Source organism: Streptomyces sp. SAI-170 (genome assembly GCF_049739565.1).
Taxonomy (GTDB): Bacteria; Actinomycetota; Actinomycetes; order Streptomycetales; family Streptomycetaceae; genus Streptomyces.
On the sequence record NZ_JBMGQD010000001.1, the window covers coordinates 1195695 to 1310221 of the forward strand.

98 protein-coding genes and 1 pseudogene (2 of these 99 cut by a window edge) are annotated in these 114527 nt (G+C 71.4%); 51 read left to right on the plus strand and 48 right to left on the minus strand.

Annotation, left to right across the window (positions count from 1 at the left end; all coding sequences use genetic code 11):
- Window positions 1-812 (plus strand): annotated as a pseudogene (locus RKD23_RS05550) (ATP-binding cassette domain-containing protein) (its annotated part extends 197 nt beyond the left edge of the window); the annotation flags it as partial.
- Between the two features lie 371 nt (window positions 813-1183).
- On the opposite strand, the gene RKD23_RS05555 reads toward RKD23_RS05550, so the two are convergent.
- The 5 genes from RKD23_RS05555 to RKD23_RS05575 all read right to left on the minus strand — a co-directional run bounded on the left by RKD23_RS05555 (window position 1184) and on the right by RKD23_RS05575 (window position 6836).
- Window positions 1184-2629, minus strand: coding sequence for an aldehyde dehydrogenase family protein (locus RKD23_RS05555; RefSeq protein WP_424852602.1), 1446 nt, complete (start codon window positions 2627-2629; stop codon window positions 1184-1186).
- 205 nt (window positions 2630-2834) lie between these two features.
- Window positions 2835-3272, minus strand: a complete 438-nt coding sequence (locus tag RKD23_RS05560; protein WP_424852603.1) for an FmdB family zinc ribbon protein — start codon at window positions 3270-3272, stop codon at window positions 2835-2837.
- A 53-nt stretch (window positions 3273-3325) separates the two neighbouring features.
- Window positions 3326-4138 (minus strand): N-acyl homoserine lactonase family protein, encoded by an 813-nt coding sequence (locus RKD23_RS05565; protein WP_424852604.1) that lies wholly within the window; start codon window positions 4136-4138, stop codon window positions 3326-3328.
- A gap of 92 nt (window positions 4139-4230) precedes the next feature.
- Window positions 4231-5463 (minus strand): alcohol dehydrogenase catalytic domain-containing protein, encoded by a 1233-nt coding sequence (locus RKD23_RS05570; protein ID WP_424852605.1) that lies wholly within the window; start codon window positions 5461-5463, stop codon window positions 4231-4233.
- The gene (locus RKD23_RS05575) at window positions 5460-6836 is read right to left on the minus strand and encodes an MFS transporter (protein WP_424852606.1); all 1377 of its coding nucleotides are present in this window, start codon (window positions 6834-6836) and stop codon (window positions 5460-5462) included. The genes RKD23_RS05570 and RKD23_RS05575 overlap by 4 nt, the downstream gene beginning before the upstream one ends.
- A gap of 167 nt (window positions 6837-7003) precedes the next feature.
- On the opposite strand from RKD23_RS05575, the gene RKD23_RS05580 reads away from it, so the two are divergent.
- Together RKD23_RS05580 and RKD23_RS05585 are read left to right on the plus strand one after the other, a co-directional pair.
- Window positions 7004-8974, plus strand: a complete 1971-nt coding sequence (locus RKD23_RS05580) for a helix-turn-helix domain-containing protein (protein WP_424852607.1) — start codon at window positions 7004-7006, stop codon at window positions 8972-8974.
- A 138-nt stretch (window positions 8975-9112) separates the two neighbouring features.
- Window positions 9113-11692 (plus strand): SpoIIE family protein phosphatase, encoded by a 2580-nt coding sequence (locus RKD23_RS05585; RefSeq protein WP_424852608.1) that lies wholly within the window; start codon window positions 9113-9115, stop codon window positions 11690-11692.
- Between the two features lie 75 nt (window positions 11693-11767).
- Here RKD23_RS05585 and RKD23_RS05590 read toward each other — a convergent pair whose 3' ends face one another.
- Window positions 11768-12622 carry an alpha/beta fold hydrolase gene (locus RKD23_RS05590; protein WP_424852609.1) on the minus strand — a complete coding sequence of 285 codons (855 nt, stop codon included), beginning with the start codon at window positions 12620-12622 and terminating at the stop codon, window positions 11768-11770.
- A 153-nt stretch (window positions 12623-12775) separates the two neighbouring features.
- A complete protein-coding gene (locus tag RKD23_RS05595; protein ID WP_424852610.1) occupies window positions 12776-14443 on the minus strand; it encodes a helix-turn-helix domain-containing protein in 1668 nt (555 codons plus the stop codon).
- Window positions 14444-14620: 177 nt separating this feature from the next.
- Here RKD23_RS05595 and RKD23_RS05600 point away from each other — a divergent pair, with 177 nt between their 5' ends.
- The 9 genes from RKD23_RS05600 to RKD23_RS05640 all read left to right on the plus strand — a co-directional run bounded on the left by RKD23_RS05600 (window position 14621) and on the right by RKD23_RS05640 (window position 27145).
- A complete protein-coding gene (locus RKD23_RS05600) occupies window positions 14621-15421 on the plus strand; it encodes an ABC transporter ATP-binding protein (protein WP_424852611.1) in 801 nt (266 codons plus the stop codon).
- Window positions 15422-15430: 9 nt separating this feature from the next.
- Window positions 15431-16135, plus strand: a complete 705-nt coding sequence (locus tag RKD23_RS05605) for an ABC transporter ATP-binding protein (protein WP_424852612.1) — start codon at window positions 15431-15433, stop codon at window positions 16133-16135.
- A gap of 13 nt (window positions 16136-16148) precedes the next feature.
- The gene (locus RKD23_RS05610; protein WP_424852613.1) at window positions 16149-17027 is read left to right on the plus strand and encodes a branched-chain amino acid ABC transporter permease; all 879 of its coding nucleotides are present in this window, start codon (window positions 16149-16151) and stop codon (window positions 17025-17027) included.
- An 11-nt stretch (window positions 17028-17038) separates the two neighbouring features.
- The gene (locus tag RKD23_RS05615) at window positions 17039-18085 is read left to right on the plus strand and encodes a branched-chain amino acid ABC transporter permease (protein WP_424852614.1); all 1047 of its coding nucleotides are present in this window, start codon (window positions 17039-17041) and stop codon (window positions 18083-18085) included.
- 59 nt (window positions 18086-18144) lie between these two features.
- Entirely contained in the window at window positions 18145-19482 is a 1338-nt protein-coding gene (locus RKD23_RS05620) for an ABC transporter substrate-binding protein (protein WP_424852615.1), read from the plus strand.
- Between the two features lie 229 nt (window positions 19483-19711).
- A protein-coding gene (locus tag RKD23_RS05625; RefSeq protein ID WP_424852616.1) for an IS5 family transposase occupies window positions 19712-20643 on the plus strand; the annotation gives its coding sequence in 2 pieces (ribosomal slippage) (window positions 19712-20084 and window positions 20084-20643; 933 coding nt in all).
- Between the two features lie 780 nt (window positions 20644-21423).
- Window positions 21424-22227 (plus strand): alpha/beta fold hydrolase, encoded by an 804-nt coding sequence (locus tag RKD23_RS05630; protein ID WP_424852617.1) that lies wholly within the window; start codon window positions 21424-21426, stop codon window positions 22225-22227.
- A 329-nt stretch (window positions 22228-22556) separates the two neighbouring features.
- Window positions 22557-23267, plus strand: coding sequence for an esterase/lipase family protein (locus tag RKD23_RS05635; RefSeq protein WP_424852618.1), 711 nt, complete (start codon window positions 22557-22559; stop codon window positions 23265-23267).
- 716 nt (window positions 23268-23983) lie between these two features.
- A complete protein-coding gene (locus RKD23_RS05640; RefSeq protein WP_424852619.1) occupies window positions 23984-27145 on the plus strand; it encodes a BTAD domain-containing putative transcriptional regulator in 3162 nt (1053 codons plus the stop codon).
- A 280-nt stretch (window positions 27146-27425) separates the two neighbouring features.
- Here RKD23_RS05640 and RKD23_RS05645 read toward each other — a convergent pair whose 3' ends face one another.
- From RKD23_RS05645 to RKD23_RS05655, 3 genes are all read right to left on the minus strand, one after another.
- Window positions 27426-27746 carry an acyl-CoA thioesterase gene (locus tag RKD23_RS05645; RefSeq protein ID WP_424852620.1) on the minus strand — a complete coding sequence of 107 codons (321 nt, stop codon included), beginning with the start codon at window positions 27744-27746 and terminating at the stop codon, window positions 27426-27428.
- Window positions 27747-27839: 93 nt separating this feature from the next.
- On the minus strand, window positions 27840-28766 hold the full coding sequence (locus RKD23_RS05650) for a hypothetical protein (protein ID WP_424852621.1): 927 nt from the start codon (window positions 28764-28766) through the stop codon (window positions 27840-27842).
- An 831-nt stretch (window positions 28767-29597) separates the two neighbouring features.
- A complete protein-coding gene (locus RKD23_RS05655) occupies window positions 29598-30788 on the minus strand; it encodes a hypothetical protein (RefSeq protein WP_424852622.1) in 1191 nt (396 codons plus the stop codon).
- A 145-nt stretch (window positions 30789-30933) separates the two neighbouring features.
- On the opposite strand from RKD23_RS05655, the gene RKD23_RS05660 reads away from it, so the two are divergent.
- Window positions 30934-31230, plus strand: a complete 297-nt coding sequence (locus RKD23_RS05660) for a hypothetical protein (protein ID WP_424852623.1) — start codon at window positions 30934-30936, stop codon at window positions 31228-31230.
- Window positions 31231-31951: 721 nt separating this feature from the next.
- Here RKD23_RS05660 and RKD23_RS05665 read toward each other — a convergent pair.
- The gene (locus RKD23_RS05665) at window positions 31952-32917 is read right to left on the minus strand and encodes a pirin family protein (RefSeq protein WP_424852624.1); all 966 of its coding nucleotides are present in this window, start codon (window positions 32915-32917) and stop codon (window positions 31952-31954) included.
- Window positions 32918-33029: 112 nt separating this feature from the next.
- On the opposite strand from RKD23_RS05665, the gene RKD23_RS05670 reads away from it, so the two are divergent.
- Both RKD23_RS05670 and RKD23_RS05675 read left to right on the plus strand, forming a co-directional pair.
- Entirely contained in the window at window positions 33030-33518 is a 489-nt protein-coding gene (locus tag RKD23_RS05670) for a MarR family winged helix-turn-helix transcriptional regulator (protein WP_424852625.1), read from the plus strand.
- Complete coding sequence (locus RKD23_RS05675; protein ID WP_424852626.1) at window positions 33515-33979, plus strand: helix-turn-helix domain-containing protein; 465 nt, start codon at window positions 33515-33517, stop codon at window positions 33977-33979. Before RKD23_RS05670 ends, RKD23_RS05675 begins: the two co-directional genes overlap by 4 nt.
- A gap of 99 nt (window positions 33980-34078) precedes the next feature.
- Here RKD23_RS05675 and RKD23_RS05680 read toward each other — a convergent pair whose 3' ends face one another.
- Window positions 34079-35536: a PepSY-associated TM helix domain-containing protein gene (locus RKD23_RS05680; protein ID WP_424852627.1), complete on the minus strand. Its 1458-nt coding sequence runs from the start codon at window positions 35534-35536 to the stop codon at window positions 34079-34081.
- 150 nt (window positions 35537-35686) lie between these two features.
- On the opposite strand from RKD23_RS05680, the gene RKD23_RS05685 reads away from it, so the two are divergent.
- Entirely contained in the window at window positions 35687-36343 is a 657-nt protein-coding gene (locus RKD23_RS05685; RefSeq protein WP_424852628.1) for a peptide deformylase, read from the plus strand.
- Window positions 36344-36373: 30 nt separating this feature from the next.
- Here the strand turns inward: RKD23_RS05685 and RKD23_RS05690 are convergent, their stop codons facing one another.
- Window positions 36374-37729 carry an esterase/lipase family protein gene (locus tag RKD23_RS05690; protein ID WP_424852629.1) on the minus strand — a complete coding sequence of 452 codons (1356 nt, stop codon included), beginning with the start codon at window positions 37727-37729 and terminating at the stop codon, window positions 36374-36376.
- A gap of 149 nt (window positions 37730-37878) precedes the next feature.
- Here RKD23_RS05690 and RKD23_RS05695 point away from each other — a divergent pair, with 149 nt between their 5' ends.
- Window positions 37879-42216 carry a hypothetical protein gene (locus tag RKD23_RS05695; RefSeq protein WP_424852630.1) on the plus strand — a complete coding sequence of 1446 codons (4338 nt, stop codon included), beginning with the start codon at window positions 37879-37881 and terminating at the stop codon, window positions 42214-42216.
- Window positions 42217-42229: 13 nt separating this feature from the next.
- Here the strand turns inward: RKD23_RS05695 and RKD23_RS05700 are convergent, their stop codons facing one another.
- Window positions 42230-43669 carry a dihydrolipoyl dehydrogenase family protein gene (locus RKD23_RS05700; protein WP_424852631.1) on the minus strand — a complete coding sequence of 480 codons (1440 nt, stop codon included), beginning with the start codon at window positions 43667-43669 and terminating at the stop codon, window positions 42230-42232.
- 142 nt (window positions 43670-43811) lie between these two features.
- Here RKD23_RS05700 and trxA point away from each other — a divergent pair, with 142 nt between their 5' ends.
- Window positions 43812-44189: a thioredoxin gene (trxA, locus tag RKD23_RS05705; protein WP_424852632.1), complete on the plus strand. Its 378-nt coding sequence runs from the start codon at window positions 43812-43814 to the stop codon at window positions 44187-44189.
- Window positions 44190-44210: 21 nt separating this feature from the next.
- On the opposite strand, the gene RKD23_RS05710 is transcribed toward trxA, so the two are convergent.
- Window positions 44211-45245: a LacI family DNA-binding transcriptional regulator gene (locus RKD23_RS05710; RefSeq protein WP_424852633.1), complete on the minus strand. Its 1035-nt coding sequence runs from the start codon at window positions 45243-45245 to the stop codon at window positions 44211-44213.
- A gap of 129 nt (window positions 45246-45374) precedes the next feature.
- Complete coding sequence (locus RKD23_RS05715) at window positions 45375-46058, minus strand: TetR/AcrR family transcriptional regulator (protein WP_404031236.1); 684 nt, start codon at window positions 46056-46058, stop codon at window positions 45375-45377.
- A 192-nt stretch (window positions 46059-46250) separates the two neighbouring features.
- Between RKD23_RS05715 and RKD23_RS05720 the strand changes: the two genes are divergently transcribed.
- On the plus strand, window positions 46251-46814 hold the full coding sequence (locus RKD23_RS05720) for an NAD(P)H-dependent oxidoreductase (protein WP_424852634.1): 564 nt from the start codon (window positions 46251-46253) through the stop codon (window positions 46812-46814).
- Window positions 46815-46941: 127 nt separating this feature from the next.
- Entirely contained in the window at window positions 46942-48006 is a 1065-nt protein-coding gene (locus tag RKD23_RS05725; RefSeq protein ID WP_424852635.1) for a protein kinase family protein, read from the plus strand.
- On the opposite strand, the gene RKD23_RS05730 is transcribed toward RKD23_RS05725, so the two are convergent.
- Entirely contained in the window at window positions 47984-49162 is a 1179-nt protein-coding gene (locus tag RKD23_RS05730; protein ID WP_424852636.1) for a magnesium and cobalt transport protein CorA, read from the minus strand. The genes RKD23_RS05725 and RKD23_RS05730 overlap by 23 nt on opposite strands.
- A gap of 194 nt (window positions 49163-49356) precedes the next feature.
- Here RKD23_RS05730 and RKD23_RS05735 point away from each other — a divergent pair, with 194 nt between their 5' ends.
- The 3 genes from RKD23_RS05735 (at window position 49357) to RKD23_RS05745 (ending at window position 52983) form a co-directional block, all read left to right on the plus strand.
- On the plus strand, window positions 49357-49821 hold the full coding sequence (locus RKD23_RS05735; RefSeq protein ID WP_424852637.1) for a MarR family winged helix-turn-helix transcriptional regulator: 465 nt from the start codon (window positions 49357-49359) through the stop codon (window positions 49819-49821).
- 51 nt (window positions 49822-49872) lie between these two features.
- Entirely contained in the window at window positions 49873-51465 is a 1593-nt protein-coding gene (locus tag RKD23_RS05740) for an MFS transporter (protein WP_424852638.1), read from the plus strand.
- Between the two features lie 75 nt (window positions 51466-51540).
- A complete protein-coding gene (locus RKD23_RS05745; RefSeq protein WP_424852639.1) occupies window positions 51541-52983 on the plus strand; it encodes an MFS transporter in 1443 nt (480 codons plus the stop codon).
- A gap of 122 nt (window positions 52984-53105) precedes the next feature.
- Here RKD23_RS05745 and RKD23_RS05750 read toward each other — a convergent pair whose 3' ends face one another.
- The 7 genes from RKD23_RS05750 to RKD23_RS05780 form a co-directional block, all read right to left on the minus strand.
- On the minus strand, window positions 53106-54533 hold the full coding sequence (locus RKD23_RS05750) for an MFS transporter (RefSeq protein WP_424852640.1): 1428 nt from the start codon (window positions 54531-54533) through the stop codon (window positions 53106-53108).
- 71 nt (window positions 54534-54604) lie between these two features.
- Window positions 54605-54748 carry a hypothetical protein gene (locus RKD23_RS05755; RefSeq protein ID WP_424852641.1) on the minus strand — a complete coding sequence of 48 codons (144 nt, stop codon included), beginning with the start codon at window positions 54746-54748 and terminating at the stop codon, window positions 54605-54607.
- Between the two features lie 136 nt (window positions 54749-54884).
- Window positions 54885-56345 (minus strand): PLP-dependent aminotransferase family protein, encoded by a 1461-nt coding sequence (locus tag RKD23_RS05760; RefSeq protein WP_424852642.1) that lies wholly within the window; start codon window positions 56343-56345, stop codon window positions 54885-54887.
- A 29-nt stretch (window positions 56346-56374) separates the two neighbouring features.
- Window positions 56375-57076 carry a B3/B4 domain-containing protein gene (locus RKD23_RS05765; RefSeq protein WP_424858168.1) on the minus strand — a complete coding sequence of 234 codons (702 nt, stop codon included), beginning with the start codon at window positions 57074-57076 and terminating at the stop codon, window positions 56375-56377.
- 2 nt (window positions 57077-57078) lie between these two features.
- Window positions 57079-57684, minus strand: a complete 606-nt coding sequence (locus tag RKD23_RS05770) for a LysE family translocator (protein WP_424852643.1) — start codon at window positions 57682-57684, stop codon at window positions 57079-57081.
- A 103-nt stretch (window positions 57685-57787) separates the two neighbouring features.
- On the minus strand, window positions 57788-58237 hold the full coding sequence (locus RKD23_RS05775) for an SRPBCC family protein (RefSeq protein WP_424852644.1): 450 nt from the start codon (window positions 58235-58237) through the stop codon (window positions 57788-57790).
- Window positions 58238-58266: 29 nt separating this feature from the next.
- Window positions 58267-59646 carry a hypothetical protein gene (locus RKD23_RS05780; RefSeq protein WP_424858169.1) on the minus strand — a complete coding sequence of 460 codons (1380 nt, stop codon included), beginning with the start codon at window positions 59644-59646 and terminating at the stop codon, window positions 58267-58269.
- Between the two features lie 161 nt (window positions 59647-59807).
- Here RKD23_RS05780 and RKD23_RS05785 point away from each other — a divergent pair, with 161 nt between their 5' ends.
- On the plus strand, window positions 59808-61040 hold the full coding sequence (locus tag RKD23_RS05785) for a molybdopterin-dependent oxidoreductase (protein WP_424852645.1): 1233 nt from the start codon (window positions 59808-59810) through the stop codon (window positions 61038-61040).
- Window positions 61041-61353: 313 nt separating this feature from the next.
- Here the strand turns inward: RKD23_RS05785 and RKD23_RS05790 are convergent, their stop codons facing one another.
- From RKD23_RS05790 to RKD23_RS05800, 3 genes are read right to left on the minus strand one after another with little or no spacing between them, the layout of a single operon-like run.
- The gene (locus RKD23_RS05790) at window positions 61354-62109 is read right to left on the minus strand and encodes a class I SAM-dependent methyltransferase (RefSeq protein WP_424852646.1); all 756 of its coding nucleotides are present in this window, start codon (window positions 62107-62109) and stop codon (window positions 61354-61356) included.
- A complete protein-coding gene (locus tag RKD23_RS05795; RefSeq protein WP_424852647.1) occupies window positions 62106-62726 on the minus strand; it encodes a TIGR04282 family arsenosugar biosynthesis glycosyltransferase in 621 nt (206 codons plus the stop codon). Before RKD23_RS05795 ends, RKD23_RS05790 begins: the two co-directional genes overlap by 4 nt.
- Complete coding sequence (locus RKD23_RS05800; RefSeq protein WP_424852648.1) at window positions 62723-63388, minus strand: glycosyltransferase family 2 protein; 666 nt, start codon at window positions 63386-63388, stop codon at window positions 62723-62725. The genes RKD23_RS05795 and RKD23_RS05800 overlap by 4 nt, the downstream gene beginning before the upstream one ends.
- Before the next feature lie 186 nt (window positions 63389-63574).
- Between RKD23_RS05800 and RKD23_RS05805 the strand changes: the two genes are divergently transcribed.
- Window positions 63575-64309 (plus strand): response regulator transcription factor, encoded by a 735-nt coding sequence (locus tag RKD23_RS05805; protein ID WP_424852649.1) that lies wholly within the window; start codon window positions 63575-63577, stop codon window positions 64307-64309.
- Between the two features lie 3 nt (window positions 64310-64312).
- Window positions 64313-65422, plus strand: coding sequence for a sensor histidine kinase (locus tag RKD23_RS05810; RefSeq protein ID WP_424852650.1), 1110 nt, complete (start codon window positions 64313-64315; stop codon window positions 65420-65422).
- Window positions 65423-65679: 257 nt separating this feature from the next.
- On the opposite strand, the gene RKD23_RS05815 is transcribed toward RKD23_RS05810, so the two are convergent.
- The gene (locus RKD23_RS05815) at window positions 65680-66669 is read right to left on the minus strand and encodes an NAD-dependent epimerase/dehydratase family protein (RefSeq protein ID WP_424852651.1); all 990 of its coding nucleotides are present in this window, start codon (window positions 66667-66669) and stop codon (window positions 65680-65682) included.
- A 155-nt stretch (window positions 66670-66824) separates the two neighbouring features.
- Here RKD23_RS05815 and RKD23_RS05820 point away from each other — a divergent pair, with 155 nt between their 5' ends.
- From RKD23_RS05820 to RKD23_RS05835, 4 genes are all read left to right on the plus strand, one after another.
- Entirely contained in the window at window positions 66825-68249 is a 1425-nt protein-coding gene (locus tag RKD23_RS05820; protein WP_424852652.1) for an amidase, read from the plus strand.
- Between the two features lie 26 nt (window positions 68250-68275).
- Window positions 68276-68494, plus strand: a complete 219-nt coding sequence (locus tag RKD23_RS05825) for a hypothetical protein (RefSeq protein ID WP_404031289.1) — start codon at window positions 68276-68278, stop codon at window positions 68492-68494.
- Between the two features lie 121 nt (window positions 68495-68615).
- Entirely contained in the window at window positions 68616-70004 is a 1389-nt protein-coding gene (locus RKD23_RS05830) for a flotillin family protein (protein WP_424852653.1), read from the plus strand.
- Window positions 70005-70052: 48 nt separating this feature from the next.
- On the plus strand, window positions 70053-70502 hold the full coding sequence (locus RKD23_RS05835; RefSeq protein ID WP_404031295.1) for a type II toxin-antitoxin system PemK/MazF family toxin: 450 nt from the start codon (window positions 70053-70055) through the stop codon (window positions 70500-70502).
- 286 nt (window positions 70503-70788) lie between these two features.
- Here the strand turns inward: RKD23_RS05835 and RKD23_RS05840 are convergent, their stop codons facing one another.
- Together RKD23_RS05840 and RKD23_RS05845 are read right to left on the minus strand one after the other, a co-directional pair.
- Window positions 70789-71868: a hypothetical protein gene (locus RKD23_RS05840; protein ID WP_424852654.1), complete on the minus strand. Its 1080-nt coding sequence runs from the start codon at window positions 71866-71868 to the stop codon at window positions 70789-70791.
- A gap of 226 nt (window positions 71869-72094) precedes the next feature.
- Window positions 72095-72904, minus strand: a complete 810-nt coding sequence (locus RKD23_RS05845) for a TIGR02452 family protein (RefSeq protein ID WP_424852655.1) — start codon at window positions 72902-72904, stop codon at window positions 72095-72097.
- Between the two features lie 322 nt (window positions 72905-73226).
- Here RKD23_RS05845 and egtA point away from each other — a divergent pair, with 322 nt between their 5' ends.
- Genes egtA through egtD form a run of 4 tightly spaced genes read left to right on the plus strand, consistent with a single transcriptional unit; the run spans window position 73227 to window position 77618 of the window.
- Window positions 73227-74540, plus strand: coding sequence for an ergothioneine biosynthesis glutamate--cysteine ligase EgtA (gene egtA / locus RKD23_RS05850; protein ID WP_424852656.1), 1314 nt, complete (start codon window positions 73227-73229; stop codon window positions 74538-74540).
- Window positions 74537-75859, plus strand: coding sequence for an ergothioneine biosynthesis protein EgtB (egtB, locus tag RKD23_RS05855; RefSeq protein ID WP_424852657.1), 1323 nt, complete (start codon window positions 74537-74539; stop codon window positions 75857-75859). The genes egtA and egtB overlap by 4 nt, the downstream gene beginning before the upstream one ends.
- Entirely contained in the window at window positions 75859-76650 is a 792-nt protein-coding gene (gene egtC / locus RKD23_RS05860; protein ID WP_424852658.1) for an ergothioneine biosynthesis protein EgtC, read from the plus strand. The genes egtB and egtC overlap by 1 nt, the downstream gene beginning before the upstream one ends.
- The gene (egtD, locus tag RKD23_RS05865; protein WP_424852659.1) at window positions 76647-77618 is read left to right on the plus strand and encodes an L-histidine N(alpha)-methyltransferase; all 972 of its coding nucleotides are present in this window, start codon (window positions 76647-76649) and stop codon (window positions 77616-77618) included. The genes egtC and egtD overlap by 4 nt, the downstream gene beginning before the upstream one ends.
- A gap of 19 nt (window positions 77619-77637) precedes the next feature.
- Here the strand turns inward: egtD and RKD23_RS05870 are convergent, their stop codons facing one another.
- A complete protein-coding gene (locus RKD23_RS05870) occupies window positions 77638-78909 on the minus strand; it encodes an extracellular solute-binding protein (protein WP_424852660.1) in 1272 nt (423 codons plus the stop codon).
- A gap of 232 nt (window positions 78910-79141) precedes the next feature.
- On the opposite strand from RKD23_RS05870, the gene RKD23_RS05875 reads away from it, so the two are divergent.
- Window positions 79142-79357 carry a dodecin gene (locus RKD23_RS05875; protein WP_404031316.1) on the plus strand — a complete coding sequence of 72 codons (216 nt, stop codon included), beginning with the start codon at window positions 79142-79144 and terminating at the stop codon, window positions 79355-79357.
- Between the two features lie 36 nt (window positions 79358-79393).
- Here the strand turns inward: RKD23_RS05875 and RKD23_RS05880 are convergent, their stop codons facing one another.
- Complete coding sequence (locus tag RKD23_RS05880; RefSeq protein WP_424852661.1) at window positions 79394-79885, minus strand: LNS2 domain-containing protein; 492 nt, start codon at window positions 79883-79885, stop codon at window positions 79394-79396.
- A gap of 10 nt (window positions 79886-79895) precedes the next feature.
- Window positions 79896-81545 (minus strand): TROVE domain-containing protein, encoded by a 1650-nt coding sequence (locus RKD23_RS05885; RefSeq protein WP_424858170.1) that lies wholly within the window; start codon window positions 81543-81545, stop codon window positions 79896-79898.
- A gap of 115 nt (window positions 81546-81660) precedes the next feature.
- On the opposite strand from RKD23_RS05885, the gene RKD23_RS05890 reads away from it, so the two are divergent.
- The gene (locus RKD23_RS05890; RefSeq protein WP_424852662.1) at window positions 81661-82659 is read left to right on the plus strand and encodes an LLM class flavin-dependent oxidoreductase; all 999 of its coding nucleotides are present in this window, start codon (window positions 81661-81663) and stop codon (window positions 82657-82659) included.
- Window positions 82660-82684: 25 nt separating this feature from the next.
- On the plus strand, window positions 82685-85018 hold the full coding sequence (locus RKD23_RS05895; RefSeq protein WP_424852663.1) for an ATP-binding cassette domain-containing protein: 2334 nt from the start codon (window positions 82685-82687) through the stop codon (window positions 85016-85018).
- Here the strand turns inward: RKD23_RS05895 and RKD23_RS05900 are convergent.
- From RKD23_RS05900 to RKD23_RS05920, 5 genes are all read right to left on the minus strand, one after another.
- A complete protein-coding gene (locus RKD23_RS05900; RefSeq protein WP_424852664.1) occupies window positions 85015-85854 on the minus strand; it encodes a lysophospholipid acyltransferase family protein in 840 nt (279 codons plus the stop codon). The genes RKD23_RS05895 and RKD23_RS05900 overlap by 4 nt on opposite strands.
- Window positions 85854-86606 carry a GNAT family N-acetyltransferase gene (locus tag RKD23_RS05905; RefSeq protein ID WP_424852665.1) on the minus strand — a complete coding sequence of 251 codons (753 nt, stop codon included), beginning with the start codon at window positions 86604-86606 and terminating at the stop codon, window positions 85854-85856. The genes RKD23_RS05900 and RKD23_RS05905 overlap by 1 nt, the downstream gene beginning before the upstream one ends.
- 176 nt (window positions 86607-86782) lie before the next feature.
- Window positions 86783-87529, minus strand: a complete 747-nt coding sequence (locus tag RKD23_RS05910) for a succinate dehydrogenase/fumarate reductase iron-sulfur subunit (RefSeq protein WP_424852666.1) — start codon at window positions 87527-87529, stop codon at window positions 86783-86785.
- The gene (locus tag RKD23_RS05915) at window positions 87526-89475 is read right to left on the minus strand and encodes a fumarate reductase/succinate dehydrogenase flavoprotein subunit (RefSeq protein ID WP_424852667.1); all 1950 of its coding nucleotides are present in this window, start codon (window positions 89473-89475) and stop codon (window positions 87526-87528) included. The genes RKD23_RS05910 and RKD23_RS05915 overlap by 4 nt, the downstream gene beginning before the upstream one ends.
- A 2-nt stretch (window positions 89476-89477) precedes the next feature.
- On the minus strand, window positions 89478-90149 hold the full coding sequence (locus tag RKD23_RS05920; RefSeq protein ID WP_424858171.1) for a succinate dehydrogenase: 672 nt from the start codon (window positions 90147-90149) through the stop codon (window positions 89478-89480).
- Window positions 90150-90269: 120 nt separating this feature from the next.
- Between RKD23_RS05920 and RKD23_RS05925 the strand changes: the two genes are divergently transcribed.
- Window positions 90270-91154 carry a LysR family transcriptional regulator gene (locus RKD23_RS05925; protein WP_404031347.1) on the plus strand — a complete coding sequence of 295 codons (885 nt, stop codon included), beginning with the start codon at window positions 90270-90272 and terminating at the stop codon, window positions 91152-91154.
- Between the two features lie 4 nt (window positions 91155-91158).
- Here RKD23_RS05925 and RKD23_RS05930 read toward each other — a convergent pair whose 3' ends face one another.
- The 4 genes from RKD23_RS05930 to RKD23_RS05945 all read right to left on the minus strand — a co-directional run bounded on the left by RKD23_RS05930 (window position 91159) and on the right by RKD23_RS05945 (window position 95799).
- Window positions 91159-91638 carry an ester cyclase gene (locus RKD23_RS05930; protein WP_424852668.1) on the minus strand — a complete coding sequence of 160 codons (480 nt, stop codon included), beginning with the start codon at window positions 91636-91638 and terminating at the stop codon, window positions 91159-91161.
- Between the two features lie 54 nt (window positions 91639-91692).
- Complete coding sequence (locus tag RKD23_RS05935; protein ID WP_424852669.1) at window positions 91693-93837, minus strand: putative bifunctional diguanylate cyclase/phosphodiesterase; 2145 nt, start codon at window positions 93835-93837, stop codon at window positions 91693-91695.
- Entirely contained in the window at window positions 93834-94646 is an 813-nt protein-coding gene (locus tag RKD23_RS05940; protein WP_424852670.1) for an SAM-dependent methyltransferase, read from the minus strand. The genes RKD23_RS05935 and RKD23_RS05940 overlap by 4 nt, the downstream gene beginning before the upstream one ends.
- 208 nt (window positions 94647-94854) lie before the next feature.
- Window positions 94855-95799, minus strand: coding sequence for an SCO0930 family lipoprotein (locus tag RKD23_RS05945; protein ID WP_424852671.1), 945 nt, complete (start codon window positions 95797-95799; stop codon window positions 94855-94857).
- A gap of 319 nt (window positions 95800-96118) precedes the next feature.
- Here RKD23_RS05945 and RKD23_RS05950 point away from each other — a divergent pair, with 319 nt between their 5' ends.
- The 3 genes from RKD23_RS05950 (at window position 96119) to RKD23_RS05960 (ending at window position 98354) form a co-directional block, all read left to right on the plus strand.
- A complete protein-coding gene (locus RKD23_RS05950; protein WP_424852672.1) occupies window positions 96119-96844 on the plus strand; it encodes a hypothetical protein in 726 nt (241 codons plus the stop codon).
- Between the two features lie 16 nt (window positions 96845-96860).
- Window positions 96861-97625: a DUF4239 domain-containing protein gene (locus tag RKD23_RS05955; RefSeq protein WP_424852673.1), complete on the plus strand. Its 765-nt coding sequence runs from the start codon at window positions 96861-96863 to the stop codon at window positions 97623-97625.
- 195 nt (window positions 97626-97820) lie between these two features.
- Window positions 97821-98354, plus strand: a complete 534-nt coding sequence (locus RKD23_RS05960) for a hypothetical protein (protein ID WP_424852674.1) — start codon at window positions 97821-97823, stop codon at window positions 98352-98354.
- A 135-nt stretch (window positions 98355-98489) separates the two neighbouring features.
- Here RKD23_RS05960 and RKD23_RS05965 read toward each other — a convergent pair whose 3' ends face one another.
- Window positions 98490-98894, minus strand: a complete 405-nt coding sequence (locus tag RKD23_RS05965) for a hypothetical protein (protein WP_424858172.1) — start codon at window positions 98892-98894, stop codon at window positions 98490-98492.
- A 653-nt stretch (window positions 98895-99547) separates the two neighbouring features.
- On the opposite strand from RKD23_RS05965, the gene RKD23_RS05970 reads away from it, so the two are divergent.
- The gene (locus RKD23_RS05970; protein WP_404031371.1) at window positions 99548-100225 is read left to right on the plus strand and encodes a class F sortase; all 678 of its coding nucleotides are present in this window, start codon (window positions 99548-99550) and stop codon (window positions 100223-100225) included.
- Window positions 100226-100258: 33 nt separating this feature from the next.
- Here RKD23_RS05970 and RKD23_RS05975 read toward each other — a convergent pair whose 3' ends face one another.
- Window positions 100259-101092, minus strand: coding sequence for a polysaccharide deacetylase family protein (locus RKD23_RS05975; RefSeq protein ID WP_424852675.1), 834 nt, complete (start codon window positions 101090-101092; stop codon window positions 100259-100261).
- A 147-nt stretch (window positions 101093-101239) separates the two neighbouring features.
- On the opposite strand from RKD23_RS05975, the gene RKD23_RS05980 reads away from it, so the two are divergent.
- Window positions 101240-101695, plus strand: coding sequence for a universal stress protein (locus RKD23_RS05980; RefSeq protein ID WP_424852676.1), 456 nt, complete (start codon window positions 101240-101242; stop codon window positions 101693-101695).
- 14 nt (window positions 101696-101709) lie between these two features.
- Here RKD23_RS05980 and RKD23_RS05985 read toward each other — a convergent pair whose 3' ends face one another.
- Window positions 101710-102867, minus strand: coding sequence for a CapA family protein (locus tag RKD23_RS05985; protein ID WP_424852677.1), 1158 nt, complete (start codon window positions 102865-102867; stop codon window positions 101710-101712).
- A gap of 214 nt (window positions 102868-103081) precedes the next feature.
- On the opposite strand from RKD23_RS05985, the gene RKD23_RS05990 reads away from it, so the two are divergent.
- From RKD23_RS05990 to RKD23_RS06000, 3 genes are all read left to right on the plus strand, one after another.
- Complete coding sequence (locus RKD23_RS05990; protein ID WP_404031382.1) at window positions 103082-103630, plus strand: sigma-70 family RNA polymerase sigma factor; 549 nt, start codon at window positions 103082-103084, stop codon at window positions 103628-103630.
- A gap of 150 nt (window positions 103631-103780) precedes the next feature.
- The gene (locus tag RKD23_RS05995; RefSeq protein ID WP_424852678.1) at window positions 103781-104293 is read left to right on the plus strand and encodes a hypothetical protein; all 513 of its coding nucleotides are present in this window, start codon (window positions 103781-103783) and stop codon (window positions 104291-104293) included.
- A 289-nt stretch (window positions 104294-104582) separates the two neighbouring features.
- Complete coding sequence (locus RKD23_RS06000) at window positions 104583-105233, plus strand: zf-HC2 domain-containing protein (RefSeq protein WP_424852679.1); 651 nt, start codon at window positions 104583-104585, stop codon at window positions 105231-105233.
- A 9-nt stretch (window positions 105234-105242) separates the two neighbouring features.
- Here the strand turns inward: RKD23_RS06000 and RKD23_RS06005 are convergent, their stop codons facing one another.
- Entirely contained in the window at window positions 105243-105797 is a 555-nt protein-coding gene (locus tag RKD23_RS06005; protein WP_424852680.1) for an isochorismatase family protein, read from the minus strand.
- 189 nt (window positions 105798-105986) lie between these two features.
- On the opposite strand from RKD23_RS06005, the gene RKD23_RS06010 reads away from it, so the two are divergent.
- Window positions 105987-107168, plus strand: a complete 1182-nt coding sequence (locus tag RKD23_RS06010) for a PP2C family protein-serine/threonine phosphatase (RefSeq protein WP_424852681.1) — start codon at window positions 105987-105989, stop codon at window positions 107166-107168.
- Window positions 107169-107188: 20 nt separating this feature from the next.
- On the opposite strand, the gene RKD23_RS06015 is transcribed toward RKD23_RS06010, so the two are convergent.
- Window positions 107189-107923 (minus strand): flavodoxin family protein, encoded by a 735-nt coding sequence (locus tag RKD23_RS06015; protein ID WP_424852682.1) that lies wholly within the window; start codon window positions 107921-107923, stop codon window positions 107189-107191.
- 142 nt (window positions 107924-108065) lie between these two features.
- Here RKD23_RS06015 and RKD23_RS06020 point away from each other — a divergent pair, with 142 nt between their 5' ends.
- Window positions 108066-108950 carry a LysR substrate-binding domain-containing protein gene (locus tag RKD23_RS06020; RefSeq protein WP_424858173.1) on the plus strand — a complete coding sequence of 295 codons (885 nt, stop codon included), beginning with the start codon at window positions 108066-108068 and terminating at the stop codon, window positions 108948-108950.
- Between the two features lie 10 nt (window positions 108951-108960).
- On the opposite strand, the gene RKD23_RS06025 is transcribed toward RKD23_RS06020, so the two are convergent.
- A complete protein-coding gene (locus RKD23_RS06025; RefSeq protein WP_424852683.1) occupies window positions 108961-110370 on the minus strand; it encodes a lipase maturation factor family protein in 1410 nt (469 codons plus the stop codon).
- Window positions 110371-110497: 127 nt separating this feature from the next.
- Here RKD23_RS06025 and RKD23_RS06030 point away from each other — a divergent pair, with 127 nt between their 5' ends.
- The 3 genes from RKD23_RS06030 to RKD23_RS06040 form a co-directional block, all read left to right on the plus strand.
- The gene (locus RKD23_RS06030; protein WP_424852684.1) at window positions 110498-111760 is read left to right on the plus strand and encodes a DUF6777 domain-containing protein; all 1263 of its coding nucleotides are present in this window, start codon (window positions 110498-110500) and stop codon (window positions 111758-111760) included.
- Between the two features lie 105 nt (window positions 111761-111865).
- Window positions 111866-113950, plus strand: coding sequence for a SpoIIE family protein phosphatase (locus tag RKD23_RS06035; protein WP_424852685.1), 2085 nt, complete (start codon window positions 111866-111868; stop codon window positions 113948-113950).
- A 103-nt stretch (window positions 113951-114053) separates the two neighbouring features.
- A protein-coding gene (locus RKD23_RS06040; protein ID WP_424852686.1) for an Fpg/Nei family DNA glycosylase crosses the window boundary here: on the plus strand, window positions 114054-114527 show its 5' portion. Its footprint extends 390 nt past the window's final position; 474 of the gene's 864 nt are visible here — the first part of the coding sequence; its start codon is at window positions 114054-114056; the stop codon falls past the right edge of the window.

Below are 114527 nucleotides of genomic sequence, written 5' to 3' on the forward strand. Positions count from 1 at the left end.
GATCGTCCTGGACACAGTGGGCTACCGCTACCCGGACCGGGAAGCGCCCGCCCTGGACGAGGTCTCCCTCACCCTGCCCATGGGCTCGGTCACCGCCGCGGTCGGCGAGAACGGCTCCGGCAAGAGCACCCTGATGAAGGTGCTGTCGGGACTGTTGCTGCCGCAGAGCGGGACGGTGTTATGGGGTGAGGCCGACATCGCCTCCCTGGACCGCTCCGAGGTATTCGACCGCGTCTCACTGCACCCAGGACTTCCAACGCTGGCCCGTGACAGCGGCGTTGAACATCCGGATCGGCCGGCCCGCCCGAGCGGCCGACCCCGAGCACCTGCAGCCTTCCGTGGACTACGCGGGTGCCGGACCGGTCATCGCAAAGCTTCCCGACGGGCTGCGCACCGTGCTGGCCCGGATGTTCCGCGGCGCGAGCGAACTGTCCGGCGGCGAGTGGCAGAAGATCGGCCTCGCCCGAACCCACTGGCGCAGCGCCACCTCGGATGCCGACGGCGTGCTCATCGTGGACGAGCCCACCTCCGCCCTCGACCCGGAAGCGGAGATCGCCGCCTTCGACCGCATCCGCCGACTCGCCGCCCCGAACCGAGCCGTCGTCCTGGTCACCCACCGCATGTCCGGCGTACGCCATGCCGACCGCATCTACGTCCTGCACCACGGACGGCTCGTCGAGCACGGCAGCCACGACGAACTCATGGCCGCCCAAGGCCGCTACGCCTGGATGTTCGGCGCGCAAGCCGCCCAGTACGCCCCCGCGGGCACCATCCCTCGCCCCGGTTCCCCCACCATCGCAGATCCCGCATGACCCGCTCGAAAGGCCACAGGGTGACAACTCCGGGGCTGGGCGCGGTCGCAGCCTTCTGAGGCGCCACCTCCAGGGAGCGTGATTCCGATGCGCTCCCGATGACCGGGTACGTGGAGTGTGTTGGGACCGACGCAGACGGGAGCGGCTGGGCTGGTCCTCCGCTGACGCGTGCTTCTGCATTGGCGATCTGCTGCCCGCTGCCGTCCCCGGCTTCAACCTGGCCCAACTGCCGGAGCTGCGAGCCCGGCTGTGGAACGTGATCACAACACTGGTGGAAACACAACGGCCACTCCGAGATGTGGCCCGGGACGTCGAAAGGCGGCCGGAGCGCACCTCGGTGCACTCCGGCCGCCGGAACTGCTGCGAAAGGTTCAGAGGTCGATTCCCGTAAGAACCATGACCCGCTCGTAGGTGTAGTCGTCCATCGCGAATCGGACCCCCTCGCGGCCGACGCCCGACTTCTTCACACCTCCGTACGGCATCTGGTCCGCGCGGTAGGAGGGCGCGTCACCGATGACGACACCACCCACCTCGAGCTCGCTGTGGGCGCGGAAGGCGGTCTGCATGTCATGTGTGAAGACACCGGCCTGGAGGCCGAACTTGGAGTCGTTCACCGCGGCGAATGCCTCGTCGACGCCGTCGACCTCGTGCAGCGTCAGCACAGGGCCGAAGACCTCCTCGCTGGCGAGGGTGACGCCGGAGGGCAGGTTCTCCAGAACGGTCGGGGCGTACGTGGTGCCGTCCCGCTTGCCACCGGTGAGTAGCTTGGCGCCGGCGTTCACTGCCTCCTCCACCCACGACTCCACGCGCTTGGCCGCGTCCACGCTCACCAGTGGGCCGACGTCGGTCTTGTCGTCCATGGGGTCGCCCTTGCCCTGTGCCTCGACCGCCGCGACGACCTTCGCAACGAGCCGGTCGTAGACGGAGACGTCCGCGATGACCCGCTGCACTGAGATGCAGGACTGGCCGCCCTGGTAGTTGGCGAACGTGGCGATGCGGGACGCCGCCCAGTCGAGGTCGGCCTCGGAGGACCAGTCGGAGAGGACGACGGCTGCGGCGTTGCCGCCGAGCTCGAGCGTGCAGTGCTTGGTGGGCACCGACGCCTGGATCGAGTAGCCGACCTTGTCGGAGCCGGTGAAGGAGATGACCGGCAGGCGCTCGTCCTGTACCAGAGCATCCATACGGTCGTTCGGCACCGGCAGCACGCTGAAGACGCCGGCCGGCAGATCGGTCTCGGCCAGCAGCTCACCGAGGACCAGAGCGGACAGGGGGGTCGCCGGGGCGGGCTTGAGGATGATCGGCGCCCCGACGGCGATCGCCGGGGCGACCTTGTGGGCGCACAGATTGAGCGGGAAGTTGAACGGCGCGATGCCGAGGATAGGGCCCTTGGGGAAGCGGCGGGTCAGCGCGAGTCGGCCGACGCCGCCGGCATCGGTGTCCAGGCGCTGCGTCTCGCCGCTGTTGAAGCGGCGGGCTTCCTCGGCCGCGAAGCGGAACACGGAGACGGCACGTCCGACCTCGCCGCGCGCCCACTTGATCGGCTTGCCGTTCTCGGCGGAGATCAGCCGTGCGATCTCCTCGGTGCGCTCGGCCAAGCGGCGCGAGACGTGGTCGAGCGCCGTGGCACGGACGTGCGCGGGCGTCGCCGCGAACTCGCCGCGGACGGCGTCCGCCGCGGCGACGGCCTCCTCGACCTGGGTGTCGGTGGGAATGCTCGCCGTGCCGATCAGACGGCCGTCCCAGGGAGAGGTGACGTCGATCGAGTCGTCGCCGGTCGCCTTACGGCCGACGAGCCAGAACGCGTGGTTGGTGGTCACAAGGGATTCCGGCCCTTCCGAGGTGATAGGGGTCTGCAGGGCTCCTGGCGTGCGCACACACAGGCCAGGAGACGGAGTTGAGTTGTGTTCGACGCGGAGTGAGACCGTGCGCTGGCGCGCGGCTGTGTCGTCGCCACTGAGGGTGGGCGACAGCAGGTAGGCGGCCCTGGTTTGCCCAGCCAGGGCTCTTGGCCCGAGAAGCGGCTCACTCGGAGTTGTCGGCGTGACGATGCGGGTGCGGGTGCGGGTGGGGATGCCCGTGTGGGCGCGAAACCGCTTCGCTCGATGTCAGTTCGTCCACGGTGAGTGGCGCGGAATGGTAGCGCCCCTCGTGGGCGACGACGGGTGAGCGCTTCACAGCAAGTTCCGGGTGGCGCTCCTCGAGTGCAGCGCGCTCGTCGAGAGTACGGCGCCAGTGCGCGATGTATTCCGTGTCGCCGCGGTGGGTCCCTTCCCACGACTTGGGCGCGGCGTCGGCGGCGGCTGGCAGCTTCGCCTGGCCGAGCAGGGCAGCCCCTGCGGACGGGAGGCGGCGGGTTGGTGCGCCGCAGTCGATACACGGAGGTGGGGGCGCGTCGTGGCCGCGGACCATCGCTTCGAAGCGAGTTCCGCACCCGCCGCAGGCGTAGTCGTAGATTCGCATAGTGTCAGTCCTCGGGTTCGGGGGCGGGTGAGCCCGCCCCCGAACGCGCGTCGTCAGGAGTAGTAGCCCGGCGTGGTCCTGAGCTTGGTGATCTGCTCCTCGTCGTGCCCGAAGACCACGGTGGCGTTGGTCTTCTCGGCGATGGTGCGGATCTTCTCCACGGAGGCGAACCACTTACGGCTGTCGTAGACGATGCCGGCGCCGATCGACGGGGGTCCGTAGCTCTCGGAGCGGTAGATGGCATCCGACGTGAAGATCATCGTGCCACTGTCCGGCAGGTCGACCTGCAGCGACATGGTGCCCCAGGTGTGGCCGGGGGTCTGCAGCAGGGTGACGCCGGGCAGGATCTCGGTGTCACCCTCGACCGTCTCGAAGTTCAGTCCCGCGTAGTCCTTCTTCACGTGCGCGCCGAGGTTGTAGCCGTCGAAGCCGAAGGCGCCTTCGTATTCGTCCTTGCTGCAGATGACCTTTGTGTGCGGAGCGCCGTTCCACAGGTCGGCCTGGCCGGCATGGTCGAAGTGCAGGTGCGAGAGCACGAGGTGATCGATGTCGTTGGGCTCATGGCCGAGCTGCTTGAGCCGCGAATCCAGCCATTGGTCCTCGGTGACCTCGTCGACCGGGAAGAACTCGTGCAGGCCCGTCGGCGCCCAGCGGGTCTCCCAGTCGCGGGGCACGCCGGCGTCCCAGAGGAGCTTGCCATCGGGGTGGTCGATGAACACGCAGTGCGTCGGCACGCCCACCCACTTGGCGGGCTTGTTCTTCTCGGCGCGTGATGCCATCACCTGCGAGGGGTCCAGCAGCAGCCAGGTGAGATCGGCATGCATGGTGCCGGTCGGCATGATCTGCAGCTTCATGGTGTGGGGCATGGTTGTCGTCCTCACGATCATTGGGGGGGATTGCGCGATGAGCTGCCAGGCGGCGGGGACGCCACAGCCCCGTGCTTACGCTGCTCCAACCATCATGAGCTCCTCCCGGTACGGAGGCCGGCGACGGCGCCGGTAGCGGAGTGGTCGTCGTCGAAGACGATCACTTGCCGCAGTTGGGAACCGCCGGCGAGGAGGTCCATCGCCTCGTTGATGTCGTCGAGCCGGATACGGGAAGAGATGAGCCGTTCCACGGGAAGCCGGCCCTCGCGCCACAGCTGTGCATAGATCGGGATGTCTCGCTGGGGCACGGCCGAGCCGAGGTAACTGCCCACGATCGTCCGCGCTTCCGCGGTGAGCAGGAGCGGGGAGACCGTGGCGCACGCATCCGGTCCCGGCAGACCGACCGTCACCGTGGCACCTCCGGGCGCGGTGATCGCCACCGCGGTCTCGAACGCCCGCGGATGCCCCGCGGCCTCCACGACGAGATCCGCCCGTAGTCCTTGACCCTTGGCCTGTTCCGGAGTGAGCGCCTGTGCGACACCGAAGGATTTCACCAGGTCCAGTTTGGACTCGACGGCGTCGACACCCACGACTTCGGCGCCGAGCGACAGGGCGGTGACCACCGCCGCCATGCCCACCCCACCTAGGCCGACGACGGCCACGGTCTGCCCGGGTGCGGGACGGACCGCGTTGAGCACGGCTCCGCCACCGGTGAGGACCGCGCAACCGAGCAGAGCGGCGACATCCGGCGGCACATCGTCGTCGACCGGGGTCACGGACCGCCGGTCCACGGTGGCGTGAGTGGCGAAGCCGGAGACGCCCAGGTGATGGAAGACCGGTTCGCCGTCGCGCGACAGTCGGCTCCCGCCGCTGAGAAGTGTCCCGGCGTTGTTCGCCGCGGTACCCGGAACGCACGGCATCTTTCCGTCGGTACGACACCCCGCGCACTCGCCACAGCGGGGGAGGAACGCCATCACGACCCGCTGGCCGACCCGCAGGTCGGTGACGTTCTCGCCGATTTCGACGATGCGCCCGGCGGACTCGTGTCCGAGCAGCATCGGGGTCGGCCGGCGCCTGTTGCCGTCCACCACGGACAGGTCCGAGTGGCACACGCCGGCGGCCTCGATGCGGACGAGCACCTCGTCGGGTCCTGGACCGGCCAGCTCCAGCTCGCACACCGTGATCGGCCGGCTCTCCGCGAAGGGCCGCGTGTTGTCGCACGACTCCAGCACGGCCCCTCGGATCCGGTGCGTGTGGCCGACCCGTTCCTTACCGGTGTCCGCTGCGGGGTCTGAGACCAGGGTGAGGTTCGTCGTCGCCTTCATCGTGCCGCTCCTGCCATGACCGTTTCCTGCCGCGCTGCGAGATCCGCTTCGTCGATGGCGCGCAGCGATGTTCCAGAGGTTTCCTTGTAGGCCGCGAAGATCGTTGTCGTCGACACGGCGAGTATCACGACGATGTAGATCGTGATCGGCACCGTCGAGTCGAAGTGCGACAGCAGCACGGCGGCGATGATCGGGGCGAGAGAGCCTGCGAAGATCGAGGTCACCTGGTAACAGAACGACGCCCCTGTGTACCGGACGCGGGTCGGGAACATCTCACTGAGCATCGCGCCGAGAGGGGCGTAGAGCATCGCGTGTACGCCGAGGCCGGCGACGATCGCCGCGAGGATCACCCAGAAGTTCACCGTTTCCAGGGCGAAAAAGTACCCGACGGCCCAGACCAGTCCGATCACCCCGCCGAGGAGGTAGGTGCGACGCCGTCCGATGCGGTCGGACAGGTAACCAGCCACGATCATGAAGCACGTCTGGAAGGCGTTCCCGATGAACATCAGCAGGAGCACGGTCTGGGTGGACATGTTCTTCGACACGGTGAGGTACGTGATCGTGAACGTGGCGATGAGGTAGTAGAGGGTGTTGTCGCCGAGCCGTGCGGCCATGCCGGCGAGGACCTGCTTGGGGTGTCGGCTGAGCAGTTCCTTGAGCCCGGCCTGTTCCTCCTCCCGTTCCTTCTGCCGCTCGAGCGCTTCGACGAAGAGGGGGGCATCCTCGAGGTTCTTGCGCACGTAGTAGCCGACGATGATGATCACGGCCGACAGCCAGAACGCGATGCGCCAGCCCCAGGCGAGGAACGCCTGCTCCGACATGGCGGCATTGAGAGCCAGCAGGACGATGGTGGCGAGCAGGTTCCCGAGTGGCACGGCCGCTTGAGGGAACGCGGCCCAGGTGCCGCGGCGGTGATCGGGGCTGTGCTCACTGACGAGCAGGACGGCGCCACCCCACTCGCCGCCGACGGCGAAGCCCTGGACGAACCGCAGGGTCACCAGCGCGATCGGGGCGAGGTATCCCCATGCGTCGAAGCCCGGGAGGCATCCCATGAGGAAGGTCGATACGCCCACGAGCAGGAGCGAGATCTGCAGGAGCCGCTTGCGTCCGTAGCGGTCTCCGTAGTGCCCGAAGACGAGCCCGCCGATGGGACGGGCGACGAAGCCTATGGCGTAGGTTCCGAAGGCGGCGATCACCCCGTCGAGCGGGTTGTCGGATCCGGGGAAGAACAGATCTCCGAAGACGAGGCTCGCGGCGGTGCCGTAGATGAAGAACTCGTACCACTCGGCGATGGTGCCGGCCATCGAACCGGCGATGATCTTTCTGAAGCCTGATGGGGTACTACCCCGTGAGGCGGCGTCCATGGTGGCCATCTGGCGCCCTTTCCGTCTTGCAGGCGTCGTCACCAGCGACAACGCCTTCGCAAAGCTTCCTCGGGCCACCGCTTCCTAGCTATGGAGAGTCCTCTACTCTCGTCATGTTCTACTGTGGAATTCTCTACCCCGCCCTGGGTCTCGAGGGCGATCAAGGAGGTCTGCGCATGCCCGACGATCGCGTCGATCCAAGCGTGGACACAGGCGCAGCAACCTTCCCGGCCGAGCCGGCTGTGACTGTCCGAGCCGTTGAGTCGGTGCTGGCCACCTTGGCTGGCGAGGGCGGCGTGACCACGCTCGACGCTCTACTGGCGGACGACCAGCTGCGCCACCTGTCGCCGGCGGCACGGCAAGCGGTGCGCGCTATCGGCCGTACGCTCGCCGAGGCACGGTCGCGGCAGGCTCTCCTCAATGCGATCTACGAGACGGCGCTGGAGATCACGGCAAAGCGCGACCGCAAAGCTGCGATCCGCACGATCGTGCGCAGTGCGCGCACGCTCGTCGGCTCGGACATGGCGTACCTCAGCCTCAACGACTACGAAACGGAGGAGACGTACATCCACACGACCGACGGCGTCGTCACGTCGGCCTATCGCTCGTTGCGCATGCCGTTCGGTACGGGCATTCTCGGTGCCGTCGCCGCGTCTGATGTCCCCGCCGCCACCCGCGACTACCTGGCCGACAAGACCCTGCACCACATCCCGTCCGTCGACGAGGCGGTCCGCCTTGAAGGGGTACGGGCCATCCTCGGCGCCCCGCTGCACGTCGAGGGGCGCGTCATTGGCGCGCTCCTGGTCGCCGACCGCTATACCCGCACGTACGACCACGCTGAGGTCACGACGATCAACTCCCTCGCCTCGCTGGCCGCCGTGGCCATCGAGACCGCCCAGCTGGTCGAGAGCCTCAACCGTTCACTGGACCAAGCAAGACGAGCCGAGGCCGAGAGCCAGCGGCACGTCACCGACCTGCAGCGACTTGAGAAAGCAGACGCGTCGCTGGTCTCTGCGCTCTCATCGATGGAGGGCTTGGGACGCATCGAGGCGGAGCTCAGGGCGATTCTCGGCATCGATGTGCAGATCGTGACTGCCGACGTTCTTCGCGCCGCGAAAACGATCGCGGGTCACGACGCCAAGCGCCTGAGCGAGCTGGCACAGGAGTCCCGCCGCACGGGGGAACCCGCGACCGGTGACTCGCGTCCCAGCAACCACAAAGAGAGCCCGGCCACGGAGGCCGAGGAAACGACCGTGATGGCCGCGGCTGTGGGCGACAGGGTGCTTGGCGCGATCTGCACGACCGGTCCCGTCAGCGCGCTCGACGGCCTCATCTTGCAACGGGCCGGCACGACCCTCACGGCCCAGTTGTTGTTCGAGCAAGCCATCGCTGAGGCCGACACACGCGAGCAGTCGGAACTCGTGGACCTCATGCTGGCCGAGAGCGTGACCGACCGTCCCACCCCCGCTCTACGGCGCAAGCTCGCCGAATACGGTCTCCACAGCGACGCGTCTCTGGCAGTCGTGGTCGTCGACTCGCAGGAGCCGGAGACCTGCCATGGGATCGTGGCTCGCATCGTTCAGGGCTCAACCGACAGCGCCGGGCTCGTCGCCTCGCATCGCGGGCACGTATGCGCTGTGCTGACCTGCGAGGCCCCACTGCAGGTAGGCGCAGAAATCGCGGCCGAGTTGGAGCGCAAGAACGTAAGAGCCACCGTCGGTTGCGCAGGACCGGGACGTGGGTTCGCGTCAGTCCGTGGAACGCATGAGAAGGCGCACCGGCTCGCGCGGGCACTGCGGATTCTCGGCCGCGAGGGCGAGGCAGTCACGGAGTCGACACTGGGCAGCGTAGGACTCGTACTCGGGGGGAAGGACGCGGCGCTGCACCAAGCCATCGTCGAGGACCTCCTCGGCCCGGCCCTCGCGTACGACACCGAGCACAGCACCTCTCTGGTGCCCACCGCCTTGGCCTACCTGGATGCGAACCGCAGCGTCGCCTTCACCGCATCGCAGCTGCACGTCCACGAGAACACCGTGCGGCAGCGTCTGGACAAGCTCGACCGCCTCCTGGGCGTCGAGTGGCGTGACGGCACTCGCGTACTCGACGTGCACCTCGCGTTGCGCCTCTGGCAGTTCTCGCAGTTCTGAGCTGTTTGGTGTCCCAGGCGCGGCACGTCCTGCGTTGGTCATGGCTGCTCCGTTACGGCGCTCCTGTGGGCCTCCGCCGGACCTTGCTCGGTCGCTGGACACTCCCGCCATCCCTGGCGGTGCTCGGAGAATCGGCACATGATGGGCCTGGGGGAGGGACAGATCAGCGCCAAACCTGGTGGTTGCCTGCCGGAGCCGGACATCGCCGGGTACCAGGGCTCAAGATCGGACGGGTCGACGATGGTGGTCCCCGAGAATGCCACGCCCCAAGGTTCGGACATGCTGTTCGACGTGGCGCAGATGGGCCTGGCGGTACTTGACGCGCACGGTGTGGTCACCGGCTGGAGCTCGGCCGCGGAGCAGCTGGTCGGATACCCGGAACACGAGATCTTGAACCGGCCCGCCATAACGCTGCTGGCGACACGTGAGGACGGAGCGGCACTGGCAGATCAGTGCCGCACACAGGACGCATGGGACGGTGCCGTGACCGTGCGGCACCGCGATGGGCGGCCGCTGACACTGACCGTGCGGGTCTTCCCACTGCGTGATCCGGCCGGGACCGGACGCTGGGCCGTGCTGGCTCGGCATGCCCAGGCCCCGGGCATGGACCTGAGCCGGCTGATGCTCGAGCCGCTGCTCACGTACGCACCCGTCGGGGTCGTCGTGCTGGATACGGACCTGCGATACGTCTGGGTGAACGACTACCTGACGTACGACGGTGCGCTGCCGCGTGAGCGACGGTTGGGACGGCGGATGGAGGATGTTCTGCCGATCGAGCATGCCAAGCTCGTTCAGGTGCCGTTGCGCCGGACGCTGGAAACAGGTGTTCCAGTGCTCAATTTCGAATTCCTCGCGACTACCCCCGTGGACCTGGACCGGCAGCACGCGTGGTGGATCAGCTGCTTCCGGCTGGAGGACTCAGCGGGTCGGGTCCTGGGCGTGTGGTACATGGCCGTGGACAACACCGAGCGCTGGCGCGACCGGGAGCGTCTGGCCCTGCTGAGCGAGGCCAGCGCGCATATCGGCAGCACGCTGGATGTCGTGCGGACTGCAGAGGAGCTCGCCGAGGTCTCGGTGCCGCGCTTCGCCGATGTCGTCGCGGTCGACCTGCTGGAGTCGGTTCTGCGGGGAGAGGAACGCCTTCCGGGCCCAGTCGGCGGCCGCCCGCTTCTACGCCGCGCGGCTCAACAGTCGATACATGCCGGGTGCCCGGAGACGACCGCGGGGGTCGGGGACGTGATCCATCGCGTGCCCGCTTCGCCTTCAGGCCGCTGTCTCAGCGACGGCGTGCCAGTGGTGGAATCGCTCGCCGACGTCTCCGCCAGTGCCTGGATCGCCGAGGATCCGAACCGGGCGGACAAGGTTCGCGCCTTCGGCATCCATTCGGTTCTGGTCGCGCCGGTGCAGGCGCGAGGCGTCCGACTCGGCATCGCCACATTCGCACGTTCACAGCGCCCGGACCCGTTCGACCAGGAGGATGTCAGCCTGGTCGAGGAACTACTGGCCCGGGCCGGCGTGTGCGTGGACAACGCGCGTCGTTTCACACGTGAGCGGACGGCGGCCCTGACATTGCAGCACAGCCTGCTGCCGCGGGGGTTGGCTGCTGGCACTTCGCTGGATGTGGCCTCGCGGTACTTCCCAGCGGATGCCCCGAACTCGGTGGGCGGCGACTGGTTCGACGTCATACCGCTGTCCGGAGCGCGTGCTGCACTCGTTGTGGGCGACGTCGTCGGCCGTGGGATGAACGCCGCCGCCACCATGGGCCGACTGCGCGCGGCCGTCCGTACCCTGGCCGATCTGGACCTGCCCCCGGACGAACTCCTGGCCCACCTGGACGACCTGGTCATCAGCCTCGTCGAGCAGGAGGACAGCGATCAGTCGGCCGAGGCCGAGCAGGAAGAAGTGGCCCCCTCGGTGCTGGGGGCCACCTGCCTGTACGCCGTCTACGACCCGGTCACCCGACGATGCACCATGGCCCGGGCCGGCCATTTGCCGCCGGCGATCGTGCGGGCCGACGGCACGGTTACCTTTCCTGACCTGCCGGCCGGACCACCGCTCGGCCTCGGCATCCTGCCGTTCGAATCCACAGAGCTGGAACTGCCTGACGGCGCCCTGCTCGCCGTATTCACCAACGGCCTCGTCCAGGCCGGTGACCGGGACATCGATGTGGCGCTGACCCACCTTGCCGATGCCCTGTCCCGCCCCGCCCCGACGCTGGAGAACGTCTGCGACAACGTCATCGGCACCATGCTGACCGGTCCTCCCCGCGACGATGCTGCCCTGCTCTTGGCCCGCACCCATGGTTTGGACGCGCGTCAGGTCGCCTCCTGGGACCTGGCCCGCGATCCGGTGGTCGTCGCGGGAGCCCGCGACGACGCGGCCCGCAAGCTCGCCGAATGGGGTCTGCAGGAGCTTCAGTTCACCACCGAAATGGTGGTCAGCGAACTGGTCACCAACGCCATCCGCTACGGCCGCGACCCCATCCGGCTTCGGCTGATCCGGCAGCGGAACGACTTGATCTGCGAGGTGGCGGACGGCAGTAGTACGTCGCCCCGCCTGCGCCACGCCCGCACCACAGACGAGGGCGGGCGTGGACTCTTCCTCGTTGCGCAACTCAGCCGGCGCTGGGGAACCCGCTACACCACCACAGGCAAGATCATCTGGGCAGAGCAGAGCAATCCCGACACGAGTACCGACCCGATTCCCGAGTCCACGTAGTTCGCGTCGGTGACTCGGGCACTGCCGTACGCCCACACCAGTTGGGCAGCACGGTTACTCCGGCCTCAGCGAGACCTAAGGTTTCGCCCCGACGCCGATTCGTGCCAGGTGATCGCGGATGATTCGGTTCACGTCGTGCGGATGTTCCAGCCAGCACAGGTGGCCGGCCCCGGGCAGTGTCACAAGCCGGGCGTGCGGGAGGCGCTGAGAAAAGGCAGCGAGATTCTCGAAGGGCACGACTCGGTCTGCGGTGCCGTGGATACAGGTGACCGGCTGGTGGGGTCCCGCGTCCGGCAGTCCGCGCTGGAGGAAGTCCTCGCATGCCGAGGACTGTGCGTCCCATGCTTGGCGAGCCGTGGGGGAACTCAGTCGGGAGGCCAGAAGGGTGGCGTACTCCTTGTTGTGCGCCTCGGTCCAGCCTGGGGCGAAGGAGTGCGGCATCGTCTGCCGCGCGAATTCCTCAGCAGACAGACGTGCGTGGTCGCGCCACAGCGTGGTCGTCTGGCTGGGCACGGGGAACGCACCGGGACCGCCGGGCGAGCTAGCGATCACGACCAACGAGCCCACGAGCTCAGGGTGGGCCTGGGCCAGCCACAAGGATATGTACCCGCCCATGGAGGTCCCCACCACGTGTGTCCTGTCGGAGCCGACTGCGCGCAGCACGGCCGCAGCGTCGTCAGCCATGACCTCGACCGAATAAGGACCGGGAGGCGCGTCGGAGGCCCCGGTGCCGCGGTTGTGGAGCATCACCAGTCGATGATCGAGGGCGAGGTCAGCGCGTTGGGGAGCAAAACTCCAGGGGCCGTACCCGAGCCCGGGCACGAGGAGAAGGGTGCCGGCCGCGGTTCCAACGGGCTCGAGGATCTCAGCCGCGATCGTGGCCCCATCGGGAGCTGTCGCGTACAGCAGTTCGGCGCCGCCGTCCTTCATTAAGTGTCCTCCTTGAGTCGTGATCGAGGAGGAGGCTCACGTGCAGCCGTTCCATGAGCGTTACAGTCACGAGCCGATTTGTCTCATGCGGGGATGGTGGCCAGATCTCAAGCCGGGTCGGCGATCCGCGGCGATCACCTCCAGTAACCCGAATCAGCCGAGGTCGCCGCGTGAGTGGAGGACTCGGAGAGCAAGGTGGATCTCCAGTCGGCGCGGAGAGCTGTCCCAGCCTTCGCCGAGCAGGGCCGTGATTCGTTCGAGTCGTTGGCGAACGGTGTTGCGGTGAACGTGCAGAAGTTGGGAGGTGCTGGTGACGTTGCCGTCGGTCTCAAGGTAGTGGAACGCCGTGAGAGCCAGGCAAGTGCCCCTTTGGACGTCGTATTCGACCAGTGGACTGATGACGGCCGTGAGGCCGCGTGGGAGGTGCCCTCGACGGTCGAGATCGAGGAGTGCTCCAAGCATGCCCAGCTCAGACCCATCGACAATCCCTTGGCGTTCCTGGGCGATGAGCGAGCCGAGCGCCAGTTCGGCGCATCGGTGCGCATCCGCGACCTCGCGAACGTCGGTGTACGGGCCGCCGAATCCAGCCCGCAAAGGCCAGTTGTGACTCTCATGGATGCGTCTCAAGGTCACGCGCCAGCTGGGGTCAGAGGTGAGAAGGCAGACGTGGTCGCTGTGAACGATCGCCGTGCCTCGCATGCCGGCCGTCCTGATTGCTTGGAGGCGGCGCCGGGACTCGGGTGCTGGGGTGTCGATAACGACCGTGTACAGCCCGTCGGCGGGCCGCAGTCCCCAGTGCTGCATCCGGCGTTCGAGGCGTTCACGTGGGGCGTTCCGTCCCTCCAAGAGGTCGTCGAGCATCTCCGATTGAAGCCGTCGGTCGGTGTCCTCTTGGGTCCGCGCGAAGAGCATGGCGAGAGTGACATGGACTGCGACTCGTTCGAGGAGGGCCACATCGTGGTCCGACAGAGCTACCGGCGCTACGAGGGAGCCGAGCTGCTCTGACGCGGCAGTGACGGCAACGGTTGTCACCGCAGGTAGAGGGGTTGTGTCCCGGCCGGTCGGTGAGGGGGCTTCGGAGGTAGTTGCGATGACGGCGTCATCGGGGTCGACCAGTTGCAGCTCACAGCCGAGGACGGAGCGGCCGACCTGAAGGATGCGGCGAACATCGGGCGCCACCATGACCGCCTCCATGAGCCGACGGTCGAGCTCGAGCACGCCCGTGATCAGGGAAAGCTCTTCGGCGCTGCGTCGCTGTTGGCGCACCATGTCCTCGGCGAGACGCTCAGCGGCCTGGAATCGCATCGAATTGTCGAGCGCCACTGCGGCGTGCGTGCTGATCGAATCGACGATGTCTACTTCTTCCGCGCTGAAGCGTCGCGGTCGGCGCTCCGCGACGACCAGTGCCCCGATCACGCGACCGACGACGGTGAGGGGAACGCCCATGATGGCGCGCACTCCTTCCGCGCGAACGATTGCGTCGACCTGGGGTAGGTGCGTGAACGTTTTGTCGGTGAGGTAGTCGCTTGTTTGGTACGGAGCCAGTCCTGTGGCGACTTGGCCCAGAACGCCAGTGCCAAGAGGCATGCGAATGGTGCGGTACGCGGCGGTCGCGACACCGTCCGCTTGCCGGATGTAAGTCTCGCCGCGGTCCGCGTCGTTGAGGCTCACGTACGCCATGTCCGAGCCCACGATCGTGCGCGTGCGGCGGACGATGGCTTGAAGCACCGCCTCGACGTCTCGTAGGCCGGTCAGATCGGCAGCAGTGTCGAGCAGCACCCGCAGCAGATCCTCGCGCGAGCGAGGAGACATGGACACCATGCACATAACTCTCCCATGAGTATGTGCTGCTGCCCATGGCTGTGGTTCTCTCACCGCTCATAGCGTCACGGTCGTCGCTCAGGAGGCATGCGGGGTTCCGCTCCCTTGTGCGGGCAAATCCAGTGATTCGACGTCATGTGCGACGTCCGCCCGCTGCCCGGGCGGAAGGGAGAGTAAATGAACCAGAGGACCCGTGCTGAAGACGCGCTCTTCGCACTGCGCGGGGTGTCGGTGCGCTTCGGCGGCATCCAGGCGCTCACCGGCGCGGCGTTGGAGATCCGGCCGCACGAGGTGCTCGGGGTGATCGGTCCCAATGGCGCAGGGAAGACCACGCTGTTCAACGTCGTCTGCGGCTTCGTCACGCCCGACAGCGGCGAGCTGTTCTGGCAGGGCCGGCCGGTGAGCCGCCAGCGGCCCAGCGAGCTGGCCGGCAAGGGGATCGCCCGTACCCTGCAGGGCCTGGGCCTCTTCGAGCAGATGTCGGTGCTGGAAAACGTCATGGTCGGCGCCGACTGCCACGGCAGGGCCGGCTTCTGGACCAGCCTCCTCGGCGTTCGGCGGGCATTCCGCGACGACCTAGCGCTGGCCGACCGGGCCCATAGCGTGCTGGCCGAGCTCGGCATCGACACATACGCCCACCGGCTGCCCGGCAGCCTTCCCTACCCGGTCCGCAAGCGGGTCGCGTTGGCCCGGGCGCTGGTCTCGGAGCCGCAACTGCTGCTCCTCGACGAGCCCGCCAGCGGGCTCTCCAACGACGAGATGGCGGAGCTCGGCGAGCTGATCCGCAGCCTCACCGACCGGATGGCCGTGATGTTCGTGGAGCACCACATGGACCTGGTGATGTCGGTCTGCGACCGGATCACCGTGCTCGACTTCGGCAAGGTCATCGCCCACGGCAGCCCTGACGAGGTCAAGCACGACCCCGCCGTGCTGGCCGCCTACCTCGGCAACGAGGTCGGCCAGCACGCGGAAGCATGAGGAGGGCACATGTTCGAAGTTCGACACCTGACGGCACGCTACGGGCCCGTCACCGCGCTCGACGGGGTGACCTTCACCGCCCCCGAGGGCAAGGTCACCGCCGTGCTGGGAGCCAACGGCGCCGGCAAGACCACCCTGCTGCGCACCGTCTCCGGCCTGGTCAGGCCGGTCTCCGGAACCGTCACCCTGGCCGGCACCGATCTCACCGGCCGCATGGCCGAGGAGATGACCGGACTGGGCATGTCGCACGTGCCCGAGGGGCGTGGCGTCATCGCCGAACTCACCGTCGAGGAGAACCTCCGGTTGGGCGGTCTGCACCGGGCCGAAGGCAGCAAGGCAGTGCCGCTGGAGCGGGTCTACGAGCTCTTCCCGGTGCTTGGCGAACGCCGTGGCGGGGTCGCACACGTACTCTCCGGCGGCGAGCGCCAGATGCTGGTCATCGGGCGCGCACTCATGGCCGCCCCCCGTCTGCTCCTGCTCGACGAGCCGTCCCTTGGCCTCGCCCCCCGCGTGGTGGCGCAGATCTTCGAGCTCCTGCGCGGCCTGGTCGACGCCGAGGGCCTCACCGTACTGCTGGTCGAGCAGAACGCTCGCAGCGCGCTCTCCATCGCCGACCTCGGAGTCGTGCTCAACCTCGGCAGCGTGGTCGCGACCGACACGGCGGAGGCGCTGGCCGCCGACGAGCAGCTGCGCCACGCCTACCTGGGCTTCTAGAAAGGGAACACTCGTGCAGCAGTTCGTCGCCACCGCGCTCGGCGGCCTCACCCTGGGCGCCGTGTACGCCGCGTTCGCTCTGGCCCTGTGTCTGATCTGGCGCTCCACCCGGATCGTGAACTTCGCGCAGGCGCCGATGGCCATGCTGACCACTTACATCGCGCTCACCCTGGTCGACAGCGGGCAGTCGTACTGGCTCGCCTTCGGAGCCGCCCTGCTGGCCGGCCTGCTGATGGGAGGCATCTTCGAGCGGTTGATCATCCGCCCGGTCGAGGGCAAGCCCGACCTCAACTCCGTCATTCTCACCCTCGGCCTCTTCATCGTGCTGCACAGTCTGGCGGCACTGATCTTCGGTTCCCGCTATCGCTCGTTCCCAGCGGCCTTCGGGGTCAGCGGCCTGGATGTCGGCGGGATGAGTATCCCCATCACGGGCTTCGGAGTTTTCACCATTTTCGCGGTGGCGGTCACGATGGTGCTGCTCACGCTGCTGTTCAAGAAGACCGACATCGGTCTGCGCATGCGGGCCTCGGCCTTCAGCCCGGAAGTTGCCCGGCTGCTCGGTGTTCGCGTGGGCCGAATGCTCACCCTGGGCTGGGCGCTCGCCGCGTTGGTCGGCAGCCTTTCGGGCGTGCTGATCGCGGGCGGCAGCCTGGTCCACCCCGGCTACATGGACTCCGTGGTCGTCTTCGGGTTCGTCGCCGCGGTGCTGGGCGGCCTCGACAGCCCGACCGGCTCCGTGGTCGGCGGTCTCATCCTCGGCCTCTCCCTGTCCTTCGTCAGCGGGTACGTCGCCGCCGAGCTGGTGCCGCTGACTGGTCTGCTGATCCTCCTGGCTGTGCTTCTAGTCAAGCCCGGTGGACTGTTCGCCCACGCCACAGCCCGGCGAGTCTGAGAGGAGACGACATGTCCTCGCTGAAACCCTTCGCCAAGGGGCCGCTGGCCGTTCCGCTGGTGCGCCACCTGCTACTTGCCCTTATTGGCCTGGGGGCGGTGCTTGTGCTGATCTCGGTGCTCAGCCCCTTCCGTAACATCCAGCTGACGCAGATGGGCTACCTCGCCATCGCTGCAGGCGGCATGACGGTCCTGACCGGCTTCACCGGCCAGCTCTCCCTCGGTCATGGTGCGTTCATGGCGGTCGGCGCCTACACCACAGCGCTCATGCTGGGTGCCGACGACCCGCTCCCGTTCCTGGTGGCGCTGCTCGGCGGCACGGCGGTGGCCCTGGTGGCCGGTGCCGCCGTCGGAGTGGCGGCTGCCCGGCTGCACGGCCCCTACGTCGCCGGGGCGACGCTTGCACTGGCGGTTGCCCTGCCGGCGCTGGCCCTCTTCTTCGAGGATCTCGGTGGCGAGCAGGGTCTCCCCGTGAGAGCGCCCGACGCCCCCGACTGGATCCTGGACGCGGTGTACTTCGTCACCGGGGTCGACCTCAGCAACTCCCAGTTCATGGCGCTGCTGACCTGGGCCTGCCTACTGCTCGTCTATGTGCTCCTGGCCAACCTCGCCCGCACCCGGGTGGGGCGCCGGTGGCGGGCCGTGCGCGACGACGACGTGGCCGCTGAGCTGACCGGCATCAAGCTGGGGCCGGCCCGGGTCAGCGCCTTCATGGTGAGCACCGCTTGCGCCGGTCTCGCCGGCTCGTTGATGGCGCTCTCCACCCGGCTCGCCGCCCCCAGCGGCTTCACCCTCAACCTCTCCCTGCTGCTGCTTTGCGCGATTGTCCTGGGCGGGCTGGGCACCCTCAGCGGCGCCCTGGTGGGCTCAGCGTTGATCACCTTTCTGCCCCAGGTGGTGACGCAATGGGGAGCCGAGGCCGGTCTCGACGACATCCGCGCCGCAGAGCTGGCCCCACTCGTCTATGGCCTCACGGTGATGGCCGTGATCCTGCTGGCCCCCGCTGGGCTGATCGGGAGCCTCCGCAACCTGTGGCTACGGCGACGGGGTGCCGCCTGAGGCCCCACCCACTCGTCGCGGCGGATGCGCCGCGGCGCACCCCCGAGGAAAGAAGAACGATGACACGCAAGATCCGTAGAGTGACCCAGGTCGCCTGCGCCATGGTTGCTGCCGCGCTGGTCGCCGCCTGCGGTGCCGGTGGCCGCGGGCACGGCGGCACCTCCGACGCCGACTCGTCCGTAGGCGTCACTGAAACGAGCATCAAGATCGGTGCCCACTTCCCCCTGACCGGGGTGGCGGCGCCCGGCTACAGCGAGATCCCCAGCGGCCACCAGGCGTACTACGACTTCGTCAACGCCGCTGGCGGCGTCAACGGACGCAAGATCGAGTACGTCGTCAAGGACGACGGCTACAACCCCACCAACACCAGCAACGTAGCCAAGGAGCTGGTGCTGAAGGACGAGATCTTCGGCATGGTGGCCGGCCTCGGCACGCCCACCCACAGTGCTGTGGTGGACTTCCTCAACGGCGAGAAGGTACCGGACTTCTTCGTCTCCTCCGGGTCGCTGCAGTGGGGCGACGACCCCAAGTCGAAGCCCTGGACTTTCGGTTGGCAGCCCGACTACGAGTCGGAGGGCAAGATCATCGGCCAGTACATCGCCGAGAACCACCCCGGCGCCAAGGTCGGCCTCTTCCTTCAGGACGATGACTTCGGCACCGACGGCGAGAGGGGACTGCGCCGGTACCTCGACGATCAAATCGTCGAGGTCCAGCGTTACACCTCCGGCAACACGGACGTCGGCCCCCAGATGGCCGCCCTGCAGTCCTCGGGCGCCGACTTCGTGGTCGGCTTCAACACCCCGTCCTATACCGCGCTGACCCAGCTGGCGGCGATGCGGCTCAACTACAAGCCGACCTGGTTCTACAGCAACGTCGGCTCTGACCCGGCCCTTGTGGGCGGCCTGCTCGCCCGCTTCTCCAAGGGCGCGGTCAAGGACGGCAACACCCTGCTCGACGGTGTCCTCACCACCCAGTACATATCGGGCATCGACGCCCCCGACGACCCCTGGGTCAAGCTGTGGCAGAAGGTCTGGGCCGAGTACGGTGACGGCAAGCCGCTCACCAACTACCGGATCTACGGCATGGCCCAGGCATACACCTTCGTGCAGGCGCTTGAGGCCGCCGGCGACAACCTCACCCGTGAGGGCATCGTGAAGGCGCTGGAGAAGGCCGGCGGAGGCTTCGAGGGCCCGGCGTACGCCAAGTTCCGATACTCCGAGGACAGCCACTTGGGCACCTCCGGCATGAAGATCGTGGAGCTCAAGAGCGGGGTCGGCCAAAAGAAGACCGATGTGCTCGTCACCGACACAGGCGAGGCCAAGATCACCAGGGACGGCAGCCACGCCTCCGACGCCCCGCCGGCCAACGGCATCCCCAAGGTCGACCCGGTCGACTGACATCAGCCACCTGGCGAAGGGGCAGGGGCCGGTGCGGCGGCCCCTGCCCCGCTTCGCGTTTGCGGTCTCGGGGCCCACGAACGGGCGGGCGCCATGTTCGTAGACGTCACCAGCATCCACGACGGGCTGGCGTCGCCTCCATTGACGGCCGCTTTGACTTGTCGGCTTGACCTAGGCGGTGTTTATCGGATCTCCGGACATGAGCGGGGAGTTGGTCCACGCTGGCTGCATGGGCCGTGGTGACCTGACGAACGCGGAGTGGGATCGGCTGAAGTCGTTCTTACCTCCTGGTGGTGCGCGTGGGGGCCGGTGGAGTGATCACCGTCGGGTGATCAACGGTGTTCTCTACCGGGTGCGGACGGGTGTGCAGTGGCGGGATCTGCCGGAGCGGTTCGGGCCTTGGGAAACGGTCTACAAGCGGCATCGCCGCTGGTCAGCGGACGGCACGTGGAAGATGCTGCTGTCACGCATCCAGGCTGCCCAGGATGCCGCGGGCCAGATCGACTGGGAGGTGTCGGTGGACTCGACCGCGGTCCGTGCCCACCAGCATGCCGCCGGCGCGAGGAAGACACCGGCCGCCGCGGTCTCTCAAAAGGGGGCCGAGCGAGGGACGAACCAGGTCGATCCGGTGTTGCGGAAACTGACGGTCCGGCTGGAGGAGGTGGTCAGGTCGGCGAGTGTCTGGGACGTTCCCGAGGCGGCTTCACCACCAAAATCCATCTCGTCGCCGACGGACGGTGCAGGCCTCTCGCCTTCGTCCTGACGCCTGGACACTACGGTGACGGCCCCCAGCTCGCGCGGGTGCTCGAGGAGGTCTCCGTGCCGCGTGTCGGGGTCGGGCGACCTCGCAAACGGCCCGACCGCGTCCTGGCGGACAAGGCCTACACCTCCCGCGGCAACCGCCGCTACCTGCGACGACGCGGAATCCCACACACCATCCCGGAACGTCTCGACCAGCAAAGACATCGGCAGAACCGAGGTTCCCGCGGCGGGCGGCCCACCGAGTTCGACAGCGAGCTCTACAAGAAGCGCAACACCGTCGAGCGCGCCATCAACCGGTTGAAGAGCTTCCGCGCCGTCGCCACACGCTACGAGAAACGCGCCTACACCTATCTCGGAACTGTCACCGTCGCGGCCCTCATGGTCTGGCTCAGAACATGATCCGAGAAACATGGCCTAGTAGTGCTTCGTTACGTCCTGCGATGTCTCCTGGTGGTGGGCATGTGCCAGTATGAGGCTGAGGGACGCAGAACGGCTCCGGGGTGAGTAAGCGGAGTTCGTTGCCGATGTGATTGGCTTCCTCTCTTCATGGCGTCTCGCGGTGAGATCCACGCACCGCAGGATCTCTGTGGCCTGCCCTCGACTGCATCTTCGCCTGGACCGGCGTTGTCGACTCAGGCGCCTGGGTGACTCCCTCCTGTCCATGGTGATCCGGCGTCGTCGGTTAGTGCCGTGACGACCGGCGACCTGGACAAGCGACGCTTGCCGGACCTGCCCACGGAGATCGACGAGCTAGAAGCGATCTGTCGTTTCGGGACCGAATGGGAGCCGCACCTTCGCGAGCTCAAGCGGCACAGGGTTGTTATGGCTGGGTAGCTCGCACGGGACGGGGCGCGCATTGCCTGGACGCGCTCGGTCGAGGAGATCAAGGCAACGTCGTTGCGTGAGCATGGTCCCAGCTTCCGCTTGCATCGCGGACGACGAGTACCGCTCCGCCGTCGGGGGCGCTGGCCTGCGGACGTTTACCTGTCCGATAGACGGGTGCCGAGCCGACCTGTGCACCGACCACTCCCGCCCGGGAAAGTTGCTTGAGCTGCAGTAACAGCAACTGCTAACTCGACCTTGGGGCAAGAAGACGCGTCTGTAACCCTGTCGTAACGCAGCTGCTTAACGTTCCGTCCACTCGGGCAACCAGTCAGGTTTCCCCAGGAAGGAGCCGCTGTGAAATTCGTCGACGTGGATACAGATGCGCGCATGGCGTACGAGGATCGCGGGGCGGGGCGCCCCATCGTGTTCGTACACGGCTGGGGCGGCAGCGGTGAGGTGTGGGACTACCAGGTGCTGGACCTGGCCCACCAGTACCGGGTGATCACCGTGGACCTGCGCGGCCATGGGGCGTCGGATAAGCCGTGGGGGACTTACGACTACACCCTGTTCTGCCGCGACCTGAAGACGCTGATGGACCACCTCCAGCTGGAGGACGTAACGCTGGTCGGCTGGTCGATGGGCGGCCACATCGGTCTCAAGTTCGCTCGCACTATCGGAGCACCGGTGCGCCGTCTGGTCATCACGGGCAGCGGTCCGCGATTCCTCCAAGCGCAAGACGCCCCTTATGGCGGCGCCGCTGACAGCGCCGACGCTCTCTGTGAGGCGATCATCGGCGCGCACACCGAGACGGTGGCCGGCCTGTACGGCAACAACTTCCACCGCACCGACCTGGACGCGACGCGTGACCGCTTCGTCCGGATCGGGCTGCAAGTGCCGACATTCGTCGCCCTGTCCAGCTTCCAGGCGCTGCTGGCGGAGGACCTGCGCCCCGACCTCCCTGAGATCGCCATGCCGATCGCTGTCTTCGCCGGCCGTCACGACCTGATCTGGGACCCGGCCTGGTCCGAGTACGTCGCAAAGAGCGCTCCGAACGCGAGCCTGACGTACTTCGAAAACAGCGGGCATGTGGCGTTCGTGGAGGACCGCTCAGCATGGAACAGGGCACTGGTCGACTTCATCGCCTCCACCTCCGACTGACCGCCCTGGGTAGGGCGTCTTCCGCTTTGATCTTCGTTCACATGTGCCACCCAATCGGGTGACCTCACTGGCTGCGACGACTCCCTCCAAGCGCTAGATCACTACCGCAAGGATGGCTGCTGTGGGTGGGCGCCCTTCAGCTTGATCCTCGCGATGGTGTGGCCGCCGCGACGATCACGCGGATCTTCGACGTCTAGGCGGGCGACGACGATCTGTCCTTCTCCCCAAACGACAACCGGTCGCTCAGCCCGGCCGGTGCAACACACCCATGGAGCGGACGAGCCGCCATCGTGTTCGCCCCATCCCCACACCCCACCAAGGAGCAACACGTGAGCCGCATTTCTCATGCTTCCGCACGACGCCGCATCCGTGCCGCACTGGCAGGGTTCGCAGCGGCGGGCGCCATCACCCTCGCCGGTGCTCTGACGGCCCCGCCTGCCGAGGCCGCTGCCACGCACACCCCAGTCGTCTTCGTCCACGGCTACTCCCGGAGCGCGTCCGACTGGGACACCGCCGAGGCGTCGCTCGAGGCGGCCGGCTACCCGGCCAGTGCCCTGTTCAGCTACCAGTACGACTCGACGCAGTCCAACAAGACCAGCGCCCAGGCCCTGGCCGCCTACGTGAAGCAGGTGCTGGCCACCACTGGAGCGACCCAGGTCGACATCGTCAACCACTCCATGGGCGGCATGATCACCAGCTGGTACATGAAGGAGCTCGGCGGACAGCCGTACGTGAAGCACGTGGCCTCACTCGCCGGAACCAACCACGGAAGCTACAACGCCGCCTCTTGCCTGACGTACGCGTCGTGCCAGGAGATGTACCCCGGCTCGTCCTTCCTGACCACCGTCAACTCCGGTGACGAGACCCCCGGCACCACCAAGTACGCCACCTGGTACTCGCCGTGCGATGGGATGGTCAACCCCTACACGAGCACCAAACTCAACGGGGCCGCAAACAACTACGTGGCGTGCGAGACCCACATGGGCTACCTCACGGACCCGAACATCCTGACCGCGGTGAAGCAGTTCCTGACGACCTGACCGGGTTGGTTCGCCGCCCCGCGCGCAACGTACAGCGCCACATGACCCACCTCTGGCTGGTCGCCTCGCAGCGCCTTCCCGCGGGGCGACCAGCCTCGAGCACGATTCAGAGAGCCGCTTCGTGAGGCTGCGGAAGATCGCCACCGTCTCGAACCTCACCTTCACAGCTGCCATGGTCGTCGGAGCCTGGCCAGTGGCAGGGACACCGGCAGTACTCACACTGTCTCGGGCTCGGCAACTCTGGTGCTGAGTCACCTGCAATTGACCTGTTCTCCGCCTCAGCCAGCCTGATTACCTTCCGGCTCGGGTAGCGCATCGCCCGGAGCGCTGGAGGATCCCCCCCGAACTCCCAGCCGGCAAAGCGTTCCATCCGTACGTCCTGCCATAAACGAGCCGCCATGAAGGCATCAACCTCGCGGCGAACCGCTCGCACACGAGATCGACATGCGGCTGACATCAATCGCATTCCGTGCCAGACATCGCCTGTCCGCCCTCGTCACCTCCAGTGACCTCCCCCGCTACGACCTAAAGCCTCCTATAGCCCAACACCGGCGGCTCAGACGTCCACGCGACCTCCGCACGTCCTGCGAAACGGCGCCGTTAACCCGACGCCAGTCGTCCGACCCAAATTCCGCTGCCTGTATTCCGGCACTGAACGTCTCCGGCTCTCGGTGCCTTCCGCCTCGACCATCCCCGAAGTACGATGCCCCCCTATCATGCCCGACCTGCACCTTTCCTCCGTCGAGCGCCGCCGACTGCGCGCGCCGCACACCCGTGCCGGGACCGCCACACGACCGCGCCTGGACTCCCTGCTTCACTGGGCCCTCACACATCCCCTGACCTTGGTGGAAGCTGAGGCCGGATATGGCAAGACCACCCTCGCGCAGAGCGGGCCCGCAGACCTCTCCCGCGCCTGGTACGCCCTGAATTCCGACGACAGCGATCCGACGGTATTCCTCACACGTCTGGCCTGGGCTCTGCAGCCCTTCTGCCCGGCACTTCCACAACGACTCGCGCACCATCGGCCTGGCGAAGAACGCGCCGAGACCAGCTGGTCCGAGCTGGTGGAGGTAGTCCTGACCGAACTGGACTCGATCGCGGGCATGGGACTGCTCCTGGTCCTCGACGACTACCACCACGTCGACACACCGACGATCAACTTCATCCTCGAACGCCTGGTCGACGGACTCCCGCCAGGGGTCCGGATCCTCGCCACCACACGGGCTCGACCCGCGCTGCCCAGTCTCGCCCGGTGGCAAGCCACCGGCATAGCGTGTGTCATCGCCCGTGGAGACCTGGCGTTCACCACACAAGAAGCCGCGGACTTCTGGAGAGCGCGATTCGGACTCGAGGTCAACACGGATCAGGCTGAACTGCTGATCCGGGAAACCGAGGGCTGGCCCATCGCGCTCGGACTCATCGGTGCCCACCTGCGCCATCATGGCGCGGACGTCAACGCCCTCGCCGAGAAGTTGCCCGCCGGCCGCGACGAACTCTTCGCCTATCTCAGTGAACAGGTCCTGGCGAGGCTGCCCGCCGACCTGAAGGATTTCCTCCTCTCCACCGCGACTCCCCGCTCCTTCGACGAAGCTCTCGCCGCCCACCTGAGTGGTCGCGCTGACACCACCCAGGTCCTGCAGCTAGTCCTCAGCGCCGGACTCTTTTGCACGTACGACGGCCGCGGTGGCTACCGCTACCACCACCTCTTCAGGGGCTTTCTCCTCGCCCAGCAGGATGGGGAGCAAAGGCGCAGCGGCCACCGGCGGACAGCCGACCACCTTGAACAAATCGGCGCGCTGGAAGAGGCCCTGTTCCATTCCATCGAAGCCGCGGATGATCTGCGGACAGTCCGGCTCCTGGAACAGCTTGGCGATCCGTGGATCTCCGCTGGGCGCCATCAGGCGTTCCTGGACGCCAGTAACCGACTCCCTGAGCGCGTCCGAGCCGTGTCACCACGCCTGCAGGTCGACCGAAGCCGAGCGTTCCGGCTGGCATGCGATTACCCGGCTGCGCTGGCAGAAGCACGCGCCGCCGCACTCCATGAAGGCGCCCGCACCGATGCCCTCAAAGCAGAGATCGACGTCTATCTCGACACCGTGCAGCCTCACCCAGCCGCACCGCTCCTCGCCCAGATGCGGCGCACCATCCAGGACCGGGAACTCATGGTCCCTTGGCTGGCCATGCTGGCCGAACACCACGTCAACGCCGGCAACCTCGACCGTGCGCGGCACGCCTTGCAGCGTCATGCCAACGCGAGCGGCGGCGCACCAGCTCGCGATGTCCGGCTGGAAGTGCGGACCGGAGATCTGCATCAGGCCCGCCGACTACTGGAGGCCACCACGGACGAGGCGCTTCTGGTCCACCGATCGCACCGTGAGCGCGAGCCCCTCCTGGCCTGGACCCACGGCTTGCTCGGCAACCGCGAAGAAGCCGCCGAGCACGCACGGCGTGGCATCGCCCGTGGGCAAGAGCGTGGATCGCATAGCGTTCTGTTCGTCAGCACCTCGCGCCTCGCTCACGCGCAACTGTGCGGGGACACTGAGGCAGCCGCCGATCTCGAAACCGTCATCCAGCACTATGAGTCCGCGCTCCTCGTTGTGGCACGAACCGGCGTCCCCCGTCTGCGTGCCGAATCGCTGATCGGCTTGACCGTGGCCCATGGACGGCTGGGAGACGCTGATGCCGTCCTCCGTCACGGAACCGAGGCGTTGGAACTGCTCACCAGCGCGGGAGACTCTTACATGGCCGCCATGGCGCGCTTGGCCATGGGCATCGGCAGTGCCTGCGTCCACCACCCTGACGCGCCAACTTTGCTGGCGGACGCACGATCTCGTGCACAACGCGCCGGCGACGTCTACATCCCCGTCATCGCGGACATCTGGCTGGCTCACCTGTCCTTGCAGCGAGGGGACAAGGAAGCCTTTCTCTGCCACGCAACTGCGGCGCTCGCGACCATGCGCGAGTACGGACTGGACTCCCTGCTGGTTCGCACCCCTTGGCTGGGCCTCCCTGGCGTGGAACGGCGACGCGCCTGGCTGCGTCAGGCGAGCAGCAACCCAGCCACCGCCGAATACGCCCTCTATCTGCTCGGCAGGCTGCCGGCCCGTGACTACTTCCCACCGACGCCCATCTCCACCGCACCGACCCCCGAACTGCGCTTGCTCACCCTCGGCCGATTCTCCGCGCTGCGCAACGGCGAGCCGATCCCGACAGCGCGTTGGGAGCGCCGCAAATCTCGAGAGTTGCTGTGGCTCCTGACCAGCCGCGAACAGCGATCTGTGCTGCGAGAGGAGGCCCTCGAGTTGCTGTGGCCGGAAACCGATCCGGAAGCAACGGCACCACGGCTCCGCGTGGCCCTTCACGCCCTACGAGGTGCCCTTGAACCCGACCGAAAGTCGAGGGGACAAGACCGCTTCGTGCATACAGACGGCAACCGCATCACTCTCGACCCGAGTGTGCAGATCGACTGGACCGAATTCCGGCGCCTCGCGCGCGGGGCCTTCGACGCTGACGCTGGCCAAGACGCCGTCCTGCTCGGCCACCAAGCCATCGCGCTGTACCAGGGCGCCTACCTTGAAGATGCCATCGACCTGCCCTGGGCGGAGGGGCTCCGTGAGTCGTTGAAGGTGACCTTCATCGAGCTGACGCTGCACACCGCCGAAGCCGAATTCAACCGAGGCGCACTGTCGGCGGCCGTAGAGCTGGCCCACCGGGCATTGGACGCGGACCGCTACCGCGAGGGCGCGTACCGGTTGCTCGCTCAAGTCCACCTGTCTTCGGGAGACACGGCGGCCGCGCAGCGAGCATTCCGTACCTGTGCCGAACGTCTGAGCGAAGACCTGGGAGTGCGTCCTTCCTGGAGGCTGTCCGACCTGTAACGGTGCTGGCCCTGACAGGGCGGGCGCGGCAGCGTTGGTGAGCGGTTTGCCAGGAGAACTTTGCCCAATCGTGCGCTAAGGGCTTGCCGGGATATAAGTCGCTCCCGGTAGTGACACATGCGGCCAGAGACGCATGGGCCCCGACTCGACATCGTCACCCGGGGCCGGCGTGCATGCAGAGACAGCGCAGTGCTTCAGGACTCGGTGTAGCGCGCGAGGAAGTCCAGCTCGGCTTGAGAGATCCGCCGCGGCCTGCCGGTCTCCAGGTTGTACGCCGCCATCAAGGTCGTGGCTTCGGCGTACAGGTGGTCCGCGTCACGGATTTCGTAAGCAAGTTCCAGCCTCGCCCCCGGCAGGCGACGACCCTGACGTGCACGTCATCGGGCTCCTCGCGGTAGGAAAGGGGAGCGCGGTAGTCCACGATGGAGCGGCTGACCAGGAATGCGTGCTGGCGGCGGCCGGCTTCGTCGGTGGGCAGCATCTCCTGGAACATCCGGGTCCTCGCCTCCTCCATGTACCGGGGGAAGAGAGCGTTATTGACGTGCCCGTACGCGTCCGCGTCGGCCCAGCGCAACGGGAGGGCATAGGTGTACTTCTTCACGAGAGAGGTCTTTCTGTGTGGGGGGACAGATGGCATGGGGGCCACTGATGCAGTCGGCGGGTGGCTCTGAGCGGGGCCATCCATCGCGGTCCCTCAGCAGGGAGTCGACCACACTGAATCGAATGCAGCGGCCAAGAACAGCCTGACCTGCAGGGCGGATCGGGTGGCCAGGACCTGCAGGGCATCTTGAAGCCGCTGTTGCCCTTGAGCTTCGTCCAGATTGAGCGCTTGTCGAAGATGCGCTGCCCGGGGCAGGAGAAGCAGAGACAGAGCACGTGCGGCGCTGCGGTCCGCTCCCCAGCTGAAGATCGAAAAACCGGAGTCGTCCATCCGCTCGGGCACAGCCTGTTCGACGACGGCGAGTAACAGGTCTGCTGCCCACCGCACGTCGTCGGCACTGAGCTGATCGCCGTGAATGAGGGCGCGCTGAACGACATGGGCGGCAACCGCTGCGGGAGCCTCCAGCGGGTTACTCGGGCCATTCAGCGGCGGGTTCGCCACAAGGAGCAGGGGCACGAGCGCAGCTGGCGGAACCCCACGTGCGATGAACTGCTCGCAGACAAACTCAAGGGCCTGAAGGGCACTGGTGCAGGGGAAGGGGCCGATGGAGATGCCGCGGTACCAGGCCCAAACGTGCTCGTCACCAGGCAGTCGGTACTCGGTGGCGCCGAACGTGAAGCGAACCTCGTAGTCGTCGGCGTTGCCACGTTCATCGGTTCCGTACGCGGGGGCGATCAGGCCAGCCACACGAGATCGAGCGGCTGCGTTGAGCATCGCTTTGATGACCGCGCCCCCTTCGCGGAAGCCCACCCGGAGCATGATGAGAAACGGGCCGCGATAGTAGGCGGCCATCCGCACAATGGAACCGCGCCAATGGTGGCGACGGATCCCGTCGTCGAACACGCCCTCGAATGGGTCGAGATTTTCAGGCGGCTCTTCGACGTAGTAGGCAGTGACGAGACTGCGCAGCAGTTCAGGACTGTACGCAGCAAGGGCCCGACCCGTGCCCAGCTCCTCCAACGCGGGGGCTAGGTGTTGCGGCGCATGTTCGGCTACGTCACGCAAGAGCTGGGCGGCCTCTTCGTCAAGGTCGGGACCGAGCAGGGCCAGTTGCTCCAGCGTCGTCTCGTCGATGAATCGTGAGGCAGCGTGCGACCACGTCGCCGACGGTACCTGGATCCGATAATCGCCGCGTTGCGACGTTCTCGTTCCTCGTCAGCGGCGACTTCCTCAGAAGTACGGGCATCGAGCTGAGCCTGTCGCTCTCGCTCGGACTCCGCGAGTCGGTCGACAGCGTCATGGCACCTTCTTACAAGCTGCTCCCGCAGACGCACTCGCAGAGGATGGCCGGCGGCCGTGTCGGCCACGGTAAGTGCGACTTCCTACTCACGGATCGCCTCGGCCACGTCCCGCCCGTCTGCGCCGCAGCTCCCGTGGTCCAACAGGCATGCAATACAGGTGAAGTCACGAGCGGGTCGAGCGTCCCCCCGTGCTGATGCCGCTGGCCGAGTAGGCGGAGTATGCGGGCCGTAGCATCAGGGACATACTCGGTGATCTCCAACCAGGCGCCACTCAGCGTCAGCGCGTCGTGGCCGGGCGTGAGGAGCGCTTCGGAGGGGACGTCCGTCCAATGGTCGCCGTAGCCATCAGCAGCCAGGGCGGAGAACTGCTCGTGCAGCTCGATGTACCGCTGTGGCAGGGGACGTTCCGCCGTCACCGGCGATTCGGAGGGCAGCCCCTGGCAGGCCAGCCGCGCCGCCGGCAGTGCCCAGCGAGGAGCACCGCTAGCAGCTAGGCGGTTGCCGGGCCGACCATCAGTCAACAGAAGGCGCGCCAGTGCGTAGGTGCGGATCAGGTCGTGGGCGAAGCCTGGCAGGCGCTGCCAAGTCTGATTTCCGGCCGGCCTGAGCAGGCCATCGCGGCGCAGCCCGCTGACCGCATCAGCGTCCAGCAGGTCAAGGACCGTCTCGGCGGATTGATAGTCGAGTTGCTGGCGAGCGAGCTGCAGAAGAACGCGCTCACGCATATCGGGGCGGCCGCGGTCGGATCGCTCACGCGGCGAACGATGTGCAGCCATACCTCACGCATCGCATCAGCGTCACTCAATGGCACACCGTCGGTCTGAGCGCGCACCAGAAATTCAGCGACGGCAGGACGTCTCAGAAGCTCGCGTGACTGCGCGTTCTCAGCCAGGCGCCGCAACGAGAGAAGGGCAGCTACAACAGCCTCAACCTCTCGATCATCCAGACCCTTCACCTGATGAACGGGAAGCGTCTCCCCCATGGCACGGAAAGTTAGGTCCCGGACCGCCCCGAATACGTCCTCGCTGACCACCACCACGGGTGCCACGTCGGCAACACGTGCGGCGAGCAGGACATGCATCAGCATGTCAGCATGCTTCTCCGCCGCAGCATCAGCGCCATCAACAACCAGAACGCGGTGAGGAACAGCGATCTCAGTCAGCGCTCGCGACAGGGGCGTACCTAGGGCTGCAGTCAGGTCCACCGGCGCTTGCGGCAGGTGCCGCAGGCGCCCCAACGTCAGACGGTCCCTCGCATCGCGCCCGTAAAGACTCACGAACGATGCGCTCTTCCCAACGCCTGAAGCGCCCCAGACCAACAACCCCCTCGGCGCTCCATCAACTGCTTCGCGCAGAGCGTCGGCCTCGCTTTCCCGCTCGAGGCGCAGCGCTTGTCCGCCCTCAGCAACACCTCCGATCTCGCGCCGCAACGACCCACGCCAGTCAGCATCGAGTTGCTCAAGCAGCGTCCACGCACGCACGCTGCGATTGAAAGAGCTGTCCAATAGGTCATATACGTCACGACGCAGAACCGTGGCATCGATATCCGCTGCGGTAGGACCGTAGGTCGCGGTGATCACCTCCAACCGATCTCGCAGTTGCACCGCTGCTTGCACGCTCCCGGCCCGGGCTGCCTGCTGCAGCTGCCCGGTCAGCGCCTGCCAGTCGCTGTCATCCGGGCTTTCCAGTCGAGGCTGGAGGACCACCAACCGTGACAACAGCATGAAGGTCGCCTGCTGCACAGCTCATCCGAGGGCATGGACAGAGTCCGAAGCCCCTTAGCGACGAGCTTTTCCAAGTGACCCAGGCGCTCCCGCACAGGAAGCGCGAATTTCCTGGCGCGTTGATCAAGGTGAAGAAGCCCTCAGGGCCGACTTGATGCCGCCCGTGATGAACAAGATCGCTCAGCTGACCCGCGGCCGTCTGAGGGCCGGCTACGGCAATCGCGACCCGCCGACCCTGCGACGGGGCTTCCATCTGCGTGGTCACGCGAAGCATCTGAGTGATCAACTGCTTGCTCTTGTCATCGCTGTCCATCAGTTTGGGTGCACGGCGAACGGCAACGAGCAGTTCCGCCTCATCATCAGGAGCATCCGGATGGCAGGCGCGAACCACCACATCATCGACCGCGCGCTGCGGAGCCTGCTGGAAGAGGACGAGCGTTACCCGGTGCCCCGTTCCTAGCTCAGCCACAGAGGCATCAGTGAGCAGGCGGACCAGGTAGGCAGCCACAACGCCGCTCGAAGATCACTCCCCCCGCCGCCGGTGGAGTATGGACTCGCACCCATCAAGCCCCCCTGGTCGCCGGTGGGCTGGAGGATCACCCAGCCTGGCTCTGCTAGCCCTTGCGATCACAGCGGGGCACAACGGCCGCCCGTTACGTGTCACGGATCAAGCATGGCACCCGGCACTGACAACCGGCCGCTCCAGATGACCCGTCGCAGCACCATCAGGCCCATATGGGCCGCACGCCGACAACGCCTCTGGCGAGCAGCGCTGACGGGCGATCTCCTGTCACGGCCACGAGCGAATCACCGCACTGCTCGTTGTCCGGTTTCCACAAGGCGCCTGCAAGAGCAGCCGGCCTTCCCTCCGGCACGCAGCGCCACCCCGAGCCGTGTCGGCATTCGAGTCCGGCCTCAGGTCCTCAATACACCGCTGCGGGCCATGAAGCATCGCAAGGAAAGCCCCCAAGCCTCCTGACGAAGCGTCAGCGAAGTTAGCAAAGGGTTAGCAAGAGTCCTGCCACAGCGACCCACAGATGGACACAGCGCGGAATGACCCAGCAGCCCGCAGCGCGCCTACAGTCCACCACTTTCCCTCACGCACAAGACCGAAGGGCGGATGAAAAACACACGACGGAAAGCCAATCACCCGCCACCGACGCAACCCTCATTTTCGCAGGTCAGCGCACTCTGCCCCGAGGCTTCAGAGGCGTCACCGGCACCTCCGGGGCCGGCAGGGGATCCCCGTCGTACCCCCTCACCTCACCGAAACGTGTCCCTTCCATCCAGTCCTGACGCGCCTGTACGATCTCCTCCTGAGACCGTCCGATCCAGTTCCAGAACATGATGAGCTCCTCCTCGAACGGCTCGCCTCCCAGCAGCATCAGCCCGGCGTCCGACTCGGCGCGCAAGGGAAGTTCGGTGCGGCCGCAGCCGAGGTAGAGCATGGAGCCGGGGAGGACGGGGACGCCGTCGACGTGGGCCTCGCCGGACATGGACAGGACGGCGTACTCGAAGTCGGGGTCGAGGGGGACGCGAACGTCGGCGCCGTGGGTGAGGGCGAGGTCGGCGCCGACGAGCGGGGTGTATGTCGTGCCCGGGGAGGCGGCGCCGTCCAGGGCGCCGAGGATCAGGGTCGCCTTCAGGCCCGGCGCCGTCACCACCGGCAGGTCGGCGTGGTGCTCGAAGCGCGGGTCGGTGTGGCGGTGGCTGTCGGGGAGGGCGACCCAGAGTTGGGCGCCGTGCAGGAAGCGGGCGTGGGGCCTGGGGCTCTCCTCGGAGTGGCTGATCGCCCGGCCGGAGGTCATCAGGCCCAGCTCGCGCGGGCGGATGGTCTGCAGGCTGCCGGTGGAGTCGCGGTGCAGCACCTCGCCCTCATGCAGCCAACTCACCGTCTGCAGGCCCATGTGGGGGTGCGGAGGCACCTGCATGCCGGGCTCGTCGGCGATGTCGTCGGGGCCGTAGTGGTCGACGAAGCACCAGGCGCCGACCATGCGGCGGCCCAGGTTCGGCAGCAGCCGGCGGACCTCGCTCGACTCGCCGAGCTTGACCTTGCGCGGGCTGAGGAGTTCGCGTACGGGCTCCGCCACCACGAAACCGCGGCCTCCGCACACGGCGGGAACCGCCTCGCGGTCGAGATTGCTCATGACCGACAACCTAGCCCCGCGCACACCCTTTCGTCAGGGCGACGGCCGGGGATCACCCCGCTCTCGAAAGAAATAGTAGCCATGGACATAGTAGCCATGTACTGTATTCGCCATGAGCAAGGGTTCCGAGGGCGCGACGCCCGGCTTCCTGGTCTGGCGGCTGTCGATGAAGTGGCGGACGGCCGTGGACCGCGCGGTGGCCCCGCTGGGGCTCACCCACGCGCAGTACTCCCTGGTGGCCTCGCTGCACGGCATGCACCGCACCGGTGAACGCCCCAGCCAGCGACAGCTCGCCGACCACACCGGACTCGAACCGCTGTACGTGTCCAAGCTGGCGCGCTCCCTGGAGAGCGCCGGACTCGTCACCCGCGAGCGCGACCCGCGGGACCCGCGCGCGGTCCAGCTCGCGCTCACCGAGCAGGGGCGCGAGACGACCCGGCGGGCCATCGAGGTCGTACACGCGCTGCTGGAGCAGCTGCTGGCACCGCTGGGCGGGCTCGACAGCGAGCGCACCCACGGCCTCGCCCGCGACCTCGCCGCCCTGCTCGACGCACCGCTTGATCCCTCCCACGAGAACGAGAACAGGCAGGAGCAGTCATGACCACCACCGCAGCACCTTCCCCCGCCCTCACCCCGCGCAGCCTCGCGCTCGCCCACTACGCCGCCCGCGCCGTCCTGGAGCGGGTCCTGGCCCGGTACGGCACCACCTTCCAGCAGTCGGTGACGCTCAGGCTGCTGGCCGTGGCGGAGGGGCCCGTCACCCGTGACGCCGTCGTCGCGGACGCGGTCGCGGCCCTGAAGGTGCCGGAGCCGGAGATCGAGGCCACCCTCGACGAGCTCATCGACCGGGGCCTGGCCGGCCAGGACGGGTCCGCGCTGCGGATCACGGACGCCGGGCGCGAGCTGTACACCACCACCAGCGCGGCGACCGCGCCGATCTCGGCCCGGATCTACGCCGGCATACCGCCGGAGGACCTCGCCGCCGCCGGCCGCGTCCTGGCCCAGGTCGCCGAGCGCGCCAACGCCGAACTCGCCGCACTGGAGGCCGCCGAGCAGCACTGAGGAGCCCCCGGTCATCACGCGCCGAGAAGCCCCCGGTCATCACGAAGGGCCCGGCATCCCCCCGGATGCCGGGCCCTCGCGGTCCCCGTGCGTGCGGCCCTACTTCACCCCGGCCGCCGCATCCTTGCCGTACTCCCGTCCGCCCCGCCGGTACGCGATCTCCCCCAGGATCACGTCGACGACGACGAACACGGCCAGCGGGATGCCGAACAGCGGCAGGAAGTATCCGAGTACGGCGACCACCGCCAGGAGCGGCACCAGGACCTGCGGCGGCACCTGCGCCCAGGCGCCGCGCGGGATCGGCCGGCCGAAGGCGGAGCCGCGGCCGCGCTGCCACCACATGCGGTAGCCGAGCACGATCATCACGACCAGGGCGAGCATGAGCGCCATCAGCAGTATCTGGTTGGCGAGGCCGAACAGGGTGCCGGTGTGGAAGTCGATGCCCCAGCGGGTCAGCTTCGCGAGGAGCGGATAGTCGTCGAACCGCACGACGTCGACGACCAGGCCGGTGCCCGGGTCGACCGCCACCGCGTCCTGCTTCTCGGGCCAGCTGCGCTGCACCTGCTTGACGACGTACGCGGAGGACGCGTCGGCCGGCGGGACGATCTCCACCGGGTCGCCGAGCCCTTCGGCACGAGCGGCGGCCAGCACCTTGTCCAGGCCGACACCGTCGGCGGAGGCTCCGCCGGACGCCGACCCTGCCGCCGCTCCCCCGTGCTCGGCGTGGCCGCCGCCTCCGCCGCCCTGGGCACTGCCGGCGCCGCCGACGGTCGTCGACACCGAGGGCGTGGCATGGCCGACCGCGGTGCGCAGTTCGTCGATCGACTCGCCCGCGTACGTCGACCAGGTCAGACCGGTCGCGGAGAGGAAGAAGAGACCGGCCGCGGCCCATACGCCGAGGTTGCCGTGCAGGCCGAGCGTACGGCGACGGCCGCTGCTGCCGCGCAGCTTGCGGCGGGCACGCGCGCGGGAGAACCACAGCACCAGTCCGCCGCCGGTGATCACCCACAGCCAGCTCGCGGACAGCTCGCTGTACAGGCGGCCGTTCTCACCGAGCTTCAGGTCGCGGTGGAACTCGTCGATCCAGGTCCGCAGCGGCAGCGCCCCGCTCGCCCCGTACTGCTCCAGCGACCCGCGCACCTTCGCGGTGTACGGGTCGACGAACACGGCGAGCGTGTGGCCCTCGCCCACGCCCGGGACCCCGGACAGCAGCACGCGCGTGCTGGCGTCGTCCTCGGGAGACGGCCGTACGGCGGTGACGTCGCCCTCGGGATGCGCCACGCGGGCCGCCGCCACCTGCCGCGAGACCGGCAGCTTGGTGTCACCGACCGGGACGGTCATCTCGTCGGCGTAGAGGATCTTCTCGGCCTGGAACGAGCCGGCGTACAGGAATCCGGTGAGCGCGGAGACGAGCAGGAAGGGGGCGACGAGCAGGCCCGCGTAGAAGTGCAGGCGCAGCACCAGGGGCCGCAGGGGCCGCCAGGGGCCCGGCCGGGCGGCGGCCGGGGTCGCGGGCTGGGGTGCCTCGTCCGTCTCGGGCGAGGGAGCGGTGGTCATCGGTGGGTCTCTCCATGGCTGGATAACGGTCTCGGTCAGCCGTTGCGGTCCAGGAGTCGGGCGAGGCGTGCGTCGAGTTCCCGCGGGGCGATGTGGCCTGCGTCACAGGCGCGGTGACAGGTGTCGGACGTGGCGTGGCATCCTGGCCCGATGGCAACCCCCAGCGCACAGGCCCCCCTTGCCGAACAGGTCGAGCAACTCCTCGCCGCCGACGGCCCCTTGACGATCGTCGCCGCCGGTGACCCGGTGCTGCGACAGGGCACCGAGCCCTACGACGGTCAGCTGGAGCCCGCTCTGCTGGCCCGGTTCGTGGTGGCGCTGCGGGAGACCATGCGCGCGGCTCCCGGTGTGGGGCTCGCGGCGCCTCAGGTGGGTGTGCCGCTGCGGATCGCCGTGATCGAGGACCCGGCGCCGGTGCCGGAGGAGGTGCGGCTCGCGCGCGGGCGGGTGCCGCAGCCGTTCCGGGTGCTGGTGAACCCGTCGTACAGCCCGGTCGGCGCCGCGCGGGCCGCGTTCTTCGAGGGCTGTCTGAGCGTGCCGGGCTGGCAGGCCGTGGTGGCCCGCCCCGCCATGGTGCGGCTGACCGGGCAGGACGAGCACGGCCGGGCGCTCGACGAGGTGTTCACCGGCTGGCCCGCGCGGATCGTGCAGCACGAGACGGACCACCTCGACGGCACGCTCTACCTGGACCGGGCCGAGCCGCGCTCGCTGTCCTCGGCGCAGGCGATGGCGGAACGCTGGAACCAGCCGACGCCCGCGGAGGCGGGGCGGGCGTTGGGGTTCGAACTGCCGGAAAGTGACGCCTGAGATCTGTCGCCGTCGGCCGCGGCCTTCTCGCTACCGCTCCCCCACGAGCACGATGCCGCTCACGGCGTGCACGCGGCCCGGGTTCACCGGGTCCGTGACGGTGACGCGCCAGGCGCCGGGCGCGGGCAGGGTGAGCCGGCTGCCGTAGCGGCCGCCGCCGAGGTTGCGCAGGGACCGACGTACGCCCGTCCGGCCTGTCTCCACGTCCTCGGCGGTGGCCGACAGGACCAGGCGGTCGTCGTCGGCGAGCACCTCGACCGGGCACTGCCCACCGTCGGCCACCTCCGGCAGTTCCACGCCCAACTCGTGTCCCCCGTCGAGGAACTGGCGTGGATCGCGCGCGGTCAGCAGGGCCTCCACCTGGTTCAGCAGGGCGCGCTCGTTCTGCAGCGCACCGTGTTTCTGGGCGAAGAAGCGCACGTTCGCGTCGTCCGCCGACTGCGCCGGAAAGCACGAGAACCGGGGCACCGTGCCGTCCCCGAGGTGATCGGCACCGTCGAGGTCGCGACGACCGCGCAGACCGTCGTCGGTGAGCGACGCGGACTGCCGCGTGGGCTGGCGGTAGCCGCCGAAGACGTGGAGGGCGTAGCCGTCGCCGTCCGCCCGGTCCAGTTCCTCGTGCAGACGCAGGCCCTCGGCGGCGAGGCGGCCGTCCACGCCCGGTACCGGGGAGGCGGCCAGGGCCGAGCGGGCACCCGCCGTGCCGACGAGACAGCGCCAGGTCGGCAGGAGTTGATGCAGCGAGGGCATCGACCGCGCCAGCCGGGTGAAGGGCTCGGACAGGCGGCCCAGGCCCGGTGCCACTCCGGCGTGCAGGGATACGAGTGCGTCGACCGAGCCGCGGTAGGGCGTGCCGATGGTGATCAGGCTTCGGGCGCAGGCGCTTCCGCCGAGGACGTCGAGGTAGTAGCGGGCGACGAGCCCGCCCATCGAGTGGGCGACGAACACGGCTTTGGCCTCGGGGTTGCCGCTGCGTGTGCGCCAGGCGGCGAGCGCCGGTTCCACCCGGGCGGCGAGCCGCCGGGCCGTCAGACGTACGGAGAGCCGCCAGTCGTAGGGAAAGGCCAGCAGATTGCCCGACTGCGCGGACACGCCCAGACGCCGTTCCAGGAACGTCATCAGGGTCCCGTAGCCGTCGATCGCGGAGACACCCGGTAACACGTGCAGTCCCTTGATCAGGCCCACGGCCCGTACGCCGTCTCCCGGGTCCTGCTCACCGGTTCCCGGGGGCAGGGCCAGTCGCCGCACTTCGTCACCTCGGCCGAGGGCGTGCCGCCCGACGACGGCGAGCGTGTGGTTCCAGACCTCGTGTCCGTCGCGGGCCAGAACGCTGCCCATGATGCCGGGCAGCACCACGATCAGATCCGTCACCGGGGTGCTCGGCACCGGCTCCCCCCGTCGCTCAAATCGCCGTACTATGCGCCTGGTTGGCGGCAGACGTCATGCTACGGCCGTGAAGTGCCCGGCGTTCACGCAAGCCCAGGGTCCGCCGACACCGGTGCGGCGAGGGGGAGTACGACGGTGCGGTGGCACGCATGACGGACGACGGTCGCTTCGTCCTGGTCGGCATGAGCGAGTACCAGGACGCGAGCTGGCCGCGGCTGCGCCACGTCCCGGCGAGCGTGGACCGGCTGTACACGTTGTTCCGGTCCCTGGGGTATGGCCACGACCTGCCGGAGCTGGCGGGCGGCGGCGACTGGGCGTGGATCACGCAGCGGCTCAGGGCCTGGCACGGCGGCGGCCCCCGGCTGGTGCTGTACTGGACCGGCCACGGGTGCGTCGACGCCGACGAGCACTTTTTGATCGCGGCGGACTCCCCGGGCACCCGCCTCGACCCGTACCGCGCCATCACGGCCGAGTCCCTGGCCCGCTTCCTCGCGCACCGGGAGTTCCACGAGGTTCTGATCCTGCTCGACTGCTGCGCGAGCGGGGTCGCGGCCTCCCGGGTGGCCGCCGAGATCTGCCGGGTCCTGGACCGAACCAGCGCCGCGGGACCCGAGCGGAGGTTCGCGGTGATCGCCTCGACCCGTGGCTACGACAGCGCGGAGGAGGGGGTGTTCGCCGAGGCGCTGGAGCGGGTCGTACGGCACGGGCCGGAGGACCGCAGATGGACGGAGCACGACGAGACCATCCGCTCGGACGAACTGGCCGACGCGATAGGCCGGATCATGGCCGAGCGGGATGCGGCGACCGCGTATGTCGCGCTGGGGGCACCCGTCCCGGCGCTGCGCAATCCCCTGCATCCGTCGGCCACGGTGCCGGACGAGGATGTGGAGACCAAGCGGCTGCGGCGGCTGCGTGCGGTGGACGTGGACCGGCATCTGGTGCTCTCGGCCCGCGGTATCGAGGTCGGTGAGACCGGCTGGTACTTCTGCGGCCGCAGCCGGCTGCTGCGGCGGCTCACGGGCTGGCTGGCGCACGCGGACCACGGTCTGTTCGTGGTGACCGGCTCGCCGGGCACGGGGAAGTCCGCGCTGCTCGGCAGGATCGCCACCCTGTCGGTGCCCGGTCTGCGGGCCGTGGCCGAGGAGGAGGGCGCTCTCAACGGCACGCCCAACTCCGAGCTGCCGCCGCTCGGTTCGGTGGACCTCGCCCTGTCGTGCCGGAACAAGACACTCGATGACTGCCTGCGCGCGGTCGCTGTCACACTGCGCCTTCCCGCGGCGGAGAGCGGCTGGTCGACCGCCGCGCAGATCGTGCGGGAGGTCGGCGAACTGGGCCGCCGGGTGACCCTTGTCATCGACGGCCTGGACGAGGCGCAGGCCGCCGAGGCCGTGCCGATCGCGTCCGACCTGCTGCGTCCGCTCGCCGATCTTCCCCGGGTGCGGGTGCTGGTCGGCACGCGTCCGCACCGGGCGGGCGGCAGCGAGGTCAGCGCCGACGCGGGTCCACTGCTGCGGGCGCTGGCCCCGGACGAGACGGCGGTGCTGGACGCCGAGCCGGAGACACGGGTCGACCTGACCGCGTACGCCCTGCGCCGACTGCTGGGTGCCGAGCACTCCCCGCTGCGCGGCCGGGAGTCGCTCGCCCGTGAGTGGGCCGAGCGGGTCGCGGACGCCAGCGGCGAGATCTTCCTGTACGCGCGGGTCGCCACGCGCGCGGTCCTCGGTGCCCTCGCCCGCTCCGGCACCGCGCGACGGGATCTGCGGCTGGAGCGGCTGCTGGCCGGCGGCCTCTCAGCCGTGCTCGACGAGGAGTTCGGCCGGTCCGCCGACCCGGATCGGCTGCGGGACCTGCTGCGTCCGCTGGCCTGGGCCGAGGGCGCCGGGCTGCCGCGCCGCGATCTGTGGCCGGTGCTGGCGGGCGCGCTGTCCGCGCAGGGACGCGTCTACCGGGACGAGGACGTGGCCTGGGTCCTGGAGCAGGCCGGATTCCACGTCGTCGAGTCGGGCGAGTCGGGCCAGACCGTGTACCGCCTCTACCATCAGGCGCTCATCGACCATTTCCGTGACACCTCGCCGTGGGACGCGCACGTCCGCATCACCCGGGCGCTGCTCGCGACCGTGTCCGGCCGCGGACCGGCCGCCTGGGAATCCGCCCACCCCTATGTACGGCGGCACGTCGCGGCCCATGCGCTGGCGGCGGGCCTGCTGCCCGAGGTGATGCGCGACCTCGGCTTCCTCACCTGGGCCGATCCCGCCCGTCTGGCGGCGGCCGTACGGTCTCTGCCGAACCGGTTCACTCTGCCCGTGGCCCGCCTCTGTCTGCGGGCGGCGCACCGGTTGCCCTGGCAGTCGCCCGCGGCCCGGCTGCGCACGCTGCAGATGACGGCTCTGTTCGAGGAGCCGTCCCTGGTCGGCTGGTTCCGGGGGCACGTCGCGGTGCCCGCGGTGCTCGAGGCGGCCTCCGCTCCCGCCGACGACTTCAGCGTGGTGCTGCGCGGACACGCCGGCCCGGTGGTCGCTCTGCTGTCCGTGGACACCGGCGACGGACGGGAGCTGCTCGCCTCGGCGGGCGGTGACGCGACGGTGCGGCTGTGGGAGCCGGACACCGGTGAGACCCATATGGTGCTGACCGGCCCGGAGGCGACGGTGACGGCGTTGACGCGGCTCGTCGACGCCCGGGGCAGGCGGCTGCTGGTGGCTGCGGCCGGCCGTGACCTGTATGTGTGGGAGCTCGGCACGGGGGAGCTGGTCACCGTGTTGCGCGGGCACACGGACACGGTGCTGTGCCTGACCGCTGTCGCCGAGGGCGGCTCACCGCTGCTCGTCTCCGCGGGCGAGGACCGCTCGCTGCGACTGTGGCGCACGGACGACTGGACCGCGACCGTCGTGACGGGCCATGTGGGCCCCGTGACGGCGGTGGCCTCGGGGCGCCTGCCCGACGGGCGCCGGGTGCTGCTCTCCGCGGGTGCGGACTGCACCGTCCGTCGCTGGCTTCCGGACGGGCCGAACGGTCCCGAGGCGGCCGGCGTGATGTACGGGCACACGGGCACGGTGTACGCACTCGTCTGCCTGCCGGGGACGGACGAGCGGATGCTCGCGGCGTCGGGCGGGGACGACGGGACCGTACGAGTCTGGGACGTGGGACGCCTGGCGTCGGAGCGGGTGATTCCGGGCAGGGTGAGGGGAGTTCGCTCACTGGCCCCCTTCACCGCGGCCGGGCGCGCTCTCGTCGCGGTGGCGGGCACGGGGTCGCGCATCGCGGTGGTCGAGCCGTCGACCGGTTCCCTGCGGCACATGCTGAGGAACCGCGTCGCGCCGACGGTCGACCAGCACTGGTCCACGGCGGCCACGAGCCATCAGGTGGCCGTCTCCTCGCTGTCCCAGGACCCGCGGCCGCTCGCCGCCGGCGGGTCGTACGCGCTGGCTCCGCTCGCCGCAGGCCCGGCCGGCATGTTCGCCTCGGCGGGTTGGGACGGGACCGTGCGCGTGTGGGACACGAGCCTGAGCAGCCGGTCCGAACTGCCGGACCACGACGCCCTGCGCGCGCGGTGCATCGCGGCGCTGCCGCACCCCACGGAGGGGTTGCCGTGGGCGCTGGCCGTGGCGGGACGTGAGGGCGGTGCCTGGTTGACCGACGCACGGGGGGAGCGGACGGTCCCGCTGTGGCCGGCCCACCGGCAGGTGGCGATGCTGGCCGCCCTGACGCTGCCGGACGCGACGTCGGTCATCGCCCTGGTCGAGGATCACTCCCGTCAGGTGCGTCTTCTCGAGGCCGGGACGGGAGACGAGATCACGGCGCCCGACGGGTTTCCCGCGCCCGAACTGCCCTGGGACAGGGTGAGTTCACTGCACGCCCATCGCTCTCCCTGCGGGACTGCGACGCTCCTGGTGCGGTACGAGAAGGCCGGGCCCAGGGCCGTCGTGTGGCCGCCCGGCGGCAGGCCACGGGTCCGGAACCATCCGCTGAGGGACACGGTGCTCGGTGCGGTGCCCTTCGAGCGGTGGACGGCCGTGGTGGACGAGGACGGGCTGATCGAGATCCACGGTGAGGCGGTCGACGACGTCCACGCCGTGGGCATGTTCACGGGCGTGGGCCGCTCGTCCCCACCGCCGTTGACGCTGCGCACCCCCACGGGACACTGGCAGCTCGCGGTCGCCATGCGCCGGCCCCGCGCCGTCCAGCTGTGGGAGCTGCGCCCCGGCGACCCGACCACCGGGCAGCCGAGGACGCTGAGCCACTCCGACGCCCCGCTGACCCGCTGGACCCGGCTGGAGCGTCCGGAGCAGGACCTGATCGTGGCGGCCTGCTCGGACGACACCCTGCGGGTCTGGAATCCGACGTGCCCCGACCGCGAGCCCCTGAGCGTGCCGCTGCCGGGCACGATCGCCGATGTCTCGACGGCGGGGCCGGACCTCGTGTACGTCCTCGTCGACGAGCACTGGCTGGCCCTGCGGCTGACGGGACTCGGTCCGCTGCTGCGGGCCTGAGCGGCCGGCGCCGTCAGTTGTCCCGGTACGCCTCCAGCAGCCGCAGCCACACCTCACTCAGGGTCGGGTACGACGGGACGGCGTGCCAGAGCCTGCTGACCGGCACCTGTCCGGCGACCGCGATCGTCGCGGAGTGGATGAGTTCGCCGACGCCGGGGCCGACGAAGGTGACGCCGCGCAGGATCTCCTCCTCCAGGTCCACGACCATGCGGGCGCGGCCGCGGTAGCCGTCGGCGTACAGGCCGGCGCCCGCCACCGAGGAGAACTCGACGTCGACGGCCCGCACCCGGTGGCCGGCCTGTTCCGCCTCGGCCAGCGAGAGGCCCACGGCGGCGGCCTCGGGGTCGGTGAAGACGACCTGGGGGACGGCGGCGTGGTCGGCGCTGGCCGCGTGCGCGCTCCAGGGTTCCTGCGTCTCCAGGTCGGCCGTTTCGCCGGTGGCGCGCGCGGCGATGGCGGCGCCGGCGATACGGGCCTGGTACTTGCCCTGGTGGGTGAGCAGGGCGCGCCGGTTGACGTCGCCGACGGCGTAGAGCCAGTCGGTGCCGGTCACGCGGAGGCTGTCGTCGACCGGCAGCCAGGAGCCGGGTTCCAGGCCGACGGCGTCCAGGCCGATGTCGTCGGTGCGCGGGGAGCGCCCGGTGGCGAAGAGAATCTCGTCGGCTTCCAGACGTTCGCCGGAGTCGGTCGTGACGATCACGGTGCCGTTCTCGCGGACCACGGACCGCAGGGAGGTGCCGGTACGGACGTCGGCCCCGGCCTCCGTGAGCGCCTCGGCGACCAGTTCCCCGGCGAAGGGCTCCATGCGGCCCAGTAGGCCCTTGCCGCGCACGAGGAGGGTGACCCGGGAGCCGAGGGCCTGCCAGGCGGTCGCCATCTCGGTCGCGACGACGCCGCCGCCCACGACGATCAGCCGGGCGGGCGCCTCCTTCGCGCTGGTCGCCTCGCGGCTGGTCCAGGGGCGTACGTCGGCGAGGCCGGGCAGGTCGGGGAGCTGGGCGCGGGTGCCGGTGCACACGGCGACGGCGTGGTGGGCGGTGAGGGTGCGGCGGGTGCCGTCGGGGGCGGTGACCTCCACCGTGCGCGGCGCGGTGAGGCGGCCGTGGCCGCGGTACAGGTCGGCGCCGATGCTCTCGATCCAGCCGACCTGCCCGTCGTCCTTCCAGTGCGAGGTGTACTCGTCCCGGCGGGCCAGGACGGCGGGCGTGTCGAGGGGGCCCTGCACGGACCGGCTCAGCCCTGGCAGGCGGCGGGCGTCGGCGTGGGCGATGACCGGGCGCAGCAGCGCCTTGCTGGGCATGCACGCCCAGTACGAGCACTCGCCGCCGACCAGCTCGCTCTCCACGACCGCGGTGGACAGGCCGGCCGCGCGGGTGCGGTCGGCGACGTTCTCCCCCACGGGCCCGGCTCCGAGCACCACGACGTCGTACGCGTTGGAATCCGTTTCCGTCATGGGGTCAGTCTTACGGGTGGTGTGCGGCGTGGCCACACGGGTACGCGCGCGGTTGCGTGACTGTGCGCGCACGGAATACCGGCCCGTCCCTCTGTGTTGGTGCGGACGGCTCACCCCGACACCAGGAAGAGGGATTCACGCCATGAGCACTGTCGAGCTCACCAAGGAGAACTTCGACCAGACGGTCACCGAGAACGACTTCGTTCTCATCGACTTCTGGGCAGCCTGGTGCGGGCCGTGCCGGCAGTTCGCGCCCGTCTACGAGAAGGCCGCGCAGGACAACCCGGACCTGGTGTTCGGCAAGATCGACACCGAGGCGCAGCCGGAGCTGGCCGCGGCCTTCGGCATCCAGTCGATCCCGACGCTGATGATCGTCCGGGACCAGGTGGCGGTGTTCGCCCAGCCGGGCGCGCTGCCGGAGGCCGCGCTGACCGATGTGATCGGGCAGGCGCGGAAGCTGGACATGGACGAGGTGCGCAAGGCGGTGGCCGCGCAGCAGGCCAAGTCCCAGGGCAAGTGACCGTCGAGGACGCGTGACCGCTCAGCTGGAGTCGCGGTGGATCACCGTGGCTCCCAGCACCTTGTGGGTCTCGGGCGCGGCGGCGGGGTTGCGCACCGCGCGGTCGACGAGTTCGGCGAGGTCGCGCACGGACGGCAGCTCGATGTGCACGGTGCTGAGCCGGGGCCGCAGCAGCCGTCCGAGCATCAGGTCGTCCGCGCCGATGAGGGCCGTGTCCTCGGGGACGCGGACGCCCTCGTCCTGGAGGGCGCGCATCAGCAGCATGGCGTACTCGTCGTTGTAGGCGAACACCGCGTCCAGGCCCAGGCCGGGCCAGCGGGCGGCGAGACGGGCCGCGGACTCCTCCTCGTAGGCGAGGGGGAGTTCGCGGACGGTGGCCGGGGTGCCGTGCAGGGCACGGTGGACCCCGGCGAGGCGGGGCGCGGAGAAGGGGTCGAGGCCGGGTTCGGCCGGCACGACGACGCCGATACGGCGGCGACCGCGGGCGTACAGATGGGCGGCGGCCGCGCGGCCGACCTCCTCGTGGTCCATGAGCAGGGCGTGGGCGCCCTCGACGGAGGTGGGGCCGATGGTGACGACGGCTCGCGCGCCGGAGCGCTTGAGCACGGCCACGCCCTGGGGGCTCAGGCCGGAGCCGGGGACCAGGACGGCGACGGGACGCAGTTCGGCCCAGGCGCGGGCGGCCTCGTCGCCGTTCAGGCCGACGGTGCCGTACTGCACGACGGTGTAGTCCAGGCGGCCGAGGGCCCACTGGAGGTCGTTGAGGAACTGGCTGTAGAGCGGGCCCGTGGGGACGGCGGGGGCGGGCATCAGGACGGTGCGGCTGTGTCCGGCGCGCAGGCTGCGGGCCGCGGCGTGCGGGACGTAGCCCAGCTCCTTGGCGGCGGCGTGCACCCGGCGGCGGGTGGGTTCGCTGATGCGGACGGCGCTGGTGTTATTCAGGACGTAGGACACCGTCGCGCGCGAGACTCCGGCCAGACGGGCCACGTCGGCGCTCGTGGGCACGGCGGACGGTGCGGGCGACGAAGGCGTTGACTGCTTGGGTATCTGCACCATGACACACGCATCTTGGCAGAGCCGGGATGCGGGGTTCCGGGCGGGACCGGGTCTTTCACGGTTCTACGAACGTGCCGCGCGTAGAAGTGAACTCGCCGTGGCCTGAGGGGAGTTGGGCGGCTTTCGGGGTCAGCGGGGCGGCTCGGTCCCCGTGGTCCGGGCGACCAGGTCCGTCCAGCCGGCCTCCAGCCGGCTCATGGGCATCGCGCACTGCCTGATCAGGTGGTGGATCAGCACGGGGTTGAGGTAGCCCATCAGGGTGTGCGCGAGCAGCTCGGTGTCCGCCTGGGGCAGCTGCTGGCGCAACAGCATGGCCACATGGGCGTGCAGCGCCCGCCGGGGTGGTGCGGCGAAGCGGCGTTCGGTGTTCGGCTCGGCCGCGATCTGCAGATCCAGCTGTTCGACCGTGCGGCGCAGCACGGCATGGCCGAACGCCCGCAGCCGCTCCACGGGCGGCGCGCCGGGGCCGAGCGGGGGCGGGCCACTGATGAAGGCGGCCTGGAACTGACGCTCGGAGTGGTCCAGCAGGGCCGTGAGCAGACCGGTGCGGTCGCGGAACCGGCGGAAGACCGTCCCCTTGCCCACCTGGGCCGCCGCGGCCACGGCCTCCATGGTGACGCCCGCCGCGCCGTGCTCGGCGATCAGCCGGGCGGCCGCGTCCAGCAGCTTGGCCCGGTTGCGGGCGGCGTCGGCACGCAGGCAGGGCTCGTCCTCGGGCGTTCCGAGCTGGAGCAGTTCGACACCCGGTTCCGGCTCTTGCGAAGGCGGCTGAAGCAGCGGGAGGTCGGTGGACATGAAGACAGCGTAAACCATCGGGAATGAAACTGGACCGCGGTCCGGTTAACTGATACACAGAAAGGGACCGCGGTCCGGATGACTCCGGAGCGGGAACTGGACCCCGGTCCGGTTCTAGTGGTAGAAGTAAGTGGTACAACTTTCAACGGACCTCGGTCCGGATGTTTGATCGTCAGTCGGCACAACAGTTTTCAGCCATCGGGAGTAGTCATGTCCGTCCGCATCCTCGCGCTCGTCGGCAGCCTTCGCGCCGGTTCGCACAACCGTCAGCTCGCCGAGGCGGCCGTGAAGCACGCTCCCGAGGGCGCGCAGATCGAGCTGTTCGAGGGCCTGGCCGACGTCCCCTTCTACAACGAGGACATCGACGTCGAGGGCTCCGTCCCGGCCGCCGCCGTCGCCCTGCGTGAGGCCGCCGGCTCCGCCGACGCCCTCCTGCTGTTCTCGCCCGAGTACAACGGCACCATGCCGGCCGTCCTGAAGAACGCCATCGACTGGCTGTCCCGCCCCTACGGCGCCGGCGCCCTGGTCGGCAAGCCGGTGGCCGTGGTCGGCACCGCGTTCGGCCAGTACGGCGGCGTGTGGGCGCAGGACGAGGCCCGTAAGGCCGTGGGCATCGCCGGCGCCAAGGTCCTGGAGGACGTCAAGCTCTCCGTGCCCGGCTCCGTGACCCGCTTCGCCGACACCCACCCGGCCGACGACGCCGAGGTCGTCGAGCAGCTCACCGCGGTCCTGGCCGCCGTGCACGGCCACGCCGATGCGGCGGCCGCCGCCTGACCGGCACGCAGTCCGTCCCGGAAAGGGGGCCGCAGCCTTCGGGCCGCGGCCCCCTTCCGCGTGTCCGGCCCCCGCGCGGACTGACATCATCGGCGGTGATGGCCGCCGGCCAAGGGGGAGGACACACATGGAGGCGTCGTCGCACCGCCACCGGCTCGCCGACCACGTCGCCATAGGGACCCGGCTGTCGCTGCTCAGCGACAGCCGGCTGGCCGACGCCGTGTCCACCGCCGAGCCGCTCGGGACCGGGATCGGCGGGCGGGCCGGCCTGATGGAGGTGGCGGGACGGCGGGTGTTCGTCAAGCGGGTGCCGCTGACCGAACTGGAACTGCGGCCCGAGAACGTACGGTCCACGGCCAACATGTTCGCGTTGCCGCTCTTCTATCAGTACGGGATCGGCTCGGCCGGGTTCGGTGCGTGGCGGGAGCTGGCGGCGCAGGTGATGACCACCGGCTGGGTGCTGCGCGACGAGTACGCCGGGTTTCCGCTGCTCCACCACTGGCGGGTGCTGGCCGACGCACCGCCGACCGGGTTCGTCGATGTGTTCGGGGGCGTCGACGGGGCAGTGGCCCACTGGGAGAGTTCACCGGCCGTGCGGCGCAGGCTGGAGGCGATCGGTGGTGCGCCGGCCTCTTTGGTGCTGTTCCTGGAGCATGTGCCGTCCACCCTCACCGACTGGCTGGCCCAGGCGCGCGGCTCGGCCGGTGTGGCGGACGCCCGGGTGTACCGGTGGGTGGAGGAGGAGCTGGAGCGGGGCACGTCCTTCCTGAGCGGGCGGGGCATGGTCCACTTCGACGCGCACTTCCGGAACCTGCTCACCGACGGCCACCGGGTGTACTTCGCGGACCTGGGTCTCGCGCTGAGCCGGGACTTCGAGCTGACCCCGCAGGAAGCCGCCTTTCTCGCCGACCACCTCGACTACGACCGCGCCTACACGCCCGCCCATCTGCTGCGCCACCATCTGCTGGACCGGCTGCGCGGCGAGATCCCGCACCCGGACTTCCTGCGCGCATGGGTCGCGGGGCGCGCACCGGTGGCCGTACCGCCGGGGATCGCGGCGCTGGTCGACCGGCACGCCCGGGCCTCGCTCGTCCTGGACGACTTCTTCGACAGTCTGCTCACGCACAGCAAGCGGACCCCGATCCCGGCGGACCGCCTGCGCCGGGCGCTCACAGCCAGTCGCGGCGTTTGAAGACGAGATAGAGGCTCACGCAGACGACGGCCATCAGGGCGAGGGCGAAGGGGTAGCCGAAGATCCAGTGCAGCTCCGGCATGTGGTCGAAGTTCATGCCGTAGACCGTGCCGACGAGGGTCGGGGCGAAGAGGATGGCCGCCCAGGAGGAGATCTTCTTGATCTCGTTGTTCTGCGCGTGCCCGGCCTCCGCCATCAGCTTCATCTCCTCGTTCTGCGCCTGGGAGACGAGCGTGGCGTTGACGGTGAGGATGTTCTCCAGCATCTGCCGGAAGGCGTCGACGCGCTCGGCGGCCGTGGTGGCGTGGTCGGCGACGTCGCGCAGATAGCGCTGCAGCTCCTCGTCGGTGCCGTACTTCTCGAAGCCCGCCTCCAGGTCCCGCATGATGCCCAGCAGCGGCCGGGCGGCGCGCTGGAACTCGATGACCTCGCGGGACAGCTCGTAGATACGGCGGGACACCTTGGGGTCGCCGCCGAAGACCTCGGTCTCGATCTCGTCGATGTCGTTCTGCAGACCGGCGATGACAGGCGCGTAGCCGTCGACCACGGCGTCCAGCACGGCGTAGAGCACCGCCTCGGGCCCGAGCGCCAGCAGCTCGGGGTCCTTCTCCAGACGGGCACGCACCGCGCCCAGGTCGGGGGCCTGGGAGTGGCGGACCGTGAGGACGAAGTCGGGGCCGATGAAGAGGTGTATCTCGCCGAAGTCGACCTCCTCGGCCTCGTCGAGATAGCGGGCGGCGCGCAGGACGACGAACAGGGTCTCGCCGTAGCGCTCCAGCTTGGGCCGCTGGTGGGCGACGATGGCGTCCTCGACGGCCAGCTCGTGCAGTCCGAACTGCTCGGCCGCCGCCAGCAGCTGCCCCTCGGCGGGGCGGTACAGGCCGATCCACGCCATGGTGCCGGGCTCGCCGGGCAGCTTGCGGTAGATCTCCGCCAGCGAGCCGTGGCCGTCGATCCGGTGCCCGTCGCGGTACAGGGCGGCGTCGACGATGGTGCGCTGCAGGGACACCGAGGCCGGCTCCTGCTCCTCGTCGGCGCGCGGGTCCATCGTGTGCTCGGGGGCCTCTTCCTTGGCGCCACTGACCCGCGCGGCGGCCGGCGGCCGGGTGAAGGGCCGCTTGCCCGCTCGTACCGCGCGTCCGCGCCAGTCGGCCATGGCTGCTACCTCCAGGGTCCCTGGGGTTCAGGCTAGACCCGGGGCACAGATCACGCGCCATCGGTTGCTCCGCGCTCGGCGAAGGGCTCGGCGAAGGGCTCGGTGAAGGGCTCGGTGAAGGCTCAGCCGGGCGGCTCGGCGAAGGCACTTACCTCCTTTGACATAGGTATCTCCGCATACCTAAACTCGGCAGCATGCCCCAGGACAGCCACGACCTCGACCACATGGCCGAAAGCCTCGTGGCGTGTCTGCCCGCGCTGGCCCGGGCCATGGAGCGCCAGGTCGGCCGGGACTATGTCCACCCCCGGCCCTCCGAGGCCCAGCTGGCGCTGCTGCGGCACGTGGAGACGTACGACGGCGTCACCGTGCGCGCGGCGGCCGAGGCCCTGCTGATGAAGCCGAACAACGTCAGCGCGCTGGTCACCCAGCTGACCGCGCAGGGTCTGCTGGAGCGCCGGCCGGACCCGGCCGACAAGCGGGTCGCCCATCTGCACCTCACTCCGACCGCGCGGCAGCGGGTCACCGAGGTCCAGCAGCTGATGGCCGACCGGCTGACACGGGCGCTGCACGCCCTGACCGACGGGGAGCAGGACGCCCTCGGCTCCGCGCTGGGCGCGCTGGTGTCGCTGAACCGGCACCTTCACGACGCCGCCCGTTGATCACCCGCGGGGCACACTCCCCCGCACCTTCACGAAGGACAAGGCACCTCCATGCCCTCCGTCGCCCTGGGCTCCTCGGCCCCGACGAACCCTGCCCTGCCCGCCCAGCAGCCCCGTGGCCCGCGCGCCAACCCCTGGCTGACGCTGATCGCCGTCGCCTTCGGTCTGTTCATGGTCGGCCTCGACGGCTCGGTCGTGTCGATCGCGAACCCCGAGATCGGCCGCGACCTGCACGCCTCCACAGCCGACCTGCAATGGGTCACCAACTCCTATCTGCTGGCCCTGGCCGCCGCCCTGATCCTCGGCGGCAAGCTCGGCGACCGGTTCGGCCGCCGCACCTTCTATCTGGTCGGCGTCGCCGGGTTCACCGTCGCGTCCGTCGCCATCGGACTGGCCGGCTCCATCGAGGGCGTGATCGCCTTCCGTGCCGCCCAGGGCTTCTTCGGCGCCCTGCTGATGCCGAACACGCTCGGCATGCTGCGGGCGGTGTTCCCGCCGAAGAAGTTCGGCATGGCGGTGGGCATCTGGGCGATGGTGTCCTCGGTGTCCACCGCGCTCGGCCCCATCGTCGGCGGGCTCCTGGTGGAGCACGTCAGCTGGGAGTCGGTCTTCTACATCAACGCGCCCATCGGTGTCGTGGCGCTCGTGTTCAGCGCGGTCGTGCTGCCGCAGACCCGCAACAGCGCGGCGGCCGGTGAGCGGTTCGACATCCCGGGGGTCGTGCTGCTGGCGCTGGCCCTGCTCGCGGTCGTGTTCGGCGTGGTCAAGGGTGAGACGTGGGGCTGGACCTCGGCCGGCACGCTGGGCGCGATCGGCGCCGGCGTGGTCGTCCTGGTGCTGTTCGGGCTGTACGAGACACGGGTCGCCTCGCCGCTGCTGCCGATGCGGCTGTTCCGCAACCCCGCGCTGACCATCGGGACCGTCGTCACCGCGCTGAACTTCTTCGTGCTGCTCGGCGTGATCTTCTTCGTCATGCTCTACCTGCAGAACGTCCGAGGGTTCACCCCGGTCGAGGCGGGTGTGCGCACGCTGCCGCTGAGCCTGGCGTCGGTCGTGGCCTCGCCGCTGGGCGCGGCGCTCACGGACCGGTTCGGGCCGAGGCTGACCATGCCGCTGGGCATGGCGCTGCAGGCGGTCGCCTGTTTCGTGATGCTCGGCTGGGGCGCCGGGTCGTCGTTCGCCGTGATGTGGCCGCCGTTCGTCGCGCTCGGCCTGGGTGTCGGCATGGTGATGGCGTCCTCGTCCGAGGCCGTCGTCGGCAACGCGCCGGTCAATGACGGCGGTGTGGCGGGCGGTCTGCAGGCCACCGCGCTCCAGATCGGCGGCGCCCTCGGCACCTCCGTGCTGGTGTCCCTGATCAGCAGCCGCGTCGGCTCCACCCTCACCTCCGAGCTGACCGGAGCCGGCGTCCCGGGCCCGGTGTCCGAGGGGCTGTACGAGGCCAGGGACGCGGTGGCGATGGGTGTCGCCCCGGTCTCCCCCGAGCTGCCCGGCGGGCTCAGGACGGCGGTGATCGAGGGCAGCCACCAGGCCTTCATGAACGGCGTGCACACGGCGGTGCTGGTCGCGGGGGCGCTCTGCGTCCTCGGTGCGGTCGTCGCGGCGGTGGGCGTACGCCGACGGGACGGGCAGGCACCTCACTGAGGCAGAAACACTGAGGCCGAAGCCGCATGAACTGAACTGTTGAGTTCAGCTGTACTGTTCCGTACAGTTCAGTTCATGACGCATGCCCACCACACCACCGCCGACCCCTCGGGCCCCTCGCACGACACCCCGGGCCCCGCACCACGCCGAGCCGTCCCCCTGCTCGTGCTGCTGTGCCTGGCGCAGTTCATGCTCGTCCTCGACGTCACCGTGGTGAACGTCGCCCTGCCGGACATGGCGGCCGATCTGCGCCTGGGGCGCGAGACCCTGACCTGGGTGGTCACCGCCTACACCCTCGCCTTCGGCGGGCTGATGCTGCTCGGTGGCCGGCTGGCCGACGCGCTGGGCGCGCACCGGACGGTCCTGGCCGGGCTGGCGCTGTTCACGGCCGCGTCCCTCGTCACCGGTCTCGCGCCGGACGCGTCCGTGCTGCTGGGCGGACGGATCGCCCAGGGCGTCGGCGCGGCCCTGCTGTCGCCGGCGGCCCTCGCGATCGTGACCACCGCCTTCCAGGGCGCGGCCCGCCACAAGGCCCTCGGTGTCTGGGCCGCGATCGGCGGCACCGGGTCGGCGGTCGGGGTGCTGCTCGGCGGGGCGCTGACCGAGGGGCCGGGCTGGGAGTGGGTGTTCTACCTGAACGTCCCTGTCGGCCTGGTCGCCCTCGCCGCCCTCCCTTCCTTGCTGCCGCGCCACGCCCCGCGGCCGGTCCGGCTGGACGTGCCCGGCGCGGTGCTGGTGACCGCGGGGACCGGCGCGCTGATCTACGGCCTGGTGAAGGCCGGTGACGCCGGCTGGGGCGACCCGGCCACGGTGCTGCCGCTGCTCGGGGCTCTCGTGCTGTACGCCGCCTTCGCCGCCGTGGAGCGGGCAAGCCGGGCCCCGCTGATGGACCTGCGGATGTTCACGCGGCGCCCGGTGATCGCGGGCGCGTTCCTGATGCTGACCGCGACCGCGCTGCTCATCTCGTACTTCTTCGTCGGCTCGATGTATCTCCAGCACGCGCACGGCTTCAGCGCGCTGCGCACTGGGCTGGTCTTCCTGCCGGTCGCGGTGGCCACCGCGCTCGGCGCGCACCTCGGGGCGCGGCTCGTGGGCACGCTGGGCAGCAGGCCGACCGCGGTGGCGGGGCTGGCCGTCGCCGCGGCGGGAGCGCTGCCGTTGACCCGGCTGTCGGCCGACGGGAGCGTGTACACCGGGCTGCTGCCGGGGCTGGTGGTGGCGTCGTTCGGACTCGGCTCGGTGTTCGTCACGGCCACGGCCACGGCGCTGGCGCTGGTCGGCCCCGAGGAGGCGGGGCTGGCCTCCGGGGTCGTCAACACCTTCCACGAGGTGGGCGGTTCGATCGGGGTGGCCGTGCTGTCGACGGTCGCCGCGGCCGGCATCGAGCGCGGCGCGGTCGGCGGCTTCACCGACGCGTTCACCGTGGCCGCGGCCGTCGCCGCCGTCGGGGCGGTGGTGTCCCTGGGGCTCGTACCGCGCGGCAAGCCGCGGTCGACCGGCGGACCGCACGTGCACTGATCGGCCGTACGCCCACACCAAGGGCGTCCGACGGCTCCACCGATCGCCCGTACGCACACGCCAGGGGCGTCCGACGGCTGCGGCGAGCCGTCGGACGCCCCTGGCTGTACGGCGTTCCGTCGTCAGGCGGACACCTTCCGCGCCGCCTCCTGCCGGGCGGGGCGCGCGGCGTTGTCCCCGCGCATCCAGAGCAGGGTGGCGAGTCCGCCGACGGCCGCGATGACCGCGGCGGCGAGGAAGGCGGTGCCGAAGCCCTCGGTGAGGGCGGCGGCGTCACCGAGCCGGTCGGCGCCCTGCGAGGTGGCCAGGGCGGTGAGGGCGGCCAGACCCAGCGCGGAGCCCACCTGGTAGGTGGTGTTGACGATGCCGGAGGCGAGGCCCGCCTGCTCCTGCGGGGCGCCCGACATGGCGGCCAGCATCGCCGGGATGTACGCCAGCGACATACCGAGCGCGGCGACCAGCGAGGCGGGCAGGACGTCGACCAGGAAGGTGCCGGTCGGCTCGACGGCCGACAGCCACAGCAGTCCGAGCGCGAGGACCAGCAGCCCTCCGCCGATCAGCGGCTTGGCGCCGAAGCGGCCCAGCAGCCGGGCCGTGATCGCGGTCATGAAGACCATCAGCAGGCCGGTCATCGGCAGCAGCGCGGCGCCGGACGCGAACGCCCCGTAGCCGAGGACCTGTTGCAGGTAGAGGTTGAGGAAGTACCACATCGGGATCCACGCGGCGCCGAGCAGCGCCATCGCCAGGTTGGCCGAGCCCAGCCGCGGGACCCGCCAGATGCCGAGCGGCATCAGGGGCTCGCGCACGGTCTTCTGCACCACGAGGAACAGCGCCAGCAGGACGCCGGCCCCGCCGAGTTCGAGCAGAGTCCGCGCCGAGCCCCACCCGGCCTCCGGCGCTCGTACGACGGCGAACACGGCGAGGGCGAGACCGGCGGTGACGGTGACGGCGCCGAGCAGGTCGACGGCTCCGCGTCGTGGGGCCACCGCCGGGAGCAGGCCGGTGGCGGCGAGGGTGGCCAGGCCGATCGGGACGTAGACGATGAACACCCAGGGCCAGCTGAGCCATTCGGTGAAGACGCCGCCGAGGAAGACACCGGCGGTGCCGCCCGCGGGCGCGGCCGCGCCGTACAGGGCCATCGCCTTGCCGAGTTCCTTCGGGTCGTGCGAGAAGAGGATCATCAGCAGGGTCATCGCGGACGGGGCGATGAGCGCGCCGCCGACGCCCTGGACGGCCCGGCCGAGGACCTCGACCCAGGCGGTCTGCGCGGCGGCCGCGACGACCGAGCCGGCGATCAGCACCGCCCAGCCGGCCGTGAACACCCGGCGGGCGCCGAGCAGGTCGGAGAGCCGGCCGCCGAGGAGCAGCAGGCCGCCGAAGGCGATGACGTAGGCGTTGAACACCCATTGCAGGTCACCGGGCGTGAAGCCGAGGTCGCGCTGCATCTCGGGTAGGGCCACCCCGATGATCGAGGTGTCCATGATCACCATGAACTGGGCTGCGGCGAGCACGAGCAGGGCCCACCAGCGCCGGGGATCGGCGACTGACATCGCGTACCTCTCTGAAATGCGGGAAGGGAGGGCGGCCGGGACCGGGGGTGGCCCCGGCCGCCGGGCGTGGATCAGGCGGGCACGGAGCGCCGGTCGGCCTCGGTGAGGCTCTCGACGGGCGCCTCGGCCGGCTCACCGGTGGTCGTGACGACCTGGACGGTGTCCTCGGCCGGTTCGGTGTGGCAGGTGCCTTCGGGGGTGCAGCAGCCGGACATGGTTCCTCCTCGGATCGGACGTGCTTTCCGTGTTCCGCGATACCCCGAGGGGGTATCTGCGAGACATAGATATACCCCCCTCCCGTATGCGCGTGCAAGGGTTCCGGAGAAGGAAGTTGCTACCCCCTGGGGGTAGTCAGGCGCTCAGTTCGCGCAGGGCGCGGCCCAGCGTCGCGACTCCGTCGGCGATGACGCCCGGCGGAGTCGCCGAGTAGCCGAGGACGAGGCCGGGGCGGCCGGGCGACTGGCGGTGCCAGGACAGCGGCTGGCACTTCACCCCACGGGCGAGCGCTGCCCCGGCCAGCTCGGTGTCGGGCACGTCCGGGGCGTAGGTGACGGTGAGGTGCAGTCCGGCGGCGGCACCGTGCACCACCGCTCCGGGCAGATGCTCGGAGACGGCGGCGATCATCGCGTCCCGGCGGCGCCGGTGCCGGCCCCGCAGCATCCGCAGATGGCGCTCCAGCTCGCCGGACTCCATCAGCCGGGCCAGCACCAGCTGCGGCAGCACCGGGTTGCCGAGGTCGGTGAACCGCTTGATGTCGGTGAGGGCTGCGCGGTAGCGGGGCGGCGGGACCGCCCAGCCGATGCGCAGCGCGGGCGCGAGCAGCTTGGACACGCTGCCGAGATAACAGACCTGGTCGGCGAGCAGGGCGCGCAGCGCGGGCACCGGCGGTCGGTCGTAGCGGTGCTCGGCGTCGTAGTCGTCCTCCAGGATCAGGCCGCCCTCCTGCGCCCAGCGCAGCAGCTCCCGGCGGCGCTCTCCGCTGGTCACGACGCCGGTGGGGAACTGGTGGGCGGGCGTGAGGAGAACGGCCCGGGCCCCGGTGGCGCGCAGGGCGTCGACGCGGACGCCGTGCTCGTCGACGGGCACCGGCGGGGTGGCCATTCCGCCGTGCAGCAGGTGCTGGCGGGCACCGAGCGAGCTGGGCTCCTCGACGGCGACGGCGTCGATGCCGTCCGCGCGCAGGACCGGGTTCAGCAGGGTGAGCGCCTGGGAGGTGCCGGCCAGGACCAGGACCTCGTCCGGGGCGACGCGGATGCCCCGGCTGCGGGCGAGCCAGTCGGCGACGGCCCGGCGCAGTCGCGGTGCCCCACGCGGGTCGCCGTAGCCGAGGGTGTCGGCGGACAGCTCGGCCAGCACGGACCGTTCGGCGCGCAGCCAGGCGGTGCGCGGGAAGACGGCGAGGTCGGGGCGGCCGGGGGTGAAGTCGACCCGGGCGGGCGCGGTGCGCAGCGCGTCGAAGACGTCCACGGTGGGTGTGCCCGTGAACAGGGACGCGGGTGCCGGGCCGGCCGGGCGCGCGGGGGCCCGTGGTGCCGGGCGGGGCACGGCGACCACGACCGTGCCGCCGCGGCGGCGCCCCTCGACGTGGCCGTCCTCGGCGAGCCTGCGGTACGCCTCGGTGACCACGCCCCGGGACAGGCCGAGTTCGGCGGCCAGCACCCGGGTGGACGGCAGTCTGCTGCCGACCGTGAGGCGGCCGTCGGCGATCGCCCCGCGCAGCCGCCCGGCGAGCCAGTCCGCCTTGCCGACGGCGGGCACGGCGGCGGCGTCGAGCTGGAGGAAGTCGGAGCCGGGCCCGGAAGGTTCGTTCATCGCGTCGATGGTGTCATGGGCGGCGGCCCTCAGCCGGGGAAGGTGAACTCCGGCTCCGCAGCGGTGAGTACGGCCGTCTCGGTGCCGGTCGGCCAGTGCGCGGTCAGCTCCGCGGCGAGCGTCTTCAGCAACTCCGGCACGGCCAGGGCACCGTCGTCGTGCATGGCCTCCGTCACCACGAGGATGCGCCGGGTGTGCGGGCCGACCGCGGAGTGGCCGCTCTGCCGGTGGGTCCAGCGGCGGGCGTGGGCACGTCCCTCGGAGTCGACGAAGGTGACCTCGCCGGGCGCGGGATGCTCGGTGCCGCCGCCGAAGGGCGTGTAGTGCTCGTCGCCCCGGGCGTGCCGCACCTCCAGCAGCGGACCGGCGATGCGGTCGGCGTCGAGGGCGGCCACCGGGACGGCGTAGGCGACCGAGACGGCGTTGCACAGGTCGACCACGGGATGGATGCGCGGCAGGGTCCCCTCCTTGCGGAGCCGGCGCAGCAGGGACTCCGAGGCGCACCGGTACTGCGTAGGCTTCAGCCCCATCCGGCTGAACGTCCGCCGCCAGGCGAGGACTTCGGGGAACTCGCCCTCGGTGGCCCCGGCCAGCCGGGCCGTCGCCCGCGCGGTGTACGCGGCGGTGGCCGGGCCGGTGTCGGCGACGGCGTCGACGCGGTCGGCGTAGAGCACGCCCGCGGTGAGTTCGGGGTACTGCGAGCGCAGGGGGTCGGCGTGCCGGAAGCGCATGCTCACGCCACCGCCAGCCGGGCGCTCAGGCCCACGAAGCAGACGGCGAACACCCGGCGGATGCCGGTCAGCACCCCGGGACGCGCGAGCACACGGTCGCGTACGGCCGCGGCGCACAGCCCGTAGGCGGCGAAGACCACGAAGGTGAGGGCCATGAAGACGGCGCCGAGCCGCAGCATCTGCCCGGCGGAGCCCTCCGCGCCCGCGGGCACGAACTGCGGGAGGAAGGCGACGAAGAACATCGTCAGCTTGGGGTTGAGCAGGTTGAGCAGCACCCCGGAGGCGATCACGCGGGCGGCGGACTGCGGCTCGCTCTTCGCGGCGACCGTCAGCGCGTCCCGGTCGCGCAGGGTCGCCCACGCCATGTACAGCAGATAGCCGACGCCGAGGTACTTCACGGTCTCGTAGGCGACGGCGCTGGTGTGCAGCAGCGCGGCGAGCCCGGTCACCGTCGCCAGCAGGTGCGGCACGATGCCGAGGGTGCAGGCGAAGGCGGCGATCACACTCGCCCTGCGGCCATGGGACAGACCGGCGGCCAGCGTGTACACCACGCCGGTGCCGGGGGTGATCACCACGACGAGGGTGGTCAACAGAAAGGCGACACTCACGGGAACCTCCGCTCCAGCTTTCGGACGTTCCCACTGTCCCGCCGCAATGGTCCGGCGGACAGAGCCAAAGCAGGCATGATCGACAGGTCCATAACCGCACGAGTCAGTCCTGCCCGGTGAGCCGCGCCTCCAGATCGCGCAGGTCCTTGACGAGGCTGCCGCGCACCTGCCGGGCGAGCAGCGGCGCCGCCATGCGGTAGAGGCCGCCTCCGCCTCCCCTCACCCGGATGCGGGCGAGCGTGCCCCGCGGGTGGGGCTCGAAGGTGTAGGTGACGTGCATCGGCATCGGGCCCGCCACGGAGACCATGTCCAGCAGCCCCGGCGGCTCGTACGCGGCGACCCGCAGGACGTAGTCGATGCGCCGGCCCAGGAAGTACGCGGTGCGGGTGACCTCGGCGCCGGTGCCGAAGCCGCCCGTGTCCGCCTCCCGGGTCAGCTCCGCGGTGCGGATGCCCTGGGTCCATTCGGCGTCGTGCCGCCAGTCCATGGCGTAGGCGGCGACGCGTTCCGGGGGCAGGGGAAGGACACGCTCGGCCGTCACGTCGATCGTCATGACTCCAGCCTCCGCCGCGCCGGTCCCGGTCACCACCCGGTGCGTAGCAGATGGTTGAGGAGCAGGGCGAGGACGGCCTGGGCGGCGAGCCAGGCGCGGGGACGCGGGAGGAACGCGCAGGACGACAGGAGCCACAGGGCGAAGGGCAGCCAGATGCGTTCCGTCTCGGCCTTGCTCATGCCGGAGAGGTCGGCGACCAGCACGGCGAGCACGGCGGCGGACACCAGCACCGCGAGCCGGGCCCGCCCGAGCAGAGCCGCCCCGGCCCGCCGCGCCTCCGCCACCGTGGCCGAACAGCGCCCGCGCAGAGCCGCCCCTGCCCGCCGCAGCCCCGCCACCGTGGCCGGACCGACGATCAGCACCGCGCAGGCGAGATTGGCCCACACCCAGTAGCCGTACGGGCGGACACCGCCCGCGCCCTGGTGGTACCGGGTGACCAGCAGGCGGTACGCCTCCCACCAGTCGAACCCGGCGAGCGTGAAGGCGGCCGGGACGACGGCCAGCCCGGCGAGGAAGAGGCCGCACAGCGGCAGGGGCCGCGCACGGACGCCCTCCCGGCCCAGCAGCAGCACGGCCGCGCCGAGGAACGCCATCAGCGTCAGACCGTACGAGAGATAGCAGGCCAGCCCGAACAGCAGGCCCGAGCCCGCCGCCCAGCCGGCCGGGCCGCCGGTGACCGCGACGGCGAGGAGGGCCACCGCCCAGGCGGCGACCGCCGCGAAGTACGCGTCCGCCGAGGTGCCCATCCACACCGCGGCCGGGGCCAGGACCAGGAAGGGCGCGGCCCGCCGGGCCGGGTCCTCCCCCACCAGCGCGCGCACGGCGACGAGCACGGCGAGGCAGGCCGTCGCGCCGACCGTGATGCACCACATCCCGGCCCAGCCACCACCGTGCAGCCCGATCCGGTCGAGCAGCACGAAGGTGAGGGTGGCGCCGGGCGGGTGGCCCGCGACATGGGCGGGCCAGTTGTCGGGGGCGTCGATGAGGATGTGCGCGGTGAAATCCCGCAGGGTGGCCGGGATGTCGTCGAAGCGGCCGACGGACCGCAGGTACTCGCTGCGGGTGGTGAGCTGCTCGGCGATCCCCCGGTGCCAGCCGTCGACCAGGGCCAGCGAGAGGGTCCAGGCCAGGCCGGTCGCCCAGGCCGCCGCGAGCAGCGCGCGCCAGGACAGCCGGCCGGCGAGCGTCGGGCCGTACGCCACCACGGCCGCCGCGACCAGCAGCGCGGCGGGCGTGCCGGGGCCGAGGTGCGGCTCCCAGTCGGCCAGCAGCGGCGGCCAGTTCACGAACAGCGTGTGCCGGGTGTCCTGGAGGTGCCGGCCGACCAGCACGGCCGCGGTCACGAGCAGCGCGGCGGCCAGGACGGCGTACAGATCTCGGCGCAGGTCTCCGCAGCGGTCTCGCTGCACATCGCGGCACTGGCGTCGGGGCACATCTCGGCGCGGGGAGCGGGTCACACCGGCACGCTAGGCCGGACGGGCGGGCCGGACCCGGCACCGCGGCCGGACGTCAGCGTTTCGTCATGCGTCGCGCACCCGGTGAGGGGGCACAGGCGCCCTACGGTCGAGTCATGCGCGACGCTCCACGGCTCCCCACCTCCCCCGGCTTCTGGCGCAGCCCGCTGCGCGGCCCCTGGTTCACCTCGGTTCTCGGGCTGGTCCTGCTGGCCGGGATCACGGTGCTGTTCCTGACCGGTCTCGTCTCCTACGCCGCCTACAACCCGGATCTGTCGCCGGTGAACGACAAGACGCCGGACAAGGGCCTGCTGGGCTTCTACCTCTTCGCCTGGCCGACCGACCCGCACTGGCTGTACCGGCTGAACCAGGGCGTGCACGTCACGCTCGGCCTCACCCTGATCCCCGTCCTGCTGGCCAAGCTGTGGTCGGTGGTGCCGAGGCTGTTCACACTGCCGCCGGCCCGCTCCCTGGCGCACGCGCTGGAGCGGATCTCGCTGCTGCTCCTGGTGGGCGGCGGGCTGTTCGAGTTCGTCACCGGGGTGCTGAACGTCCAGCTGGACTATGTCTTCCCCGGCTCCTTCTATCCGCTGCACTTCTACGGCGCGTGGGTGTTCTTCGCCGCGTTCGCCGCGCACACCGTCCTCAAGTTCCCCATGGCCGTACGGAATCTGCGGCGGATGAGGAGCGAAACGGACGACCTCGTCTCCCCGCGCCCGGCGGAGCCGACCGTGTCGCGGCGGGGTGCGCTGTGGTTCGTCGGGGGCGGTTCGCTGCTGCTGTTCGCCACCACGGTGGGGCAGAACTTCGACGGGCTGCTGCGGCGCACCGCGCTGCTCGCGCCGCACGGCGGGGCGGAGCCCGGCAGCGGCCCGAACGGCTTCCAGATCAACAAGACGGCCCGCTACGCCGGGATCGACGCGGCCGAGACGAGCGAGGAGGCGTGGCGGCTGGTCGTCACCGGCCGCACCGGCACGGTCCGGCTCAGCCGCGCCGAGCTGCTGCGACTTCCGCTGCACAGTGCCGCGTTGCCGATCGCGTGCGTGGAGGGCTGGTCCACGTCGGACCAGTGGTGGCGCGGCGTACGGCTGCGGGACCTCGCGGCGCTCGTCGGCGAGGGACAGGACCCGCCGGACCTGTTCGTCGAGTCGCTCCAGCGGCACGGCGCGTTCCGGCGGGCGGCCCTGCGCGCCAACCAGGTCGCCGACGAGCGCTCGCTGCTCGCCCTGTACGTCAACGGCGAGCCGCTCTCCCCCGACCACGGCCATCCGGCACGGATCATCGTGCCCGCCGCGCCCGGGGTGCTGAACACCAAGTGGGTGGCCCGGCTGACCTTCGGAGACCTGTGATGCGCGCCCGACTGCCGATCGGCAGCCCTCTGCAACTGCTGCTGCTCGCCTGCTCGTTCGCGCTCGCCGGTTACGCGGGGGTGCGGCTGCTCGACGGCGACTGGTTCGGTGTGGCCCTGTGGTTCGTGGGCGCCGCGCTGCTGCACGACCTGGTGCTGCTGCCGCTGTACGCGACCGTGGACCGGGCCTTCGTACGGGGGCTGGAGACGGCCGGCCGCCGGCCGTGGGTGGGATACGTGCGGGTGCCGGCGGCCCTGTCGGCGTTGCTGCTGCTGGTGTGGTTCCCGCTGATCTGCGGGATGGTGGACCGGCGCTACCGGTCGGTGACCGCGCTGTCGCCGGACGGCTTCCTGGCCCGCTGGCTGCTGATCACGGCCGTCCTCTTCGGCGGTTCGGCGCTGCTGCTGGCGGCCCGGCTGCGCAGGGCGACGAAGCGGCGCCCGCCCGCGTCCCACTGAGCGACGGTGCCCCAGCCCGCCTCCCCGGCCAGCCGCAGCAGGGCGGGGGTGCCGAGCCGAGCCCAGGGGAACGCGCCGCCCGTCTCCCGGCGGGCGTCGGTGACGTCGACGACCTGCACCTGGACGCGTTCGTCGACGTCCGCCGGGTCGGTCTCGGCGATCAGCAGCCCGGCGGGGCGCAGCAGCCGGGCCGCCCGCCGAAGCAGGGCGCGGGGTTCGCCGCCGATGCCGATGTTGCCGTCCATCAGCAGCAGCGTGCCCCAGCGGCCCTCGGCAGGCAGCGGGTCGAACACCGAGCGGCGCAGCGCCGCCCCGCCGAGGCGGACGGTGTGGTCGACGGCGGCCTGGCTGACGTCGATGCCGAGGACGGTCCGGCCGCGCGCGGCGAGTTCGACGACCAGCCGGCCGGGCCCGCAGCCGATGTCGAGGACGGCGCCCTCGCAGCGGTCGAGCGCCTGCCGGTCGGCCGCGTCGGCCCGTGCGCACCAGCGTTCCACCTCCAGCGGCAGCAGCCAGCCGTCGGTGCGGCGCAGGAACAGCGGGCCGCGGCCGGCGCGCAGGGCGGCGGCGTAGGGGTCGGCGGCCGCCCAGGCCGGGGCCGTGGTGGTCACCGGTCGGCCGCCGTCGTGCAGCGGGCCAGCCGGGCGGCGAACCGGCCGTGCGGGGCGAGTGCCGCGACCGCGTGCGCGTCGGCCGCGGTGTCGACGTCCCGCAGCCGGGGCAGGTCACACACCCGCAGCCCGGCCGTGACGAGCCGCTCCCGCTGTACGGCCCCGGTGTCCGGCATGGACATGGGCACGCCCCGCAGCAGCCCCGGCTCGGGCTCGGCGAGGCCCAGCGCCCAGAAGCCGCCGTCCTCGGCCGGGCCGAAGCAGGCGTCGTACGCCGTGAGGTCGACGGTGAGCAGACCGGGCGTCACCTGCGGGGTGTCCATGCCGATGAGCAGCGTCGGCCCGCAGCAGTGCGCGAAGGCGTCCGCGAGCCGCTCGTCCAGGGTGCCCGCACACTGCGGCACGACGTCGAAGCCGTACGGCAGCCAGGGCCCGGGCGTGCCGTCGAGGGCGAGGACGCGCCGGTCGGCCGGGGTGGCGGCGACCGCGTGGAGCGTGTCGGCGAGCGAGGCCTCGGCGAGCCGGGCGGCCTCCTCGGGCGTGAAGGGCGGGGTGAGGCGGGTCTTGACCCGGCCGGGGCGGGGTTCCTTGGCGATGACGAGGAGGGTGGTGGTCACCGTACGGCCCTTTCGGTCGCCGGGGGTTCGGCGAGGACACGGCTCATGTCGCGCACGGCCTGCCAGGTGCCCCGCCAGGTGCCGGTCACCTTGGAGGCGCCGGAGCGGGGCAGATAGGGCACGTCGTGCTCGGTGACGCGCCAGCCGGCGTCGGCGGCACGGACGACCATCTGCAGGGGGTAGCCGCTGCGCCGGTCGGTGAGACCGAGGGCGAGCAGGTCCGTGCGGCGGGCGGCGCGCAGCGGGCCCAGGTCGTGCAGGCGCAGCCCGGTGCGGCGGCGCAGCAGCCGGGTGAGCGCGAGGTTTCCGGCGCGGGCGTGAGCGGGCCAGGTGCCGCGCCGGACCGGGCGCCGCCGGCCGAGCACCAGGTCGGCCTCGCCGGCGAGGACCTCGCGGACGAACGGCACGAGGAGCGCCGGGTCGAGGGAGGCGTCGCAGTCGCAGAAGCAGACGATGTCGGCGGTGGCCGCGGTCAGCCCGGCATGGCAGGCGGCGCCGAAGCCGCGGCGCGGTTCGTGCAGCACGGTCGCGCCGAGCGCGCGGGCGATCCGCGGGGAGCCGTCGGTGGAGCCGTTGTCGACGACCAGCGCGCGCCAGCCCGGCGGAACGCGCCGGAGCACCCAGGGCAGGGCCTCGGCCTCGTCCAGGCAGGGAAGCACCACGTCGACGTCCGGTGGAAGGGACGGCGGAAGGGGCGGTGGAAGGGGCGGTGGTGGGGGCGGTGGTGGGGGCGTCACGCTTTCACCCTACGGATCTGATCCGGACATTCCGGGCGCGCGCTCCTTACGAAACGCGGACGTCGCGTCCGTGCGCGATCCGCCTCCCGGCAGGGGTGCGAGGCTGGGGTCATGCAGCAGCCGCACGAGCCCTCCGGGGCGCACCGCCAGGGCCCTTCGTCGGCCCGGGTCCTGGTCGTCGACGACGATCCGACCGTCTCCGAGGTCGTGGCCGGATACCTGGACCGGGCCGGTTATGTCGTCGACCGCGCGGACGACGGTCCGACCGCCCTCACCCGGGCCGCGGCCCACCGGCCCGACCTGGTGGTGCTGGATCTGATGCTGCCCGGCATGGACGGCCTGGAGGTGTGCCGGCGACTGCGCGGGCGCGGACCCGTGCCGGTGATCATGCTGACCGCGCGCGGCGACGAGGACGACCGCATCCTGGGCCTGGAGGTCGGTGCGGACGACTACGTCACCAAGCCGTTCAGCCCGCGCGAACTGGTGCTGCGCGTGGAGTCGGTGCTGCGCCGCAGCCGTCCCGCGCCCTCGGGGCACCGGGTGACCGCGGCCGGTCTGAGCATCGACCCGGACGCCCGCCGGGTCACCAAGGACGGCTCCGAACTCGCCCTCACTCTGCGGGAGTTCGACCTGCTGCTGTTCTTCCTGCGCCATCCGGGGCGGGCGTTCGGCCGCGAGGACCTGATGCGGGAGGTGTGGGGCTGGGAGTTCGGCGATCTGTCGACGGTGACGGTGCACATCCGCCGGCTGCGCGGCAAGGTCGAGGACGATCCGGCCCGGCCGCGCCTCATCCAGACGGTGTGGGGCGTGGGCTACCGCTTCGAGCCGGGCACGGAGGAGGACTGACCGATGCCGGACGCTCTTCTCATCGCCCTGTACGCCTTCGCGGGCGCCGCCGCCACCGGTCTGGCCGGGGCGGGCGTGCTCTTCCTGATCCGGCGGCGCTCACTGACCGCCTCGCTCGCCGTGGTCGCGGCGGTCGGGGTGGTCGCGATGCTGGCGGGGACCCTCGCCGTGGCGTGGGCGATGTTCCTGTCCCCGCACGACCTGACCGTCGTCACGACCGTCGTCGCCATGGCGGCCGTGGTGTCGCTGGCGACCGCGCTGCTGCTGGCCCGCTGGGTCGTCGCCCGCAGCCGGGACCTCGCCGTCGCGGCCCGCTCCTTCGGCGACGGCGGCGCCTTCGCGGCCCCCGACGGGCCGACCACCGCCGAACTGGACGTGCTCAGCAGGGAGTTGGCCGCCACCAGCGCCAAGCTCGCCGAGTCCAGGGAGCGGGAGCGGGCCCTCGAGACCTCGCGGCGCGAGCTCGTCGCCTGGATCTCGCACGATCTGCGCACCCCGCTGGCCGGGCTGCGCGCGATGTCGGAGGCGCTGGAGGACGGCGTGGCCACCGACCCGCCCCGCTATCTGCGGCAGATGCGCACGGAGGTCGAGCGCCTCAACGACATGGTCGGCGACCTCTTCGAGCTGTCCCGCATCCACGCGGGCTCGCTCGCCCTGGCGCCCACCCGGATGTCCCTGTACGACCTGGTCGGCGACGCGCTGGCCGGGGCGGACCCGCTCGCGCGGGAGCACGGGGTGCGGCTGGTGGGCGGCCGTGTCGAGCCGGTGCCGGTCGAGGTGGACGGCAAGGAGATGAGCCGGGTCCTGGGGAATCTGCTGGTCAACGCGATCCGGCGGACCCCGGCCGACGGCACGGTCGCGGTGACGGCCGAGCGCTCGCCCGAAGGGGTCGTGCTGTCCGTCTCGGACGGCTGCGGCGGCATCCCCGAGGAGGACCTGGCGCGCGTCTTCGACACCGGGTGGCGCGGCACCGACGCCCGGACGCCCCCGGCGGGCGCGGGGCTCGGCCTCGCCATCGTCCGCGGCATCGTGGAGGCCCACCGGGGCCGGGCCACGGTCCGCAACATCCCGGGCGGCTGCCGCTTCGAGGTGGTGCTGCCTGCGGTGCCGTAGCCACTGCTCACGCGCGAACTCCCTCATGGCCACAGCGAATCCGAGAGGGGCCGGCGGGCGGAGGCCAGCTACTGCTCCGCGCCAACTCCCTTATGCGTCCGCGAACGCAAGGGGTCCGGCCGACGGAGCTCAGCTACTGGTCCCGCGCGAACTCCCTCATGGTGTCCGCGAATCCGAGGGAGTCCGGCCGACGACGCCGCGACTACTGCTCCCGCGCGCCGTTCGCGGACCCGAGGGCCCAGCCGGCTGCGCCGCAGCTACTCCTCCCCCGCGAACTCCCGCACACCCTCCGCGAACCCGACCTCCGGCCGCCAGCCCAGCGCAGCGCGCAGGCGGGCGGAGTCGGCGGTGATGTGCCGGACGTCGCCCAGCCGGTACTCGCCGGTGACGCGGGGCGTGGGCCCGCCGTGCGCGGCGGCCAGCGCCTCGGCCATCTCGCCGACGGTGTGCGGCTCGCCGCTGCCGGTGTTGTACGCGGTGAGGGCGCCGGGGGCGGACTCGGCCTCCAGCGCCAGCGCGTTGGCCGCGGCCACGTCCCGCACATGCACGAAGTCGCGCCGCTGGCGCCCGTCCTCGAAGACGCGGGGTGCCTCGCCGCGGGCGAGCGCCGAGCGGAAGAAGGAGGCGACCCCCGCGTACGGGGTGTCGCGGGGCATCCGGGGCCCGTACACGTTGTGGTAGCGCAGCGACACCGCCGAGCCGCCGGTGCAGCGGGCCCAGGCGGCGGCGAGGTGCTCCTGGGCGAGCTTGGTGGTGGCGTACACGTTGCGCGGGTCCACGGGGGCGTCCTCGCCGACGAGGCCGGGGGCCAGGTCCGCGCCGCAGTGCGGGCACACGGGCTCGAACCGTCCCGCGTCCAGGTCGGCGACGGCCCGCGGGCCGGGGCGTACGGTGCCGTGGCGGGGGCACGTGTACCGGCCCTCTCCGTAGACGACCATCGACCCGGCCAGCACCAGACGCGGCACCCGCGCCTCGGCCATCGCGGCGAGCAGCACGGCGGTGCCCAGGTCGTTGTGCGCGACGTACGCGGCGGCGTCGGCGACGCCCTTGCCGAGGCCGACCATCGCCGCCTGGTGGCACACGGCGTCGATTCCGGCCAGCGCCCGGGCGACCGCTTCGGGGTCGCGGACGTCCTCGGCGGGGTCCGCCCGGACGTCGTACACGACCGCCTCGTGCCCGCGGCGGCGCAGCGCCTCGACGACATGGGACCCGATGAACCCGGCTCCGCCGGTGACCAGCACACGCATGCCGTCACGCTAGGCCGGGTCGGGTGCCGGCCGGCCCTGCCGCGCCCGTGGCGTCACCGCTCCGTAACACCTCGTGGGGTGAAGGGCGTTCCGCCGCCGCCCTCCTGACGTTACCGTTCGGTAGGACAACGTGGTCGTCCCCGGAGGTGTCCCGCATGACGCTCGACCGTGCCGCAGGTCTGGCGGAGACCGCCCGTGCGCTGGCCGCCGGGGAGGTGACCTCGCGCGTCCTCGTCGAGCGGACCCTGGCCCGCATCGAGGCGACGCAGGGGTCGCTGAACGCCTTCCGGGTCGTGCGGGCCGAGGCCGCGCTCGCCGAAGCCGACGCCGCGGACCGGCAGCTGGCCGCGGGGGCGCGCCTGCCGCTGCTCGGGGTGCCGGTCGCGGTGAAGGACGACATGGACGTGGCGGGCGAGCCGACCGCGTTCGGCTGCCGGGGCGAGTTCCCGTCGGCCGCCGAGGACGCAGAAGCGGTACGGCGGCTGCGCGCGGCCGGGGCCGTGATCGTCGGCAAGACCAACACCTGCGAGCTGGGACAGTGGCCGTTCACCGAGGGGCCCGCGTTCGGCGCGACCCGCAATCCGTGGAACGTGGGCCATACGCCCGGGGGTTCGTCGGGAGGCTCGGCGGCCGCGGTCGCCGCGGGTCTGGTGCCGGCCGCGCTCGGCTCGGACGGGGCCGGCTCCGTGCGCATCCCCGCCTCCTGGACGAACCTGGTCGGCATCAAGCCGCAGCGCGGCCGGATCTCGACCTGGCCGCGCGGCGAGGCCTTCCAGGGCATCACCGTCAACGGCACCCTCGCCCGCACGGTCGCCGACGCGGCCCTGCTGCTGGACTGCGCGAGCGGCAACCACGCGCTCGACCCGCACCGGCCCGCGCCGCTGGACGTCTCGGCCGCCGTCGGCCGCGACCCCGGCCGGCTGCGCATCGCGCTCGCGCTGAAGCCGCCGTTCACCGCGCTGCGCGCCCGCCTCGACCCCGAGATCCGCGCCCGGGTCGTCGAACTCGCCGAGAAACTGGCCGCGTTGGGGCACACGGTCGAGGAGGCCGACCCGCCGTACGGGCAGATCGGGCTGACCTTCGTGCCGCGCGCCACCGCGGGCATCGCCGAGTACGTGCGCGAGACGCCCTCCCCCGCGCTGCTGGACCCGCGCACCCGGGACGCCGCCCGGCTGGGCCGGCTGCTCGGCGGGGTCCCGCTGCGCGCGGCGCGCCGGGCGGAGGCGGTGCTGCACCGCCGTATCGGCGCGTTCTTCACGTCGTACGACGTGATCCTCGCCCCCACGACGGCCGCGCCCCCGCCCCGGATCGGGGCCCTGCTGGGGCTCGGCGGGTTCGCGACCGACCGGGCGATGATCGCGGCCTGTCCGTACGCGTGGCCGTGGAACGTGCTCGGCTGGCCCGGGGTGAACGTCCCGGCCGGGTTCGTCTCCGGTGGCCTGCCGGTCGGCGCCCAGCTGCTGGGGCCCGCTTGCAGTGAGCCCCTCCTGGTGTCGCTCGCCGCCCGGCTGGAGGCGGAGCTGCGCTGGCACGAGCGGGTGCCGCCGCCGGAGCTCGGCGTGGATTCCCGGGCCGCGTAAGGGGGTTCGGACCGTACGCTGTGACCATGGACGACACCACGATGGTCGGGCTCCTGGGGCGGGTCACCGGCACGATCGGGCCCGGGCTCGTCGGCGAGGTGATCGTCCGGGTGCGCGGCGGCGCCGAGCACTTCCTCGCCTACGCGGCCTCCGGCGCGGAGCGCATCGAGCGGGGCACGGTGGTGACGGTCGTGGAGTACCTGCCGCCGCGGACCGTCTACGTCTCGGCCGTGTACGGCAGTTGAGGCGGCGGGAGCTTCGTACCAAGCGGGCAACAGCGGCCGGGCGGGCTCTGTACACCGCCTGTGGCGTGCCTCACACTCCCGGGTACGTTCGGTGCCACCAGGCACCCGGCACAGGGGGTGTATGCCGATGTTCGTCGGCGTCGTCGCGGGGACGGTCCTTGCCGCCCTGCTCGTTCTGATCGGCCTTTTCAAACTGATGTGGCGCGTCGCGGAACCCAACGAGGCCCTGATCATCTCCGGCTCCAAGCACCGTCTGGAGGGCCTGGAGGAGGGCATGGGGTTCCGGATCGTCACCGGGCGGGGCACGCTGGTGCTGCCCGGTGTGCAGGCCGTGCGCAAGCTGTCGCTGGACCTCAACCAGACCGAACTGCACGTCGACTGCGTCACGCACCAGGGCATTCCGCTGAAGGTGCGGGGCGTGGTCATCTTCAAGGTCGGCGACGACTTCGTGTCGATCGCCAATGCCGCCCGGCGTTTTCTGGACCAGCAGAAGCTGATGGCGGAGCGGGTGCACACGGTGTTCGCCGGTCATCTGCGGGCGATCGTGGGCGGGTTGACGGTCGAGGACATGATCCGCGACCGCGAGAAGCTCACCGGGCAGGCGCGGGCGGCCTGCGGCACCGAGATGGAGAAGCTCGGCCTGATCGTCGACTCGCTGCAGATCCACGAGATCGAGGACCCGACCGGCTACATCAAGAACCTGTCCGCCCCGCACACCGCGGCCGTGCGGCGCGACGCGCGGATCGCGCAGGCGCAGGCCGACCGGCTGGCCACCGAGGCGGAGCAGCAGGCGTTCGCGCGGATGGCGGAGGCGACCCGCGACAGCGAGATCCTCAAGGCCGGCTACCAGGCCGAGCAGGACAAGGCCGCCGCCACGGCCCGGCAGGCGGGCCCGCTCGCCGAGGCGGGCGCCCGGCAGGAGGTCGTCGTCCAGGAGACGCGCGTCGCCGAACTGGAGGCGCAGCGGCGCGAGCAGCAGCTCCAGGCCGATGTGCGCAAGCCCGCCGACGCCAAGGCCTACGAGCAGCGCACCCTCGCCGACGCCGAGCGTGACGCGCGGATGTCGGTGGCCGAGGCGAAGGCCCGCGAGACCCGGGCCTCCGGTGAGGCCGAGGCGGCCGCCACCCAGGCCAAGGGCCTCGCCGAGGCGGAGGCGCTGCGCGCGAAGGGACTCGCCGAGGCGGAGGCCATCAAGGCACGCGCGGCCGCGCTCGCCGAGAACCAGGAGGCCGTCGTCGCCCAGCAACTCGCCGAGAACTGGCCGGAGATCGTGCGGGCCGGCGCGTCCGCGTTCGGCAACGTCGACAACATGGTGCTGCTCAACGGCGCCGACGGCATGGCCGACCTGTTCGCCAAGGCCCTCACCATGGGCGGCACCGGCCTCGGGCTGGCGCGGCAGTTGCTCGCCTCGATGAACCAGAACGGGACGTCGCCGGTGAACGGCGCCACCGTCCCTGTCCCGAAAGTCCCGGTGAATTCCGCCCAGAAGGTCCAGGTGGACGAAACCTGAGCCGGACCGGCCCCCGCGGTCGCGGCGGCACCCTCTAAGGTGCCTGTCGTGACCGCGTTCATCGATGAGAACACGCCCGGCCGCTACGGCCCGCACGCGACCACCGAGATCGATCCGCACTCGGTGGGCCGGGTGCACACCGAGTACTGCCCCGCCCACGACGGCGACCCGGATCCCGGCGAGATCGTGTGGACCTGGGTGCCGTACGAGGAACACGACGGACGGGGCAAGGACCGGCCGGTGCTGGTGGTGGCCCGGGAGCGCGGCAGGGGCACGCTCCTCGCGGTACAGCTGTCCAGCAAGCGGCACGACCACCAGCGGGAGTGGGTGGCGATCGGCAGCGGCCCGTGGGACAGCTCCGGCCGGGAGTCCTGGGTCGACGTCGACCGGGTGCTGCGCCTCCATGAGCAGGGCATGCGCCGCGAGGCGTGCGCGCTGGACCGGATGCGGTTCAACCTGGTCCGGCGGCGCCTGCACGAGCGCTACGGCTGGACCTGAGGCACGGCCCCGGCCCGCTCCGGAAGACAGGCGCCAGGGCCTGTCTTCCGGATCAGGCCGGCTGCGAGGCGCTTCCGCCTCCTGGCCGGGTCGAGCGGGGTCCGGTGCGTGCAGCTGCAAGGCGGAGGAGGGCGGCGACGCGATGGGGGTCCCCCCGCTCGAGCGAAGCCGAGAGTGGGGGAGTCGGCAACCGACGACAACGCGGCTGGGGGTCCCCCACGCCTTTAGGGCAGTGGGGGAGTGCGTGCCAGCCCCCGCGACGCCGACATGATCCGGAAGACAGGCGCTAGGAGCGGGTGGCGGTCGCGCAGCCGTCGTCCCTGCCCGTCGTGCCGACCGGCTCGCTGCGGTCGTACGGATCGAGCCGGCGGCCCTCGTCCGTGTTCTGCTCGTCAGCCGTGCCGAAGGGCGGCACGAAGTAGCCGGTCGGGGCGGAGCAGCCGCCGTTGGTCATGTCGAGCGCGTAGGACACGAGGGACAGCGTTCCCGGTTCGGTGACGACCTCGGCCGGGTCGTCCCAGCTCATCACCACCTCGCGGCGCACGATCGTCCGGATGACCTCGGTGTCCCGCCCGCTGTCGCCCGCCGGGGCGACCGGGTACACGAAGGTGACGTCCGCCATCACCTCGACCGCCCCCCGTTTCCCCTCCCGGTAGGTGAGCCGGCCGCGCGTCTTGACCACGTCACCGACCAACTGGGCCTGGCCCGGCCGGAATCGGCTGAACAACAGCAGCGGGTCGTTCTCGGCCGTGGGCGGCGTCGACGACAGGGCGGCACGGAGATAGTCCTGGACGTCCTTCTGATGCGGGTTCAGCAGCGCGATCGCCTTCGTGGGCCGTTCGCCGCGCAGCACACGGGAGTCGAGGCCCGCGGCCACCAGGAAGTCCCGGCTCCGGCGCAGTGCCCGCTCGACCTGGGCGGCGTCCATCCAGCCGGTCGCCCGGGCCGGCGGCACCGTGATCCCGGCCGCTCCGTCGGCCCAGCGGGCGGCGGGCGAGCCCCGGAAGGGTTCGGCGAGGGTGGGGCGCAGATCCGGCTCGGCGCCGGGCGCCTCCCGCGGCCTCTCCGACTCGGCGGCCAGCGGTGCCCCGTCCTGTCCGCCGTCGCCGCCGCCGAACCAGCCGACGACCTGCTGCGGGAAGAGGCCCACGACCAGGAGGGACACGGCCACCACCAGCCCGGCCACGTACCAGCCCGTCCTGCGCCGGGGCCGGGCCGGCGTGTACGTACGCCAGCCCTCCGGCTGTCCGGAGCTCTCGCGCAGCCGCCGCTCCACCTCGCGGGCGCGCGCCGACGGCTCCACGGGGGCTCCGGACGCGCCCGTCACCGATTCACGGAGGAACCGCTCCCACTCCTCGTCGGACACGGACGACCCGTCCTGCCCCCCAGCCCCGCTCACACCGCACTCCCGTTGCCGTTCGATCGCTCGATCGCTCGATCGCTCGATGTCCATGGCTCGATCGCTCGACCGTCCGATCGGTTGACCGTGCACGGTCAGTCGAGAGCCGCCCGCATGATCGCATGATCAAGCCGTCGGCGGACACCGCATCGTCGTACGTATGTGCGTGACACGGCGGCCTGGCCTGCGGCGGTCACGCGAAGGTGCGCTCGAATGCGCCCCGTACCGCCGCGCCCCGTGTGCGGTCCAGCACGCCGAAGACCACGTGCTCGAAAGCGCCGGCGAACCGTCCGCCGGGGCCCAGCAGTGCGTGGAAGGCGCCCGCCACCTGCGCCGGGTCGTTCTGGAAGACGCCGCAGCCCCAGGCGCCGAGCACCAGCCGCCGGTAGCCCTCGGCGGCGGCCGTCTCCAGGACGCGCTCGGCGCGCGTGGCCAGGGCCCGCGGAAGCTCGGCGGCGCGCTCCGGTGTCGTACGGCGGACGACACCGGCGTTCGGGGCGGCGGCGGTCAGGAAGCCCGCGAGGCACGGCTCGTCGAGGAGGCCGCCGCGGTCGTCGCGGAAGACCGGCACGGCCGGGGAGTGGATGACGCGGTCCGTGTAGAACGGGTCGCGGTGGGTGCGGTGGTGGTCGTAGAACCGCGGGGCCGCGCGCAGGCAGGTGTACAGCGCCGAGGCGCGGCACAGGGCCTCCTCCTGGGCCTGGGCGCCGTTGAGGAAGCCGCCGCCCGGGTTGCGGGCGGAGGCGAAGTTGAGGACGGCCACGCGGCCGCCGACCCGGCGGGCGGCCTCCAGGCTGCTCTCGCCGGTGACCTCGGTCTTCGTCGTCGACGGCGGGACCGGACCGGTCGGCGGGACCGGTTCGGGACCGTACATGCGGGTGCCCGCGCGGGCCGCCTCGACGGCCGCCGCGAGCGGCACCTCGTGTCCGGCCGGTGCCCGGTAGGACCCGGCCGCGACGATCTCTTCCGTCTCCTTCGCGATGCCGCGCAGGCGCGCGCTCACGGCGCCACCCCCGTCGGCGCCGTGGGCACGCACCGCGCGCCCTCCCCCGTCGTGCTCATGGACGCATCCTGCGCAATGCTGGACGTGCGGGCAAAGGGTTTTTGAGAAGATCGGAAACGGAGGGTGACGGGCCGGCCCTCGCCCCCTGAACGACCAGCGAAGATCACGACAACGTCGCGGAATCGGAGGTTCACACTCCCGGAAGTCCCGGGGGGCACCCTTGTGCGAATCGTTCCGAGGGTCTTGGCTGGGACGGGTGAGGCCGCCCGGGCCCAGGGGAACCGGGCCGGAGGCATGAGGGAACGCGTTGGAGGATCCTGGCATGTCCGATTCGGCAGGCGACTGTACGGAGCCCCGCAGGGCCATCACGGAAGCCGAGGTCGAGGCCCTGGTACGGGGCATCTGCTTCAAGACCGGACCACCCGGCACCGTCGGGGTCGAGGTGGAGTGGCTGGTCCACGAGCCGCACCGGCCGTGGTCCCCCGTGGCACCCGAACGTCTCGCGGCGGCCTACGCCGCACTGCGCACGGTCCCCCTGGGATCGGCGCTCACCGTCGAACCCGGCGGTCAGCTGGAGCTGAGCTCGCCGCCCGCCGCGTCCCTGATGGAAGCGGTCACCGTCGTCTCCGCCGACCTCGCCGCCGTACGGGCGGCCCTGCGGGGTCACGGACTGGCGCTGCTCGGCATCGGCCAGGACCCCTGGCGGCCGCCCCGCCGCTATCTGCACTCCCCGCGCTACGACGCGATGGAGACCTGCCTGGACCGCACGGGACCGGCGGGCCGCGACATGATGTGCGCCTCGGCGTCGGTGCAGGTGTGCCTGGACGCCGGTCACGAGGAGCCCGGGCCGCTCGGCATGGGGCGGCGCTGGTGGCTCGCGCACCAGCTGGGCGCGGTCCTGGTGGCCGCCTTCGCGAACTCGCCGCTGGCCGGCCGCAGGCCCACCGGCTGGCGCTCCACCCGGCAGCTGACCTGGACCCGCATCGGCCCGGGGCGGGCGGGTGCGCCCGCGCTGGACGGCGACCCGCGCGCCGCCTGGGCCCGGCATGTGCTGGACGCGCCGGTGATGTGCGTACGCCAGGAGGGCGGGCCGTGGGAGGTGCCCGAGGGGCTGACCTTCCGGGAGTGGACCCGCTCCGGCGGCCCGCGGCCGCCCACCCGCGAGGACCTCGCCTACCACCTCACGACGCTGTTCCCGCCGGTCCGGCCGCGCGGCCATCTGGAGCTGCGCATGATCGACGCCCAGCCGGGCGACGACGGCTGGATCGTGCCGCTCGCGGTGACGACGGCCCTGTTCGACGACCCCGAGGCCGCGGAGACGGCCTATCGCGCGGTCAAGCCGCTGGCCGAGCGCTCCCTGTCGCTGCCCGCCCCGCACAATCCGCTGTGGCGCGACGCCGCCCGCGACGGGCTCGGTGACCCCGAGCTGCGCGAGGTCGCCGAGCTGTGCTTCGCGGCGGCCCTGGAGGCGCTGCCGCGGCTGGGCGCCGGGCGGCGGGTCACGGACGCCGTCGCGGCGTTCGCGGACCGCTATGTGGCCCGGGGCCGCTGTCCCGCCGACGATCTGCTCGACCGCCTCCACCGCACGAACCTCTCCCCGGTCACCGGGGCGCACGGGAAGGACATCCCCGCATGACCGCCGAGCCGGCCCTCGACCCCGAGACCTTCCGCGAGCGGGCGCTGGCGTCGCTGACCACCGCCCGCGACCGTACGACGCTGCTGACCAGCTGTGTGGAGGACCCGGACCTCACCGCCCAGCACTCGCCGCTGATGTCGCCGCTGGTGTGGGACCTGGCGCACATCGGCAACCAGGAGGAGCAGTGGCTGCTGCGGGCCGTCGCCGGGCAGGAGGCGATGCGGCCCGAGATCGACAGCCTCTACGACGCCTTCGAGCATCCGCGCGCGGAGCGGCCCAAGCTGCCGCTGCTGCCGCCCGCGGAGGCCCGCAAGTACGCGGCCCAGGTGCGCGGGCGGGTCCTGGACGTGCTGGAGGGGGCCGCGTTCCAGGGCGGCACCCGGCTGACGGAGGCGGGCTTCGCGTTCGGGATGGTCGCCCAGCACGAACAGCAGCACGACGAGACCATGCTGATCACCCATCAGCTCCGCAAGGGCCCGCAGGCGCTCACCGCGCCGGACCCGGAGCCGGTGCCGCTGTTCACGGGTCCGGCCGAAGTCCTGGTGCCGGGCGGCCCGTTCACCATGGGCACCTCCACCGAGCCGTGGTCGCTGGACAACGAACGCCCCGCGCACCGGCGGGACGTGGCGCCCTTCTGGATCGACACCACGCCGGTCACGAACGGCGCCTACCTGGCGTTCATCGAGGACGGCGGCTACGACACCGAGCGCTGGTGGACGCCCGAGGGCTGGGCGCACATCCGCCGCAACTCCGTCCGGTCCCCGCTGTTCTGGCGCCTGGACGGCGGGCAGTGGCTGCGCCGCCGGTTCGGGGTGACCGAGGTGGTGCCGCCCGAGGAGCCGGTGCTGCACGTGTCCTGGTACGAGGCCGACGCGTACGCCCGCTGGGCCGGGCGGCGGCTGCCCACCGAGACCGAGTGGGAGAAGGCCGCCCGCTTCGACCCGGCCACGGGCCGCTCCCGGCGCTACCCGTGGGGCGACGCCGACCCGGGGCCCGAGCACGCCAACCTCGGTCAGCGGCATCTGCGCCCGGCCCCGGCCGGCAGCTACCCGGCCGGTGAATCGCCGCTCGGTGTGCGGCAGTTGATCGGTGACGTGTGGGAGTGGACGGCGAGCGACTTCCTGCCCTACCCCGGGTTCGCGGCGTTCCCGTACAAGGAGTACTCCGAGGTGTTCTTCGGGCCCGAGTACAAGGTGCTGCGCGGCGGTTCGTTCGCCGTGGACCAGGTGGCCTGCCGGGGCACGTTCCGCAACTGGGACTATCCGATCCGCCGGCAGATCTTCTCCGGGTTCCGCACCGCGCGCTCGGAGTCGGTCTGATGTGCCGTCACCTGGCCTATGTGGGCCCCGAAGTGCCGCTGGGGCGGCTGCTGTTCGAGCCGTCCCACTCGCTGTACCGACAGTCCTGGGCGCCCAGACGGCAGAAGCACGGCACGGTCAACGCGGACGGCTTCGGGATCGGCTGGTACGCCGAGGGCGACCCGGTCCCGGCCCGCTACCGGCGCTTCGGGCCGATCTGGGCCGACGGCGGCCTGACCGACCTGGCCCGGGTGGTGCGCACGAGGGCGCTGCTCGCGGCGGTGCGGGACGCGACCGTGCCGAGCCCCGACGGGGAGGCCGCGGCGGCACCCTTCGCCGGGGACCGCTGGCTGTTCAGCCACAACGGCGCCGTCACCGGCTGGCCGGACTCCCTCGCGCCGGTCGCCGCGGGTCTGGCACCGGTGGACCTGCTGCGGCTGGCGGCCCGCAACGACTCCGCGCTGGTCTGGGCGCTGGTGCTGGCCCGGCTGCGGGCCGGTGACGACATGGGCCGGGCGCTGGCCGACACGGTCCCCGAGGTGGCCGCGGCCGCCCCGGGTTCCCGGTTGAACCTGCTGCTGACCGACGGCACCTCCATCGCCGCGACCGCCTGGGGCGACACGCTGTGGTATCTCGGCGAGCCCGGCCGGGGCACGGTCGTGGCCTCCGAGCCCCATGACGACGACCCGCTGTGGCGGGAGGTCCCCGACCGCACCCTGCTCGTGGCGACCAGCGCCGACGTCCAGCTCTCCCCCCTCAAGGAACCGAGCGACGCCTCGGCCCCCGCATCCCCGAAGGAGCCCCGTCCGTGAGCCAGTTCCGTCTCACCCGCCTGCTCGCCGAGGACGCCACCGAGGCCGCGCTGCGCGCCGACGTCCTGGGCGGACTCACCGCGCACCCCAAGACGCTGCCGCCGAAGTGGTTCTACGACGCCCACGGCAGCGACCTGTTCGAGCAGATCACCGACCTGCCCGAGTACTACCCCACGCGCGCCGAGCGGGAGATCCTGCTCGACCGGTCCGACGAGATCGCCGCCGCGCTGCCCGCCCGCACGCTGGTCGAGCTGGGCTCGGGCTCCTCCGACAAGACCCGGCATCTGCTGAGCGCGCTGACCTCGCTCGGGACGCTGGAGACGTACGTCCCGGTCGACGTCAGCGAGAGCGCCCTGGCGCAGGCCGGCAAGGCGCTGGTGGAGGAGTTCCCGGGGCTGGACGTGCACGCGCTGATCGCCGACTTCACCGCCGAGATGGCCCTGCCGGACACTCCGGGGCCGCGGCTGCTGGCGTTCCTCGGCGGCACCATCGGCAACCTGCTGCCCGCCGAGCGGGCCGAGTTCCTCGCCTCCGTGCGGGCCATGCTCTCCCCCGGCGACGCGCTGCTGCTCGGCACGGACCTCGTCAAGGACGAGCAGACCCTGGTGCGGGCGTACGACGACGCGGCCGGGGTGACGGCGGCGTTCAACAAGAACGTGTTGACCGTCGTCAACCGCGAGCTCGGCGCCGACTTCGACCCGGCCGCGTTCGACCACGTGGCGCTGTGGGACACCGAGCGGGAGTGGATCGAGATGCGGCTGCGCGCCCGCAGCGAGCAGACCGTGAAGATCCCCGCCCTGGACCTCGCCGTGGACTTCGCCGCGGGCGAGGAGCTGCGCACCGAGGTGTCGGCGAAGTTCCGCAGGGACGGCGTACGCACCGAACTGGCGGCCGCGGGGCTGGAGTTGAGCCACTGGTGGACGGACGCGCAGGGGCGGTTCGCCCTGTCGCTGAGCACGGCGCGGTGAGACGAGGCGAACGGCCGGGTCAGGACAGCGGGATCGCCAGCAGTTCGGTGATCCGCTCCGAGGCCCGGCGGGCCTCCGGCTCGGGGTCGGCGCCCCGGAGCACCTTGGTCATATAGGCCTTGATCGGGTTGTCCGCCTCCACCGCGGCCCATTCGGGTGTGGTGGGGGTGGCCCGGCCCTGGGCGGCGCCCGCGGCCATGGCGGCGACACCCTCCTCGCCGGCGACGGCGGGGGCGAGGGTGGTCTTGTTGGGGACGTAGTTCATGGTGCGGGCCAGGTCGGTGTTCCACTTGGCTCCGGCGAGGGCCTCGACGACCGCGAGGGCGCCCTCGCGCTGGTCGGTGTTGTCGGGGATCACGAGGTCGGAGCCGCCGGTGAAGACGGCGCCGGGCCGGGCGGCCGTGCGGCCGGGGACGGCGAAGAAGCCGAGCCTGCCCTCGAGTTCGGGGTTGCGCTGCACGACGGCCCGGGCGACACCGGGTACGGCGACGATCTGGGCGATCTCGCCCCGGGCGAACTCGTCCGCCTGGGGCGGGTGTTCCTCGTCGGCGTCGACGGGTCCGGAGCCGAGCGCCTGGAGGCGGCGGTAGAAGTCCATGCCGCGCAGGGCCTCGGGGCTGTCCAGGGAGCCCTGCCAGGTGCCGCCCGTCTCCTCGGCCAGCTCGCCGCCCTCGTCCCAGATGAACCCGGCGAGGGTGTACCAGTCCTGTCCGGCGAGGTAGATGCCCTGGGTGTCGCCCGAGTTCAGCTTCTCGGTGGCGGTGAGCCACTCCTCGCGGGTCTTCGGCGGGGCGTCGATACCGGCCTCGGCGAAGAGGTCCTTGCGGTAGACGACCACCCGGTTGGCGGCGTACCAGGGGATGCCGTACTGGTGACCGCGCAGCTTGCCCGGCTCGGCGAGGCCGGGCAGCCAGTCCCGGCTCCCCCAGTCGCGCACGGACTCCAGCGTCAGATCGACCAGCCGGCCCCCGTCGACGTACTGCGGCACCTGGGTGTTGCCGACCTCGACGACATCGGGCCCGCCTGCGGTGGCGTCCTCGCCGTCCTTCGCCTCCAGCGCGGCCTGCACCTTGGGGCCGATGCCGGTCCATTCCTGGATGCGGATGTCGAGGTCGATGTCGGGGTGGGTGCGCTCGAAGTCCTCGGTGAAGCGGTCCAGGAAGTCCCGGGAGGCGCTGTCCTTCATCAGCCACACGGTGACGGTCTGCGGGTCGCTGCCGCCCGGCAGCAGGCCGCAGCCGGCGACGAGGGAGGCGGAGACGCAGACGAGGGCGAGAAGACGGCGTGTCACTGGTCGGTCCTGTTCTGCCTGACGGACAGGGGAGAGGGACCCGACGTGGGGGGACGGGCACGAAGGCCCGTACGGGTGTGCTGGATTTTGGTATGGACCAATGCGAAGGTCAAGGGGCGCCCGGACACCGGGCCGATGTCTCGCGCTCCGCCGCAGCCTGGGGCACCGTGGAGTGACGCGCGCCACACGCGGCGCCGACGCCATCGGTCGTCACAGCAGGAGGAGCATCCCCATGTCGAACCACACCTACCGGGTCACCGAGATCGTCGGCACCTCGCCCGAGGGCGTCGACAAGGCCATCCGCAACGGCATCTCCCGTGCCTCGCAGACGCTCCGGAACCTGGACTGGTTCGAGGTCACGCAGGTCAGGGGCCAGATCGAGAACGGCGACATCGCGCACTGGCAGGTCGGACTGAAGGTCGGCTTCCGCCTCGAGGACAGCGACTGAGCACAGGCCCGCGCAAGAGCCTCGTGCATACGGCCCTCAGGTCCGCCCCTCCCGCTCCTGCGCCACCTTCAGCTCGGCGGAGGGCGTGGCCCAGCGGGCGCGGACGACCGTGAAGCCCGCCCGTTCGGCGTCCTCGCACACCAGCTCGTCGTCGTCCACCAGCATCCGCACCTCACGCGTACGGGCGAGCCGGCGCAGGATCTCCAGCTTGGTGTACCGGGCGGGCCTGCGGTCGGCGTTGCCCCGCATGTGGACGCGCCCCTCGGGCAGTCCGTGCGCCGCGAGCCACTCCAGCGTGTCGCGGCGGCAGCGCTCGGGCCGCCCGGTGAGGTAGACGACCTCGCACTCCTCGGCGCTCCGCACCGCCAGCGCCACGCCCTGCGGGATCGGCGGGTCCTGGGGCGCGGCCGCGAAGAACGCGTCCCAGTTGCGCGGCCTGGTCTCGAGGAAGTGCTGGCGGTGCGCGGTGTCGGCGAGGGTGTTGTCCAGGTCGAACACGGCGAGCGGCCGTCGCGTATCTGAGGTCACACCCGGCAGCCTAGGCCTCCCAGGGCCAGCCCGCGTCCATCCCTCGGGACAGCAGGTCCACCATGGTGAACAGCTGGTCGGAGAAGCCGCCGACCTCGTAGCGGTGCGGCGCGCCGGTGTCGATGGAGGCCTTCGCGTAGCCGGTGGTGTCGATGCCGAACAGGGGCACATGGGCCGGGACAGCCTCGGACACGGACACGTTCCTGCGCTGCCAGCCCCGCGGCCCCCACTCGCGCGCACTGGGGCCGCCGTGGCCCGGGTGGGCGAACGCCTGCATGTCGGACACGATCACCACCCGGTCGTGGCCGCGGTACGCCTGCCTCAGCGCCGCGACCGTCTCGGTGCCGTAGCCGACCTCGCCGACGCGCTCGCAGAACGCCTCGGTCTGCCGCAGCACCGGCCCGCCCTTGACGAGCTCGTGCCGGAAGGCGCGGTCCGCGAAGCCCCACAGGTCGACCTCGCAGCCGCGGGCCGCGAGCGCCACGCCGAACAGGGCGCCGACGTCGACGTGCCGGATCATCGACTTCGCCGACACCTGCCCCAGCATCGAGCCGGAGGTGTCCACCAGCACCAGCGTGCGCCCGGGCAGCGCCGGGACGTTGGCGGTGGACGCGGCGAGCGCGCACTCCAGGGCCTTGTCCCACCTGCCGGACGGCACCATCCGACGGGCGGACAGGAACCGGTACGGGAACTGCCGCGAGCGGCGTACCTCCTCCGGGTCGGCCAGGCGCGCGGCGACCTGCTCGGCGACCGCGTCGCCGACCCCGGCCTCGTCGAAGTTGCGCAGATTGCGGGTGAGCGCCATCAGGCCCATGGAGGGGATGATCGCCTCCCACGCCTCGGCGTCCATCGGCCCCTGGAGCCAGCCCGCCAGCGCCTCCCAGGTCAGACCGGCCGCGGCCAGTCGCTCCCGCCCTTGCGGGGAGGTGAGCAGCGCCCGGCGCTCGTGCACCGGTACGGCCGTCAGCGCGCGGTGCGCGACGAGGGTGGTGTCCGTCTCGGGCACCTCGGCGCCGTCCGGGTGGTGCCGGCGGTCCAGCGCGTACCGGAACAGCTCGCCCTGCCATGGCTTGGCCGGGTCCGGCGAGGCGTGCACCAGGTTCAGGACGTCGCCGAAGCGGAAGTCCTTGGACGCGGTGTCGTACTTCAGCAGCGAGCGGGCGGTGTACAGCCGCCGTACGGCGTCGGCGACACCGCGCTTGACCGGCTTGGGCAGGGCGCGGCCGTAGGCCCGGGTCCAGTGGGCGAGCAGTTCGCCGGGCTCGTCGGCCCGCTGGAGCACGGAGTCGACGACCTGCCGGGAGTACCCGGACAGGCCCGCGTCCAGGCGCGCGTGGACGAACTCGGCGGCGCCCACCAGGGAGGCGGTGCGCATCTGGGCGGAGCCGCGCAGCCAGCCGAGCAGGCCGGCCGTCCACGCGGGGTCCTGGACGGCGAGGCCGCGCACCAGGTCGCGGTAGCGGGTGTCCCTGTCCCCCGCCTTCTCGTAGAAGGTCTGCTGCCCGACCATGTTCACGACCGCCAGCAGGAACAGTTCGCTCCTCGCCTCCCGCACGTGTGCGGCACCGCCCTCGTACGTCGTCGTCCGGGCGCCGGTCGTGGTGACGGGCGCGGACGGGGCGGTGAGGGTACGCGAACGGCGGCTGTTGAAACGGGAAATGGCGGAGCTCCTCGGTGACGGGGGCGGGAAGCCGGGGTTCACCGTAGGAGTGGGCGGCGTGAGCATGCCAGCGAATAAGCGGGAATGCCCGCGCGCGGGCGGCGTTGAACCCTGTGTGACTTCCGTGATCGCCGCGACCCGCTTCTCCGTGCTCGACCGCTCCCGCACCCGCGAGGGCCACCCGCCCGGGGAGGCGCTGCGCGACACCGTGGCGCTGGCGCGGGAGGTGGAGGCGCTCGGCTACCACCGGTTCTGGGTGTCGGAGCACCACGGCGTGCCCGGGGTGGCCGGGTCGGCGCCGACCGTGCTGGCGGCGGCCGTCGCGGCGGCGACGAGCACCATCCGGGTGGGCACGGGCGGGGTCATGCTGCCCAACCACCGGCCGCTGGTCGTCGCGGAGCAGTTCGGGGTGCTGGAGTCGCTCTTCCCGGGCCGTATCGACATGGGCCTCGGCCGCTCGGTGGGCTTCACCACCGGCGTACGCAAGGCACTGGGCCGCGACAAGGAGGACGCGGAGGACTTCGCGGGCCAGCTCCAGGAGCTGCTCGGCTGGTTCCGCGGCACCTCCCCTACGGGCGTGCGCGCCCGGCCCGCGGACGGCCTGAGCGTGCCGCCGTTCGTGCTGGCCATGGGCGAGGGCGCGACGATCGCGGCCGAGGCGGGCCTGCCGATGGTGATCGGCGACCTGCGCAACCGCGAGAAGATGCTGCGCGGCGTCGAGCACTACCGGGACCGCTTCCGCCCCTCCCCCTGGGCGCCCGAGCCGTACGTGGTGATCTCCGGCAACGTCGCCGTCGCGGGCACCCCCGAGCAGGCCCGCCGGCTGCTGGTCCCGGAGGCCTGGTCGATGGCGTACTCCCGGACCCACGGCACCTTCCCGCCGCTGCCGCCCGCCGAGCGCGTCGAGGCCCTCACCATGACCGACCGGGAGCGCGGCTTCTACGAGTCGGGCCTGACCGGACAGCTCGCGGGCACCGAGGAACAGGTCGCCCACGAGCTGGAGACGGTGCTGAAGGAGACGGGCGCCCAGGAGGTCCTGGTGACCACCAGCACCTACGACCGTGACGCCCTGCTGGACTCCTACCGGCGGCTGGCCTCGATCGTCTCCGGGTGATCGCCACCGGCTAGAGTTGCCCCTTATGCACCACCCTCACGACCCGTACGTCCGTGTCCGCGGCGCCCGAGAGCACAACCTGAGGAACGTGGACGTGGACATCCCGCGGGACGTCGTGGCCGTGTTCACCGGCGTGTCCGGCTCGGGCAAGTCGTCGCTCGCCTTCGGCACGATCTACGCCGAGGCACAGCGCCGCTACTTCGAGTCCGTGGCGCCGTACGCCCGCAGGCTGATCCACCAGGTGGGCGCTCCGAAGGTCGCCGAGATCAGCGGGCTGCCGCCCGCGGTGTCGCTGGAGCAGCGCCGCTCGGGGCCGACGTCCCGCTCCTCGGTGGGGACGGTGACGAACCTGTCCAACTCCCTGCGGATGCTGTTCTCCCGCGCGGGCGACTACCCGCCGGGCGCGGAGCGCCTGGACTCCGACGCCTTCTCCCCCAACACCGCGGCCGGCGCCTGCCCCGAGTGCCACGGCCTGGGCCGGGTGCACCGTACGACCGAGGAGCTGCTGGTCCCCGACCCGTCGCTGTCGGTCCGGGAGGGCGCGATCGCCGCGTGGCCGGGTGCCTGGCAGGGCAAGAACCTGCGCGACATCCTCGACGCGCTCGGGTACGACGTGGACCGGCCCTGGCGCGAACTGCCCGCCGAACAACGCGAGTGGATCCTGTTCACCGACGAGCAGCCCGTCGTCACCGTGCACCCGGTGCGGGACGCCGACCGCATCCAACGCCCTTACCAGGGCACGTACATGAGCGCACGGCGCTATGTGATGAAGACGTTCGCGGACTCCAAGAGTCCCACCCTGCGGACGAAGGCCGAGCGCTTCCTGACGGCCGCGCCGTGCGCGGTGTGCGGCGGCAGCAGGCTGCGCCCGGAGGCGCTCGCCGTGACCTTCGCGGGCCGGACCGTCGCCGAACTGGCGGCGCTTCCGCTGGCGGAACTGGCGGCTTCGCTGGAGGGCACCTCCGAGGCGGCCCGGGTGCTCACCGAGGACCTGAAGTCCCGGATCGCGCCGGTCGTCGAGCTGGGTCTCGGCTATCTCAGCCTGGACCGGCCCACGCCCACGCTGTCCGCGGGGGAACTGCAACGGCTGCGGCTGGCCACCCAGTTGCGTTCGGGACTGTTCGGGGTCGTCTACGTCCTGGACGAGCCGTCGGCCGGACTGCACCCGGCGGACACCGAGGCGCTGCTGACCGTGCTGGGGCGGCTGAAGGCGGCCGGGAACTCGGTGTTCGTGGTGGAGCACCATCTGGACGTGGTGCGGGGCGCCGACTGGATCGTGGACGTCGGCCCGCGCGCGGGCGAGCACGGCGGCCGGGTGCTGCACAGCGGCCCGGTGGCGGACCTGGCCGGCGTGGCCGAGTCGGCGACGGCCCACTTCCTCTTCGGCCGCTCCCCGACCCCTGCCCGTGAAGTCCGTTCGCCACGAGGTTGGTTGAAGGTCGGCCCGGTGACCCGGCACAACCTGAAGAACCTCACGGCCGAGTTCCCGCTCGGCGCGTTCACCGCGGTCACCGGTGTCTCCGGGTCCGGCAAGTCCACGCTCATCAGCGAGATCACCGAGGAACTCGACGGTGTGGAGCGGCTGGTGCTGGTCGACCAGCGGCCCATCGGCCGGACCCCGCGCTCCAACCTGGCCACCTACACGGGCCTGTTCGACGTCGTGCGCAAGGAGTTCGCGGCGACGCAGGCCGCCCGGACACGCGGCTACGGCGTGGGCCGGTTCTCCTTCAACGTGGCCGGAGGCCGCTGCGAGACCTGCCAGGGCGAGGGCTTCGTCAGCGTGGAGCTGCTGTTCCTGCCGAGCACGTACACGCCCTGCCCGGACTGCGGCGGGACCCGCTACAACCCGGGCACGCTGGAGGTGACGTACCGCGGGCTGACCGTCGCGCAGGTGCTGGACCTCACGGTGGAGGCGGCCGCGGAGTTCTTCGCCGGCACCCCTGCCGTGGCGCGCAGCCTGCGGGCCCTCCTCGACGTGGGCCTCGGCTATCTGCGCCTGGGCCAGCCCGCGACGGAGCTGTCCGGCGGGGAGGCACAGCGCATCAAGCTGGCGAGCGAGCTGCAGCGGGGGCGACGGGGGCACACCCTGTATCTCCTCGACGAGCCGACGACCGGGCTGCACCCGGCCGACGTCGAGCTGCTCATGCATCATCTGCACGCGCTCGTCGACGCGGGGAACACCGTGGTCGTCGTCGAGCACGACATGGCTGTCGTGGCCGGGGCGGACTGGGTGATCGACCTGGGGCCGGGTGGGGGCGAGGAGGGTGGACGGATCGTGGCTGTCGGGCCACCCGTGGTGGTTTCGGGTTCCTCGGGTGGGCGGACCGCTTCCTATCTGGCTCGTGCTCTGTCCGCCTAGGAACTCGGGGCCTTCTGTCCGATCGCGGGTGCGGGTCGTGTGTGGTTGTTCGCGCAGTTCCCCGCGCCCCTGACGGGCTCGGCTGCCTGGGCCAGGGTGCGGCGGTCGGGGTGGGTGCCCGGCGGGATCAGGGGGAGTATGTCCACCTCGGCGATCAGGCCACGGGCCGTGACCACGCGCCAGACCGACGCGAGCAGGGAGTCGTCGCCGACGAAGGCGGGCCGGGTGGTGGGGGTGCCGTCGGTCAGGCGGTAGCGGATGCCGACCGGCTGGACGGGGACGTTCGCGTCGAGGGCGGCCTGGAACGCCGCCCGGCGGAAGCGGCCCTGGGCGCGGCCGCACCAGGTGCTGCCCTCGGGGAAGACCCCGACGGCCGCGCCGGCGCGCAGCACCTCGGCGAGCCGGGCGACGGTGGCGGGCAGGGTCCGCAGCCGGTCGCGGTCGATGAACACCGCGCCGCGCGCGGCCAGCGCCCCGGCCACGGGCCACTGGCGTATCTCCCGCTTGGCCAGCATGCGGGCCGGGCGTACGGCGGCCAGCAGCGGGATGTCCAGCCAGGAGATGTGGTTGGCGACCAGCAGCAGCCCGCCGCTGGGCGCGGCGCCGCCGGTGATGCGCACCCGTACGCCCGCCGCCCGCACGATCCACCGGCACCAGCGCCGTACGGCGGCGGCGGGAAGCCTCGGGCCGAACGGCGACAGCACGATCCCGGTGAGGATCAGCGCGACGACCGCCGTGATGCGCAGCGCGCCGCGTACGACGGCCGGAGCGGACGTTCCCGCCGCCTCCATGCACGCCCGCGGGGTGCAGGGCGCGCTGGGCAGCCAGACGCTCATCAGGCCGGGACGAGCGAGAGGAAGTGCTTCAGATAGCGCGGGTCGACCCGGCGCATCGACAGCAGCACATAGAGGTCCGCGACCCCGAAGTCCGCGTCGTGCGCGGGCTCGCCGCACACCCAGGCGCCGAGGCGGAGGTAGCCGCGCAGGAGCGGAGGGAGCTCGGTGCGTCCGGTGGGCCGGGTCACGCCCTCGGCGTTCCACGGCAGCCGCGGTCGTACCCGGAACTCCTCCGGCGCCAGGTGCTTGGCCTGCACCCGGTCCCAGGTGGCGGCGGCGAGGGCGCCGCCGTCGGCGAGGGGCAGGGAGCAGCAGCCGGCCAGCCATTCGTGGCCGCCGTCCACCATGTACCGGGCGATGCCGGCCCAGATCAGTCCGATGACGGCCCCGTCGCGGTGGTCGGGGTGCACACAGGACCGTCCGACCTCGACCAGTCCGGGCCGGACGCCGTCCAGCCGGGACAGCTCGAACTCGCCCTCGGAGTACAGCCGCCCGGCGATCGCGGCCCGCTCGGGCGGCAGCAGCCGGTAGGTGCCGACGACCTCGCCGGTCGAGGTGTCCCGGACCAGCAGGTGGTCGCAGTACGCGTCGAACGCGTCGATGTCGAGGCCCGGCTGCGGCGTGGCCAGCAGGGCCCCCATCTCCCCCGCGAAGACGTCGTACCGCAGCCGCTGCGCGGCCCGTACGTCGTCCTCGTCGCGGGCCAGACTGACGGTGTAGCGCGTGGGTGTGAGCGTACTGACGCCGGACATGGCTCTCTCCTGGGCACGGGCCGGTGGAGCGGGGCTTGGGGACATCCCAGTTCTTCCGACCCGGGTTGGCGTGTACGTGACCAATGCCAGGAGAGCGGATGTGAGAAAGCTGAACGACGCCTACCTCAGGGGCGCGGGGAACGGCACCCCGAAGACGGCCTCAACAAGCCACGGCGCTACCGCTTGACCTTCCGAACAGCCCGCAGCCACTCCTTGTTCATACCGGTGATGGACACCAGAGGAATCCCCTTGGGACAGGCCGTCGCACACTCACCGGTCAGCGTGCACCCCCCGAACCCCTCCTCGTCCATCTGCGCCACCATGTCCAGCACCCGCGTCTCCCGCTCGGGCGCCCCCTGGGGCAGCACATTGAGATGGTTCACCTTCGCCGACGTGAACAGCATCGCCGCCCCGTTGGGACACGCCGCCACACACGCCCCGCACCCGATGCACTCGGCGTGCTCGAACGCGAGGTCGGCGTCCGGCTTGGGCACCGGCGTGGCATGGGCCTCGGGGGCCGAGCCGGTCGGCGCGGTGATGTATCCGCCGGCCTGGATGATCCGGTCGAACGCCGAGCGATCAACGACCAGATCCTTGATCACCGGGAACGCCGACGCCCTCCACGGTTCGATATCGATCGTGTCGCCGTCCTGGAAGGACCGCATGTGCAGCTGGCAGGTGGTGGTCCGCTCGGGCCCGTGCGCGTCCCCGTTGATGACCAGCGAGCACGCGCCGCAGATGCCCTCGCGGCAGTCGTGGTCGAAGGCCACGGGGTCCTCACCGCCCAGGATGAGCTCCTCGTTGAGCGTGTCCAGCATCTCCAGGAAGGACATGTCGGGCGAGATGCCGTCCACCTCGTACGTGGACATGGTGCCGTCGGCGTCGGCGTTCTTCTGCCGCCAGACGCGCAGGGTGAGCTTCATGCGTAGCTCCGCTGGGTGGGGTGGACGTACTCGAAGACCAGGTCTTCCTTGTGCAGGACGGGCGCCTCGCCGGTGCCGGTGAACTCCCAGGCGGCGGCGTAGGCGAACTCCTCGTCCCTGCGGGCGGCTTCGCCGTCCGGGGTCTGGGACTCCTCGCGGAAGTGGCCGCCGCAGGACTCGGCGCGGTGCAGCGCGTCGAGGCACATCAGCTCGGCGAGCTCCAGGTAGTCGACGATGCGGTTGGCCTTCTCCAGCGACTGGTTGAACTCCTCGCCGGTGCCGGGCACCTTGATGCGCCGCCAGAACTCCTCGCGGATCTGCGGGATGCGCTCCAGGGCCTTGCGCAGCCCGGTGTCGGTGCGGGCCATGCCGCAGAACTCCCACATCAGCTCGCCGACTTCGCGGTGGAAGGAGTCGGGGGTGCGGTCGCCGTCGACCGCAAGCAGCCTCCCGATACGGTCCTCGGTCTCGGTCAACGCCTCGCGCACGGCGGGGTGTTCGGCTGTGACCGAACCCTGGTGCGGGTTGCGGGCGAGGTAGTCGTTGATCGTGGCCGGCAGCACGAAGTAGCCGTCGGCCAGGCCCTGCATCAGCGCGGACGCGCCGAGCCGGTTGGCACCGTGGTCGGAGAAGTTGGCCTCGCCGATCGCGAACAGGCCCGGGACGGTGGTCTGGAGGTCGTAGTCGACCCACAGTCCGCCCATGGTGTAGTGCACGGCCGGGTAGATCCGCATCGGCACCTCGTACGGATCCTCGTCGGTGATCCGCTGGTACATGTCGAAGAGGTTGCCGTACTTCGCCTCGACGGCCGCCCTGCCCATCCGCTTGATGGCGTCGGCGAAGTCCAGGTACACGCCCTGGCCGCCGGGGCCGACGCCCCTGCCCTCGTCGCAGACGTTCTTCGCGGCGCGGGAGGCGATGTCGCGCGGGACGAGGTTGCCGAAGGACGGGTAGATGCGCTCCAGGTAGTAGTCGCGCTCGTCCTCGGGGATCTGGTGGGCCGGGCGGGTGTCGCCCTTGGCCTTGGGCACCCAGATCCGTCCGTCGTTGCGCAGCGACTCGCTCATCAGCGTGAGCTTGGACTGGTGGTCGCCCGTGCGTGGGATGCAGGTCGGGTGGATCTGCGTGAAGCAGGGGTTGGCGAAGTACGCGCCGCGCCGGTGCGCCCGCCAGATCGCGGTCGCGTTGGAGTTCATGGCGTTCGTCGACAGGTAGAAGACGTTGCCGTAGCCGCCGCTCGCCAGCACCACGGCGTCCGCGAAGTACGTGTCGATACGGCCGGTGATCAGGTCACGGGCGACGATCCCGCGCGCCCGTCCGTCGACGACGATCAGGTCGAGCATCTCGGTGCGCGGATGCATCTCGACGTTGCCGGCCGCGATCTGCCGGCTCAGTGCCTGGTAGGCGCCGAGGAGGAGCTGCTGGCCCGTCTGGCCGCGGGCGTAGAAGGTGCGGGACACCTGGACGCCGCCGAAGGAGCGGGTGTCGAGCAGGCCGCCGTACTCGCGGGCGAAGGGGACGCCCTGCGCGACGCACTGGTCGATGATCTCGACGGAGATCTGCGCGAGGCGGTGCACATTGGACTCGCGGGCGCGGAAGTCGCCGCCCTTGACGGTGTCGTAGAACAGGCGGTGGACGGAGTCGCCGTCGTTGCGGTAGTTCTTCGCCGCGTTGATGCCGCCCTGGGCCGCGATGGAGTGCGCGCGGCGCGGGGAGTCCTGGTAGCAGAACTGGACGACGTGGTAGCCCTGTTCGGCGAGGGTGGCGCCGGCCGAACCCCCGGCCAGGCCGGTGCCGACGACGATCACCGTGTGCTTGCGCCGGTTGGCGGGGTTGACCAGCTTGGCCTCGAAGCGGCGCTTGTCCCAGCGCTCGTGGATCGGGCCGGAGGGCGCCTTGCCGTCGGTCAGCGGCGCGCCGGTCTCGTAGTCCGCGAAGGTAGTCATGTTCAGCTCACCAGTCCGGTCATCACGCCCACGGGTACGGCGACGAAGCCGGCCGTGAGCAGCAGGGCGAGGACGTTCGCGATCGTCTTCAGGGCGCGGTCGCGGGTGCGGCTGCCGGCGCCGAGGGTCTGGGCGGCGCTCCAGAAGCCGTGCCGGACGTGCAGGCCGAGGGCGAGCATCGCCACGAGGTAGATGGCGTTGCCGTACCAGGTGGAGAAGGTGTCCACGACGTTCTGGTACGGATGCCCCTCCTGGAAGCCGCCCGGGTGGACCTGGCCGGTGGTCAGGTCCAGCACGTGCCAGACGATGAACAGGCCGAGGATGATCCCGCCCCAGCGCATCGTGCGGGTCGCGTAGCTGGAGCGCGGCTTGCGGTGCGCGTACTTGCTCGGCCGTGCCTTGATGTCGCGCCGGCTGAGCTGGTAGGCGGACACGGCGTGCGCGACCACGGCGACGAGGAGCACCACGCGGATGAGCCAGAGTGTCCACTCATAGTGCATGAAGGGCTCGCCGACCGTGCGCAGCCAGTGGCCGTAGTGGTTGAACTCGTCCGGGCCGAAGAAGATCTTGAGATTGCCGATGACGTGGGCGACCAGGTACAGCAGCATGATCACGCCGCTGACGGCCATCACTGTCTTCTTGCCGACGGAGCTGTCCCAGATCGTGCGCGCCATGGACGGCCGTCGGTCCGTCCGCGTTGCCAGAGCCATGGGTCACGACGTTAGGGCCGCGACTCCCCATCGGTCCAAGACATGGTCCGGCTCGTTTCGATAGGCGCTGGCTATGATGGTGGCGTGCAGTTCCATCAGCTCCAATACTTCGTGGCGGTCGCCGAGACCCGGCACTTCACCCGGGCCGCGGAGGCCGTCCATGTCGCCCAGCCCTCGCTGTCGCAGCAGATCAAGGCGCTGGAGCGGGAGCTGGGCGCCGACCTGTTCCAGCGGGCCCGCGGCAACATCACGCTGACCGACGCGGGCGAGGCGCTGCTGCCGCTGGCACGGCGCATCCTCGCCGACGCGGACACCGCACGGCACGAGGTGCAGGAGCTGGTGCAGCTCCAGCGGGGGCGGGTGCGGCTGGGGGCGACGCCGAGTCTGTGCACCGGCCTGCTGCCCGATGTGCTGCGCGCCTTCCACGACCGCTATCCCGGCGTCCGCCTGCAGATCGAGGAGGGCGGCTCCCTCGATCTCGTACGGCAGCTCGCGCGCGGTGCGCTCGATCTGGCGCTGGTCGTGCTGCCGCTGCCGACGCCCGCGCCGGCGCTGACGACGGTCGAGCTGCTGCGGGAGGACCTGGTCGTGGTGTCCTCGCCGGACGCGCCACGCCCGGGAGGCGGGCGGCGTGCGGTGGCCGTCGCCGATCTGGAGGGCGAGCGGCTGGTGATGTTCCGGCACGGGTACGACCTGCGGGAGCTGACCGTCGCGGCGTGCCGCTCGGCCGGGTTCGAGCCGGACTTCGCGGTCGAGGGCGGCGAGATGGACGCCGTGCTGGGGTTCGTGCGGGCGGGGCTGGGGGTGGCCGTCGTACCGAAGATGGTCGCCGCACGGTCCGGGCACGGGCTGCGCGTGACACCGCTGGCCCGGCCCGGGCTGCATCGCACGATCGCGCTGGCCCACCGCAGCGACGTCGCTCCGCCGCGGGCCGCCCGTGAGCTGCAGCGGATGCTGCTGGAGCGCTGACCCGCTACCGGGCAGCCCTGCGCTGCGCCGCCGCGGCGCGTACGGCGTCCAGCGGGATGCCGGCCTGTTCGCACAGCGTGGCCAGGTCGAAGTAGATCGTCTCGCCGGCCATCAGCCCGTCCCGGAACGGCACGACGTTCGCGAAGGCCACGTCGAAGCTGCCGCCGCCGGGCGGGACGCCGAGCCAGTCGCCGCGGCTCGTTCCGCGCAGCCGGCCCCACACGGCGACGACGTCGTCGCCGAAGGCGATGCCCTCGTCCTCGGGGGCGAGGTCGGGGAACGCGACGAAGTACTGCTGCGCGTAGGCCGCGCGGACCGCGTCGCGGCCCTGGCTGCGCAGGCCCAGGGACTTCGTCTCCAGGAAGCAGTCGTCGACGAACGTCCGCAGGATGCCGTCGATGTCGCGGGCGGCCTCCGCCTCCCGGTGGGCCTCGAAGAGGCGGCGCATGTGGGTGACGTCCATGTCCGCGGTCCCTCCGCTCATGGCCCCGGTACCCCCACCTCGATCGTAGGCAGGAGGGCACCGGACAGCCACCGCTCAGCCCCGGGCGTCCGCCAGTGCCAGTTCGTGCAGGCGTTCCGGCGGGCCCGGGCGGGCGTAGTACCAGCCCTGGGCCGTGTCGCAGCCCAGTATCCGCAGCTGCTCGGCCTGGGCTCCGGTCTCGACGCCCTCCACCGTGACCGCCAGGTCCAGGCTGTGGGCGAGAGAGACGATTCCCTCGACGATCTTCAGGTCGACGGGGTCGGCCGGGAACTGCTGCATGCCCTGGGTGAAGGAGCGGTCCAGCTTGAGGACGCTGACCGGCAGGCGGCGCAGGTTCGCCAGGTTCGAGTAGCCGGTGCCGAAGTCGTCCAGGGCGATGTCGACGCCCATCTCGGCCAGCCGGCGCAGCGGTTTGAGCAGGTCGTCGTCGGCGCCGATGAGGGCGGACTCGGTGACCTCCAGGCACAGGGCGTCCGGGGTGACGCCCGCGGCCTCCAGGATGTCGACGGTGTCCTGGACCAGGCCGGGGTGGTTGAGCTGGCAGGGCGAGAGGTTGACGTTGATGCGCAGCGGGCCGGCGTCGGTGTCGGCGTAGCGCTCGCGCCACTCCCGGGCCTGACGCACCGACTGCTCCAGCACCCAGCGGCCCAGCGGGACGATGAGGCCGGTGTGCTCGGCGAGCGGGATGAACCGGTCCGGGCCGAGCACGCCGTGCTGCGGGTGCAGCCAGCGCACCAGGGCCTCCGCGCCGCGGACGCTGCCGTCGCCGAGGTGGACCAGCGGCTGGTACTCGATGAAGAACTCGCCGCGTTCCAGGGCCGCGGGCAGCGCCGTGGTCAGACCGTGACGGGTGATCGCGCGGGCGTCGGCCTCCGGGTCGGCCAGCTCGCAGCGGTTGCCGCCCGCCGACTTGGCCCGGTACATCGTGATGTCGGCGCTGCGCAGCACCTCCGCCGGGCTGCGCCGGCCGCCGGCCGGGCCCTCCACGATGCCGATGCTGCCGCGTACGGTCAGCTCGCGGCCCTCGATCCGGACGGGGGCGAGCAGCACGTTCTGGATGCGGGCGGCGAGTTCGTCGACCTCCCGCTCGGTGTCCGGACCGGTCGTCAGCGCCACGAACTCGTCACCGCCCAGACGGGCGACCATCTCACCGGGCGCCGTGGCGCAGGACTGCAGCCGGTCGGCGACCTCGACGAGCAGCCGGTCGCCGGCCGCGTGGCCGAGGCTGTCGTTGATGGTCTTGAAGCCGTCCAGGTCGAGGTAGCACAGGCCGAAGCGCTGGTCCGGAGCGGCGTTGAGGGCCTTCTCCAGGCGTTCGAAGAACAGGGTGCGGTTGGGCAGGCCGGTCAGCGCGTCGTGGGTGGCCTCGTAGCGCAGCCGCAGGTTGAGCAGCCGGCGCTCGGTGGTGTCCTCCATCAGCGCCAGCTGGTACTGCGGGCGCCCCTCGGGGTCGCGCAGCAGGGACACCGTGAGGTTGGTCCACAGGACCGTTCCGTCAGGCCGGTAGAAGGCCTTCTCGATGTGGTAGTGCTCGCGCTCGCCGCTCACCAGCTCCTCGTACAGCCGCCACACCTGCGGGGCGTCCTCGGCGTGCGTCCACTCGCGGACGTTGCGGCCGCGCACGTTCTGCTCGAAGCCGCCGAACATGCGCAGCAGGGCGTCGTTGACCTCGAGGATGTTGCCGTCCAGGTCGGCGATGCCGATCCCTATGGCCGCGCCCTCGAACACCGCGCGGAAGCGGGCCTCGCTGGCGTGCAGGGCCTGCGCCACCACACCCTGGGCGCGCAGCGCGGCCTGGGCGATGGACTCCTGCTCGGCGAGGGTGCGTTCGCGCAGGGCCTGGGCGAACCCGGCGGCCATGGAGTGCTGCAGGCGCGCCGAACGGGCCCGCAGGTCCTCCTGGGGGCCGTCCTCGCCGCAGTAGAGCACCAGATAGGCGTCGACGCAGTCCAGGGTGCGGCTGAGCACGTCCGGGTCGGTGCAGTGGGCGGCGACCAGCGCCGCGCCGACCGCCCGGCCCTCGGCGGCGTCGAAGGCCCTGGCCCGCAGTGCCTCGCTCAACCGGCGGGCGAGCGGCAGCAGTTGCTCCTCGAACTCCGGCCGGGTCAGGGACGTCACGGTGACCGGGAAGACCGCGCGGCTCCAGATCGTCGCGAACCGGCGCAGTCTGCCCTCCGGCCCGTCCGGCTCCGCGATCACGCCGAACGCCCCACGCCCGCGAACCCCGAGAACGCATATGGGTCCTCGTCCTCCGGTGCGGTGTCGGGCCGCCAGTGCGGCATCGGCACCAGTCCGGGTTCCACCATGTCGTACCCCTCGAAGAACCGCGCGACCTCGTCGCGCGAGCGCATGATCAGCGGGTTGCGAATGTCCCTGTATACGTCCACCGCACCCTCGGCCCGCTCCGCGGGCAGCGGGATTCCCTCGTACGAGGCATGCGTGAGGATCAGCATGCTGCCGGGCGCGAGCGCGTCGCGCAGCTCGGCCACCGCCTGGTACGGGTCGTCCGCGTCTTCCACGAAGTGCAGTATGGCAACGAGCAGAAGCGCCACCGGACGGTTCAGGTCGATCAGCCGCTCCACCTCGGGGGCGGCGAGGATGTCGTGGGGCTTCCTGAGGTCGGCCGCGACCACGCCGGTGTCGGTGTCGCCCTCCAGGACCGCGTGGCTGTGCGCGACGGCCACCGGGTCGTTGTCGACGTAGACGACACGCGCGCCGGGGCGGGCCCGCTGCGCCACCTCGTGGACGTTGCCGAAGGTCGGGATGCCGGAGCCGATGTCGAGGAACTGGGTGATGCCCTCGTCGGCCGCGAACCGCACCGCGCGCCGCATGAACGCCCGGTTCGCCTGCATGATCTTCGGCAGGCCCGGCATGAACTCCATCGCCTTTCGGGCCGCTTCCCGGTCGACCTCGAAGTTGTGCGAACCGCCCAGATAAAAGTCGTAGATCCGGGAGACGCTGGGCACCGAGATGTCGATGCTCCGTGGGGCCCAGGCGGGACGCTCCATCTATCTCTCCAAGGCGTAGGCGATCCGGTGTTCGAGCAGAGGCTACTGATCGCCCGCCAAAGGAGCGAGCGGAAACGGAAATTGACCATCCGTTCCCGGTCACTGCCTGCGGCATGTGCCGAATTGACGTCCGCTAAACCCTTGCAAACACACCAAAGCGGTCCGCCCCTCCGTGGGGGCGGAGAGGCGGACCAGGGCAAGCAGCCGGTTACTCCTTCGGAGCGCCGATCGGCTTGCCGTCGGGCGCCACGGCGTACCAGGTTCCGCCGACGCCCTGGCCGTTGGTGTCACCGGGGGCCTTGTCACCGGAGAAGGTGTAGATCGGCCAGCAGTTGACCGTCTGCTGCTTCGCTCCATCGGGGCGGGTGAAGCTCATCAGGCCCTTCTTCTGCACGCCCTTGGTGTCGTTCGCGGCGACCGGCTCGACGGCCGGCCACTTCTCCAGACAGGCGCCGGTGCACGCGGAGACCGGCTTCGGCCAGGCCTCGTCCTTCATGAAGCGGTAGACCGTCATGCCATTGCGGTCCACGACGATCTCGCCGAGCTTCGGGTCGTTACGGGTGGACAGTCCGGGCAGATCGGCCAGTTTCGCCTTCTTGCCGTCGGGGGCCAGCGCGAACCAGGTGCCCTTCACGCCCTGGCCGTTGGTGTCGCCGGGGTTGACGTCCTTGGCGTAGCGGTAGGCCGGCCAGCCGCCGACGGTGAGCTGCTTGCTGCCGTCGGGGCGGGCGACCTCACCGAGCAGCGCCGGGTCGACACCCTCGCCGGCGCTGGCGTCGTCCGCGAGGACCGGGGGCCAGGCCGTGGCACAGTCGCCGTCGCAGTTGGTCTTGGGCGGCTCCGCGGTGTCCTGGTCGAAGCGGTACAGCGTGCGGCCCGCGCTGTCGGTGAGCACCTGCCCCAGCTCGGCGTTGGTCGCCACGGCGAGCTTGCCCGCGCTCTCGGCCGCGACCGGCTGCCCCTCCTGCGCGGTCCCGCCCGTTCCGGTGTCGTACCCGCCACCGGAGCCCACGCCGTACCCACCGGCCGGCGCGGCCGCCCCCACATTCTGACTGGCCGGCTGCGCGCCCTCTTCCTGACCGCACGCCGTCGTCAGCGCCAGCACGGCCACGGCACCCGCCACGAACGAGGCGCTCCGCCAGGAGGTCTTCATCGTCAACTCCCCATGATCCCAAGGATGTTACGGCGAGCCATTACCGCCACCGCACGGCATGAGGTACGGGGCGGGGGGCGGGGATGTTCAACCGGGAGGGGATTTCTTTGCAACCCGGCACCCCTGGTACGCCCGGCACCCCCGGTACGCCCGGCACCCCCGGCTCCCCTGGCACGCCCGGCACCCCCGGCGCGCCCGCGCCACCGAGACGGTTCCGCGTCAACCCTCTTCAAACCACCCCGCCCACTCTGTCCCCCATTTGGGGCAATCGCCCCGGCGCCGGGCATGGCGGGCACGGGAAGGGCCCATGATCTCCGTCGTGCATGGACCCCAACCGACCCGTCGCGCCGTCGCCGTGCGCGTGCTGGCTCTGACGGCCCTGACGTGGGCGCTGGTGGGTGCGCCGACCGGAGTCGCGACGGCCGACGCGTGCGCCTGGGCCTCGACGGGGCCCGGGGGCACGGAGGCCGGCGCGGTCGCGGGCAGTGGCGGCACGCAGGCGTTCGCGGTCGCGGGCATCAGCGGCGACGGGACGCAGGCGTTCGCGGTCGCGGGCGTGAGCGGCGACGGGACGCAGGTTGTCGCGGTCGCGGGCAGCGGCCCGACCTGGCCCGTCCCGCCGCCGTGCCCGAAGCCGCCCCCTCCCCCGCCGTGCCCGGAACCGACACCGACGCCCACCCCCAGCCCTACGCCGACGCCGACGCCCACGCCGACGCCCCCGAAGCCGACGCCCACCCCGACCCCGACGCCTCCTCCCCCGAAGCCCCGGCCCACACCCGCCCCGGCGCTCCCACCCCCACCCGCTCCGGCACCCCCGCCGGCACCCACTCCGTCAGCCACACCCACCCCCAAGCCGACGCCGACCCCGACACCCAGGCCCACACCCACACCCACGCCCCACCCCTCGGCGACCCCCGTCACCTACCCGCCGTACAAGCCCCCTCGGCAGCAGCGGGTGTCGCACGACGGGAACTCGCCGATGACCTTCGTCCTGCTCATCACCGTTCCCGCGGTGATCGCCGTGGCCGCGCTGCGGGCGCGCTGATCCCTGGAGGCCTCTGTTGCCGGAATGGCTTGTTCTCACCCTCGCGATGCTGGCCGCCTGTGCCGTGGTGGTCACGCTCGCCCTCGTGCGCAACCGTGCGGCGAACGACGACGAGGACCCCAGCGAGACCCCGGACGTCATCGAGTACATGACGATGTGGATCGGCGTGGTGTACGCCATCGTCCTGGGCCTGGCCATCGCCGGTGTCTGGGAGGCCCGCAGCGCCGCGCAGGAGCATGTGCGGGCCGAGGCGCAGGCGCTGCACGAGGTGTCGGAGCGGGTCCGGGTCTATCCGGTGGAGGTCCGTGACCGGATCCGGAACGACGTCAACACGTATGTCGGACATGTCGTGGACGCCGAGTGGAAGCACATGTCGGACACCGGCAAGGTCACCGAGCGGGGCGACGAGCTCCTGGAGCGCATCCGCGCCGACGTGACCGACTACGAGCCGGCCGACGACTTCGAGGCGCAGGCGTACCAGCCGCTGGTGGACCAGGTGGCCGCGGCCGACCAGGCGCGCAGCGCCCGGGCCACCTCGACCGGCGCGACCATGCCGGGGGTGGTGTGGTTCGGACTGCTCGCGGGGGCCGTGATCACCATCGGTATGGTGCTGGCGCTCCAGATCCGGCGGACACCGCGCGAACTCGTCCTCGCGGGGCTGTTCTCCGCGCTCATCGCCTTCCTGCTCTTCCTCATCTGGGACTTCGACGCCCCCTACAGCCGGGGCATCACGGCGTCGGTGGAGCCGTTCCTGCATCTCTTCCCGGGCGTGCGGAACTGACGGGGCCGCACCGTCCGGGCCCGGGGCCGGCCGCCACGCCGCCGGTGTCCCCCGGGCGGCGCACGCCCATGCCCCATTCGCCCGACTGCGTTCGCGCACCTGTGCGTACCTTCCTAGCGTTTCGGTCATCGAGGTGCATTGATGGCGCAAGCGGAAAAGGTCCGCGGCTGCTCCTCGGGGACCGGAGGATTCACCATGCGCGCGATACGCGTCGCTTCGGCCGCACTGCTGGGCCTCAGCGCTCTGGGCTGTTCCGCGCCGAGCGCCCTCGCGGAGGGCGACGGGAACATCACGCCGTTCGGCTTCAGCGTCATGCCCACGACGATCGCCGCGGGCGGCCAGGTCACCCTGCGCGTGGACCGGGACAACGGCGGCTGCAGAGGCACGGTCACGGTGACGTCGGGCATCTTCGACACCGTCTCCATCCACTCGGGCCACTCCTCGGCCTCCACGACGGTCGACTGGGAGGCCAGGGCCGGGGCGATCTACCGGGTGACGTTCACCTGCGACGGGGTGAGCGGCTCCACGGACCTGACCATCGCCGGCGGCCGGCCGGTCGGTCCCACGCCGGTGCCGCTGTCGCCGCCCCGGGGCGTGCACGCCGGTGAGGGCGGCAGCCTCGCCGGGTTCGACCTCAAGGAGATCGGACTGGGTGCCACGCTCATCGCGGGCTCGGTCGGAGCGGCGTACTACTTCTCGCGCCGCCGTACGGGCGAGGACGGCGCCTGACCCCGCCGGACCGGCCTGCCGCCGCCTGACCGCCGCCCGCACGGACTTCGCCCCCGGAAACTGGGATCCGGGGGCGAAGTCCGTTGCCGTCACGTGCGAGTCGGACGAAAGGGGCCGTCGAGGGCGTGGCCGAGGTCAGATGCGCTTCTCGGCGCGGCGGCGCATCCAGAAGACGCCGCCGCCGATCGCGGCCGCCGCCACCAGGCCGGCGCCGATGGCCATGTCGGTCGGAGTGGCACCGCTGGTGCTGCTGCCACCGAGACCACCGCGCACACCACCGATGACGGTGAAGGCGTTGTCGCGCGTCAGCGGCTGGCGGCCCTGGCAGTGGACCGTGATGCTGTACGACCCGGGGGCCGCGTTGCTGTTGATGGTCGCGGTGCCCCTCGCCGTCTGGTTGGCACCGTTGATGGGTTCGAGGCGGGTCGCCGGGAAGGCGCTCGAGGTCGCCGTGCCGCCGCGCGGGCAGCCGTCGACGGTGATCGTCATCTGTCCGCCGCGCGCGACGACACTGGGCAGGGCGACGATGTTGCTGACGATGTTGCCGAAGCCGTCACCGCCGCTGGGTCCGCCGCCATTGCCACCGTTGCCACCACCGGGGTTGCCGCCGCCGTTGCCACCACCGGGGTTGCCGCCACCGTTGCCACCGCCAGGGTTGCCGCCGCCGTTGCCACCGCCTGGGTTGCCGCCACCGTCACCGCCGCTGAACCCGCCGCCGTTCCCACCGCCGTTGCCACCGTTGAAGCCGGGGTTGGCGCCGCCGAGGCCGGAACCGTCCCAGGCGACGGCCGCGGGGGCGGCGAGTGCGAATGCGGCGACCGCGGCGGCTGAGACCGCCAGGGCACGAGAGTTACGCATGTGATCCTCCGCGGAAGGCGCCCCGGGGCCCGTCCCCGGTCGATCGGCGAGAGAACGCCTCCCACGAAAGACCCTCAGATGCCTTGCGCACGCCCGCATTTCGGCAATGGTCCGTATCGGTGAGGCGACACGCCGAAAGAAAACCGCACAATCGGATATTGCCGCAGGTCACGGACCGTCAGAAAATTCCTGTTCCGCGCTACTCGGATGGCGCACCGTTCACCCCGATGCATAACCCGTTCGTCGCTGCCCCGTCGCCGGTTCCGCGTGCGGCCCTTAGCGTTCTCGTATGCGCGAAATGACGTGGCGACGGCCGCGTCGAGAGGGGATGGCGAATGTCTGCGTCCGAGCTGGCGGCCGAGCTGGCCGAAGAGGAGGAGCGGCGGAAGAAGCGCGCCCCCTGGGGCGTGATAGCGCTTGTTCTGCTGACCGGTCTCGCGCTCATTCGCAACGGGTCCGGGGAATTCGACGTGGGCCCGCCGCAGCCGGCGTCCGCGGCGGCCGCCGACAGCCGCACCGTGCCGGGCAGCACCTTCGGCCAGGCCCCGGACCCGCTGCCGTACGCCGTGCCCGACCGGGTGCGGATCCCGGCGATCCAAGTCGACGCGCCGATCATGCCGGTCGGTCTGGACGCGGACGGCTGGGTGGGCGCGCCGCCGCCCGAGGACCCGAATCTGGCGGGCTGGTTCACGGGTGCCGTCGCCCCCGGCGAGAAGGGCACGGCGGTGGTCGTCGGACATGTCGACAACAAGCAGGGTCCCGCGGTGTTCTACGGCCTCGGGGCGCTGAAGAAGGGAAATCGCGTCGAGGTCGCCCGGCAGGACGGCAGGACGGCCGTGTTCGAGATCTACGGCATCGAGGTTTTCGAGAAGAACGACTTTCCCGGCGACCGCGTGTACGCCTCCAAGGGCGCCGCGGAATTGCGGGTCATCACCTGCGGCGGCGGTTTCTCCCAGCAGAACGGCTACGACGGGAACGTGGTGGCCTTCGCCCGCCTGGTCGAGGTTCGCTGAGCGTCACCCCGGCCGGGCGGGCGGGCCCCGTCGTCAGGCGTAGTGCCGGCGCGGCACGGTGATGTGATAGCCGGAGTCCAGCAGTTGGGGCAGATAGTCGCGCAGGGCCCGGACACTCTGGGAGCGGTCGCCCCCCGCGTCGTGCGAGAGCACCACGACGCCGGGGGCGGCGCCGTTCTCGACGCGGCGCGTGATCGTGCGGGTGCCGGGGGTGGTCCAGTCGAGGGTGTCGACGGTCCAGGCGAGCGGCTCCATGCCGAGCTCGGCGCCGAGCTGGAAGGCGGCCCGGTTCCAGGCGCCGTAGGGGGCGCGGAACCACTCGGGGCGGTCGCCGTAGGCCTCCTCGATGACGTCGCAGGTACGTTCCATCTCGTCCCGGATGCGGGAGCGGCTGAGGCGGGTGAGCAGGGGGTGGGACCAGGTGTGGTTGCCGACGACATGCCCCTCGTCGGCCATCCGCGCGAGCAGGTCCTGGTTGCAGGAGGCCATCTCGCCGCACACGAAGAACATCGCGCGTACGTCGTAGCTGCGCAGGGTGTCGAGGATGTCGGGGGTGTAGCGGGGGTCGGGGCCGTCGTCGAAGGTCAGCACCATGGTCCGGCCGCGTCCGGAGACCTGGAGCAGTGGCTCGTGGCGCACCAGGGTCCGGTGGGGCGCGCTGCGGGGCGGGCCGTAGCCGGTGAGCGGCTGGAGGCGGTAGGCGGACGGCTTCATCGGGACCCGGTGGGCCGGGGCGCCGGACGCGGGGGCCACGGGTGCGGCGGGCTCTTTGCCCAGCGTGAGCAGCCCGGCCGTACCGGCCGCACCGACGGCGGCCGCGCCGGCGATCAACACCCGGCGCCTGCTGAACAACTGATCCTTCTTCATGACTCATCAGTCGCCCCGTGGAAGGGTGCCGCACCACCATGCCACCGGTGCGGCGGCGTGATTGCACCCGCTTGGCCCAGCCGGAGCGGTACCGCCCCGGTCCTGCCCCGCGGCTGCCGGAGGGAGGGGTTCCGATAGCCTCTCGCTGTGACAGAACAGCACCAGTTCGAGCGGGGCACCGACGGGCCCAAGGTCATCCTGGTCGGCGTGGACGGCTCGGACTCCTCGCTGCGGGCCGCCGCCTACGCCGGCGGTCTGGCACGGCGGCAGCGCGCGCTGCTGACCGTGGTGTACGTGCAGCCGGTGATGGCGGCCGGGGCGGCGCTGGGCGTGCCGGTGGCGGAGGCGACCGGCGAGATCGCCGATGAACTCGTGGCGCAGATCCGCGAGGCGGCCGAGCGGGTCAAGGGGATATTCGACGTGCGCTGGGAGTTCCACACCTTCCGCGGCGACCCCTACAACGGCCTGGCGCAGGCGGCCGACGAGCTCAAGGCGGACGCCGTGGTCGTCGGCGCCTCGGAGCAGGCCGGCCACCGTATCGTCGGCTCGGTGGCGATCCGGCTGGTGAAGGCCGGGCGGTGGCCGGTGACGGTCGTGCCGTAGCGGGAGCGGGGGCGCTACTCCCCCATCACCAGGCCGTCCTTCGCCGCGCCCCGGCTGAGGACCACGTCCCGGATCCGGTCGCGTACGGCGGTGACGTCGGCGCCCTGCTCGAGCGCGGCGTTCAGGTTGACCACCCGGCCCGCGTCGATGTCGAACAGCTGCGGCACGAACTCGGCCCTGGTGACATCCCAGCGGCCCCCGGGCCGGGCGGGCGGGGCGAAGGTGAAGCGGCCGAGGGTGGACTGGTTGCCGCGTGGGTCGAGGGCGCCCTGGTAGTTGTACATCTCGCCGGCTACCTGGTCGCCCATGCCGTAGATCACCCAGGTGCCGTTGACCTTCTCGTACGCCTGCGGGACATGGGCGTGCGTGCCGAGGACCAGGTCGATGTCGGGGCGGCCGTCGGTGCGGGAGGCGGTGAGGGTGCGGGCGAGAGTGAGCTGGCGGTCGTCGGGCTCGTCCTGCCATTCGGTGCCCCAGTGCACGGAGACGACGACCACGTCGGCGCCCGCCTGCCGGGCCGCGCGGGCGTCGGCGATCATCTTCTGCTCGTCGATCAGGTTGACCGCCCAGGGCTGTCCGGCGGGCAGCGGGTAGCCGTTGGTGTCGTAGGTGTAGGCGAGGTGGGCCACCCTGGCGTCACCGGCCGACAGGACGGTGACCGTGCGGGCCTCGCCCTCGGTGCGGGCGCTGCCGGCGTGCCGTACGCCTTCCCGGTCGAGGGCGTCCAGGGTGCGCCGGATGCCTTCGGTGCCGTCGTCGAGGCTGTGGTTGGAGGCGGTGGAGCAGCTGTCGTAGCCGGTGGCGGCGAGGCCGCGGGCGACCTCGGGCGGGGACTTGAACGCCGGGTAGCCGGTGTAGTCGCCGTCGGCGCCGTAGACGGTCTCCATGTGACACAGCGCCACGTCGGCGCGGGAGACGACGGGTTCGATCCCGGCGAGCATGGGCCGGAAGTCGTAGCCCGTGCCGCCGGCGTCGAAGCGGGCCCGTTCGATGATCGAGCTGTGCGGGAGGACGTCGCCGGAGGCGACGAGGGTGAAGCCACGCGGGTCGGCAGCGGTGGGCGCCGGGCGGCCGGGGTGCGCCGGGGATTCCCGATGCTGGGCCTGGCAGGCGGCGCCCGCGGCGAGGAGGGCTGTCAGGGCGAGGGCGACCTGTCGTCTGCGAGCGATCATCCGTTCACCTCTATTTAGTGATATTTACTCACCAATACGTACGAAGGTGATCTCCGGCGCAAACGACTCGCCCGCCCCCTTTAACCCGTCCGGTCCGCGCGGACGGGGCTGTCCGGGACCGTTCGTCGAACCGTTCGTCGACGCGTTCGACCGTCCGCCGCACTTCCGTGCGCGCTCCCTGTCCCGGCGCGCACCCCTGCGATTGCCTTCGGCCATGACGGCCGCGACCACACTCACCACCGGGACGACGACCGCCGAGCACGAGCTCGCCGCACTGCAGCGGGAGCACGGCCGGCCCCTCTTCGCGCTGCTCCTGCGGCTCTGCGACGGCGACCGGCAACGCGCCGAGGACCTGGTGCAGGAGACGCTGGTGCGCGCCTGGCAGCATCCCGAGGCGCTGCGCGCCGACGCCTTCGAGTCCGTACGGCCGTGGCTGCTGACCGTGGCCCGGCGGCTCGCCATCGACGCGCGACGGGCCCGGCAGGCGCGTCCGGCGGAGGTCGGGGACGCCGTGCTGGAGAGCGCCCGGGTGTGCGCCGATCATGCCGAGCGGTCGGCCGCGACGGTCGATGTGCGCGAGGCTGTGAAGACACTCACTCCGGAGCACCGTGAAGTCCTGGTGCTGGTGTATTTCCAAGGGGCGAGTGTGGCGGAAGCGGCGAAAACGCTGGGGATCCCGCCCGGTACCGTGAAGTCCCGCGCGTACTACGCGCTGCGCGCCCTGCGCCGGGTGCTTCCGGGTTACGCGGCCGACCTGCGGTGAAACCGACCGTCTGGTCAAGCCTCCGTAAAGCGCCTTGCCCAGGACCCCGGTTGAGTAATCGGCTGTCCTCATCCGTGTTCCGGAAGGGTCTCTCATCCGACGGGACCGGGGGTCGGGCGACGCGCACGCACCGGAGGAAGGCAGGAAGGGATGCTTCACAGAGGTCAGAGCACGGACGGGCAGGGCGGCGGCGAACTCGCCGTCCCCATGGCCTGGTTGTACGCCGAGTACATCGCCGACGAGCTGCTGCGGTCCGGCGACCTCATGCCGCCGACGTCCTTCGAGTTCCGCGCCGGCCGTGACGCGCTGGCGCTCACCGTCTTCCTCTCCGACACCGAGGGCGAGCTGTCCGGCATCCGGGTGGTCACCCAGCTGGAGACCTGGCTGTCCCTGACCGCGTACGACCAGCCGTGGCAGGACTGGGTCGGGGACCGGATGGCCGAGCTGACCGCGGAGGCGGCCGCGGCCGGCGCAGGTGTCCCCACCCCCGACCTGGACCTCGCCGCGGCGGCCTGGCGCTGGCTGGAGGAGACGGAGCTCCTCGCCCCCGACCTGAACGCGGTGCCGGGCGGCGCCACGGGCGAGGAGGACGGCCCCAAGGTCTGGACCCCGGCCTGGCAACTGGGCCTGCCACTGGGCCACCTCGCCATCAGCCTCTTCTGATTCGGCCTCTTCCGTCTCCGAGTCCGACTCCGAATCCGACTCTGTGTCCGTCTCCGACGCGGGCGGGCACCGCGCCCGCGAGGCGGCCCGACCGGGCCCGGACCGACCCGATCCGGCCCCGCCCCGTCACGATCCCGACTTTTTCCGGTGCGCGGCCAATCCGCCGCCCCGACCGCTCCGAATCCTCTGGGCCGGGATTCCCGCGTGGCTTGAGTGATTCGGCGGTGCGGTGCGTACGGGTGGGAGCAAGGAGTAACCCCACCCGCACTCAACGGCACGAGGATTCGGCATGAGGTCCCTGGAGAGGCATCGCGACGTCGCCGCCTACGCGCTCGGCGTGCTGGACGAGGCGGAGGCCTTCCGCTTCGAGGACCACCTCATGGAGTGCGCCCGCTGCACCGCGCACGTGACCGAATTCGGCCCGGCGACCCGGCAGTTGATGCTGTACCGCCGGGCCACGCCCCGGTGGGTGCACCCGCTGGCGGGCGCCGGCCCGCGGCTGCTGGACCGGCTGATCGCCGAGGTGGCCGCACGGCATCGGGCGCGGCGCCGCCGGACCCTGTACGCCGTGGCCGCGTGGGTGGTGCTGGCCGTGGCCGGGCCGGTGATCGCCGCCACGGCCGGGGGCGGCACCGGGGCCGTGCAGGCCTCGGCCACCGACGAGCGGTCGGGGGTGTGGGCCCGGGTGACCTCCGCGGACGAGCCGTGGGGCAGCCAGGTGGCGCTGGAGGTCAAGGACGCGGCCGGTCCGCGCGCCTGCCGCCTGGTGGCCGTGGGGCGCGACGGCTCCGAGGAGACCGTCACCAGCTGGACCGTGGCGCCGCGCGACGCCCGCCCCACGTCGATGCAGGGCGGCGCGGCCCTGCATCCCGACGAGATCGCCCGCTACGAGGTGCGGACCGCGACCGGGGAACGCCTGGTCACGATCCCCGCCCCGTGAGCCCGCGGCTCAGCCCTTGAAGTCGACCTCCGCCGTCGCCACGGTGCCCGCCGTGCGGCCCGGCGCGCGCTGGCCCTTCCAGTAGAAGTTGGTGTGCGCGATCACCTCGGCCGGGCTCGGGGCGCCGTACGCGCTCAGGTCCTCCGTGGTGTGGGCGTCGCCGACGAGGAAGACGTCGTAGCCACGGGTGAAGGCGCCGTGGACGGTGGAGCGTATGCAGACGTCGGTCTGCGCGCCCGTGACGAAGAGGCGTCCGATGCCCCGCTCGGCCAGCACCGCCTCCAGATCGGTGTCCTCGAAGGAGTCCCGGTAGCTCTTGTGCACCAGGGGCTCGGAGTCCCGGCGGACCAGCTCCGGCACGAACCTCCAGCCCTCGCTGTCGCGCGGCAGCCCCTCGTCGGAGTGCTGCACCCAGACCACGTCGACGTCCTCGGCCCGGGCCCGGTCGATCAGGGTGGCGATGTTGGCGGTGACGCCCTCGCGGTCGTGGGCCGCGGCCATGACGTCCTGCTGGAAGTCGATGACGACCAGGGCGCTGTTCGGGCGGTCGGGCAAGGTGGTCACGGTGCCTCCCGGTTCGGATCCCTCACCTGTGGATCATGTGCCGCCCAGCGTAGGACACCCCACTGACAGTCCCTCCGTGCGCGGGCGCCGTCCCCGGTACGGCCCCTGCCACCGGGCGGGCGCGGCGGCCCGGTGTGAGACTGCTGGACGACGCACCCGACCGTTGGGGGGACCGACGAGGGGAGCCGTGTGGTGACGGCGGACAGCGGTGACGGCCTCCTGGAGGGATTCCTCGCCGACTCGGACAACGCGCGGCTCGACCTGTCCACCACGGTGGCCCGCTGCTCCAAGGCGCTCGGGCTCCAGCACTGCGTGGTCTACCTGGCCGACCTCCAGCAGCACGAACTGGTGCCGCTGACCGACGTCGTCCCGGCCCTGCCCATCGACGACTCGGCGGCCGGATGGGCCTACCGCACCCAGTCGCTGCGGGTGACGGACTCGGACTCCGGGGGCCTGACGGCCTGGCTGCCGCTGCTGGACGGCGCCGAGCGGCTGGGCGTCCTCGCCGTGCACTGCCCCGAGCTGACCCCGCTCTCGCTGCGGCGCGGCAGGGCGCTCGCGACCCTGATGGGCATGCTGGTGACGTCCAGGCGGGCCTACAAGGACTCCTTCGTCCGGCGTACGCGCACGGAACCGATGCGGCTGCCCGCGGAGATGCTGCGGGCGTTTCTGCCGCCCCGCACGATCGGCACCGCGCACGCCGTGTCGACGGCCGTGCTGGAGCCCGCCTACGAGCTGGGCGGCGACGCCTTCGACCACGCGCTGACCGAGACGACGCTGCACGCCTCGGTCCTGGACGCCATGGGCCACGACCTGCCCGCCGGGCTCACCAGCGCGGTGGCGCTGGCCGCGTGCCGTAACGCCCGCCGCACCGGCGCGGACCTGCCGGAGCTGGTGCAGAACGTCGACACCGCGCTGTCGACATGGCTGCCGGACCAGTTCTGCACCGGCATCCTCGCCCAGCTGGACCTGGAGAGCGGCATGCTGCGCTGGAGCAACTGCGGGCATCCCACTCCGCTGCTCATCCGCGACCAGCGGCTCCTCGTCGACGCCCTGGCGCGCGAGCCCGATCCGCCGATGGGCCTGCCGTCCCTGCTCACCGACCGGGGCCGGCAGTGCCACGAGATCGCGCTGGAGCCGGGCGACCGGGTGCTGATGTACACCGACGGGGTCACCGAGTCCCGTACGCACGACGGCGAGGAGCTGGGCCTGACCCGGTTCGCGGACTTCGTCATCCGCGCCACCGCCGCCGGTGAGCTCGCCCCGGAGATCCTGCGCCGGCTGATCCACACGCTGCTGGACGCACAGCCCAACAGGCTGCGGGACGACGCCACGATCCTGCTCCTGGAGTGGTGGCCCCCGACCCACTGAGCCGCTCAGCCGCTCCGGGATCAGGCGCCGGTCAGCGCCGTCGGCGCCTCGTCCGTCTCCCTCAGGGAGGCCGACAGGGCGCGGGCCTCGTGTTCGGTCATGCGGGGGGTGTCGTACGGCACGGCGTTGACCCAACGCTGCGTCAGCCGGGCGATGCGCTCGCCGTACCGCTGCGCGGTGATCAGGTCGCCGCGCGAGCCGGCGTGCTCGGGCCCTTGGTCGGCGTGGCTCTGGCTCATCAGGCCCAGCCATGAGCCGAGCCGGTTCACATCGTCGCGGGAGCCGCCGCTCCAGTTGTTGCCCGGCATGTCACCCACGCCGACCCACTGCATGCCCAACTGCGCGGCGAAGACGGCCAGTTGTTCCAGGACCGCGAGCTTGTCGCCGCTCTGCGAGGCGGACATGGTGAACCCTCCGGCCAGTTTGTCCTTCCATGCCTGTGTCACGAACGGGGTGAACGCCGCTTCCATGAACGCCTTGAACACCGCCGACACGCTGCCCATCAGGGTCGGGCAGCCGAGGACGATCGCGTCGGAGCGTTCCAGGAGCGCCAGCGTCTCCGCGTCGTGCCAGCGGCCCGCGACGACGTCCTGCGCCCGGATCTCCACGAGGTGCACCCGCGCGCCCGGCACGAGCCGTGCTCCGTCGGCGAGTTGCTCGGCCAGGACGCGGGTGTGGCCGTGCACCGAGTGGTACACCACCGTCACCGTGACCGTCGGCTCGTCCTGCTCACGGGCAACGTCATTGACTGTCATGTCTCTTCGCGCTTTCGGTAGTCGGGGCGTTCCTGTTCGCCCGTTCATCACATCCCGCGGACGGCACGGCATCAACGCCGGTCTTCGGCACACAACGATCGGTCGCACCGATCGATCGCGTTAGCCTGGTGCCGTGGACAGGATGGAACTGGAAGCATTCGTCGCGGTCGCGGAAGAACTCCACTTCGGCCGCGCCGCCGCGCGTCTGCACCGGGGGCAGCCCACCGTCAGCGACGCGGTCCGACGGCTGGAGAACGCTCTGGGCGGGCGGCTGTTCCACCGCACCAGCCGCCGGGTCTCCCTGACCGGCCTCGGTGAGGCGCTGCTGCCCGACGCGCACGCGGCGCTGGCCCAGCTGCGCCGCTTCCAGCAGCGCGGACGCTCCCTCGCCGCCGGTGACCGGACCGGCGCCACCCTCGTCGTCGCCCACGCCGAATACACCGGCCACCAGCTGCTGTTGCGCTGTCTGCCGGAACTGCGCGGCCTCTTTCCCGATGTGACGATCGTGCCGGAGGCCATGCCGACCACAGCCCAGCTCACCGCCCTGCGGGCGGAGACGATCGGGCTGGGCATCGGCTGGGCGACCGACGGCGTCACCGGCGTGACGGCGAGGGTGCTGTCCACCGAGAGGTTCATGGCGCTCGTGCCCGCGGCCCACCCCCTCGCCGACCGCCCCGAGCTGAGCGCGGCCGAGCTGTCCACCACCGGGCTGCTCACCTGGCCCCACCAGATCAACAGCGGTCTCTGCGACCGCCTGCTGTCCGCCTTCCACATCGGCGGGGCCGATCTGCGCATCATCAGGACCGCCGACAGCGTGCACGCCATCGCCGCGCATGTCGCCGCGGGGACGGGCATCGGCATCACCGTGGAGTCGGCCCTCGACCACCGGCCGCCCGGTCTGCGCGTCATCCCCCTCACCGGCCCGTCGACCACCGTCGACCAGGTCGTCCTCACCCCCGCCGAGCCGTCGCACACCGCCACGGCACTGCGCGACCTGCTGCTCCAGGCCGCCGCAGGGTCCCCCTGAGCGCCCCCCGTCAAAGGTTGTCCAGCCGCGTCGGCGGCAGATACTCGCGCACGTACGTCCGCTCCCAGCAGGCCCCCGTCTCCCGCAGCTCCCGCCAGGTCGTGTACCGGTAGCGGAAGAGCCGGGCCCGTACGAACCGCGGCGGGGTGTCCGGCGGGAAGGGTGAGCGGCGCAGCAGCTTCAGGGTGTCGCGGTCGTTCTCCAGCAGCCGCTCCACCAGCGCCCCGAACCACGCCCCGGCGTAGGCGGGGGACAGCGCGGCGAACCACATCAGCCAGTCCAGCCGCAGATGGTAGGGGGCGAACTGCCGCGGCCAGCGCCGGGGATCACCGGGTTTGCCCTTGAACTCGTACTCCCGCCAGTCGGACGCGGCGCGCGGGGTGTCGTCCAGCGTGCCCTCGACCACCACCTCGTAGCGGACCCGGCTGACGCTGCCGAACGCGCCGTAGGTGTTGACCAGGTGCAGTGGATCGAAGGAGCGGTTCATGACCTGTCGCCGGGAGATCATGTTCACCACCGGGTGGTAGCTGAGGAAGACAAGCAGGGCGGCGACGGCGAGCACGACCACCTCGTACCAGAGCGGGGCGTCCGGCACGGACGGCGGATCGGCGGGGAACTCGATCGCCGACAGGGCCAGCACGATGGTGATCCAGTTCAGCCAGGAGAAGTTGCCGGACAGCACCAGCCACAGCTGGGTGACGACCATCAGCGCGGCCGCGGCGGAGGCGATCGGCTGGGGCGTGAACAGCAGGACGGGCACGCCGAGTTGCGTGACATGGTTGGCGGCGACCTCGACCCGGTGCAGGGGTCGCGGCAGATGGTGGAAGAACCAGCTCAGCGGGCCCGGCATCGGCTGCGTCTCGTGGTGGTGGTCGAGGCAGGTGAGGCTGCGCCAGCAGGCGTCGCCGCGCATCTTGATCAGCCCCGCGCCGAACTCCACCCGGAACAGGATCCAGCGCAGCAGGAACAGCACCACGATCGGCGGCGCGACCTCGTCGTTGCCGAGGAACACCGCGAGGAAGCCGACCTCCAGGAGCAGCGACTCCCAGCCGAACGAGTACCAGGTCTGGCCGACGTTGACGATGGACAGGTACAGCACCCACGGCACCACCCACAGCAGCATCGCGCCCCACAGCGGCAGCAGCGAGTCGACCCCCGCGGCCAGCCCCGCGGACACCGCGCAGCCCGTCCAGGCGCAGGCCGCGAAGAAGCGGTCGGAGTAGTGGAGTTGGAACAGGCTGGGCGCCTGCCGGAACGGCGCCCGGGCGACGAAGCGCGGCACCGGCAGCATGCCCCGCTCGCCCATCAGCGCACGGAACTGCAGGGCGGCCGTCAGAAAGGCCACGAGGTACACGGCGGCCAGGGCCCGCTGGAAGACCAGCCGGCTCAGCCAGTAGTCGGGTGCGGTGAACCAGTCCACGGCCGTCGCTCCTCTCCCTCCATTGTCCCGCCGGTCACTCTGTGTGTCGCCTTGTTCCGTTTGCGTAACCCAAGTGAGTGAAGCAAACAATAGGGAGGTATTGCCCGAAACCAGGCGGGAGAACGTGGTGCGGTCACCCATCCGAACCCTCGTCGCCGCAGTCGCCCTCACGACGGCACTGCTCGCCACCGGCTGCGCCGTCGAACTCGCGCAGTCGGCCGGGGCGGGCGAGGAGGTCCTCCTCCAGCCCGTCGCGGCCCAGGGGCCCGACCCCTTCACCGGCTCCACGGACGCCTCCGGCGCAGGACCGGACACACGGGCGTCCCGGCCCGCCGAGCCGCCGTCCCGGCCGCGCTCCGTCTCCGGAGCCACCCCCGGCCTGTACGGCGGCATGGAGCGGGCCGGCAGCTGTGACGTGCCCCGGCAGATCGAGTACCTCACCGCCGACCCGGCCAGGGCGCGTGCCTTCGCCGACGTCGAGGGCATCACCCCGCAGGCCGTGCCCGGCTATCTGCGCGGCCTGACGCCGGTCGTGCTGCGCGCCGACACGCAGGTCACCAACCACGGCTACCGCGACGGCCGGGCCACCGCCTTCCCGTCCGTGCTGCAGTCCGGCACGGCCGTCCTCGTCGACACCCGGGGCGTGCCGCGGGTGCGCTGCGCCTGCGGCAACCCGCTGCTGCCGCCCACCGCGACGGACCGCGCCCCGGCGACGAAGGGCAGCGCCTGGTCCGGCTACCGGCCCTCCCAGGTGGTCGTGGTGACTCCGGCACCCGAGGTGATCACCCACATCACGATCATCGACGTCGTCGACCACACCTGGATCGAGCGCCGCTGCGGCCACGACACCCGGCACGACCGCCCCGTACGCCCGCCCGCCTGGGCGACGACCCGGCCCCCGACGCCGAGCGAGCTGGAGAGCGCGAGCAGGAGCCCCCGTCCCAGCACGCCGGCCCCGGCCACGCCGAGCACGTCCAGCCCGGGGACGCATGACGAGTTCGCGCCCCCGGACGCCTCCGAGCCCGGCCGGCCGCTGCCGCCGTCGCCGCCGTCCGGCTGCGTGACCCCGACGGTCACCGTCACCCCCGGCAGCACCGGCCTCGCGACCGTGCCGCCCACGCCCGGGGACTGCCCGGCGGCCACGCTGACCGCCACACCGCCGAGCCTCCCGAGCCTGCCGAATCCGCCGAGCCGTCCGAGCTCGCCCGGCACGCAGACGGCCCCGCGCACCCCGTCGGAGGACGTCGGCCCCGAGACCGTCCCGGACTCCCCCGACCTTCCCGACAGCGGCGGCCTGATCCCGGACGACGTCCCGGACGACACGGCCGGCACCCGCAGCGGCACCGCCGAGAGCATCTTCGGCAGCCCCACCGACGTCTTCGCCGGGTGAGCCGTGCGCCCGCCACGGGCCCTCCCGGCCGTACGCCCGCGAAAGGGGCCGCCCGGCCGGGCGGCCCCGGTCGAAGAATCGGTCGAACACTGGCAAGGTGGGCCCATGGCTGACCGGGGAGCGAGCGCGCTGTCACTCCCGGACGACTGGCCCGCCCACGCGGACTCGGCGCTCGCGCTGAACCGTATGGGCACCTTCGACTGGGACCTGGGCACCGGCCTGATGACGATGGACGCCCGGGCCCACGAGGTGTTCGACGTGCTGCCCGAGGAGTACGACGACCACCCCGAGACCCTCGGCCTGCGGGTGCCGCCCGGCGAGGCGCGCCGGCTGGACGCGATGGTGTCGCAGGCGCTCAAGGACGGCAGCGAGAACTACGGCGCCTACTTCCGGGTCCGCTGCCGCGACGGCACCCTGCGCTGGACCCACACCCAGGGCTACATCCGCCGGGACGAGACCGGACGGCCGCGGCGCATCATCGGCATCGTCCGCGACGCCACCCCGGAACTCGCCGAGAGCGAGGCGCACAGCCGCCGTCTGATGGGCGACGACGTCCGTCTCGACCAGAGCAGCGTGATCCAGATGGCCACGGCCGCCCTCGCCCACGCGCGGACCGTCCAGGACGTCATCGACGTCATCAAGGACACCCACGGGCTGACCCACCTCGGCGCGACCAGCCTGGTCATGGGCCTGGTGGAGGCGGGCCGCATCCGGCTGATCGCCGAGGGGCCGACGGGCAGCTTCGTGCCCGGCACCGACGTCACCGGCATCGACGAGCCGTACCCGATGAGCGAGGTCGTGCGCACCCTCAGCCCCCGGTTCATCGAGTCCCCGGAGGAGTTCGCGGCGGGCTATCCCATCCTGTGGCCGCACATCACCGACCTGAAGATCACCGCGGCCGCGTATCTGCCGCTGATCGTCCAGGCCCGGCCGATCGGCGCGATGGGCCTGCTCTACAACGACCGCCAGGGCTTCAGCGCCGAGGAGCGCAACATCCTCGTCGCCCTCGGCAGCAGCATCGCCCAGAGCCTGCAACGGGCCATGTTCTACGAGCAGGAGAAGGACATCGCCCAGGGCCTCCAGCAGGCCATGCTGCCGCGCACCATCCCCAGCGTGCGCGGCGCCGACGTCGCCGTCCGCTACCGTGCCGCGACCATCGGCGGCTCCCAGGGCCGTGACATCGGCGGCGACTGGTACGACCTGATCCCGCTGCCCGGCGGGCGGGTCGGCGCGGTCATCGGCGACGTCCAGGGCCATGACACGCACGCGGCCGCCGTCATGGGCCAGCTGCGGATCGTGCTGCGCGCGTACGCCGCCGAGGGCCACACCCCGGCGACCGTGATGGCCCGCGCCTCCGTCTTCCTGCACGAACTCGACACCGACCGCTTCGCGACCTGTCTGTACGCCGAGGCCGACCTGGCCACCGGAGTGGTGCAGGTGGTGCGCGCGGGGCACATCGACCCGCTCGTGCGGCAGACCGACGGCACCTGCCGCCGGGTCACCGTCGCGGGAGGGCTGCCGCTCGGCCTGTCCGCGGAGTTCGGCAGCCTGGAGTACCCGGTGTCCACGATCGAGCTGGACCCGGGCCATACCCTGCTGCTGTGCACGGACGGCCTGGTCGAGCAGCCCGGCGCCGACCTCGACGACGGCATGCGCACCCTCACCTCGCTCATCGCCTCGGGCCCCGAGGACGTAAAGCGTCTGGCGGACATGCTCATCGACCTCGCCGAGGAACGCGGCGGCGACGACGACGTGGCCCTGCTCCTGCTGCACCGCCGCGGCATGGACGCGCCCCAGACGGGCGGCCGGCTCCAGCAGCATGTGGCCTCCGGCGATCCGGAGGCCCTGCGCGAGGCCCGCCGGATGGTCCGTACCGCCGTGCGCGCCTGGGGCGCCCGCGACCGTGCGGAGGAGATCGTGCTCGTCGCAGACGAGATGATCACCAACGCCCTGATGCACACCGAGGGCGCCTCGATCGTGACCCTGCGGTCCCTGGCGGGCGGCCGGCGGCTGCGGGTGGAGGTCGAGGACTCCTCCAGCGCCCTGCCGCGCCGCCGCGAGGCGGGCGACTCGGGCGTCTCGGGCCGCGGCCTGCTGCTGGTGGACCTGCTCACCGACGACTGGGGCGTGGAGGCGCGCGGCGGCGGCAAGTGCGTGTGGTGCGAGTTCGAGGTGGCGCAGGGGACATGAGGTCGCGCGGCCCCGATGGCACTCTGGGCGACATGAGGTCGCTCGGCCCCGATGGCACCCTGGGCGACATGAGGTCGCTCGGCCCCGATGGCACCCTGGATGTATGCCGGAACTCCCCGAGGTCGAAGCGCTGAAGGACTTCCTGACCGAGAACCTGGTCGGCCACGAGATCGTCCGGGTGCTGCCGGTCGCCATCAGCGTCCTGAAGACGTACGACCCACCGCTCAGCGCCCTGGAGGGCCGCGAGGTCGGCGCCGTGCACCGGTACGGCAAGTTCCTCGACCTCGCCACGGACGGCGGACCGCATCTGGTCACCCACCTGGCACGCGCGGGCTGGCTGCACTGGAAGGACCGCCTGCCCGACGGCCCGCCCCGCCCCGGCAAGGGCCCCCTCGCCCTGCGGGTCGCCCTGGAGACGGGCGCGGGCTTCGACCTGACCGAGGCCGGGACGCAGAAGCGGCTCGCGGTGTACGTCGTCGACGACCCGGGGCAGGTGGAGGGCATCTCGCGGCTCGGCCCCGACCCGCTCGCCGACGACTTCGACGAGGCCCGCTTCGCCGCGCTGCTCGCGGATGAG

Bases quoted from the DNA above. Each gene is read 5' to 3' on its own strand.
- RKD23_RS05560 (WP_424852603.1), bottom strand. From the start codon at position 3,272: ATGCGAATCTACGACTACGCCTGCGGCGGGTGCGGAACTCGCTTCGAA.
- RKD23_RS05565 (WP_424852604.1), bottom strand. From the start codon at position 4,138: ATGCCCCACACCATGAAGCTGCAGATCATGCCGACCGGCACCATGCAT.
- RKD23_RS05570 (WP_424852605.1), bottom strand. From the start codon at position 5,463: ATGAAGGCGACGACGAACCTCACCCTGGTCTCAGACCCCGCAGCGGAC.
- RKD23_RS05575 (WP_424852606.1), bottom strand. From the start codon at position 6,836: ATGGCCACCATGGACGCCGCCTCACGGGGTAGTACCCCATCAGGCTTC.
- RKD23_RS05580 (WP_424852607.1), top strand. From the start codon at position 7,004: ATGCCCGACGATCGCGTCGATCCAAGCGTGGACACAGGCGCAGCAACC.
- RKD23_RS05585 (WP_424852608.1), top strand. From the start codon at position 9,113: ATGATGGGCCTGGGGGAGGGACAGATCAGCGCCAAACCTGGTGGTTGC.
- RKD23_RS05590 (WP_424852609.1), bottom strand. From the start codon at position 12,622: ATGAAGGACGGCGGCGCCGAACTGCTGTACGCGACAGCTCCCGATGGG.
- RKD23_RS05595 (WP_424852610.1), bottom strand. From the start codon at position 14,443: ATGGTGTCCATGTCTCCTCGCTCGCGCGAGGATCTGCTGCGGGTGCTG.
- RKD23_RS05600 (WP_424852611.1), top strand. From the start codon at position 14,621: ATGAACCAGAGGACCCGTGCTGAAGACGCGCTCTTCGCACTGCGCGGG.
- RKD23_RS05605 (WP_424852612.1), top strand. From the start codon at position 15,431: ATGTTCGAAGTTCGACACCTGACGGCACGCTACGGGCCCGTCACCGCG.
- RKD23_RS05615 (WP_424852614.1), top strand. From the start codon at position 17,039: ATGTCCTCGCTGAAACCCTTCGCCAAGGGGCCGCTGGCCGTTCCGCTG.
- RKD23_RS05620 (WP_424852615.1), top strand. From the start codon at position 18,145: ATGACACGCAAGATCCGTAGAGTGACCCAGGTCGCCTGCGCCATGGTT.
- RKD23_RS05640 (WP_424852619.1), top strand. From the start codon at position 23,984: ATGCCCGACCTGCACCTTTCCTCCGTCGAGCGCCGCCGACTGCGCGCG.
- RKD23_RS05665 (WP_424852624.1), bottom strand. From the start codon at position 32,917: ATGAGCAATCTCGACCGCGAGGCGGTTCCCGCCGTGTGCGGAGGCCGC.
- RKD23_RS05670 (WP_424852625.1), top strand. From the start codon at position 33,030: ATGAGCAAGGGTTCCGAGGGCGCGACGCCCGGCTTCCTGGTCTGGCGG.
- RKD23_RS05675 (WP_424852626.1), top strand. From the start codon at position 33,515: ATGACCACCACCGCAGCACCTTCCCCCGCCCTCACCCCGCGCAGCCTC.
- RKD23_RS05680 (WP_424852627.1), bottom strand. From the start codon at position 35,536: ATGACCACCGCTCCCTCGCCCGAGACGGACGAGGCACCCCAGCCCGCG.
- RKD23_RS05685 (WP_424852628.1), top strand. From the start codon at position 35,687: ATGGCAACCCCCAGCGCACAGGCCCCCCTTGCCGAACAGGTCGAGCAA.
- RKD23_RS05695 (WP_424852630.1), top strand. From the start codon at position 37,879: ATGACGGACGACGGTCGCTTCGTCCTGGTCGGCATGAGCGAGTACCAG.
- RKD23_RS05700 (WP_424852631.1), bottom strand. From the start codon at position 43,669: ATGACGGAAACGGATTCCAACGCGTACGACGTCGTGGTGCTCGGAGCC.
- trxA (WP_424852632.1), top strand. From the start codon at position 43,812: ATGAGCACTGTCGAGCTCACCAAGGAGAACTTCGACCAGACGGTCACC.
- RKD23_RS05710 (WP_424852633.1), bottom strand. From the start codon at position 45,245: ATGGTGCAGATACCCAAGCAGTCAACGCCTTCGTCGCCCGCACCGTCC.
- RKD23_RS05715 (WP_404031236.1), bottom strand. From the start codon at position 46,058: ATGGTTTACGCTGTCTTCATGTCCACCGACCTCCCGCTGCTTCAGCCG.
- RKD23_RS05720 (WP_424852634.1), top strand. From the start codon at position 46,251: ATGTCCGTCCGCATCCTCGCGCTCGTCGGCAGCCTTCGCGCCGGTTCG.
- RKD23_RS05725 (WP_424852635.1), top strand. From the start codon at position 46,942: ATGGAGGCGTCGTCGCACCGCCACCGGCTCGCCGACCACGTCGCCATA.
- RKD23_RS05730 (WP_424852636.1), bottom strand. From the start codon at position 49,162: ATGGCCGACTGGCGCGGACGCGCGGTACGAGCGGGCAAGCGGCCCTTC.
- RKD23_RS05735 (WP_424852637.1), top strand. From the start codon at position 49,357: ATGCCCCAGGACAGCCACGACCTCGACCACATGGCCGAAAGCCTCGTG.
- RKD23_RS05740 (WP_424852638.1), top strand. From the start codon at position 49,873: ATGCCCTCCGTCGCCCTGGGCTCCTCGGCCCCGACGAACCCTGCCCTG.
- RKD23_RS05745 (WP_424852639.1), top strand. From the start codon at position 51,541: ATGACGCATGCCCACCACACCACCGCCGACCCCTCGGGCCCCTCGCAC.
- RKD23_RS05750 (WP_424852640.1), bottom strand. From the start codon at position 54,533: ATGTCAGTCGCCGATCCCCGGCGCTGGTGGGCCCTGCTCGTGCTCGCC.
- RKD23_RS05755 (WP_424852641.1), bottom strand. From the start codon at position 54,748: ATGTCCGGCTGCTGCACCCCCGAAGGCACCTGCCACACCGAACCGGCC.
- RKD23_RS05760 (WP_424852642.1), bottom strand. From the start codon at position 56,345: ATGAACGAACCTTCCGGGCCCGGCTCCGACTTCCTCCAGCTCGACGCC.
- RKD23_RS05765 (WP_424858168.1), bottom strand. From the start codon at position 57,076: ATGCGCTTCCGGCACGCCGACCCCCTGCGCTCGCAGTACCCCGAACTC.
- RKD23_RS05775 (WP_424852644.1), bottom strand. From the start codon at position 58,237: ATGACGATCGACGTGACGGCCGAGCGTGTCCTTCCCCTGCCCCCGGAA.
- RKD23_RS05785 (WP_424852645.1), top strand. From the start codon at position 59,808: ATGCGCGACGCTCCACGGCTCCCCACCTCCCCCGGCTTCTGGCGCAGC.
- RKD23_RS05805 (WP_424852649.1), top strand. From the start codon at position 63,575: ATGCAGCAGCCGCACGAGCCCTCCGGGGCGCACCGCCAGGGCCCTTCG.
- RKD23_RS05810 (WP_424852650.1), top strand. From the start codon at position 64,313: ATGCCGGACGCTCTTCTCATCGCCCTGTACGCCTTCGCGGGCGCCGCC.
- RKD23_RS05815 (WP_424852651.1), bottom strand. From the start codon at position 66,669: ATGCGTGTGCTGGTCACCGGCGGAGCCGGGTTCATCGGGTCCCATGTC.
- RKD23_RS05820 (WP_424852652.1), top strand. From the start codon at position 66,825: ATGACGCTCGACCGTGCCGCAGGTCTGGCGGAGACCGCCCGTGCGCTG.
- RKD23_RS05825 (WP_404031289.1), top strand. From the start codon at position 68,276: ATGGACGACACCACGATGGTCGGGCTCCTGGGGCGGGTCACCGGCACG.
- RKD23_RS05830 (WP_424852653.1), top strand. From the start codon at position 68,616: ATGCCGATGTTCGTCGGCGTCGTCGCGGGGACGGTCCTTGCCGCCCTG.
- egtA (WP_424852656.1), top strand. From the start codon at position 73,227: ATGTCCGATTCGGCAGGCGACTGTACGGAGCCCCGCAGGGCCATCACG.
- egtB (WP_424852657.1), top strand. From the start codon at position 74,537: ATGACCGCCGAGCCGGCCCTCGACCCCGAGACCTTCCGCGAGCGGGCG.
- egtC (WP_424852658.1), top strand. From the start codon at position 75,859: ATGTGCCGTCACCTGGCCTATGTGGGCCCCGAAGTGCCGCTGGGGCGG.
- RKD23_RS05875 (WP_404031316.1), top strand. From the start codon at position 79,142: ATGTCGAACCACACCTACCGGGTCACCGAGATCGTCGGCACCTCGCCC.
- RKD23_RS05895 (WP_424852663.1), top strand. From the start codon at position 82,685: ATGCACCACCCTCACGACCCGTACGTCCGTGTCCGCGGCGCCCGAGAG.
- RKD23_RS05900 (WP_424852664.1), bottom strand. From the start codon at position 85,854: ATGAGCGTCTGGCTGCCCAGCGCGCCCTGCACCCCGCGGGCGTGCATG.
- RKD23_RS05905 (WP_424852665.1), bottom strand. From the start codon at position 86,606: ATGTCCGGCGTCAGTACGCTCACACCCACGCGCTACACCGTCAGTCTG.
- RKD23_RS05910 (WP_424852666.1), bottom strand. From the start codon at position 87,529: ATGAAGCTCACCCTGCGCGTCTGGCGGCAGAAGAACGCCGACGCCGAC.
- RKD23_RS05915 (WP_424852667.1), bottom strand. From the start codon at position 89,475: ATGACTACCTTCGCGGACTACGAGACCGGCGCGCCGCTGACCGACGGC.
- RKD23_RS05920 (WP_424858171.1), bottom strand. From the start codon at position 90,149: ATGGCGCGCACGATCTGGGACAGCTCCGTCGGCAAGAAGACAGTGATG.
- RKD23_RS05930 (WP_424852668.1), bottom strand. From the start codon at position 91,638: ATGAGCGGAGGGACCGCGGACATGGACGTCACCCACATGCGCCGCCTC.
- RKD23_RS05940 (WP_424852670.1), bottom strand. From the start codon at position 94,646: ATGGAGCGTCCCGCCTGGGCCCCACGGAGCATCGACATCTCGGTGCCC.
- RKD23_RS05945 (WP_424852671.1), bottom strand. From the start codon at position 95,799: ATGAAGACCTCCTGGCGGAGCGCCTCGTTCGTGGCGGGTGCCGTGGCC.
- RKD23_RS05960 (WP_424852674.1), top strand. From the start codon at position 97,821: ATGCGCGCGATACGCGTCGCTTCGGCCGCACTGCTGGGCCTCAGCGCT.
- RKD23_RS05970 (WP_404031371.1), top strand. From the start codon at position 99,548: ATGTCTGCGTCCGAGCTGGCGGCCGAGCTGGCCGAAGAGGAGGAGCGG.
- RKD23_RS05975 (WP_424852675.1), bottom strand. From the start codon at position 101,092: ATGAAGAAGGATCAGTTGTTCAGCAGGCGCCGGGTGTTGATCGCCGGC.
- RKD23_RS05985 (WP_424852677.1), bottom strand. From the start codon at position 102,867: ATGATCGCTCGCAGACGACAGGTCGCCCTCGCCCTGACAGCCCTCCTC.
- RKD23_RS05990 (WP_404031382.1), top strand. From the start codon at position 103,082: ATGACGGCCGCGACCACACTCACCACCGGGACGACGACCGCCGAGCAC.
- RKD23_RS05995 (WP_424852678.1), top strand. From the start codon at position 103,781: ATGCTTCACAGAGGTCAGAGCACGGACGGGCAGGGCGGCGGCGAACTC.
- RKD23_RS06000 (WP_424852679.1), top strand. From the start codon at position 104,583: ATGAGGTCCCTGGAGAGGCATCGCGACGTCGCCGCCTACGCGCTCGGC.
- RKD23_RS06015 (WP_424852682.1), bottom strand. From the start codon at position 107,923: ATGACAGTCAATGACGTTGCCCGTGAGCAGGACGAGCCGACGGTCACG.
- RKD23_RS06020 (WP_424858173.1), top strand. From the start codon at position 108,066: ATGGAACTGGAAGCATTCGTCGCGGTCGCGGAAGAACTCCACTTCGGC.
- RKD23_RS06035 (WP_424852685.1), top strand. From the start codon at position 111,866: ATGGCTGACCGGGGAGCGAGCGCGCTGTCACTCCCGGACGACTGGCCC.